This window comes from Sporosarcina sp. QA0331, assembly GCF_055808055.1.
Genome location: NZ_CM147850.1, coordinates 1,322,645 through 1,437,987, shown reverse-complemented (window position 1 = coordinate 1,437,987; position 115,343 = coordinate 1,322,645). Strand labels below are relative to the sequence as shown.

General features: G+C 43.0%; 104 protein-coding genes, 1 tRNA gene, 1 pseudogene and 1 other annotated feature (2 of these 107 running past the window's edge). Of the genes and pseudogenes, 20 read left to right on the top strand and 86 right to left on the bottom strand.

Annotated elements, in window-relative coordinates:
- The 7 genes from racE to AC0L13_RS06850 form a co-directional block, all read right to left on the bottom strand.
- On the bottom strand, window positions 1-689 hold the 5' portion of the coding sequence (gene racE / locus AC0L13_RS06880) for a glutamate racemase (protein WP_473645291.1). Its footprint begins 133 nt before the window's first position; the window shows 689 of its 822 coding nt (coding positions 1-689); the start codon lies at window positions 687-689; its stop codon lies beyond the left edge, outside the window.
- Entirely contained in the window at window positions 686-1,126 is a 441-nt protein-coding gene (locus tag AC0L13_RS06875; protein WP_473646885.1) for a MarR family winged helix-turn-helix transcriptional regulator, read from the bottom strand. The genes racE and AC0L13_RS06875 overlap by 4 nt, the downstream gene beginning before the upstream one ends.
- A gap of 194 nt (window positions 1,127-1,320) precedes the next feature.
- Window positions 1,321-1,533, bottom strand: a complete 213-nt coding sequence (locus AC0L13_RS06870) for a helix-turn-helix domain-containing protein (protein ID WP_060204861.1) — start codon at window positions 1,531-1,533, stop codon at window positions 1,321-1,323.
- Between the two features lie 87 nt (window positions 1,534-1,620).
- Window positions 1,621-2,067 carry an acyl-CoA thioesterase gene (locus AC0L13_RS06865; protein WP_473645289.1) on the bottom strand — a complete coding sequence of 149 codons (447 nt, stop codon included), beginning with the start codon at window positions 2,065-2,067 and terminating at the stop codon, window positions 1,621-1,623.
- 392 nt (window positions 2,068-2,459) lie between these two features.
- Entirely contained in the window at window positions 2,460-3,260 is an 801-nt protein-coding gene (gene sdhB, locus AC0L13_RS06860; protein WP_440501268.1) for a succinate dehydrogenase iron-sulfur subunit, read from the bottom strand.
- 5 nt (window positions 3,261-3,265) lie between these two features.
- On the bottom strand, window positions 3,266-5,020 hold the full coding sequence (gene sdhA, locus AC0L13_RS06855) for a succinate dehydrogenase flavoprotein subunit (protein WP_473645286.1): 1,755 nt from the start codon (window positions 5,018-5,020) through the stop codon (window positions 3,266-3,268).
- A 56-nt stretch (window positions 5,021-5,076) separates the two neighbouring features.
- The gene (locus AC0L13_RS06850; protein ID WP_473645284.1) at window positions 5,077-5,685 is read right to left on the bottom strand and encodes a succinate dehydrogenase cytochrome b558 subunit; all 609 of its coding nucleotides are present in this window, start codon (window positions 5,683-5,685) and stop codon (window positions 5,077-5,079) included.
- 218 nt (window positions 5,686-5,903) lie between these two features.
- On the opposite strand from AC0L13_RS06850, the gene AC0L13_RS06845 reads away from it, so the two are divergent.
- On the top strand, window positions 5,904-6,320 hold the full coding sequence (locus tag AC0L13_RS06845) for a DUF2507 domain-containing protein (RefSeq protein WP_473645282.1): 417 nt from the start codon (window positions 5,904-5,906) through the stop codon (window positions 6,318-6,320).
- A gap of 94 nt (window positions 6,321-6,414) precedes the next feature.
- Here AC0L13_RS06845 and uvrC read toward each other — a convergent pair whose 3' ends face one another.
- The 12 genes from uvrC to zapA all read right to left on the bottom strand — a co-directional run bounded on the left by uvrC (window position 6,415) and on the right by zapA (window position 19,595).
- A complete protein-coding gene (gene uvrC / locus AC0L13_RS06840; RefSeq protein ID WP_473645280.1) occupies window positions 6,415-8,196 on the bottom strand; it encodes an excinuclease ABC subunit UvrC in 1,782 nt (593 codons plus the stop codon).
- 58 nt (window positions 8,197-8,254) lie between these two features.
- Window positions 8,255-8,569 (bottom strand): thioredoxin, encoded by a 315-nt coding sequence (gene trxA, locus AC0L13_RS06835; protein ID WP_473645278.1) that lies wholly within the window; start codon window positions 8,567-8,569, stop codon window positions 8,255-8,257.
- A 123-nt stretch (window positions 8,570-8,692) separates the two neighbouring features.
- Window positions 8,693-9,667, bottom strand: coding sequence for an electron transfer flavoprotein subunit alpha/FixB family protein (locus tag AC0L13_RS06830; RefSeq protein ID WP_473645276.1), 975 nt, complete (start codon window positions 9,665-9,667; stop codon window positions 8,693-8,695).
- A gap of 208 nt (window positions 9,668-9,875) precedes the next feature.
- On the bottom strand, window positions 9,876-10,649 hold the full coding sequence (locus AC0L13_RS06825; protein ID WP_473645273.1) for an electron transfer flavoprotein subunit beta/FixA family protein: 774 nt from the start codon (window positions 10,647-10,649) through the stop codon (window positions 9,876-9,878).
- 22 nt (window positions 10,650-10,671) lie between these two features.
- Window positions 10,672-11,445, bottom strand: a complete 774-nt coding sequence (locus AC0L13_RS06820; RefSeq protein WP_473645271.1) for an enoyl-CoA hydratase — start codon at window positions 11,443-11,445, stop codon at window positions 10,672-10,674.
- Window positions 11,446-11,497: 52 nt separating this feature from the next.
- On the bottom strand, window positions 11,498-12,079 hold the full coding sequence (locus AC0L13_RS06815; RefSeq protein ID WP_473645269.1) for a TetR/AcrR family transcriptional regulator: 582 nt from the start codon (window positions 12,077-12,079) through the stop codon (window positions 11,498-11,500).
- Between the two features lie 90 nt (window positions 12,080-12,169).
- Window positions 12,170-13,867, bottom strand: coding sequence for a long-chain-fatty-acid--CoA ligase (locus AC0L13_RS06810; RefSeq protein WP_473645267.1), 1,698 nt, complete (start codon window positions 13,865-13,867; stop codon window positions 12,170-12,172).
- A 226-nt stretch (window positions 13,868-14,093) separates the two neighbouring features.
- On the bottom strand, window positions 14,094-14,507 hold the full coding sequence (locus AC0L13_RS06805; protein ID WP_473645265.1) for a DUF350 domain-containing protein: 414 nt from the start codon (window positions 14,505-14,507) through the stop codon (window positions 14,094-14,096).
- Window positions 14,508-14,585: 78 nt separating this feature from the next.
- A complete protein-coding gene (locus tag AC0L13_RS06800) occupies window positions 14,586-16,940 on the bottom strand; it encodes an endonuclease MutS2 (RefSeq protein WP_473645263.1) in 2,355 nt (784 codons plus the stop codon).
- 16 nt (window positions 16,941-16,956) lie between these two features.
- The gene (gene polX, locus AC0L13_RS06795) at window positions 16,957-18,663 is read right to left on the bottom strand and encodes a DNA polymerase/3'-5' exonuclease PolX (RefSeq protein ID WP_473645261.1); all 1,707 of its coding nucleotides are present in this window, start codon (window positions 18,661-18,663) and stop codon (window positions 16,957-16,959) included.
- Window positions 18,664-18,785: 122 nt separating this feature from the next.
- Window positions 18,786-19,325: a CvpA family protein gene (locus AC0L13_RS06790; RefSeq protein ID WP_473645259.1), complete on the bottom strand. Its 540-nt coding sequence runs from the start codon at window positions 19,323-19,325 to the stop codon at window positions 18,786-18,788.
- 9 nt (window positions 19,326-19,334) lie between these two features.
- A complete protein-coding gene (gene zapA, locus AC0L13_RS06785; protein ID WP_440501288.1) occupies window positions 19,335-19,595 on the bottom strand; it encodes a cell division protein ZapA in 261 nt (86 codons plus the stop codon).
- 323 nt (window positions 19,596-19,918) lie between these two features.
- Between zapA and rnhC the strand changes: the two genes are divergently transcribed.
- Window positions 19,919-20,860 (top strand): ribonuclease HIII, encoded by a 942-nt coding sequence (rnhC, locus tag AC0L13_RS06780; RefSeq protein ID WP_473645256.1) that lies wholly within the window; start codon window positions 19,919-19,921, stop codon window positions 20,858-20,860.
- A 71-nt stretch (window positions 20,861-20,931) separates the two neighbouring features.
- Here rnhC and pheT read toward each other — a convergent pair whose 3' ends face one another.
- The 3 genes from pheT to AC0L13_RS06765 all read right to left on the bottom strand — a co-directional run bounded on the left by pheT (window position 20,932) and on the right by AC0L13_RS06765 (window position 25,810).
- Window positions 20,932-23,343 (bottom strand): phenylalanine--tRNA ligase subunit beta, encoded by a 2,412-nt coding sequence (gene pheT, locus AC0L13_RS06775; RefSeq protein ID WP_473645254.1) that lies wholly within the window; start codon window positions 23,341-23,343, stop codon window positions 20,932-20,934.
- Window positions 23,344-23,355: 12 nt separating this feature from the next.
- A complete protein-coding gene (gene pheS, locus AC0L13_RS06770; protein WP_473645252.1) occupies window positions 23,356-24,393 on the bottom strand; it encodes a phenylalanine--tRNA ligase subunit alpha in 1,038 nt (345 codons plus the stop codon).
- Window positions 24,394-24,755: 362 nt separating this feature from the next.
- Window positions 24,756-24,990 (bottom strand) — a binding site (T-box leader).
- Window positions 24,991-25,045: 55 nt separating this feature from the next.
- Window positions 25,046-25,810, bottom strand: coding sequence for a TrmH family RNA methyltransferase (locus tag AC0L13_RS06765; RefSeq protein ID WP_473645250.1), 765 nt, complete (start codon window positions 25,808-25,810; stop codon window positions 25,046-25,048).
- 91 nt (window positions 25,811-25,901) lie between these two features.
- Between AC0L13_RS06765 and sspI the strand changes: the two genes are divergently transcribed.
- Complete coding sequence (gene sspI / locus AC0L13_RS06760) at window positions 25,902-26,114, top strand: small acid-soluble spore protein SspI (protein WP_473645248.1); 213 nt, start codon at window positions 25,902-25,904, stop codon at window positions 26,112-26,114.
- 48 nt (window positions 26,115-26,162) lie between these two features.
- On the opposite strand, the gene argF is transcribed toward sspI, so the two are convergent.
- The 3 genes from argF to AC0L13_RS06745 form a co-directional block, all read right to left on the bottom strand.
- A complete protein-coding gene (argF, locus tag AC0L13_RS06755) occupies window positions 26,163-27,128 on the bottom strand; it encodes an ornithine carbamoyltransferase (protein ID WP_473646881.1) in 966 nt (321 codons plus the stop codon).
- A gap of 233 nt (window positions 27,129-27,361) precedes the next feature.
- A complete protein-coding gene (locus AC0L13_RS06750; protein ID WP_473645246.1) occupies window positions 27,362-28,450 on the bottom strand; it encodes a M42 family metallopeptidase in 1,089 nt (362 codons plus the stop codon).
- A 191-nt stretch (window positions 28,451-28,641) separates the two neighbouring features.
- Window positions 28,642-29,625 carry a diaminopimelate dehydrogenase gene (locus AC0L13_RS06745; protein WP_473645244.1) on the bottom strand — a complete coding sequence of 328 codons (984 nt, stop codon included), beginning with the start codon at window positions 29,623-29,625 and terminating at the stop codon, window positions 28,642-28,644.
- Window positions 29,626-29,780: 155 nt separating this feature from the next.
- Here AC0L13_RS06745 and AC0L13_RS06740 point away from each other — a divergent pair, with 155 nt between their 5' ends.
- A complete protein-coding gene (locus AC0L13_RS06740; RefSeq protein ID WP_473645242.1) occupies window positions 29,781-30,932 on the top strand; it encodes an MFS transporter in 1,152 nt (383 codons plus the stop codon).
- 78 nt (window positions 30,933-31,010) lie between these two features.
- On the opposite strand, the gene recQ is transcribed toward AC0L13_RS06740, so the two are convergent.
- The 4 genes from recQ to pssA all read right to left on the bottom strand — a co-directional run bounded on the left by recQ (window position 31,011) and on the right by pssA (window position 34,073).
- Window positions 31,011-32,789: a DNA helicase RecQ gene (gene recQ, locus AC0L13_RS06735; protein WP_473645239.1), complete on the bottom strand. Its 1,779-nt coding sequence runs from the start codon at window positions 32,787-32,789 to the stop codon at window positions 31,011-31,013.
- A 57-nt stretch (window positions 32,790-32,846) separates the two neighbouring features.
- On the bottom strand, window positions 32,847-33,260 hold the full coding sequence (locus AC0L13_RS06730; RefSeq protein ID WP_473645237.1) for a hemerythrin domain-containing protein: 414 nt from the start codon (window positions 33,258-33,260) through the stop codon (window positions 32,847-32,849).
- 129 nt (window positions 33,261-33,389) lie between these two features.
- Window positions 33,390-33,477: transfer RNA gene (locus tag AC0L13_RS06725), tRNA-Ser, on the bottom strand.
- A gap of 62 nt (window positions 33,478-33,539) precedes the next feature.
- Window positions 33,540-34,073, bottom strand: coding sequence for a CDP-diacylglycerol--serine O-phosphatidyltransferase (gene pssA / locus AC0L13_RS06720; protein WP_473645235.1), 534 nt, complete (start codon window positions 34,071-34,073; stop codon window positions 33,540-33,542).
- A gap of 63 nt (window positions 34,074-34,136) precedes the next feature.
- Between pssA and AC0L13_RS06715 the strand changes: the two genes are divergently transcribed.
- The 3 genes from AC0L13_RS06715 (at window position 34,137) to AC0L13_RS06705 (ending at window position 37,114) form a co-directional block, all read left to right on the top strand.
- Complete coding sequence (locus AC0L13_RS06715) at window positions 34,137-34,922, top strand: phosphatidylserine decarboxylase (RefSeq protein WP_473645233.1); 786 nt, start codon at window positions 34,137-34,139, stop codon at window positions 34,920-34,922.
- 182 nt (window positions 34,923-35,104) lie between these two features.
- Window positions 35,105-36,601 (top strand): catalase, encoded by a 1,497-nt coding sequence (locus tag AC0L13_RS06710; RefSeq protein ID WP_473645231.1) that lies wholly within the window; start codon window positions 35,105-35,107, stop codon window positions 36,599-36,601.
- A 174-nt stretch (window positions 36,602-36,775) separates the two neighbouring features.
- A complete protein-coding gene (locus tag AC0L13_RS06705) occupies window positions 36,776-37,114 on the top strand; it encodes a DUF5658 family protein (RefSeq protein WP_473645229.1) in 339 nt (112 codons plus the stop codon).
- Here AC0L13_RS06705 and AC0L13_RS06700 read toward each other — a convergent pair.
- Window positions 37,107-37,925 (bottom strand): DUF368 domain-containing protein, encoded by an 819-nt coding sequence (locus tag AC0L13_RS06700; RefSeq protein WP_473645227.1) that lies wholly within the window; start codon window positions 37,923-37,925, stop codon window positions 37,107-37,109. The two genes, AC0L13_RS06705 and AC0L13_RS06700, sit on opposite strands and share 8 nt — an antisense overlap.
- Before the next feature lie 173 nt (window positions 37,926-38,098).
- A complete protein-coding gene (gene trhO / locus AC0L13_RS06695) occupies window positions 38,099-39,076 on the bottom strand; it encodes an oxygen-dependent tRNA uridine(34) hydroxylase TrhO (RefSeq protein ID WP_473645224.1) in 978 nt (325 codons plus the stop codon).
- Between the two features lie 374 nt (window positions 39,077-39,450).
- On the opposite strand from trhO, the gene AC0L13_RS06690 reads away from it, so the two are divergent.
- The 3 genes from AC0L13_RS06690 to AC0L13_RS06680 all read left to right on the top strand — a co-directional run bounded on the left by AC0L13_RS06690 (window position 39,451) and on the right by AC0L13_RS06680 (window position 42,553).
- Window positions 39,451-40,971, top strand: coding sequence for a polysaccharide deacetylase family protein (locus AC0L13_RS06690; protein ID WP_473645222.1), 1,521 nt, complete (start codon window positions 39,451-39,453; stop codon window positions 40,969-40,971).
- A gap of 89 nt (window positions 40,972-41,060) precedes the next feature.
- Window positions 41,061-41,444 carry a GntR family transcriptional regulator gene (locus AC0L13_RS06685; protein WP_473645220.1) on the top strand — a complete coding sequence of 128 codons (384 nt, stop codon included), beginning with the start codon at window positions 41,061-41,063 and terminating at the stop codon, window positions 41,442-41,444.
- A 2-nt stretch (window positions 41,445-41,446) separates the two neighbouring features.
- Complete coding sequence (locus AC0L13_RS06680) at window positions 41,447-42,553, top strand: DUF1648 domain-containing protein (RefSeq protein WP_473645218.1); 1,107 nt, start codon at window positions 41,447-41,449, stop codon at window positions 42,551-42,553.
- A gap of 321 nt (window positions 42,554-42,874) precedes the next feature.
- Here the strand turns inward: AC0L13_RS06680 and AC0L13_RS06675 are convergent.
- Window positions 42,875-43,870 (bottom strand): annotated as a pseudogene (locus AC0L13_RS06675) (IS1182 family transposase); the annotation flags it as partial.
- Between the two features lie 380 nt (window positions 43,871-44,250).
- Entirely contained in the window at window positions 44,251-45,234 is a 984-nt protein-coding gene (locus AC0L13_RS06670; RefSeq protein WP_473645216.1) for an NAD(P)/FAD-dependent oxidoreductase, read from the bottom strand.
- A gap of 265 nt (window positions 45,235-45,499) precedes the next feature.
- Between AC0L13_RS06670 and AC0L13_RS06665 the strand changes: the two genes are divergently transcribed.
- Window positions 45,500-47,188, top strand: a complete 1,689-nt coding sequence (locus AC0L13_RS06665) for a methyl-accepting chemotaxis protein (RefSeq protein WP_473645214.1) — start codon at window positions 45,500-45,502, stop codon at window positions 47,186-47,188.
- 119 nt (window positions 47,189-47,307) lie between these two features.
- On the opposite strand, the gene AC0L13_RS06660 is transcribed toward AC0L13_RS06665, so the two are convergent.
- Window positions 47,308-47,595 carry a DUF6509 family protein gene (locus tag AC0L13_RS06660; protein WP_473645212.1) on the bottom strand — a complete coding sequence of 96 codons (288 nt, stop codon included), beginning with the start codon at window positions 47,593-47,595 and terminating at the stop codon, window positions 47,308-47,310.
- Between the two features lie 185 nt (window positions 47,596-47,780).
- Here AC0L13_RS06660 and AC0L13_RS06655 point away from each other — a divergent pair, with 185 nt between their 5' ends.
- Window positions 47,781-49,478 carry a M3 family oligoendopeptidase gene (locus AC0L13_RS06655; RefSeq protein ID WP_473645210.1) on the top strand — a complete coding sequence of 566 codons (1,698 nt, stop codon included), beginning with the start codon at window positions 47,781-47,783 and terminating at the stop codon, window positions 49,476-49,478.
- Window positions 49,479-49,514: 36 nt separating this feature from the next.
- Here the strand turns inward: AC0L13_RS06655 and AC0L13_RS06650 are convergent, their stop codons facing one another.
- The 6 genes from AC0L13_RS06650 to AC0L13_RS06625 all read right to left on the bottom strand — a co-directional run bounded on the left by AC0L13_RS06650 (window position 49,515) and on the right by AC0L13_RS06625 (window position 55,950).
- Complete coding sequence (locus AC0L13_RS06650) at window positions 49,515-50,999, bottom strand: GGDEF domain-containing protein (RefSeq protein ID WP_473645208.1); 1,485 nt, start codon at window positions 50,997-50,999, stop codon at window positions 49,515-49,517.
- A 150-nt stretch (window positions 51,000-51,149) separates the two neighbouring features.
- The gene (locus AC0L13_RS06645) at window positions 51,150-52,829 is read right to left on the bottom strand and encodes a formate--tetrahydrofolate ligase (protein ID WP_473645206.1); all 1,680 of its coding nucleotides are present in this window, start codon (window positions 52,827-52,829) and stop codon (window positions 51,150-51,152) included.
- 71 nt (window positions 52,830-52,900) lie between these two features.
- Window positions 52,901-53,884, bottom strand: a complete 984-nt coding sequence (locus tag AC0L13_RS06640; RefSeq protein WP_473645204.1) for a zinc-binding dehydrogenase — start codon at window positions 53,882-53,884, stop codon at window positions 52,901-52,903.
- A 131-nt stretch (window positions 53,885-54,015) separates the two neighbouring features.
- Window positions 54,016-54,879: a metallophosphoesterase gene (locus AC0L13_RS06635; protein ID WP_473645202.1), complete on the bottom strand. Its 864-nt coding sequence runs from the start codon at window positions 54,877-54,879 to the stop codon at window positions 54,016-54,018.
- 5 nt (window positions 54,880-54,884) lie between these two features.
- Window positions 54,885-55,379 carry a helix-turn-helix domain-containing protein gene (locus tag AC0L13_RS06630; RefSeq protein ID WP_473645200.1) on the bottom strand — a complete coding sequence of 165 codons (495 nt, stop codon included), beginning with the start codon at window positions 55,377-55,379 and terminating at the stop codon, window positions 54,885-54,887.
- Between the two features lie 85 nt (window positions 55,380-55,464).
- Window positions 55,465-55,950 (bottom strand): dUTP diphosphatase, encoded by a 486-nt coding sequence (locus AC0L13_RS06625; protein ID WP_473645198.1) that lies wholly within the window; start codon window positions 55,948-55,950, stop codon window positions 55,465-55,467.
- A gap of 95 nt (window positions 55,951-56,045) precedes the next feature.
- Here AC0L13_RS06625 and AC0L13_RS06620 point away from each other — a divergent pair, with 95 nt between their 5' ends.
- The gene (locus AC0L13_RS06620; RefSeq protein ID WP_473645196.1) at window positions 56,046-56,426 is read left to right on the top strand and encodes a sigma-w pathway protein ysdB; all 381 of its coding nucleotides are present in this window, start codon (window positions 56,046-56,048) and stop codon (window positions 56,424-56,426) included.
- Between the two features lie 325 nt (window positions 56,427-56,751).
- Here the strand turns inward: AC0L13_RS06620 and AC0L13_RS06615 are convergent, their stop codons facing one another.
- The 5 genes from AC0L13_RS06615 to thrS all read right to left on the bottom strand — a co-directional run bounded on the left by AC0L13_RS06615 (window position 56,752) and on the right by thrS (window position 60,911).
- On the bottom strand, window positions 56,752-57,042 hold the full coding sequence (locus AC0L13_RS06615) for a DUF1294 domain-containing protein (RefSeq protein ID WP_473645194.1): 291 nt from the start codon (window positions 57,040-57,042) through the stop codon (window positions 56,752-56,754).
- Window positions 57,043-57,195: 153 nt separating this feature from the next.
- Complete coding sequence (gene rplT, locus AC0L13_RS06610) at window positions 57,196-57,555, bottom strand: 50S ribosomal protein L20 (RefSeq protein ID WP_440501339.1); 360 nt, start codon at window positions 57,553-57,555, stop codon at window positions 57,196-57,198.
- Between the two features lie 48 nt (window positions 57,556-57,603).
- Window positions 57,604-57,804, bottom strand: a complete 201-nt coding sequence (gene rpmI / locus AC0L13_RS06605) for a 50S ribosomal protein L35 (RefSeq protein WP_252502652.1) — start codon at window positions 57,802-57,804, stop codon at window positions 57,604-57,606.
- A 26-nt stretch (window positions 57,805-57,830) separates the two neighbouring features.
- Window positions 57,831-58,337 (bottom strand): translation initiation factor IF-3, encoded by a 507-nt coding sequence (gene infC, locus AC0L13_RS06600; protein WP_473645192.1) that lies wholly within the window; start codon window positions 58,335-58,337, stop codon window positions 57,831-57,833.
- Between the two features lie 636 nt (window positions 58,338-58,973).
- A complete protein-coding gene (gene thrS, locus AC0L13_RS06595; RefSeq protein ID WP_473645190.1) occupies window positions 58,974-60,911 on the bottom strand; it encodes a threonine--tRNA ligase in 1,938 nt (645 codons plus the stop codon).
- 299 nt (window positions 60,912-61,210) lie between these two features.
- Between thrS and AC0L13_RS06590 the strand changes: the two genes are divergently transcribed.
- Entirely contained in the window at window positions 61,211-61,378 is a 168-nt protein-coding gene (locus AC0L13_RS06590) for a hypothetical protein (RefSeq protein WP_473645187.1), read from the top strand.
- Window positions 61,379-61,491: 113 nt separating this feature from the next.
- Here the strand turns inward: AC0L13_RS06590 and dnaI are convergent, their stop codons facing one another.
- The 14 genes from dnaI to citZ all read right to left on the bottom strand — a co-directional run bounded on the left by dnaI (window position 61,492) and on the right by citZ (window position 78,051).
- Window positions 61,492-62,436 (bottom strand): primosomal protein DnaI, encoded by a 945-nt coding sequence (gene dnaI, locus AC0L13_RS06585; protein WP_473645185.1) that lies wholly within the window; start codon window positions 62,434-62,436, stop codon window positions 61,492-61,494.
- 1 nt (window position 62,437) lies between these two features.
- On the bottom strand, window positions 62,438-63,796 hold the full coding sequence (locus tag AC0L13_RS06580; protein WP_473645183.1) for a replication initiation and membrane attachment family protein: 1,359 nt from the start codon (window positions 63,794-63,796) through the stop codon (window positions 62,438-62,440).
- A 33-nt stretch (window positions 63,797-63,829) separates the two neighbouring features.
- Window positions 63,830-64,294, bottom strand: a complete 465-nt coding sequence (gene nrdR / locus AC0L13_RS06575; protein ID WP_473645181.1) for a transcriptional regulator NrdR — start codon at window positions 64,292-64,294, stop codon at window positions 63,830-63,832.
- An 829-nt stretch (window positions 64,295-65,123) separates the two neighbouring features.
- Entirely contained in the window at window positions 65,124-66,146 is a 1,023-nt protein-coding gene (locus AC0L13_RS06570; protein ID WP_473645179.1) for a glyceraldehyde-3-phosphate dehydrogenase, read from the bottom strand.
- A 127-nt stretch (window positions 66,147-66,273) separates the two neighbouring features.
- Window positions 66,274-66,870, bottom strand: a complete 597-nt coding sequence (coaE, locus tag AC0L13_RS06565; protein ID WP_473646878.1) for a dephospho-CoA kinase — start codon at window positions 66,868-66,870, stop codon at window positions 66,274-66,276.
- A gap of 16 nt (window positions 66,871-66,886) precedes the next feature.
- On the bottom strand, window positions 66,887-67,759 hold the full coding sequence (gene mutM, locus AC0L13_RS06560; protein ID WP_473645177.1) for a DNA-formamidopyrimidine glycosylase: 873 nt from the start codon (window positions 67,757-67,759) through the stop codon (window positions 66,887-66,889).
- Between the two features lie 9 nt (window positions 67,760-67,768).
- On the bottom strand, window positions 67,769-70,393 hold the full coding sequence (polA, locus tag AC0L13_RS06555) for a DNA polymerase I (protein ID WP_473645175.1): 2,625 nt from the start codon (window positions 70,391-70,393) through the stop codon (window positions 67,769-67,771).
- A 279-nt stretch (window positions 70,394-70,672) separates the two neighbouring features.
- Window positions 70,673-71,674, bottom strand: a complete 1,002-nt coding sequence (hflC, locus tag AC0L13_RS06550; protein WP_473645174.1) for a protease modulator HflC — start codon at window positions 71,672-71,674, stop codon at window positions 70,673-70,675.
- On the bottom strand, window positions 71,674-72,642 hold the full coding sequence (hflK, locus tag AC0L13_RS06545) for an FtsH protease activity modulator HflK (RefSeq protein WP_473645172.1): 969 nt from the start codon (window positions 72,640-72,642) through the stop codon (window positions 71,674-71,676). The genes hflC and hflK overlap by 1 nt, the downstream gene beginning before the upstream one ends.
- A 73-nt stretch (window positions 72,643-72,715) precedes the next feature.
- A complete protein-coding gene (pnpS, locus tag AC0L13_RS06540) occupies window positions 72,716-74,116 on the bottom strand; it encodes a two-component system histidine kinase PnpS (RefSeq protein ID WP_473645170.1) in 1,401 nt (466 codons plus the stop codon).
- Complete coding sequence (locus tag AC0L13_RS06535) at window positions 74,113-74,820, bottom strand: response regulator transcription factor (protein ID WP_473646875.1); 708 nt, start codon at window positions 74,818-74,820, stop codon at window positions 74,113-74,115. The genes pnpS and AC0L13_RS06535 overlap by 4 nt, the downstream gene beginning before the upstream one ends.
- Before the next feature lie 52 nt (window positions 74,821-74,872).
- Window positions 74,873-75,346: a MaoC/PaaZ C-terminal domain-containing protein gene (locus AC0L13_RS06530; RefSeq protein WP_473646873.1), complete on the bottom strand. Its 474-nt coding sequence runs from the start codon at window positions 75,344-75,346 to the stop codon at window positions 74,873-74,875.
- 234 nt (window positions 75,347-75,580) lie between these two features.
- Entirely contained in the window at window positions 75,581-76,840 is a 1,260-nt protein-coding gene (gene icd, locus AC0L13_RS06525; RefSeq protein WP_473645168.1) for an NADP-dependent isocitrate dehydrogenase, read from the bottom strand.
- 95 nt (window positions 76,841-76,935) lie between these two features.
- Window positions 76,936-78,051: a citrate synthase gene (gene citZ, locus AC0L13_RS06520; protein ID WP_440501360.1), complete on the bottom strand. Its 1,116-nt coding sequence runs from the start codon at window positions 78,049-78,051 to the stop codon at window positions 76,936-76,938.
- Between the two features lie 181 nt (window positions 78,052-78,232).
- Here citZ and AC0L13_RS06515 point away from each other — a divergent pair, with 181 nt between their 5' ends.
- Window positions 78,233-79,204 carry an AI-2E family transporter gene (locus AC0L13_RS06515; RefSeq protein ID WP_473645165.1) on the top strand — a complete coding sequence of 324 codons (972 nt, stop codon included), beginning with the start codon at window positions 78,233-78,235 and terminating at the stop codon, window positions 79,202-79,204.
- On the opposite strand, the gene AC0L13_RS06510 is transcribed toward AC0L13_RS06515, so the two are convergent.
- The 8 genes from AC0L13_RS06510 to AC0L13_RS06475 form a co-directional block, all read right to left on the bottom strand.
- Entirely contained in the window at window positions 79,194-79,577 is a 384-nt protein-coding gene (locus tag AC0L13_RS06510; protein ID WP_473645163.1) for an FxsA family protein, read from the bottom strand. The two genes, AC0L13_RS06515 and AC0L13_RS06510, sit on opposite strands and share 11 nt — an antisense overlap.
- A gap of 78 nt (window positions 79,578-79,655) precedes the next feature.
- Window positions 79,656-81,416, bottom strand: coding sequence for a pyruvate kinase (gene pyk, locus AC0L13_RS06505; RefSeq protein ID WP_473645159.1), 1,761 nt, complete (start codon window positions 81,414-81,416; stop codon window positions 79,656-79,658).
- Window positions 81,417-81,463: 47 nt separating this feature from the next.
- Window positions 81,464-82,426 (bottom strand): 6-phosphofructokinase, encoded by a 963-nt coding sequence (gene pfkA / locus AC0L13_RS06500; RefSeq protein WP_473645157.1) that lies wholly within the window; start codon window positions 82,424-82,426, stop codon window positions 81,464-81,466.
- Between the two features lie 101 nt (window positions 82,427-82,527).
- Window positions 82,528-83,481: an acetyl-CoA carboxylase carboxyltransferase subunit alpha gene (locus tag AC0L13_RS06495; protein WP_473645155.1), complete on the bottom strand. Its 954-nt coding sequence runs from the start codon at window positions 83,479-83,481 to the stop codon at window positions 82,528-82,530.
- Between the two features lies 1 nt (window position 83,482).
- Window positions 83,483-84,337 carry an acetyl-CoA carboxylase, carboxyltransferase subunit beta gene (accD, locus tag AC0L13_RS06490; RefSeq protein WP_473645153.1) on the bottom strand — a complete coding sequence of 285 codons (855 nt, stop codon included), beginning with the start codon at window positions 84,335-84,337 and terminating at the stop codon, window positions 83,483-83,485.
- Complete coding sequence (locus AC0L13_RS06485; protein WP_473645151.1) at window positions 84,334-84,984, bottom strand: FadR/GntR family transcriptional regulator; 651 nt, start codon at window positions 84,982-84,984, stop codon at window positions 84,334-84,336. Before AC0L13_RS06485 ends, accD begins: the two co-directional genes overlap by 4 nt.
- 321 nt (window positions 84,985-85,305) lie before the next feature.
- Entirely contained in the window at window positions 85,306-88,371 is a 3,066-nt protein-coding gene (locus tag AC0L13_RS06480) for a DNA polymerase III subunit alpha (protein ID WP_473645149.1), read from the bottom strand.
- A gap of 19 nt (window positions 88,372-88,390) precedes the next feature.
- Window positions 88,391-89,332: a DHH family phosphoesterase gene (locus AC0L13_RS06475; RefSeq protein WP_473645147.1), complete on the bottom strand. Its 942-nt coding sequence runs from the start codon at window positions 89,330-89,332 to the stop codon at window positions 88,391-88,393.
- 91 nt (window positions 89,333-89,423) lie between these two features.
- Between AC0L13_RS06475 and AC0L13_RS06470 the strand changes: the two genes are divergently transcribed.
- Window positions 89,424-89,744 carry a YtpI family protein gene (locus AC0L13_RS06470; RefSeq protein WP_473645145.1) on the top strand — a complete coding sequence of 107 codons (321 nt, stop codon included), beginning with the start codon at window positions 89,424-89,426 and terminating at the stop codon, window positions 89,742-89,744.
- 33 nt (window positions 89,745-89,777) lie between these two features.
- Here the strand turns inward: AC0L13_RS06470 and AC0L13_RS06465 are convergent, their stop codons facing one another.
- Entirely contained in the window at window positions 89,778-91,085 is a 1,308-nt protein-coding gene (locus AC0L13_RS06465) for a DRTGG domain-containing protein (RefSeq protein WP_473645143.1), read from the bottom strand.
- 144 nt (window positions 91,086-91,229) lie between these two features.
- Window positions 91,230-91,910 carry a metal-dependent hydrolase gene (locus AC0L13_RS06460; RefSeq protein WP_473645141.1) on the bottom strand — a complete coding sequence of 227 codons (681 nt, stop codon included), beginning with the start codon at window positions 91,908-91,910 and terminating at the stop codon, window positions 91,230-91,232.
- Between the two features lie 101 nt (window positions 91,911-92,011).
- On the opposite strand from AC0L13_RS06460, the gene AC0L13_RS06455 reads away from it, so the two are divergent.
- Complete coding sequence (locus tag AC0L13_RS06455; protein WP_473645139.1) at window positions 92,012-93,109, top strand: M24 family metallopeptidase; 1,098 nt, start codon at window positions 92,012-92,014, stop codon at window positions 93,107-93,109.
- A 44-nt stretch (window positions 93,110-93,153) separates the two neighbouring features.
- On the opposite strand, the gene ald is transcribed toward AC0L13_RS06455, so the two are convergent.
- Window positions 93,154-94,269, bottom strand: a complete 1,116-nt coding sequence (ald, locus tag AC0L13_RS06450; RefSeq protein ID WP_473645137.1) for an alanine dehydrogenase — start codon at window positions 94,267-94,269, stop codon at window positions 93,154-93,156.
- A 349-nt stretch (window positions 94,270-94,618) separates the two neighbouring features.
- Here ald and AC0L13_RS06445 point away from each other — a divergent pair, with 349 nt between their 5' ends.
- Window positions 94,619-95,068, top strand: a complete 450-nt coding sequence (locus AC0L13_RS06445; protein WP_473646871.1) for a universal stress protein — start codon at window positions 94,619-94,621, stop codon at window positions 95,066-95,068.
- Between the two features lie 257 nt (window positions 95,069-95,325).
- Here AC0L13_RS06445 and AC0L13_RS06440 read toward each other — a convergent pair whose 3' ends face one another.
- The 10 genes from AC0L13_RS06440 to ezrA form a co-directional block, all read right to left on the bottom strand.
- Entirely contained in the window at window positions 95,326-96,243 is a 918-nt protein-coding gene (locus AC0L13_RS06440; RefSeq protein WP_473645135.1) for a class I SAM-dependent methyltransferase, read from the bottom strand.
- Between the two features lie 88 nt (window positions 96,244-96,331).
- Window positions 96,332-96,838, bottom strand: coding sequence for a thiol peroxidase (gene tpx / locus AC0L13_RS06435; RefSeq protein WP_473645133.1), 507 nt, complete (start codon window positions 96,836-96,838; stop codon window positions 96,332-96,334).
- 33 nt (window positions 96,839-96,871) lie between these two features.
- Window positions 96,872-97,456 carry an RDD family protein gene (locus AC0L13_RS06430; protein ID WP_473645131.1) on the bottom strand — a complete coding sequence of 195 codons (585 nt, stop codon included), beginning with the start codon at window positions 97,454-97,456 and terminating at the stop codon, window positions 96,872-96,874.
- A gap of 14 nt (window positions 97,457-97,470) precedes the next feature.
- The gene (sppA, locus tag AC0L13_RS06425) at window positions 97,471-98,475 is read right to left on the bottom strand and encodes a signal peptide peptidase SppA (RefSeq protein ID WP_473645129.1); all 1,005 of its coding nucleotides are present in this window, start codon (window positions 98,473-98,475) and stop codon (window positions 97,471-97,473) included.
- A gap of 62 nt (window positions 98,476-98,537) precedes the next feature.
- Window positions 98,538-99,455 carry an EamA family transporter RarD gene (gene rarD / locus AC0L13_RS06420; protein ID WP_473645127.1) on the bottom strand — a complete coding sequence of 306 codons (918 nt, stop codon included), beginning with the start codon at window positions 99,453-99,455 and terminating at the stop codon, window positions 98,538-98,540.
- A gap of 109 nt (window positions 99,456-99,564) precedes the next feature.
- Entirely contained in the window at window positions 99,565-101,139 is a 1,575-nt protein-coding gene (gene mbcS / locus AC0L13_RS06415; RefSeq protein ID WP_473645125.1) for an acyl-CoA synthetase MbcS, read from the bottom strand.
- A gap of 174 nt (window positions 101,140-101,313) precedes the next feature.
- A complete protein-coding gene (locus AC0L13_RS06410) occupies window positions 101,314-101,523 on the bottom strand; it encodes an alpha/beta-type small acid-soluble spore protein (RefSeq protein WP_252502615.1) in 210 nt (69 codons plus the stop codon).
- Window positions 101,524-101,606: 83 nt separating this feature from the next.
- Window positions 101,607-102,812 carry a tRNA uracil 4-sulfurtransferase ThiI gene (thiI, locus tag AC0L13_RS06405; RefSeq protein ID WP_473645120.1) on the bottom strand — a complete coding sequence of 402 codons (1,206 nt, stop codon included), beginning with the start codon at window positions 102,810-102,812 and terminating at the stop codon, window positions 101,607-101,609.
- Window positions 102,813-102,815: 3 nt separating this feature from the next.
- Window positions 102,816-103,946 carry a cysteine desulfurase family protein gene (locus AC0L13_RS06400; protein WP_473645118.1) on the bottom strand — a complete coding sequence of 377 codons (1,131 nt, stop codon included), beginning with the start codon at window positions 103,944-103,946 and terminating at the stop codon, window positions 102,816-102,818.
- 82 nt (window positions 103,947-104,028) lie between these two features.
- Entirely contained in the window at window positions 104,029-105,723 is a 1,695-nt protein-coding gene (ezrA, locus tag AC0L13_RS06395) for a septation ring formation regulator EzrA (RefSeq protein ID WP_473645116.1), read from the bottom strand.
- Between the two features lie 211 nt (window positions 105,724-105,934).
- Between ezrA and AC0L13_RS06390 the strand changes: the two genes are divergently transcribed.
- Window positions 105,935-106,417, top strand: a complete 483-nt coding sequence (locus AC0L13_RS06390; protein WP_473645114.1) for a GAF domain-containing protein — start codon at window positions 105,935-105,937, stop codon at window positions 106,415-106,417.
- Window positions 106,418-106,463: 46 nt separating this feature from the next.
- Here AC0L13_RS06390 and megL read toward each other — a convergent pair whose 3' ends face one another.
- Both megL and AC0L13_RS06380 read right to left on the bottom strand, forming a co-directional pair.
- On the bottom strand, window positions 106,464-107,675 hold the full coding sequence (gene megL / locus AC0L13_RS06385; RefSeq protein ID WP_473645112.1) for a methionine gamma-lyase: 1,212 nt from the start codon (window positions 107,673-107,675) through the stop codon (window positions 106,464-106,466).
- Between the two features lie 84 nt (window positions 107,676-107,759).
- Complete coding sequence (locus AC0L13_RS06380; RefSeq protein ID WP_473645109.1) at window positions 107,760-109,628, bottom strand: sensor domain-containing diguanylate cyclase; 1,869 nt, start codon at window positions 109,626-109,628, stop codon at window positions 107,760-107,762.
- A gap of 346 nt (window positions 109,629-109,974) precedes the next feature.
- On the opposite strand from AC0L13_RS06380, the gene rpsD reads away from it, so the two are divergent.
- Window positions 109,975-110,577: a 30S ribosomal protein S4 gene (rpsD, locus tag AC0L13_RS06375; protein WP_473645107.1), complete on the top strand. Its 603-nt coding sequence runs from the start codon at window positions 109,975-109,977 to the stop codon at window positions 110,575-110,577.
- Window positions 110,578-110,694: 117 nt separating this feature from the next.
- On the opposite strand, the gene AC0L13_RS06370 is transcribed toward rpsD, so the two are convergent.
- From AC0L13_RS06370 to AC0L13_RS06355, 4 genes are all read right to left on the bottom strand, one after another.
- Window positions 110,695-111,363, bottom strand: a complete 669-nt coding sequence (locus AC0L13_RS06370) for a DNA alkylation repair protein (protein WP_473645105.1) — start codon at window positions 111,361-111,363, stop codon at window positions 110,695-110,697.
- Between the two features lie 69 nt (window positions 111,364-111,432).
- Window positions 111,433-111,855 carry a DUF1801 domain-containing protein gene (locus AC0L13_RS06365; protein WP_473645103.1) on the bottom strand — a complete coding sequence of 141 codons (423 nt, stop codon included), beginning with the start codon at window positions 111,853-111,855 and terminating at the stop codon, window positions 111,433-111,435.
- A gap of 152 nt (window positions 111,856-112,007) precedes the next feature.
- Window positions 112,008-113,600: a long-chain-fatty-acid--CoA ligase gene (locus tag AC0L13_RS06360; RefSeq protein WP_473645101.1), complete on the bottom strand. Its 1,593-nt coding sequence runs from the start codon at window positions 113,598-113,600 to the stop codon at window positions 112,008-112,010.
- Between the two features lie 117 nt (window positions 113,601-113,717).
- Window positions 113,718-115,343: the 3' portion of a DNA ligase D gene (locus tag AC0L13_RS06355; RefSeq protein ID WP_473645098.1), read on the bottom strand. Its footprint extends 216 nt past the window's final position; 1,626 of the gene's 1,842 nt are visible here — the last part of the coding sequence; the start codon falls outside the window, past its right edge — the gene reads right to left on this strand; it ends in the stop codon at window positions 113,718-113,720.

The following is a 115,343-nucleotide window of genomic DNA, read 5'->3' as shown; positions in this document are numbered from 1 at the left end:
ATGTTAGCCATGCTTAATCCAGTTAAGATATTCTCCACATCCCGCACCGTCTCATACGCCGATGATACAATTTTCACGCCAAACGGCAATTGTTCTTGAATTTGGTCATGCAAAAGTGGGTAATGCGTACAGCCTAAAATGGCCGTATCGAACTCCAAATGTGCAATCGGCTCTAATGTCCTTTTTATAATTGGTTGAATGTCCGTTTGCTTGTATGCCCCACTTTCAACAAGAGGAACAAACTCGGGACAGGCAAGCGGAATAACATCCGCATCTGCTGAAATTGCAGAAATGGCGTTCTCATATGCCTTACTTTTGACTGTGCCTACTGTACCTAATACAACGATTTTTCTGTTTGATGATACAAGCGCAGCTGCCCTAGCACCTGGTTCGATTACACCTAAGACGGGGAAAGGGAACCGTTCACGTAACATATCCAGAGCCACCGCTGTAGCCGTATTGCATGCGACAACCAGCATTTTGATACCCATTTTGGCAAGAGCAGAACCCATTTCCATCGTAAATTCCTTTACTTCTTCAACTGAACGTGGCCCGTATGGACAACGCGCATCATCGCCTATATAAATAATTGTTTCATTCGGTAAAAAATGTAGAATTTCTTTTACGACGGTCAATCCGCCGACACCGGAATCAATGACTCCGATTGGTGCATTATTCGGGATCTTCAATCCTTGATCATCTCTTTGTGCAGTTTAGTCAACAATCGGGAAAACTCGTTTATTTCTACCTCTGAAAAATCCTCGAGAACTGCATTCAAATATTTCCGACGTTTGTCGATTACTTCTTCGATAATACGTTCACCTTCACCTAGTAAGTGGATGCGTACGACGCGGCGATCCTGTTCATCACGCACCCTCTTCACAAGATTGTTGTTTTCCATGCGATCGACAAGATCTGTCGTCGTGCTGAACGCTAAATACATCTTATTCGACAAATCTCCAATCGTCATGTCCCCATGCTCGAACAACCATTGCAAAGCAATGAACTGTGGAGGTGTAATCGTATAATTGCTTAATATTTTTCGACCTTGTTGCTTAATGATCCCAGATATATATCGAAGTTCCTTTTCCATCCGAGCAATGTTCTCGGCACCGTCAAGACTCATTGCGTTATCTTCCGTCACATATACCAGCTCCCTGAAAACGAATACTGTCTACTTATTGTCACCTTTTTTATCATAGAACGCAACAGTTTTAAAAAGGATAATAAGTATATCATGTTTTTTCAGGGAACTGAGCATATACATGTATATGACGGTTCATAACGAGTCAGCTATTCAAGGAACGACAATAGATTTGCTTAATTCAGTTTCAGTTCCCCTAATCGCAACAATTCGACAATCGCTTGTGCCCTTCCGGATACTCCCAATTTCTGAATGGTATTCGAAATATGATTCCGGACGGTTTTTTCGCTAATGCCGAGCCGTCCTGCGATTTCTTTCGTCGTATGATCATCTACTAATAGATGAAAGATTTCTCGCTCCCTTGCTGTTAGCAAAGAACGGTTTTTCATTTCTCCTGTCAAGACGCGCCCCCTCCTATCCACGTTCACTTTACAATATGTGAAGATGGTTTAGGCTGTGCCGGCTCGTTCATCATTTTACAAGGAAAAACCGGATTTTTGATCGTCTTTCCAAGGAACAGATTTGCCTGTTACCCTATCGATTTGGACAATCGTTCCTCTTCCCGTAAATGCTATTTCCCCCTTTGCATTTTTCCCCATATAGTGGATGTCGACAGAGCTATTGCCGACAGATGCTGCTTTTACATAAATCGACAATTGCTCATCAAAGAATACTTGTTTCATATAGTCACATTGCAGATCTGCAACGACAGGTATGGTCGTTCCGTTCGGATCCAGCCAGTCTTGCATATGGCCAAGGTGCTTTAGGTATTCGATCCTCGCATATTCAAAGTATGCGAAGTTGACTGTGTTGTTTAAATGGCCGTACATGTCCGTTTCTGAGAAACGTACAGTGACGGGTACTGAAAAAATAAACTCCTCACTCCACTTTTCCATGTTTTCAATATAAGCAATCCTCAACATTCCCACTCCCTTTAATATAGTTTTTCGAAGCTTACCGCTCGCTTTCCGCGGGCGAGCGCCGAGCCAATCGAGCGGCGAAGGGTTCGATTTGCCGTATTTCTGTGTTTTTTGCAGAAATTAAGGCATTCTTATCTTGCTCGCAAACGCCTTTCTTCGTAAAGGCGTTCGCAGGAGTCGAGCGGACGCTTCTCCAAACCAAATAATCTGCATTCAAAACAAAAATGAATGAACATTCATTCTTTTATTATAGCAAATATGCTGCAAACATCCAATACAACATCAGATTTCCAAAATATACGTCTTGCTTTGAACGAGGGATTTCTTTATTACAAAAAGAACTGTCACAAAAAGTCATTTTCGACTTTCTGGACAGTTCTTTCAAGAGATTATTATTAGTCAACCATATGGTCGCTTCCGAAGAAGTTTTTGAACATTTGTACTGTCGTTGCGCGGTTCATTGCAGCGATGGAAGTTGTCAAAGGAATACCTTTCGGACATGCGACGACACAGTTTTGTGAGTTACCGCATTCGCCGATTCCTCCATCGGACATGATTGTTGCAAGACGTTCGTCTTTGTTCATTGCACCTGTTGGATGCGAGTTGAAAAGGCGGACTTGTGACAATAAAGCAGGTCCGATGAAGTTCGTTTTGTCGTTGACGTTCGGGCAAGCTTCTAGGCAGACACCGCACGTCATACATTTAGACAATTCGTAAGCCCATTGGCGTTTACGCTCAGGCATACGTGGACCTTCGCCCAAATCGTAAGTGCCATCGATCGGAATCCAAGCTTTTATTCTTTTGAGTGAATCGAACATGAATTCACGGTCAACGATCAAGTCACGTACAACCGGGAACGTTCTCATCGGCTCAAGGCGGATCGGCTGTGTCAATTGATCGACCAAAGCCGTACAAGATTGGCGAGGGCGTCCGTTGATCACCATTGAACATGCGCCGCACACTTCTTCAAGGCAGTTCATGTCCCAGTTGACTGGTGTCGTTTTCTTCCCGTCAGCATTCACCGGGTTACGACGGATCTCCATGAGAGCGGAAATGACGTTCATATTCGGTCTATAAGGGATTTCAAAGCTTTCCATATACGGTTTTGAATCAGGTGTGTCTTGTCGCTGGATTTCAAATTTGACCGTTTTACCTGCAGTTGGCTGTTCAAGGACAGCAGTTGTTTGCTCAGTCACTTATGTCAATCTCCTTTCTTCGCTGAATAGTCACGTTTACGCGGCGGAATCAAGGATACATCCACTTCTTCATAAGAAAGGATCGGCGCAGATTTTCCATCGAACTCTGCGATTGTCGTTTTCAAGAAGTTTTCGTCGTCACGATTCGGGAACTCCGGTTTGTAATGCGCACCGCGGCTCTCATTACGATTCAATGCTCCCAATGTGATAACACGTGCCAAGTATAGCATGTTTTTCAACTGGCGAGTGAATGTCGCACCTTGGTTAGACCATTGTTGTGTATCCACAATATTGATGTTTTCGTAACGTTCAAGAAGCTCTTGAAGCTTGTAGTCCGTTTCTTGTAACTTATCGTTGTAACGAACAACCGTTACGTTATCCGTCATGATCTCTCCAAGTTCTCGATGAAGCATGTATGCATTTTCATTGCCATCCATCTTCAACGTTGCGTCCCATTTTTGCTGTTCGTCTTTCACAGCTGCATCGAACAATGTTGAAGGAAGCTCATCCGCAGTGCGTTTTACGCCGCGCATATACTTGACCGCTTCCGGACCTGCAACCATTCCGCCATAGATGGCAGATAGCAAGGAATTCGCTCCTAGGCGGTTCGCACCGTGCTGGGAGTAATCACATTCACCAGCTGCAAACAGTCCTGGAATGCTTGTATGCTGTTCGTAATCGACCCAAAGTCCGCCCATTGAATAGTGGACTGCTGGGAAGATTTTCATCGGCAATTTGCGTGGATCGTCGCCAGTGAACTTCTCATAGATTTCAATGATGCCGCCAAGTTTAACGTCAAGCTCATGCGGATCTTTATGAGAAAGGTCAAGGTATACCATGTTTTCCCCGTTAATACCCAATTTCTGATTAACGCAGACATCAAAAATTTCACGTGTCGCAATGTCACGTGGTACTAAGTTACCGTAATCAGGATATTTTTCCTCAAGGAAGTACCATGGCTTACCGTCTTTATATGTCCAAATACGACCGCCTTCACCACGAGCAGATTCACTCATGAGACGAAGTTTGTCATCTCCAGGGATAGCAGTCGGGTGAATTTGAATGAATTCACCATTCGCATATTTAGCCCCTTGTTGATAAACTATCGAAGCTGCGGAACCTGTATTGATTACTGAGTTTGTTGATTTACCGAAAATGATTCCAGGACCGCCAGTCGCCATTATGACCGCGTCACCAGGGAATGCTTTAATTTCCATAGACTGCATATTTTGTGCTTTGATGCCTCGGCAAATTCCTTCATCATCCATAATGACTCCAAGGAATTCCCAATGCTCGTACTTCTGAACAAGACCCGCCACCTCATGACGACGAACTTGCTCGTCCAATGCATATAGAAGTTGTTGGCCAGTAGTTGCGCCAGCAAAAGCTGTACGGTGATGTAACGTACCGCCAAAACGACGGAAATCCAATAATCCTTCAGGTGTGCGGTTGAACATGACACCCATTCGGTCCATCAAGTGGATGATCCCTGGAGCTGCCTCAGCCATTGCTTTGACTGGAGGTTGGTTCGCAAGGAAGTCTCCTCCATATACAGTGTCATCAAAGTGGATTGCTGGAGAGTCTCCCTCACCTTTTGTATTCACTGCGCCGTTAATGCCACCTTGTGCACAAACGGAGTGGGAGCGTTTTACCGGAACGAGTGAGAACAGGTCAACCCCGACCCCTTCTTCCGCAGCTTTGATAGTTGCCATCAAGCCGGCAAGTCCGCCACCGACGACAATCAATCTGCCTTTTGCCATTATTGTTTCACTCCTCAAATTTTACATATACTTGTAATTCAGGAACTAAAATTGTATTAGGCGAATGCCAATAAGGCTTGCATACCTATTACGGAGAGTACTAAGAATGCTAGGATTGTAATATAGGAAACGATTTTTTGCGAACGTGGAGATTGTGCAATCCCCCATGTCACAGCGAACGACCATAGGCCATTTGCCAAGTGGAATGTCGCTGAAAGCACGCCTGCGATATAGAATGCAAGCATGAATGGATTATCCAAGATGTTTGCCATCATGTTGAAATCCACTTCTGCTCCAAGTGCTTTTTGAATTCTCGTTTCATAAATATGCCAAGCTATGAACACGACTAGGAAAACACCTGTTACACGTTGCAACATGAACATCCAGTTGCGGAATGTTCCGTAGCGCTGAACATTATTTTTTGCAGTGAAAGCTATGTACACACCATAAAACGCATGGAACATTAACGGAATGTAGATAATGAACCATTCCAAGAACAGGACGAACGGCAAGTTGCCCATAAAATTGGAAGCGTTATTGAATGCTTCTTCACCGCGCGTTGCAAAATGGTTGATGACCAAGTGTTGAGTGAGGAACAACCCAACCGGAATGACTCCGAGCAATGAATGAAGTCGGCGCAAGTAAAAATCTGATTCTCTCGACAAGTCTTTTACCCTCCCTTATTTAAGAGATATGTCCGAAATGCGTCGTCACTGTTTGTACAAATGAAGGACGTTCACGGCATGCCTCTTAATGGTACAATATGATAACATGTTCATTGTACTCCTCACTTTTGAGGAGGTCAAGGTGATGTGAGCTTTTTCAGACCGCTGTTAAAAAGTTCAATCCACAAACTGATTCTCCTGAAAGGACTGCATAATCGTTGGATAAACAAACATTCGAAACTCCGACACGATTAGGATATGAAATCATAAAAGACCATGTGCTCCCGAACATACTAGGTAAACATGAAGATGAAATCCTTTATTGGTCCGGGAAAGACGTGGCGAGGAAGTTCCCAATCTTCTCAATCGACGAGCTTCCCGATTTCTTTCAGGAAGCCGGCTGGGGTCCACTCATCGCCTACGATGGCAAAACTGCGAAGGACGAAGCATTGTTCATTCTCGAACAAAGCGACGCGACGTTGTTGGAAAACAGATCTTACCAGCTAGAAGCCGGTTTCATTGCTGAACAGTTCCAGAAACTGAATGGCTTTCTGACTGAATGCTATGGTGAAAAATTCCTGAAAGAGAAACAAGTCCGCTTTCTCGTGAAATGGGATTTGAAAACAAACGTATAATAGTACTTTGCTAAAATCACACTCTTTCAAAGGGAAAACAACCTAATGGATTGCTAGACAGGAAAAGGGCTCATCGACATTCGATTTGAGCCCTTTATTTATTGTCTTCCTTAAAATACTCCATTACAGTCTCCGCAACCTTTATCGGAAGACCTGCATCGTTCAATTCGGCTGCTGTTGCTTCCCGAATTTTTTTTATGGAACCGAAATGCTTTAACAGTTGCTGCTTCCGTTTCGGTCCGACTCCAGGCAATCCGTCCAAAATAGACGTCAATGAATTGGAATCCCTGCGTTGTCGGTGGAACGTAATGACGAAGCGGTGCACTTCATCTTGTATCCGTTGCAGCAAATAAAACGCCTCGCTCGTCCGTTTCAACGGGACGACCTCAACCGGATTTCCGTACAGCAATTGAGCCGTCTGATGCTTATCATCCTTCGCAAGGCCCGCGATCGGGATAGACAAACCAAGTTCATCCTCTATGACTTCACGTGCAACTTCCATCTGCCCTTTCCCACCATCAATAATGATCAAGTCAGGCAGCGGCAGCTGATCTCTTAACACGCGGATATACCGTCTGCGGATCACTTCGCGCATAGCCCCATAATCGTCATGGGCAGCCGCAGTCCTCGTTTTATACTTCCTATAATCTTTTCGGTTCGGTTTTCCGTCAACGAAAGAAACCATCGCCGATACCGGATCAACGCCGCCAGTGTGGGAGTTATCAAACGCTTCGATTCGCAGTGGAGTAGAAATCCTCATCACCTCTCCTAGATCTTCACAAGCCCCGATTGTCCTCTGCTCCTGACGTTCAATGAGCTGGAATTTTTCGCGCAATGAAATTTGAGCATTTTTATTCGATAATTTCACGAGATCTTTTTTCTTGCCTCTTTGAGGGATGAATACATTCACGTTCAATAGTTGTTGAACGATTTCTAGATCGATCCCTTCCGGCAGTAAGATTTCTTTAGGCAGAAGATGACCGCTCTTTCCGTAAAATTGGCCGATGAATGTTAGCAGCTCTTCCTCTGGATCTTGATATAAAGGGAATATGGAAACATCCCTTTCAATTAATTTGCCTTGGCGTACAAAAAATACTTGAACGCACATCCAACCCTTTTCTACTGCATACCCGAATACGTCACGGTCTGTGAAGTCATTCATCATCATTGTTTGCTTCTCCATGACCGCTTCAATATTAGCGATTTGATCCCGATATTCCTTTGCACGTTCGAATTCAAGATTTTCGGCAGCAGTTGCCATCTTTTCCGTCAGCTCTTTTTTTACGCTTTTATAACCGCCATTCAGGAAGCGGCTAATATCGTCCACCATTTCTTTATATGTTTCCTGTTTTACTTCATTCACACAAGGGGCTAAGCATTGGCCCAAATGGTAATAAAGACAGACGCGATCGGGCAGCTGATGGCATTTCCGGTATGGATACAAACGGTCTAGCAGCTTTTTCGTTTCATGCGCTGCTGTGGCATTCGGATAGGGTCCGAAATATTTCCCCTTATCTTTTTTGAGCTGCCTCGTCACAATTAGTTTAGGATGCCGTTCTGAAGTGATTTTTAAGTAGGGGTACGTCTTGTCATCTTTCAGCATGATATTGTACTTAGGGTCATGCTGTTTGATGAGGTTCAACTCCAATATGAGCGCTTCAATATCAGATGATGTAATAATATATTCGAAGTCCTCGATTTCCCCGACGAGGCGCTGTGTTTTGGCGTCATGGGATCCGGTAAAATAACTGCGGACCCTGTTTTTCAATATCTTCGCCTTACCGACGTAGATGATGGTGCCTTGGCGGTCTTTCATTAAGTAACAGCCAGGCAAGTCCGGCAGTAAGGATAGTTTATGCTCTATTTTTTCATTCATCTTCTTCACCTACCAAAAAACCGGGTTCCTCTAAAGGTTCCCGGTTTCAAGTAATCCATTACGCGTGTTTTTCGATCAGTTCTGCAAGTTGTTCTTTCGGCTGGAAACCGACAACTTTATCGACAATTTCTCCGTCTTTGAAGAGGACAAGTGTCGGGATTGACATGATGCCGAATTCTCCAGCAGTCGCTTGGTTCTCATCGACATCAACTTTAACGATTTTCGCTTTGCCGTTTAGGTCACCGTCGAGCTCTTCCAATACAGGAGCGATCATTTTACAAGGTCCGCACCATGTTGCCCAGAAGTCAACAAGCACGAGGCCGTCTTTTGTTTGGTCTTTAAAGTCTTGGTCAGTTGCATGTGTAATAGCCATTTATTCTTTTCCTCCTTTAGTAAATCCAACTATGATTGCATTATAGCATGTCAAATATAGACGGGCGAAACATCTGCTTCAATTAGGTGAAAGGCTCCCGCTTCTGCAGGAGCCTCTACTTAATCAATTCGTTTTGATTTTCTTGATTTCTTCAATCATCATTGGGATGACTTCGAACAAGTCGCCGACGATGCCGTAGTCTGCTACTTTGAAAATGTTTGCTTCTGGATCTTTGTTGATGGCGACGATTACTTTTGAGTTCGACATTCCAGCCATATGCTGGATCGCGCCTGAAATTCCCGCAGCAATGTATAGATCCGGTGTTACGACTTTACCTGTTTGACCGATTTGCAACGAGTAATCGCAGTAATCCGCGTCACATGCTCCGCGGGAAGCACCGACTGCACCACCGAGTAATTGAGCCAATTCTTCTAGAGGTGCAAAGCCTTCTGCACTTTTCACACCGCGGCCGCCAGCGACGACAACTTTCGCCTCTGATAGATCAACGCCTTCCGTCGACTTGCGGACGACTTCGCTAATGACTGAGCGTAAGTTCGTGATGTCAACCGAAACAGAAGAAACGTCACCGGAACGGCTTTCGTCTTTTTCAAGCGGCTCGATATTGTTCGGACGAACCGTGAAGAATAGAAGACCTTCTTTAATTTTCACTTTTTCAAATGCTTTACCGGAATAGATCGGACGGATGAATACCGCGTCATCGCCTTCTCCTTCGATTGCTGTTACATCGGATACTAAACCTGAAGCTAGTTTACTAGCAATCTTCGGAGATAGATCTTTCCCTAATGAAGTATGACCGAACACGATAGCGTCTGGTTTTTCTTGCTCATAAACAGCCATGAATGCTTGGCCGAATCCGTCTGATGTATAATGTTTCAAATGCGGGTGCTCCACAGTGATGACACGGTCCGCACCGTATTTGATCATTTCTTCCCCTAATGTTTGAACTGAGTCGCCGAATAGCAAACCGACGATTTCTCCGCCGTCTGCTACCGTTTTCGCAGCTGCAATTGCTTCGAATGAAACGTTACGCAATGCTCCTTCACGAGCTTCACCAAGTACTACTACTTTTTTAGACATTTAAAGTCCCTCCCCTAACAATATGAAAAATCAACAATCAATCATGCCTCGGCTTGATTGCGTACGGATTTTTTTGAGTTTGCTCGAAAAAACACCTTTAACAATCCGTGACATCCGCGGGCCTACAGGACGTAGGTCATGCAACCTTCGCCACAGGACGTGGCGTACTTAGGTTGCCATCCTTTCGATTTGATTCAGCCGAATCAAATCAAAGCACTTTGGATTCTTTATTTAGAAGATCAACCAGCTCTTTTACCTGATCGGACAAATCGCCTTCAAGGATGCGCCCTGCCGCTTTTTGAGGCGGAAGATAGATTTCAATCGTTTCTGTTTTCGCTTCCACATCATCTTCATCGAGGTCTAAATCATCCAATTCCAGTTCTTCAAGCGGCTTTTTCTTTGCCTTCATGATTCCTGGTAAAGATGGATAGCGAGGCTCATTTAATCCTTGTTGTGCAGTGACCAATAATGGCAAGGACGTTTCAATCGTTTCAGAATCCCCTTCAACGTCACGAACGATTTTTACGGAAGTGCCGTCGATTTCTAGGTTCGTAATCGTAGTCACATAATTGATCCCTAATAATTCCGCAACACGTGGCCCGACTTGTCCGGAGCCCCCATCGATTGCGACGTTCCCCGCGAGGATTAAATCCGCATTTTTGTCTTTTAAGTATTCCGCGATGATTTTCGCTGCAGTGAACTCGTCCATCTCATCCAAGTCGTCCTCGGTATTGATCAGGACAGCTTTGTCCGCCCCCATTGCCAATGCAGTACGAAGCTGTTTTTCAGCTTCTTCATCGCCGATTGTGATGACTGTTACTTCACCGCCATGTTCGTCTCGTACTTGGATCGCTTCTTCGATTGCGTATTCGTCATAAGGATTGATAATAAATTCAGCGCCGTCTTCAGCGATTTTACCGTTTGATACAGCGATTTTCTCCTCAGTGTCAAATGTACGTTTCACCAATGCATAAATGTTCATATTGCATACCTCCCTGGCTTATTTAATTCCCTTTGAATTGTGGTTCCCTTTTTTCAATGAAAGCTTGGATTCCTTCTTTTGCATCTTCCGAGACGAAAACCTCACCGAATGAACCGGCCTCTGCCTTCACCCCTTCGTAGAACGAATCTGTTTTCGTATATTGAAGCATACGAAGTGCAGCTTTCATGGCAATCGGACTTTTCTTCGCAATTTTCTTTGCCATTTCCATAGTTTTCGGAAGCAGTTCCTCATCCGGTAAAGCATGATTGGCTAGTCCCCATCGTACCGCTTCTTCCCCAGTGATCGGCTCGCTCGTCAATAACATTTCCGCCGCTTTCGCTACTCCGACATACCTTGGCAAGCGCTGGGTTCCGGCAAAGCCTGGAATCAACCCTAATTGCAATTCAGGCAAACCGAGTTTAGCTTTCTCTGTGACAACCCGAATATGACATCCCATTGCCAACTCCAATCCACCGCCAAGTGCAGCACCATGAATTGCTGCAATGATCGGCTTCTTGAAGCTTTCCATTCGTTCGAAAACGTCCTGCCCTGCTGCAGCAAGCTGAGAAAACTGTTCGCCGGACGTCACTGTAGTGAATTCCTTAATATCGGCCCCTGCCGAAAAGAATTTACCTTCACCGTGAAGCACGATAACGCGGACAGAATCATCATTTTCCACTTCGTCCAATACTTTATCAATCTCTTGAATAAGACTACTAGATAAAGCATTGGCCGGCGGTCTGTTGATTACGACAGTCGCCACTCCATCCTCAACATCGATTTTCAAAAACTCCATTCTACCCCACCCTTTCCGAAATGCTCTTTTCTACATCATGAAAAATCGAGATTTAAGCTTTCATTCCGTTTAAAATTAAGCGATGGACTTCTGGTGCTAATTTCATCAAATCATACTTTTGATCATTCATTACCCATGATGTGATTGTTTCGTCGATTGTTCCAAAAACCATTTGACGGGCCAACCGAATATCGATCCGCTCGTCAAACTCACCCTTTTCGATGCCCTCTTTTAAGATGGTATCGAGCAATGTCAAGTACTCCTTCAATACTTCATTAATTCTATATCGAAGTTCTTTGTTTGATTGCCGTAGTTCCAACTGGGTTACAATGGCTAGGTGGCGGTCACCATTGAGCAAACTGAAATGGTTTTCAATCATCTTGGCAAGCATTTCCGTAGCAGAGATTTCCTTCTTCAAAATCTCTTTCACATTCTCTACAAAGACGCCCATCTTCTCACGAAAAACGGAAATAAGGATATCCTCTTTATTTTTGAAATAAAGATAGATCGTTCCGTCTGCAACGCCTGCTTCCTTGGCGATCTTGGAGACTTGCGCCTGATGGTAACCATTTTCAGCAATGACGATGACGGCAGCATCAACTATTTGTTTATATTTAGGTTTATCACGTTTCATTTTTTTCACCACCAAAAAGAAGAAAATATGAATGATGGTTCATTCATATTTTCATATTAATCGTTTATTCGGTTATCGTCAAGTCTTTCGTCAGGAAGTTTGTAATTCCTGCTCCATCTTCTTTTTCTCTTCATCTACAAGTGCGCGCCTCAAAATTTTACCGACTGCGGTTTTCGGCAGTTCTTTCCTGAATTCATATTTACGCGGCACTTTGAATGAAGCCAAATGTTCACGGCAATACGTATTCAATTCTTCCTCTGTCACCGATTTCCCTTCTTTTAAAACAATATATGCCTTTACTGTCTCACCACGGTATGGATCTGGAACGCCGGCGACTACACATTCTTGGATTGCATCATGCTCATACAGCACCTCTTCGATTTCACGTGGATAAATATTGAAACCGCTCGCAATGATCATATCCTTTTTCCTATCGACAACATAAAAATGACCTTCATCATCCATATACCCTAAATCTCCGGTTAACAGCCATCCATCGCGGAACGTTTCGGCGGTTTCCTCCGGTCTGTTCCAATAGCCCTTCATCACTTGAGGTCCTTTTACCGCTATTTCCCCGACTTCCCCATTCGGCAGGGGCTCTGTTGATTCCGGACCTAAAATGCACGCATCCGTATCTGGCCATGGAACACCGATCGACCCTTTTACACGTCTTTCCTCCCAAATGAAATTCGCAATGGCGACTGGAGATGTTTCTGTCAAGCCATAACCTTCTACGAGCTTTCCGCCGGTTATCTTTTCAAATTTCTCCTGCAATTCGACTGGTAAAGCAGCAGATCCACTTATACAAGCTTTTATAGAAGAAAGATCGTACTTCGAAAGCTCCGGATGATTCAACAACCCGATATAGATTGTCGGTGCACCCGGGAAGAGCGTTGGTTTCTGTTTATCGATTGCTTTGAGCGCAGTATTGAAGTCAAACTTAGGGATAAGAACCATTTTATTGCCTGACATGACGGATAAGACAAGAACGGTCGTCATGCCATACACATGGAAGAACGGTAAAATCCCCATGACAATCTCTTCGCCATCTTCGCATTTATAGAGCCATGCATTACACATTTGCGCGTTGCTGATCAAATTGGCGTGTGTGAGCATGACACCTTTCGGCGGTCCCGTAGTCCCTCCCGTATATTGGAGCAGTGCAACATCTTCGTCAAAATCAAATTCATATGAAACCGGGTCAGGTTTTGCAATCTTCATAATTTCTGTGAAAAGATGGTTCATACCCCTATGTTCCACCTTCACGATAATCCCATGCTCCTTTTTTTGGATGAATGGATAAATGAGATTTTTAGGGAACGGCAAATAGTCTTTAATTCCCGTTATGATGACATGCTCCAACTCTGTTTCCTTAATGATCTTCGTAATGCGTCCAAATAGAATATCGAGCGAAATGATTACCTTTGCCCCGGAATCCACCATCTGATAGGATAATTCTCTTTCTGTATAAAGTGGATTCGTCTGCACGACAATTCCCCCAACATAAAGGATGCCGTAGTAGGCGATAGCGCTTTGAGGACAGTTCGGAAGCATAATTGCGACGCGGTCCCCCTTTTCAACACCTAGCGAACGCAAATAGTTGGCAAACTTCAATGCCGACTCATGGAATTCTTTATAACTTATATCCTTGCCCATGAAATGCATTGCCGTCTTTTCAGGAAACTTATTCCCCGATCTCGTTAAGAATTCTTGAAGCGGAATCCGATCATAATCGATCGTTTTCGGTATATCCGGCGGATACATATCCAGCCATGGCCTTCCTGTCATTGTAACGCCCCCTTTTCCATTACAATACTTAGAAAATTCCTTCTTTAAATATTATATCGATAAATGAATCCGCTTTCAAATAGAATATTATTTTCATAGAGAAAAAATGCCTTGACTAGAAAATTTAAGTCAAGGCGTATTCGTGAACATCCAATATATTCCTACAAGAACAAAAAGAACACAAACAACAATTAAAATCTTAGACAATTTTTCCATATCATATCTCCTATGAAATGCTGGCACCGATAACAAAGGACAATCCTACCGATATTGTCAGCGAAATGAAGCCGACGGAACGGTTATCCTCTTCGATTTCCTTGTCAATATTGAACTTCGGTGTAAGAAATTCAAAAAGGATGTACGCGATGACGAGCAGGACAAAACCGAATAAGCCCCATCCAATCATTTGCGGCAATGTATTATGCTGCTCAATTGAATAACGGAAAATATTCGAAACACCGAAGATCTTCCCGCCGGTAGCCATCGCAACAGCTAAATTCCCTTTTCGGATTTCTTCCCAATTCTTATACTTTGTTACAAGTTCAAAAAGCACCATCGAAACGACGAGGCAAAGGACTACTACACTGAAATAACCTGTCGTTTCTACAAGAGGATGGCTCCAAAATCCAGTTTCCGTCATTTATTTGACTCCTTTGAAATTCATTCATCCTAACCTCTACGAATGAAGACGAGGAAAGTTTCAATTTTGTATAACTTTTTATTTTAGTTCAACGACCGTAACCCCATGGCCGCCTTCGCCCGCTTCCCCGTATCTGTAACTTTTCACACGCGGATGATTTTTCAAATATGTTTGGACTCCTTGCCGTAAAGCTCCTGTTCCTTTTCCATGAATGATCGATACTTGATGATAATTGGATAGCAACGCATCATCCAAATATTTCTCAGTACGATGTAATGCATCTTCATACCGCTCCCCGCGAAGGTCGAGTTCCAGTTTGACGTATGAATCCCGTCCTTTTACAGAAGCGGATACAACAGTATCTTTCACTTTTTCAGGCTTAGTGTATTCCAGTACTGATTCATCAAGCTTCATTTTCAAGATGCCGATTTGGACGATCCATTCTTTTGCAGAAACCTTTTCAATGAGCGTGCCTTTTTGTCCGTATGTGATGACTTTTACTTCATCGCCGACTTCTAATGGCCTAGGAGCCGCTTTCGCTTTCAGTTTTTTCTTTTTATCTTCAGGAGCGGCTCCTTCCAGTCGTTTACGTGCTTCAATTAATTCATGCTCTTTAACATTTGCACCTGCGTTCAAGCGCAATGCACGCAAGTCGGAAATGACGGCTTCCGATTCGACACGTGCCTCGTCCACGATTTTTTTCGCTTTTTCTTTTGCATTCTCGATCAGTTTTTCTTTCATACCATCGAATTCGGAAAGCTTCTCTTCCAATTCGCGTTTCAGCCTTTCTGTTTCGATAAGCAACGCGTGTGTTTGTTCAGCATCCTTTTCTGATTGGACTCTGCTCGACTCCAATGAAGCAATCATCGAATCTACTTCTCCACGGTCTGTTCCCGTGAATTTTTTCGCCCGGTTAATAATATGTTCATGAAGACCGAGTCGCTTCGAGATTTCAAAAGCATTACTTCTGCCGGGTACTCCGATTAATAAACGATACGTCGGGCTCAATGTATCGATATCGAATTCCACACTCGCATTCGCCACGCCAGGGCGATTATAACCGTATGCTTTTAACTCAGGATAATGAGTTGTAGCCATTACCCGTGCTCCTGTGCCATGCACTTCATCCAATATGGAAATAGCAAGTGCGGCCCCTTCCTGCGGATCAGTGCCTGAGCCAAGCTCGTCAAAAATGAGCAATGAACGGGAGTCGAATTTTTTCAGGATATCGACAATGTTTACCATATGCGATGAGAACGTACTGAGACTTTGCTCAATGGACTGCTCATCGCCAATGTCTGCATAGACAGAATCAAAAACGGCAACTTCCGAACCATCCAATGCGGGAATCGGAAGTCCAGCCTGAGCCATCAATGTGCATAGGCCGACAGTCTTTAACGTGACGGTCTTCCCTCCTGTATTCGGTCCAGTAATAACGATTGTTGTAATATCCTTGCCAAATTCAATCGTATTGGCAACTGCCTGTTCGACCGGTAGCAAAGGATGTCGCGCTTTCGCTAGACGGATATATCCTTCATTATTCACTTCGGGCTTTGTACATTTATGCGCAATCCCATATTTCGATTTGGCAAGAATAATATCAATTTCCGATAAAATATCGACTAGCACAAAAAGATCATGAGCCACTTCTTGAACTTTTATAGATAGCTCCTGCAAAATCTTCTCAATTTCATCCTTCTCTTTCATCTTCAAGTTACGGATTTCATTATTCGCTTGGACGACAGCATCAGGCTCAATAAATAATGTTTGCCCCGATGATGACATATCGTGGATGACTCCCCCGAAGTGAGAGCGGTATTCCGATTTTACCGGAATGACGTATCTATCGTTCCTGATTGTCACGATGGAATCGGAAAGCATTTTTGAAGCATTTCGTCCTCTTGTATAGCCTTCTAGCTTTTCTCTTACACGCCCCTCCTGGATACGCAAACTTTGACGGATCGATCGGAGAGTTCCTGAAGCGCTATCGACGACATGTCCATTTTCGTCAATGGCAGCATTGATTTCATGCTCGAGTCCAGTGAGGATCGGCAACGCCTCTTTCTTCGCCAGGAAATGAGAAATTTCAATATCTTCATCCTCGTCAACCGATTCGATGAACTGTCGCAGAATCCTGCTTGCACGGATCGTATTCGCAGTTTCCATCAATTCATACGCACTAAGGACACCTCCGATTTGTGCACGTTTTGCATGCGGGCGGATGTCGCTAATGCCACCCATTGGTACGTTCCCTCTTACTCTCAATATAGAGAGCCCTTCGTCTGTTTCCTCAAGCAATCGGACAACTTCTTGAAAGTCGCTGACGGGAACTAATTTTTCCATATATGTTCGTCCTGCAGATGACGTGCAATATGTTGCGACGACATCCCGGATTTTATCAAACTCAAGTGTTTTCAAGACACGGTTTTCCAATGCCTGACACTTCCTTTCATTTCCGGATGATCTCCCGGATGAATTGTTCAAGCGGCCACGTATTGACCACCGTCTCTTTTTTCAGCCATGCCTTTTGCGCATACTTCACTCCAATTTCCATATGTTCCAATTGATCGATCGCATGCGCGTCTGTATTTACAGCAATTTTAACGCCCGCTTCCTGAGCCATTTCCAAATAGTCGACGGCTAAGTCAAAACGGTGCGGATTGCCATTCAATTCAAGTATTTTATTATATTTCTTTGCCCATTCAATCAACTGGGGCACGTCAGGATTATAACCGTCCCTCTGTCCGATTATCCTGCCAGTCGGATGAGCGATCATGGAAACATACGGATTTTTCATCGCCACATGTAGTCGATTCATAATCTGCTCTTGCGACTGATTGAAATTCGAATGGATCGAAGCGATGACAAAGTCCAACTCACGTAAAAGATCATCTTCAAAATCAAGAGACCCATCCGGAAGGATATCCATTTCTGTCCCACAGAAAATCTCGATATCATCATATTCCGCATTCAACTTCCGAATTTCCTCAATTTGGTTTCGCACTCGTTCAGGCGTCAATCCATTCGCTACTTTCAAGTATTGGGTATGATCTGTAATGACCATATGCGAGTAGCCCCGTGCTCTGCACGCTTCAACCATTTCCCGTATGGAATAGCCTCCATCCGACCAAGTCGTATGCATATGGAAATCGCCTCGGATATCCTCGAATGTAACGACATCTGCAATTTCATGCGCTCGGTCGATTTCCGTTCCATCTTTGCGCATGGAAGGCGGGATGAATGGCAGATCGAAAAAGGCGAAAAAATCGGCTTCCGATTCAAACGTTTTTACGGTTCCATCTTCCATTTCTACACCGTATTCACTAATTTTCATCCCTTTTGATTTAGCCAGTTGACGCATTTTTACATTATGGTCTTTCGAGCCTGTGAAATGGTGAACCGCTGTCGCAAATTGCTCTTCGGACACGAAGCGGAAATCCGCGTCGACCAAATCAGCCATGTCAAGAACGACGGATAACTTGGAATCTCCAGCCGCTACGGTTTCTTCAATCGGCAGCACTTCCATCAGCTTTTCCCTAACTGCCGCGGGTTCATCCGTAACAATTATGAAGTCGACGTCGCTGCTTTCTTCCTCTGCTCGACGGAAACTTCCGGCTACGGAAAAACGGGTAATTTCCTCAACCCCTCGCAATTCCTCTTCGATCGCTTTCACAATTGACTCCACTTGCCAAACGGGTAGTTTCCCTTTTCGGGTCCCGAGCTGTTGAAGTTCATGCAATATCTTTTCCTCAGTCTTTTTCCCAAATCCCGGAAGCACGCTCACTTTGTTTGCTTCGCACGCATGTCGCAAAGATTCAATCGAATCGATGCCGATCGCTTCCCGCAGTTTCGCAATCCTTTTGCCACCAAGCCCCGGAACTTTCAATAAGGGAATAAGCCCTTTAGGGACCTCCTCTTCAAGCTCCTTCAATAAATCGGACTCGCCTTTTTCCATCAAGTCGATAATGACTGCGCCTGTCCCTTTTCCGATTCCCTTCAATTTCAAAATATCATCCATCTCAGAGAGGCTCCGCGGGTCAAGCTCAAGCACGTTCGCGGCTTTTCGAAAAGCTCCCACTTTAAATGGATTTTCCCCTAACAATTCCATATATAACGCGATTTTTTCAAATGTGCGAATGATTGTTTTCTTGTTCATCAGTAACCACCCCTTCATTTTTTCCAAATCCTTCTTGAAAAAAGGCTTCCCTCCAACCAGGGGGGAAGCCGAACAGATCGTTCATATAGAACAGCCTGCGTTTTTGTACAAGCTGTGATACGTCACTTCGTATAAATATACCACCATTTTTTTACCGTTTCTGAGATGATCGGAGTATGTTCGAATATCGCATCAGCTAAAAGCGATCTGCCAATCATTTCTTGGATGAAATCAAGCGGCAGCATTGCCAATAGATAGAGTAGTAGAAATATAAGAATATAAAACTCTATAAATCCTAAAATCGCTCCACCGAAACGAGATAAAAATCCTAATACTGGAAGGAACTTTAGGAAATCGAACATGGACGCAATCAACTGCAATGCGAATTTGACAACGATAAAGATGAGAACAAATGCCAGCATCCTGTAAAACGTCTGATCCAAGTCAAGTTGTTCGACTGTCCAACTCAATTTGGATCCTGCGGTTACCCCCGGGTACGGAATCCATAGAACGAACTTCTCAGACAATGGTTTGTAATATATGTAAGCGACGATAAGAGCAATGATGAAGCCTGTCATATGTATAAGCTGTACAATAAGCCCCCGTCTAAATCCCGTGATCAATCCCCCTAAAAAGAGGAATAATATGATTAAATCAAGCATATACGACCGTCAACCCTTCAACTTATTCAATTCTTCTTCCAAAAGCTCAATGCGTTCTTTTAATTTCAAATAGTCATGTACACTATTTACAGCGGTTAGGACAGCAATTTTGGAACTGTCCAAGTAAGGATTACGAGAACTGATCTCCTTCATCCTCTCATCGACCATCGAAGCGACGAGCCGGACGTGATTGCTCGTTTCACTGCCGACAATCGTATATGTCTGTCCATATATGTCAACCGCTACGCGCGTCTTCTGCTCGTCTGCCAATGATGAAACCTCCCTAAATCAATTACGCCTCGGCGTAATTGAGTCCAGATTTTGAATTGCTCTTGAGGCCGACAAGATGTCGGTCATGCAGTCGTTGCGACAGGACGTCGCGAACTTAGACTGCCACCCATAACTCCCTTCAAAATCTGTGACATCCGCCGGAGGCTTCAACTTGCTTCAGCTAGATGCAGAAGCAAGTTGAAACCTTGCTTTCATCATACCACGAAATCGTTTTAGATGAAAAGAGAAGGCGATGGATTCGCTTACAGACACTCCGAATTATTGTACAATATGGAAAGAGAGTAAGGGAAAGGACGAAATATATGAGCCAAAGTGTTCTTCAATTGGATAAAGCAAAGTTGGAAAAATTAATGTCGCATTATACACCCTTTAAAGTTATACGAAATGCGCCAGGCGTCGTCTTTGCGGCTAAACTGCCGGATGTGGCTGTTACTGTTTATAAATCGGGAAAAGTGCTGTTTCAAGGCGGAGGGGCACTACGGGAAACTGCCCTTTGGGGAGGTTCTGGCGGACAGTCATCACCTATGAAAACAAGTGCGCCGAAAGTGAAAGGCGAAACATTGCCTGAGCGATTCTCGGAGCTTTCGGTCCTCGGCTCTGATGAAACGGGGACTGGTGACTTTTTCGGCCCTGTCACGGTTGCCGCCAGTTTCGTCAGCTCGGATCAAATCGAACTCGTTCGCGAACTGGGCGTCAAGGATTCCAAGCAATTGAATGATGATTTGATGCAGAAAATCGCCCCTGATCTGCAAGCAACTCTTATTCATAGCGTCCTCACGTTGACAAACGAGAAATATAACGAGGTCCAAGCAAAAGGGTGGTCGCAAGGCAAGATTAAAGCATTGCTCCATAATCAGGCTTTAAAACACGTTCTTCGGAAAATGAATGACAACAAGCCCGATTATATTTTGATCGACCAGTTTGCAGAACGTGGAATTTACTATAACCATATTAAAAACGAGCCGGAAATCGTTCGTGAAAACGTATTGTTTTCTACGAAAGCTGAGGGGCTGCACGTAGCAGTTGCTGCGGCTTCCATTATTGCAAGAGTTGCATTTTTGGAGGAGATGGACCGGTTGAGCGGGATTGCAGGTGTCACACTTCCTAAAGGTGCAGGAAAAATCGTGGATGAAGCAGCAGCGAAAATTTTATTAAAAAATGGAGAAGCCACATTAAAATCAATGACGAAATGGCATTTTGCCAATGCCGAGAAGGCGAAAAAAATCGCAGCGAAGAAACGCTGACAGGCCGCTTTGGACACGGAAATAAAAAAGACCGCTTATGGAGAAATGTACTCCATAAGCGGTCTTTCGTTTTATCCGCGAAGCTGTGCGTCTGCCTCTACAGTTAAAGCACTCAATACCTTTTCATGCGCTTTGACGACTTCCTCGTCTGTCAAAGTACGCTCAGGGTCGAAATAAGTCAATGAGAACGCAAGTGATTTCTTGCCTTCTTCTACATTGTCCCCTTCGTATAGATCGAATAGCTTCACATTTTTCAGAAGTTTGCCGCCCGCCTGTCTTATAGTTGCTTCCAGCATGCCTGCGGAAGTTTCTCTTGCAACAACGAGTGCAATATCCCGTGAAATGGATGGGAAGCGTGGAACAGGAACGTATAGAAGTTCATCCGTATTTACAGAGAGAACAGTTTTCAGATTCAATTCCATTACATACGTTTCCTTCAAGTCACGTTTCTTTTGTTCCGTCGGATGGATTTGGCCGATCAAGCCGATTCGCTCGCCTCGTAATAGAACATTTGCAGTCCGACCCGGATGCATGCCATCGATTACAGCTTTTTCAAATGACAAGTCATGAAGAAGTCCTAAGCGGTCCATCAACCCTTCGACGATGCCTTTGACAACATAGAAATCAACTTTTTTCGTTTCAGCTTGCCAAGCATGGTCGACCCATTTGCCTGTCAAGACTGCCGCCAAATGCTCCACTTCACGTGGAAGGCCATCCTCTTCTTCGCCAAGGAATACTGAGCCTGTTTCATATAGAGAGACTGAGTCGATACGGCGCGCGACGTTATACGTAGCCGCTTCTAATAGATGAGGAATTAGACTTTGACGTAGTACGCTGCGATCCTCACTCATCGGCATGAGCAATTCCGTTACCGGAGCCGTTTCCAAAGCAAACGATTGCGCATGTGCTTTCGATGTCAATGAATAAGTGATTGCCTGATACAGCCCAGCCCCTTCAAGGAACTGACGAACGATACGACGTTTCGCCTGGTATGGCGTCAATCCTCCCGGCGTTGACTCTGATATAGGAAGTGTTTTAGGAATTTCATCGTATCCATACATACGTGCAATTTCTTCGATGATATCTTCCCTAATTTTCAAATCTTGCCTACGTGTCGGAGCATCGATGACAAGCTGTCCATTGATTGCTTCTGTTGGAATTCGAAGGCGGTCCAAAATATTGAGCATTTCTTCCATCGAAATTTTCATGCCAAGGCGGCTGTTGATATAATCCGGTGAAACAGTAATGCGCTCAGCTGTTTTATCAAGTTCATCAAAGATGACAGACCCAGCAAGGACTTCCCCGCCAGCAAGTTCAGCCATCAGCTGAGCTGCGCGTTCAGCAGCCTCTTGTACACGGTTCGGATCGACACCTTTTTCGAAACGGGTACTTGCATCGCTTCGTAGACCAACTTCCTTGGAAGTGCGGCGAACTGACGAAGGTGCGAAATAAGCAGATTCAATAACAACAGTAGTCGTCCCATCATGGACTTCAGAATTTGCTCCACCCATGACACCAGCAAGTGCTACAGGCTCTACACCGTTCGTAATGACAAGGTTATGTCCTTGTAATTTCCGTTCAGCATCATCCAATGTCGTTATTATTTCACCCTCTTTGGCATGACGAACGACAATTTCTCCTGTCTCAAGTCTGTCGTAGTCGAATGCATGCAACGGTTGGCCGTACTCCATAAGAACATAGTTTGTAATGTCTACAACATTATTATGGGGGCGTACGCCTGCTGCCATCAAAGCATTTTGGAGCCATAATGGCGATTCGGCCACTTTAATATTTTTTACGACTTTTGCGACATACATCGGGTTATCTTCAGCAGCCTCTACTCGCAGCTTCAGCTTGTCTTCCGCCTTTTCCGCCGCTATAGGATAGTCAATTTTCGGCAGTGCAATCCCTTGGGATAAAATCGCACCGACTTCATATGCGACTCCTAACATGCTTAGCGCATCCGAGCGGTTCGGCGTCAAATCGAATTCAAGCACCGTATCGTCCAACCCAAGTAATGAAAGTGCATTTTCCCCAGGCACTGCGCCTTCTGGCAATACGTAAATACCTTCCGCATATGCTTTCGGAACGAGTTTCCCTTCAATCCCTAGCTCTTGCAAGGAACAAATCATCCCGTTCGATTCTTCACCACGCAGCTTCGCCTTTTTAATTTTCATGCCGCCAGGAAGAACAGCTCCAGGTCGTGCAACGATAACTTTTTGGCCTTCAGCGACATTCGGTGCTCCACAGATGATTTGCGTCGTCTCTTCTCCGACATCCACTTGGCATATGTTCAATTTATCCGCTTCTGGGTGCTTCACGCATTCTTTTACGAGGCCAACAACAACATATGTCATTCCTTGACCGCGATCGATGATTGAATCAACTTCTATTCCTGAACGAGTTATTTTTTCTGCAAGATCTGCAGGATCAATTCCATTAATATTTACATATTCATTCAACCATTTTGTAGATACTAACATGTCTTCTCCTCCTTAAGCTTCCGTCCGATGAAATTGTGATATGAATCGCACATCATTCGTATAGAAATGACGGATGTCTTCCACACCATATTTCAACATTGCAATCCGCTCAGGTCCCATGCCGAATGCGAAACCTGTAACGACGGATGGATCATAGCCCGCCATCTTCAATACGTTCGGATGCACCATACCTGCGCCTAAGATTTCGATCCACCCTGTCTTTTTACAAACATTACAGCCGTTGCCGCCACATTTGAAGCAAGAGATATCCATCTCTACTGACGGTTCAGTGAACGGGAAGAAACTAGGGCGCAAACGAATTTCACGGTCAGCGCCGAACATTTTTTTCGCAAACAGGTCGAGTGTCCCTTTCAAGTCACTCATGCGAATATCCTCGCCGACAACGAGTCCTTCGATTTGCGTGAATTGGTGGGAATGCGTCGCATCGTCATTATCCCGGCGATATACTTTGCCTGGGCAGATGATTTTGATAGCAGTTCCGCCTTTCGCCTCCATCGTTCTCGCTTGAACCGGAGATGTATGAGTACGAAGAAGAACCTCTTCGGAAATATAAAATGAATCCTGCATATCACGCGCCGGATGCCCTTTCGGCAAATTAAGCGCTTCAAAGTTATAATAATCTTTTTCTACTTCTGGGCCTTCGGCGATTCCATAGCCCATGCTGATGAAAAAGTCTTCGATTTCTTCAACAACACGAGTCAATGGATGATGGTTACCTGTTGGAACGGGACGGCCAGGTAATGTGACGTCGATCGCCTCTTTTTCCAGTTGCGCATTGATCGCTTCTTCTTCAAGCTTTGTCATTTTCGCTTCCAGTGATTCTGTTACCGCTTCACGGATGACATTGACGAGAGCTCCCATTTTAGGACGTTCTTCAGCAGGAAGTTTTCCCATTCCTTTCAATAGATCGGTAATAGGTCCTTTCTTGCCAAGGTAAGCGACACGGACGTCGTTTAATTCTTTGACGCTCGTCGCTTCCTGGATTTTCGTCAATGCTTCTTCTTTCAATTGTTGCAATTGCTGTTCCATTGTCATTCTCCTTTCAAAATTACGGCTTAGTTAATTAACACTGTCGATTTCCGGCAGGGCCGGTGCTCCCAACGCTATCGCTTTTGGTCGCAAAAGTCGTTCTACTTTACGGCTTTCGCTACAGGCGGACGTTTTCCGCGGGCGGTCCGTGAGCCAATCGAACAGCGAAGGGTTCGATTTGCCGTATTTCTGCGCACTTTGCAGAAATTAAGGCATCCTGCTCCCAACGCTACACTTTTGGTCGCAAAAGCCGTTCTCCGTGACGGCTTTCGCAGGAGTCGCCGCCTTTCGCTTCAATCAACAACCACCTGAAATCAACAATGTCGAATAACCAGAGCCAAAATAAAAAAACCCCGCCCCTAAAAAGGGACGAGGACGAGTTCGCGGTACCACCCTGATTATTATGCAAAATACAAAATGCATAATCACTTCATTTGGAATAACGGCCCTCTACCGGCACGCCTTTACAGTTTGCACTGGTCCAAGCGGCAGCTCACGGGGTGAACTTCAACAGTATTCTCCCATCCGCGCTCTCAGTCAAGGCGCCGATTTCCTGTCGGTTGCAATCTGTTTACTTTTCCCGGTCATAGCTTTTCGAAAGTTATATACAACTTTACTATACCCGATTTCGTTTAGGACATCAACATCGATATCATTGTTTCCCGTAAGTGTATAGCAAGATCCCGGCAGCAATAGCGACATTCAAAGATTCAGCTTTGCCATACAAAGGAATTTTCACAATATCGTCGGCTTTTGATAAGTATTCAGCAGCGACTCCGCTTCCTTCATTGCCGACGATAAGTGCAAATTCCTTCAATGGACCTACATTGTAATGATCGACTGCATTTTGCAATCCAGTACCGATGACTTTAATTCTATCCGCCTTCATTCTGTCGATCCAATCCCCAAGTTCCCCTTTCACTACAGGAATATGGAAATGAGAACCTTGAGCCGATCGGACCGTTTTAGGATTAAATGGATCCGCTGACCCTTTTCCGAGAATAACGGCGTCCATACCAGCAGCATCCGCTGTCCGAATCATCGTACCGATATTTCCTGGATCTTGTACGGCATCGATAAATAAAAGCTTTTTCCAGCCGGCAGCCTCGTCATCTGTATATTCCGGCTGACGGCAATGTGCAAATATCCCTTGGGACTGCTCCGTTTCAACCAGCTCCTTAGCGACAGCCTTTGTCACTTGGATCAGCTGGAGATGATCGGTTTTCCATTCTACGGGCAGCTCCAAGTCTTCCCTGACAATCAAATGAAGGATTGTTCCATCTGTGTTAAGCGCCTCTTCCACAAGATGGAATCCTTCCACGATGAATTCTTCCGATTTATCGCGGTCTTTCTTTGAGGTTACAAGCTTTTTCCAATGTTTCACGAGTGCATTTTGTGTCGATTCGATTCTTTTCATGTATTGAGCTACATCCTTTTTCTTCTAGTGTAACAAATGTCCGTATAGTTGGCGATCATTGTGTACAAAATGATATCAGGAGGATGATATGATGAATTTCCAAATTCGTGACGCCATCACCGCTAATATGACGAATAACTCCGCGACCGATATTCGGAGCGTCGTGGAAGATGCATTACAGCGAGGCGAAGAACATTTATTGCCAGGTCTAGGTGTATTTTTTGAAAAGCTATGGGTTAATGCCGATGAACAGGAAAAGACGAAAATCAGCGGCGAACTCGCGCAGGCTTTCTCTGCAGGTTAATAATGAAACGTTAAAAGCCACCCATTTGGAGTGGCTTTTAACATTTACTTACAGCAACGATGCCAATACAGCTTTCTGCGCATGCAGACGATTTTCCGCCTGCTGGAATACGTACGAATTCGGTCCGTCAATGACGGAAGTGGCAACCTCTTCTTCGCGATGAGCCGGCAAGCAATGTAGGAACATATAATCTTTCTTCGCATTGGCGACAAGGGTATCGTTTATTTGGAACCCTTTGAACGCTTCAAGTCGCGCAGCGGCCTCTTCCTCCTGCCCCATACTTGCCCATACGTCCGTATAGACGACATCCGCACCTTTTACCGCCTCAACTGGATCATACGTCTGCATGATAGAACCGCCTGTTTCTTCAGCAATTTTTTGTACTTTGACATACAGGTCTTCGTTAAACTCGAACCCTCTTGGAGTCGCAACAGCGATATGCATTCCCATACGAACTGCCCCAATGACTAATGAATGGGCAACATTATTCCCGTCACCGACATATGCAAGTCTTTTGCCTGCAATAGACCCTTTCACTTCAGTGATCGTCAGTAAATCTGCAAGCGCCTGGCATGGATGGTACATATCCGTCAGTCCATTAATGATCGGGATGGATGAATGCTTTGCAAGCTCTTCCACCATTTCATGTGAATTTGCACGAATCATGACTGCATCCAAGTAACCAGACAATACATTCCCGGTATCATATACGGATTCCCCGCGCCCAATTTGCAAATCATTAGCGTTCATGTACATCGCATGGCCACCAAGCTGGACCATTCCGACTTCGAAGGAAATTCTTGTACGCGTGGAATGCTTTTCAAAAATCATGCCAAGTGTCTTCCCTTGCAGTATGGGGGGACATTTTCCAACGATTGTATCTTTCTTCATCACTAAAGCTTTTTGCAATAAATAATCGATTTCCTCACTCGAATAATCTAGCAGCGTTAAAAGATCACGGCCTTTAAGTTGACTTTCAATTTTTTTCGCCGTTTTCAATGTGGATATATGCATTTTGACCAAATTGATCATCTCCATCCTAAATATGGTTGTTAGCTTTATTATATGTACGCATATTTATAAAGTCAAATGAATTATTATGAGTACATTAAAAATACTTAGTTAGTCAGGAGTATGCTTAATATAAGGTTTTTTATTCACTATTGCAGTATTCACCAATATACATTTATACAACAAATAATGTATAAAAAAGACCGCGCCTATTATAGGCACGGTCTTTCCCTTCATTATTCAAAAATGATTTTATCAACTGTTTCGCGATCCAATTTCTTGATCACTTCGACAATCAATTTCACTGCATTTTCGTAATCATCACGGTGTAGCATCGCAGCATGTGAATGGATATAGCGCGTTGCAATACAAATCGCTAAAGACGGTACACCGTTCCCGCTAACATGAATTGACCCCGCATCTGTTCCTCCGCCAGGAATCGCTTCGAACTGGTAAGGAATGCCGTGTTCTTCTGCTGTATCGACGACAAGGTCACGCAATCCTTTGTGAGAGACCATGGATGCGTCATATAGCAAGATTTGTGGCCCATCGCCCATTTTGCTTGTCGATTCCTTTGAAGTTACGCCAGGCGTATCACCAGCAACACCTACGTCAACAGCAAAGCCGATATCAGGCTTCACTTTTGCAGCAGCCGTTTTTGCACCGCGCAACCCGATTTCCTCTTGTACGGCACCGACACTGAATACGATGTTCGGATGGTTTTCGTTCTTCAGTGCTTTCATGACGTCAATTGCGATCGCACATCCGATACGGTTATCCCATGCTTTCGCAAGCAAGTATTTGTCATTGTTCATGACAGTGAATTCGAAATGAGGAACGATCATATCGCCAGGAAGAACTCCCCACTCCATCGCTTCCTCCTTCGAAGTTGCACCGATATCAACGAACATGTCTTTAATATCAACCGGTTTTTTACGTGCTTCAGGAGAAAGGATGTGCGGTGGCTTTGAACCGATGATGCCCGTCACTGTATCCCCTTTGCGCGTAACGATTGTTACACGTTGGGCAAGCATGACTTGAGACCACCATCCGCCAACCGGTTGGAAAGAAATGAATCCTTTATCATCAATTTTCGTTACCATGAAGCCGACTTCATCCAAATGACCCGTTACCATCACTTTCGGTCCATTAGCATCACCGCTTTTTTTAGCAATTAATGAGCCAAGTCCGTCATATTCGATTTCATCAGCAAATGGCTCGATATATTTCTTCATGACTTCACGCGGTTCACGCTCATTGCCGGGTATCCCTTTCGCGTCCGTCAAATCTTTTAACATGACTAATGTGTCATCCATTTTCGACATTTATTTCGCCCTCCTAAGTAAAGTGAAACTTCAATCAGTGGTGTTTTTTCCACTGATTGTTAGTTGAACCAATCGGGCATTTACTGACTGTTGGTTCCCAACTTGTTGGGAATCCTACAGTCAGTTAATGCGGGGTAAAATTACAAATTCAGTATAGATGAAAAATGGTAACAATGGAAGTGCTTTCACACTTATAGCATTTCTTTTCGAAGCTGCGCTGCAGTTTTCGGAGAAAGCAATCCTGGAGCGACGTCGAATACGGTTTTCGCACCAGTCTCTCCATTTTTATTTAGTCTGTAAGCAGCGCGCGCATAAGCGACGAGGACGCTCGATGTGAATTCCGGATTACTGTCCAATTTCAATGAGAATTCGATGACTTGATTGTTTGCTTCTCCGGTTTTTCCGCTACGGATGACAAAACCTCCATGAGGCATTGCGCTGTGCTCCTCTTTTAATTGCTGTTCAGTTATGAAGTTGACTGTCGTATCATAATCTGAGAAGTAATTAGGCATCGTTACGATGGCACGCTCAACTTCCGCTGCGTCAGCGCCTTCCTCCAACACGACAAAGCATTCACGCGTATGCTTTTCACGTGTTGTTAGTTCAGGTTGTGATCCGTTGCGTACTTTTTCGACCGCTGACTCAACAGGGATCGTATATTGAACGGCTCCTTTCACTCCGTCAATTCTTCTGACAGCATCAGAATGCCCTTGGCTCAACCCTTTCCCCCAAAATGTATACGTTGCACCTTCCGGAAGAATCGATTCTCCGTATAGACGATTGATGGAAAATAAGCCTGGGTCCCATCCGACGGAAATGATTGCCGTTCTGCCATTCGGCTTCGCCGATTCGTCAACCGCTTCAAAGTATTCAGGAATTTTCGCATGTGTATCGAAGCTGTCGACAGTATTGAATAGCTTCGAAAGCATAGGTCCTTGCTCAGGAAGATCGTCTTTCGAGCCACCGCATAAAATCATTACGTCGATATCATCCACATATTTTTCAATTTCATTCAGCCGTAAAACAGGCGCATCACTATTCACTTTCAAATCTTCTGGCTCTCTCCGGGTGAATACTCCGGTAAGCTCAAGATCATCGTTTTGAGCGATTGCCGACTCGACTCCTCTACCTAAGTTGCCGTATCCAACGATTCCAATTCTGATTTTATTATCCATAATGTCCAGCCCTCTCTCTAAAAGTATTCTCTCATTTTATCGTTTCGTCGTTCATTTTGCTAATGATTCTTTTGTTCACAAGCTGTCCTTTTGCCTATTTCGTCATACATGGTAAAGTAGAATATGATTCAACTTAATTGAAATGAGGATACCACATGCGCGCTTTTGTTTATATCATTGTCTTTTTTTCCTTTTTTGATTTATTTTCGCAACTGCCTATTATGAGTCCTTTTGCCCTGTCGTTAGGTGCATCTTCCTTTATGACAGGCTTGGCTGTCGGGATGTATTCATTTTCCAATACAATCGGAAATGTCATTTCGGGTTTCATGACAGACCGTAAAGGACCATTTATCATCTTGCTAATCGGCCTATTTGCTTCAGGCATCTCCCTACTCTTCTATTCTTTCGCAACGGGACCTGTTTCCTTGCTAGGAATCCGGTTCGTCCATGGTTTCATGGAAGGTCTGATAGTCCCTGCTGCTTTTACATTTCTTGCAAATCGTGCCGAAGAGTCTAAAAGAGGTCGTAGCGTAGCAATTTCAGGTGCATTTGTTGGGATGGCAGCAATTATCGGGCCTGCTTATAGCGGGATCGTCGCTTCAAAAACAGGTACTCCTTTCATCATGACAGTGAATGGTGTCATTATGTTCATTCTTGCAATTGCTGCATTTTTCCTGCTGCGTTCTGTTTCATTTAGTAAGAAGCAGAGAACGAAGGATGCGAAACATTTCAGGGTGCGCTATTTGTTCAAGCATCCCGGCATGGTGCGCGCATTTGCAGGCGCGTTTTTCCTTATGTTTTCACAAGGTGTATTAGCTTTAGTTTTACCTTTAAAGGTTGAAGCGCTAGGATTTGATACAAAATCAACAGGTATGCTGCTCAGCACATTTGGCATCGTAGCCATCCTGATTTTCCTACTACCAATTAACCGCATTTTCGACAAAGTACGGCCGATGATAACGTTGGCGTTCGGTATTTCGATGATGGGATTAAGTATGTTATTTCTCAGTCAAGTTACTGAGTTGCAGTTCCTTTACGTGGCAATGGCATTGTATGGCATAGGTTTTGCATTTTTATTCCCTTCCATCAATTCCTTGCTCATCGATTCTTCATCCCCGGAATTCCGCGGAAAGGCTTATGGATATTTTTATGCATTCTTTTCGATTGGAGTTGTAGCCGGCTCCAGTCTTATCGGCTATTTGGATCTGACTTTCAAAGGCGGTTTCATGCTTACAGGCATCATCTTATTAATCGTAGCTATCTATACGGTTTTAGGTATGAAAAAGAGTTTAGCCTTAACAGAATGACTATGACAGTTTAAAGTTATTGCCAAAAAAGCCGGTTCATGATTATAACGATCATTGAACCGGCTTTTCATATTAAGCTCAGCTATTTTGAACAGAAAACGATTTAATTTCCTCTATGAATGCTTCACCGTACCGCTCCAACTTCGCCGCACCGACTCCATTCACTTCCAAAAACGCCTCTTCTGTGATCGGCATTTTCGTCGCCATGTCCCGCAACGTCTTATCTGAAAAGACAACGAATGGCGGCACGCCCGCTTCTTGAGCAAGTTCCATACGAAGAGCACGCAGTTGATTGAATAATGGATCGTCTTTTGCAATCTGTTTCGTTTCGACAGTCCCTTTTCGATACACTTTCACTTTTCCCGTTAAGACATCTTTGCCTTGTTCGGTAACGTAAATGATCGGGAATTGTCCATTTTCTACGCCTAGATAGTTTTCAGATATAATAAATTCGATGAAGTCCGAAACATCTTTCGCATTCCGTTCTTTCATGAGTCCATACGTAGTCAATTTATTGAAGCCGAACTCAAGCACTTTTTTATTTCGCGAGCCAGTGAGCACTTGTGCAATCATCGTTTTGCCAAAACGTTGGCCCATCCGTATAACGCATGACAACACTTTCTGCACATCAACCGTTACTTCAAAACTTTCCCGGGTATCAGTACAGTTTGCGCAACGTCCACAATCCTGCACGTCCGTCTCTCCGAAATACGAAATGATAAACTTTTGAAGACAGGATTCCGTATGGCAGTAGTCAATCATCGATTGCAGCTTTTCAAGTTCGGCTGGAATTCGATTTTGATCTTGCGATTGGTCAATAAGGAACCGCTGCGTAATTACGTCTTGCGAGGAAAATAAAAGAGTGCAATCACTGTCAAGTCCATCCCTGCCAGCACGGCCTGCTTCTTGATAATAGCTTTCCATGTTTTTCGGCATTTGATAATGGATGACGTATCTTATATTACTTTTATCGATGCCCATACCGAATGCATTCGTCGCTACCATAACAGTTGCCTCATCCATGAGGAATCTTTCCTGCTCAGATTGCCTGACGACATCAGATAATCCTGCATGGTATTTTGCAACAGCGACTCCGCTCCTCACGAGCGTTGCATGGATCTGGTCTACCGCTTTACGGGTGGCGGCATAAATGATGCCCGCTTCCCCATCATTCTTTTTAATATAGTCTTTGACGAACTTGTCCCGATCCTGTCCTTTAATAACAGAAAAAGTTAGATTGCTTCTTTCAAAGCCTGTCATAACTGTATTTTCATGTTCGATTTGCAATTGGTCGCAAATATCATCGCGTACAGCTGGTGTCGCGGTTGCCGTCAATGCCAAAACGACCGGCTTTTGATCGAATGAGGATATGACTTTACTCATCATCCGGTAACTCGGCCTGAAATCATGCCCCCATTGCGAAATACAGTGCGCCTCGTCAATCGCAATCATGGGGATTTCCATTTTGTTAATTTGCTGAATGAAAGACGGAGATTCAAAACGTTCCGGAGCAACGTAAAGTAGACGATACATTCCCTCTACTGCATTTTCAACTGTCCCGAAATATTCCTCTGTCGACAAAGTACTATTGATGTATGCCGCGGGAATACCGATTTGATGAAGGGCATCCACTTGATCTTTCATCAATGAAATCAACGGAGATACAACGAGGACAGTGCCTTCCATGACCAATGCTGGAACTTGGTAGCAGATGGATTTTCCTCCGCCGGTCGGCATGACACAAAGTGTATCTTGTCCGTTTAATACATTTCGAATGGCTTTTTCTTGGCCTGTACGGAAGGAAGAAAAGCCAAAGTAGGAAGATAAGACGGAAGTTATTTGTTCGATTAGTATCACCTCTTATAGAAAATCAAAGAAAAAAGCACCCATCCTCCGGCGCTTTTTCCATATCCTTTACTCCAGCAGCATCCGTTCCTCGTCTCGGCTATGTATTTCATTGACAACCAAAAGAGCATAAAACTTTTGTAAAACGGTCGGACTGAGCTTTTCTGTTTTGCGTAGCGTTTCAATGTCTTCTACGATGATCCTAAGGAGATCATGGTCTCTCGTCAACTGGATAATTGCTTCTTCCAATTCCGGATTTTCATTTTTAATTTCTCGGTATAGCCCATCCTCTTCTGCATCGGCATGGCTGATCACTCTTGATTTCCAATAATCGATCAATTCATCGGCCGCACGATCTGCTAAATCCATATCGCCTTTTTGAAGAAAATCAATGAGCAATTCTGTCTTACTTACAGCTCCTGATAGTCCGCCTTCATGGATAGCGCGGTGAGCTTGTAGTTGTTTCAGTGCAGGACCTGACATATGACTCATCCTTTCAATAAAATGCTTTCTTATAGAATAACAGACATTTGGACAAGTCACCAATTGAAAGTATGTAAAAAAGCCCTCAATACGGAAAAACCGTATACGAGAGCTTCATTACAATTAAAACGGAGACGAGAGGATTTGAACCCCCGCGACGCGTGAACGCCCTAGCTGATTTCGAGTCAGCCCCCTTCAGCCTCTTGGGTACGTCTCCAATTAGGACAAATTAAATTATACGCCTGAAAAACGGAGATGTAAAGTTCCTAATTTGACTGTTTACACCTTCGCGATACGGATATTGCTTATCATAGCCAAGCCGAGAATGACCATTAGAATAACGAAAAACGGAGGACCTATATAAGGGCTCAGGAAGTAAGACAACGTCAGCAAGACGCCCGCTGCTGTAATTGGCACACCGTAAAATGCTCCGTCAAACTCCTTGACGTTGTATCGCGCAAGTCGTATTGCCCCAGCAGCGATGTAAAAAACCGTTGCAGCAATGCCAACCCACAGCATAGAGGACAAACTAGTCATATAGATAAGAAGCGCAGGAGCGACTCCAAAAGAAACAATATCGCTTAACGAATCCAGTTCCTTGCCAAATAAAGACTCGGATTGAAAGTGCCGTGCGACCATACCATCGAACCGATCAAAAAGTGCAGCTAGGAAAATGAAAACAAGACTCATATGAGCAAGGTCCCTAGCAACTAGAATAATTGCTATAATTCCGAAACTTAAATTTGTAATTGTTATAGCATTCGCCAATTGGCCCTTTATTTTCGTATAATCTAAGTATCTGGATGAAAACATAATAATACCTCCAGTTTAATTATCTTTCTAACAAATAATTTTAAGACATTGGAGACGGACGTAATGAAAAAAATGATTTTTAACCGATTTGTCGAACTGAGCGGACACCCCGTGTCTGCAACCCTATTAAAAACGATTGCAAGATCGCCTATAAGCCGAAAGCTTATCAAACCATTTGCAAGAACATATCGTATTAACGAGGAAGAAGCCGAATTTCCAATCGATCATTATGAAAGCCTTCAAGCTTATTTTACGCGTAAGTTGAAAAAGGGTTCACGGCCGATTGATACGCGCACCCAAACTTTGATTTCTCCGGTTGACGGCATCGTCACAGAAATGGGGACAATCGATATGGATCAGACGTTTACGATCAAGAACCATCTCTATAGTATAAAACAGATTTTAGGTGATGAAAAGAGAGCAATTCCATATAAAGGTGGATTCTTTTTCGTTTTTTATCTATCACCAAGCCATTATCACCATTTTCACTACCCATTTGACGGGCAGTTGCTATCCCGGTATGCACTAGGGACAACCTCTTTTCCAGTGAACGATCTCGGCTTGCGCCTTGGCAATCAGCCGTTTGCGACGAACTACCGTATCATTTCCGAACTTTCGACAGCAAATGGCAGAATGGCACTAATTAAAGTCGGAGCTTTGAATGTCAATAGTATTCATATATTAGACTCCTCAACTGATTGTAAAAAAGGCGAGGAATTTGGCTATTTCTCATTTGGATCTACTGTCATTTTATTAATAGAGAATAACGGTTCCTTCAACCCTACAGTTACTAAAAACGCCGAAGTGGAAATGGGGCAATCGGTTGGATGTTGGACACTCCCCTCCTAAACCTGTATAAATATCCTTCTTGGAAATTTCAGACCCTTCCATTTTTTCGGTTAAGTATAATGGTATTTATACGATATCAATTATTTATCGATAATCATTATAATTAACTGTAGATTTCCCAGAACACGTGTGTTATATTAAAGAGGAAGTTAGTAGACTATGAATCCAAGGAGGCATTATCAATGACAATCAATGATAATCATTCTCAAAAGAATCTTACAACTGCTGCTGGTGCTCCGGTAGTGGACAACCAAAATTCGATGACAGCAGGCCCTAGAGGACCAGTCCTCTTACAAGATGTATGGCTAATTGAAAAACTAGCACATTTCGATCGTGAAGTTATTCCTGAACGCCGTATGCACGCGAAAGGATCTGCCGCTTATGGAACTTTCACAGTGACAAATGATATTACACAATATACAAGAGCTAAAATCTTCTCTGAAGTTGGCAAAAAGACAGACATGTTTGCCCGTTTTTCAACAGTTGCCGGAGAACGTGGTGCAGCTGATGCTGAACGCGATATTCGCGGTTTTGCCCTTAAATTTTACACAGAAGAAGGTAACTGGGATTTAGTTGGTAATAATACTCCAGTCTTCTTCTTCAGGGATCCGCTTCAATTCCCTGACTTGAACCATGCAGTTAAGAGGGATCCACGCACGAACATGAGAAGCGCAACGAACAACTGGGATTTTTGGACTTCCCTTCCTGAAGCGTTGCACCAAATTACAATCGTTATGAGTGATCGAGGAATTCCGAAGTCTTATCGTCATATGCACGGCTTTGGAAGCCATACGTACAGCATGATCAATGCAGATAATGAACGCGTTTGGGTTAAGTTCCATTTCCGTTCCCAGCAAGGGATTGAGAACTTGACGGACGAGCAAGCTACTGAATTGATCGGTACAGACCGTGAATCACACCAACGCGACCTGTTGGATAACATCGACAATGGCAACTTCCCAAAATGGAAGATGTATATCCAAGTCATGACAGAGGAACAAGCGTTGAATATGCCTTACAATCCATTTGATTTGACAAAAGTATGGTATAAAGGCGACTTCCCTCTTATCGAAGTTGGAGAATTCGAATTGAACCGTAATCCGGAAAACTATTTCGCGGAAGTTGAGCAAGCGGCTTTCACTCCGGCAGCAATCGTTCCAGGAATCGGCTTCTCGCCTGATAAAATGTTGCAAGCGAGATTGTTCTCTTACGGCGATGCTCAACGCTACCGCCTTGGTGTCAACCACCATCAAATTCCGGTCAATGCACCAAAATGTCCGGTCCATAGCTTCCACCGAGATGGCGCAATGCGCGTGGATGGCAACCACGGAAGCAGAACTTCATATGAACCGAACAGCTTCGGCGAATGGAAGCAACAGCCTAATTTCATGGAGCCGCCGCTCAAAATCTATGGCGATGCAGCGCACTGGGATTTCCGTGAAGACGATGACGATTATTTCACACAACCAGGCAAATTATTTAATCTGATGAGTGACGAACAAAAAGAATTGCTATTCGGCAATACTGCCCGCAATCTTGGAGACGCTCCAAATGAAATTAAATACCGCCACGTCCGCCACTGCTACCAAGCAGACCCTGCTTATGGCGAAGGCGTAGCCGCTGCACTAGGCTTCTCGATGGATGACGTTTTAGTGAAAGAGGAAGTTACTAGTAAATAATAAATAAAAAATGCCAACGAAAGAAATTTCTCTTTCGTTGGCATTTTTATTGTCGTAAATCGATATTTATAGATGATCGGAAAATCTTTCTATTGCCCTTTTGAATAAATCTCGCATCCTCTCCATATCCTAACTGATACATTCTAAATGCCAATTATGTCAGGAGTGATACAAATGGAGACGGCTAAGGCGCTTCCGGCTTCGAAAAACCGGTTATTGAATACATGTTTTCTTCTATTTTGCTTATGCATGATTGATGCGATATTTACTGATTTTGGAATCCGATACGGACATATTCAAGAAGCTAACCCTTTCGTTCGTTCTATTTATGACATGAACATCATTGCATTCTATTTGATGAAGGCGAGTCTTCCAATACTGCTATTCATTCTTATGCAATATACAAAACCATCAGCTTTTGTTAGAAATTTACTCATCATCGCACTTATCATCTATACACTCGTCATTCTCATCCATATTTCTTGGATTATCATCGTCCTTGCATTCATTTAGTAGATGGGCTGGCTGTGTTGAACATGTTTGCGACAATCAACCCGGTAATGAGAGCAATGACGCTCATAACAAATGGCGTCCCACTCTCCGGTATTCCCGGGTAAATAACGAAAACAGAACCGATGATCAAGCCAATTATAATAGCGAACATGGCATGGGTGAATCTCTCCAATAAGAAATGAATAGCCCTGCTGCTTACGATAAAACCGACGATGACCCCAGCACCGATGACGATAATAATCGGAATGTTCAACGTTGACAGCGCATTGATGGCTGTCGCGTATACGCCTAATAAAAGTAAAACAAACGATCCGCTTACACCCGGCAAGAGCATCGCCATACTGCCTGCCCAACCAGCCAAAAATAAACCGATTGTATTTTGCATTGTTAATGATGTAATTACGCTCGCATCCGCCGGTTTAATGAAAGCAGTTGAAGCTAACGCTGCGCCGACTACAAGCAATAAGAGAAAATGACCAACCTTAAAATTCTTTCTTACATTCGCCTGTTTTGAAATAAAAGGGATAACGCCGATAATCAATCCTAAAAAGAAAAATTGGGTCGGCTGTGGGTAGTCTTTCAATAGGAAGTCAATGACTCGGCTGAATAGCAATAACGTCAGTCCAATTCCTAAACCTAACGGCAATAAAAAGCCGATATGCTTTTTCCAATCACGGCTGAAAAAGCCGCTAATTGCTACTAATAATCGATCATATATGCCAAGAATGAACGCAATCGTTCCCCCACTCACTCCCGGAATCAAGTCGCTGATTCCCATAAGGAATCCACGATAAATGTTCTTCCATTCCATACTGCAGTTCCTCCAATATCTTTTCAATGATAGTAGTATACCATTTACCTTTTGCCATGAGCCAAATTAAGTCCATTCCAATGGTTTTTTATTCTCCGAAAACTACCTCATATAAATTTCAAATATAAAACACGCTCGGGTGTTGTATTACCACCCGAGCGTGAATTGATTTCTTACATTGCAGCAGTTGCTTCGCTACGCTTATTCTCAATGGCTTCAATCCGTTTGTTGAATTCCTCAACTGTCAAGTTTTGTTCTACAAAATAACGGTTGCGCGGATGTGTCCGACATTCATCCGAACAGCTACGCATATAGAAATGCTCGTTTTCTTCAGAGCATAGAATTTTTTTATTGCATTCAGGGTTTGCACAGTTTACGTAACGTTCACATGGCGTCCCGTCAAAATGATCACGACCGACGATAACATGCTCCACCTGATTCACAGGAACAGCAATCCTTTCATCGAATACATAACATTGACCGTCCCATAGTTGGCCTTTCGCTACCGGGTCTTTTCCATACGTTACGATTCCACCTTCCAAGTGTGCAACGTCTTCAAAACCTTCACGCTTCATCCAGCCTGTGAACTTCTCACATCTAATTCCGCCAGTGCAATACGCAAGAACTTTTTTACCTTCAAATAGTTCTTTATTTTCACGGACCCATTCAGGAAGATCACGGAAATTCTCAATATCCGGACGAATCGCCCCTCTGAAATGTCCAAGGTCATATTCATAATCATTTCTTGTATCAAACACTACAGTGTTTTCATCTTGCATCGCTTTTAAGAATTCTTCAGGCTTCAAATACTGGCCTGTCAATTCCAATGGATTGATGTCATCCTCAAGGCTAAGGTTGACAATTTCTTTACGATGGCGAACGTGCATTTTCTTAAACGCGTGTCCATCTACTTCATCGATCTTGAACCAAAGATCTTTGAAACGCTCATCGCTATGCATCTTCTCCATATAAGCATCCGTCTGTTCTACAGTTCCAGAACAAGTACCGTTGATGCCTTCCTCACCGATTAGAATACGGCCTTTCAATCCAAGTTCCTTACAAAAAGCCAAATGTTCGGCAGCAAATGTTTCTGGGTCTTCAATGTGTACGTATTTATAGTACAACAATACCCGATATGCTCCTGTTTCCATTTCTTCGACCACCTTCTGTTTGTTTTCTTTGCAGTAGAAATAACAGCTTGATCGGTTTAACAATATTCGATTGTAAACACTCAACTGCTCGCCCGTATTTGCAAGATCCGGACCACTTGACAGTATACCATAAATTCATGTTTTGAAAAAGTGGTATGAATTCATTCTTTTTATTCAGTTGTTATTTCATTCGTCCTTTTTTACCCATCCCAAACCTAGGCAAAAGTGTTGTATACTAATAGTATAAAAGAATCGACATTTTTCCTGATTTTCCGAAACTATTTAAAGAGTCGCCCCGTCTAACTTTACAGGTAGATCGAGCAGGAAGTTTGCTAGATTTCTGAATCACTAAAATAGCAAGGGAGCCGCGCAACATGAAAAGAAAGCGTCATAAAGCACGTTCGGTATGGATTGACATCACTTTTTCCGTAGCCATTGTCCTATTGACACTAAGTGCCATTTTTCTTGTTTTCATGACAGAAAATGGCCATACCGCCTCACAGTCCGAGAAGGAAGCAAAGTCCTCCTCCCCACTCGAAACAGAACAAATAGATTCAAATTATCCTGGTATCAAAATCGTAACAAAAACATCAAATGATAAAAATGCTCCTTTTGCTATTCAATATCCGCAAAGTATACATAACAATTTCAATTCGGAAGTCAAAAACTATATTGACGAAGTTCAAGTTAGTTATTTGGAAACGCTGACCGAGAAAAAACAACAGGATAATAAAACGACAGGAGAATTGAACATCTCTTATGAAACGCTGCCACATGCTTCTGGGAACTATTCCTTTGTCCTTGTTACAAGCAGTAGATATAGTGATGCTGACACTGGAAAGACCGAAATCCGCTCATTCCATTTAAATCCGGAAACGGGCGAAAGCTTTACAATTAGGGATCTGTTCGAAGGCGACTCCGATCGTTTACAAAGCCTTTCTTCGTTAGTCCGGGGTGAGATTTTAAAGGATGAATCGTTAAAGGGATATCTTATCCAAAAAGATCTAGAAAGATTTACTGAGCCGCGATGGATGAATTATAGGAACTTTTCCATTACGGACGATGCAATTATCTTCTACTTTGACGAAAACACAATTGCTAATAGCATTGTTGGACCTCCTATCATTGCTGTTTCTATTGATGCAATTAAAGAACTGTTAGCCTCAACGTTTAAGCCCGAAGATAAAGAAGAGGCAGTCGATATCGTTGATAAAGATAAGGAAGAAGTCGATACAGAAGAAAACATTGAAGAAAACTCAAAAGATTCATCTTCCGAAACGGACGCATCTACAGAAAAGGATGAATCCGAAACTTCACAGCCTGAGACAACTGTCCAAAAAAAAGTCGCGTTGACATTTGACGACGGTCCTGATCCAAAAGTGACGAGACAAATTTTGAATACGTTGCAAAAGCATGATGCAAAGGCAACCTTCTTCATGCTCGGAAGCCGTGTCGAATATTATCCTGATATCGTCAATGAAATGATGGAAGCTGGTCATGAATTAGGCAACCATACTTGGACTCATGCCGACTTGACAAAACTAGGTCCTGACCGCATCGCTAAAGAAATCGAAAAGACTTCCGCGATTATAGAAGAAGTGACCGGACAAAAAGTTGAAGCTTTCAGACCTCCCTATGGAGCTGTCAATGATGCCGTCCATAATATGACGGGATTGCCGATCATTTTATGGGATGTCGATACACTCGATTGGAAGTATCGTGACTCCGCAAGGATTCTTCAAGTAGTAAAAGAGAATGTGAAAGATGGAAGCATCATTTTAATGCATGATATTCATCAATCGACTGCTGATGGTCTAGATGCAGTTCTGACATATTTAAGTAATGAGGGCTATGATTTTGTTACCGTTAAAGAGTTAGAGGAAACTTCCTCCTGAACTATTTGTTCAGGGGGTTTTTCCTTTTCAAGGTATATTTTAAGCGCAACTTCTGTTATAATGATATTAGAACAGAATGGAGGGATGAAATGTTCATCCAAATTGAACCAACATCAGAAATACCGATATATACTCAACTTGCAAATCAGTTGATTGAATTGATTGCAACCGGAACATTGAAAGCATCCGAGGTATTGCCTTCCGTCCGGTCTCTCGCAGCAGATCTTGGCGTCAATATGCATACAGTAAACAAAGCCTATCATGAGCTCGAGAAGAAAAACATAATTGAAATCATTCCAAAGTCAGGCGCAGTCATTAATTCAATATCTACAAGCGGACCGAGCGACATGCAATTGGAACTCATTAAACTGCATTTGAAACCGCTCGTTGCAGAATCGATCGTGTATGGCATGAATAAAGAACAGATTTTATCAATTACCTCATCAATCATTTCAGAACTAACGGAGGGATGACAATGGTACTCTCAATATTTTTGGCTATCATTCTATTTTTGACTGTTATGCAGGCGGCGATTCCTTTCCTCCTGAAAAAAACGATCGTCTTCGGAGTGACGATACCTGAAGGTCATACTGATGATACGAGGCTCGCAACCTATAAGAAGACCTATTCGGCAATTATCTTTCTAATAGGCGCAGTCGGTCTTCTTATTCTTCTTTTTTGGGGGCTTGGGAATCAATTAGAAGAGGAACGCGTCGTCTTCATCGGGTTGATCCTCCAGTTCGGAATTCTTCTTATCAGCATGGCTTTGTACTTGTATTTTCACATTAAAACGACGAAAAGAAAGCGTGAGCATAAATGGGGGGAAAACTTGAAAAAGGTGCGAGTAGCTGACTTGACGAGCCGCTCCAATAATGAAATGCTACCCTCTCTCATGTTTGCATTGCCAATACCGATTACACTCGGTTTGATCGGCTATACTGTGACTCAATACGGCGCGATACCGGATCTTATTCCGACCCATTGGGGACCAAATGGGCAACCGGACGCATTCACTGATAAAAACCCTTTTTCCGTCATTGCCCTTCTCATCATTCTTCTTGTCATGCAAGGGATGATGCTAATGATCAATGCATCTACGAAGAAGTCTGGAGTGAAGCTAAACGCGTCGAAGCGGAGTTCTTCGCGTATTCAACAGCTATCGTTTAGGAAGTACACAAGCTGGTTGCTCTTTTTAACGTCAATATCTATGACAATTCTTTTCGGCTTCCTTCAACTGACGACAATTCACGGGAATATAGGCGGCCCATTTCTCATGATGGTAATGCCATTAGGATTCCTTCTCATCATATTGTGCGCAACCGCAGTGTACGCGTTCAAAGTAGGTCAAGGGGGATCCCGTGTTCAACTGGAAATTGACGAGGAACCAGTTCCTGGGGTAACGGACGCTGATGATGACGCCCATTGGAAAGCAGGCGTATTTTATGTAAATAAAAATGACCCTTCCATCTTTGTAGAAAAGAGGTTCGGGGTCGGTTGGACGATGAACTTCGGAAATCCGATCGGATATTTAATTATCATCGCTCCATTGCTCGTCATAATTGCAATTGCATTTTTGTTATAAAGAAAAAACCGGCATATGCCGGTTTCAGACTGGAGACAAAAGGGATGAAAATCAATTCGATCTTCATCCCTTTTGTATTATTAGCGCATTGACACAAAAACGTTAGACTGACGCGACGTTGATTTCCGTTCCGAGCGGACGCTTTCCGGGGGGCTTGCCCTCAGCCTCCTCGTCGCTTTGCTCCTGTGGGGTCTTCACGCTGCGCTGATCCCCCAGGAGTCGCCGCTCTTCACTCCAATTAACTGGATGCCCCCCTTAAGACATCGGCATCGTTCAAGTTATGCTTACAGCCGACGCCCTCCATGTCCAACTGGCCAGCTTCTACAGATTTATGGTAGCAAAAGTAAGAATCGTCTGCATGGACATTTTTTTAATTCCCCTAAGGGTTGTCCATCGCATGCCATGCTTTTCTTTTGCATTAGCAAAGACACGTTCAATCGTCTCTTTGCGTTTTCCGTATATTTCTTTGATTTCATGATTGTGTCGAAAATCCTCAGCAACGTCCAAATAGCCTTGCCAAATATGACGTTGAATCATCGTTTGGTGATTCTTACTCTCTGTACATTGGCTGATCACAGGACATGAGGCGCAAATGGAAGGTGTCGAAGCATACTGATGGTATCCTTCCTTCGTGGTTGTTCGGTATGTAAGAACCTGTTCTTCCGGACAGAGATAGCAATCGAAATGCTCGTCATAGACATACTCATGTTTTCTGTAGAACCCTTCTTTTGTCATTGGTCGTTTGTACGGAAGAGCAGTAAGCATCTGATTTTCTAAAAGGAAACTGGCAATGGCTGGTGTTTTGTAAGTTGCATCAGCGGCAACGACGACTGGACGTCCTACTTGGTCGATGATCTTCTGGACTATTGGTTCAAGCAAATTGCTGTCGTGGACATTCCCTGGCGTGACGATGTTTAAGAGTACAAATCCCTTTTCGTCCGTGGCAGCGTTAAAAGAATAAGCGAACTGCTCTGTCCGTTCATCTTTAACGTAATAACCACTTTCCGGGTCTGTTGTCGACTCCTTAATCTCCTTGTACTCTTCCTTTTTAAACTTTTCCGGCGGGAATGTCTTCTTCCCATTCTTTTCCCGGTCTATGTTGAGCTTCTCTTGGAGCCTCTTCTCATAAGCCCGCGTCTTTTTACGAACAACCTTCTTCTCAAACTTTCTCTTATTCGCACTCGCTTTCGTTTGGGTAGAATCAATAAAGACATGTTCTGGACTGAGAAGTCCACGGTTTGCCACCTCGTTTAGAACTTTATAGAAGATCTGCTCGAACAGATCAGTATCTGCAAATCGACGGACATAGTTCTTCCCAACGTGGAGACGTGCTCATTAATTTGATTCTTCTTCATCATATCCATCACCTCATTCATTTAATGGAAAACACTGTTGATTGGAGCGGAGAGCGGCGACTCCAGCGAACGCCGTTACGAAGAACGGCGTTTGCGAGTAAAAGCGTAGCGTTACGAGCAGGAAGTGAAGGCTGCCTTAATTTCTGCAAAAAACCGCAGATATTAAGGCAAATCGAACTCTGCGTTGTTCGATTGGCTGAAGCCGCGCCCGCGGAACGCGTCCGCTCGCAGTGGAAATCAACATTTCAAACTTTATCTCTATTTAAAAAGAAAAAAGACTGTAGGCAACACCAAAATTCAAGGTGTTTGTCTACAGTCAGAAACCGGCATATGCCGGTTTTTTTAGTTGAAGACGCTCGTACTGTGCAGTGGTTGCAGTCTTGCTTTCGGATCGATGAATGCTTTCGCATGGTTCACGGCTGTCGGAGCTTCCCCTAAGCCGACTGCAATAAGCTTCACTTTTCCGTCATAAGATGTAACATCCCCTGCTGCGTAGATGCCTTCGATATTCGTTTCCATTCGAGAGTTGACGATGATCGAGTTGCGATCCATCTCAAGCCCCCACTCTTTAATTGCACCTAGAGAAGAAATATTGCCATAGTTGACAATGACGTGGTCGACGTGCAATGCCTCTTCCGATCCATCCTTTTGTGCAATGACTACTTCATTGACGATGCCATCTTCCCCAGCAATCGACTTAACAGCACGGGAAGTGAGCACATTTACTTTCGACGACATCAATTGGTTTACACTTGTTTCATGCGCTGTGAAACGCTCACGACGGTGTACAAGTGAAACATTCGAAGCGATATCTTCAAGCATCAACGCCCAATCTACCGCTGAGTCTCCGCCGCCGCATACAAGAACATCTTTATCTTTAAAGAGTGTAAGGTCTTTAATTCCGTAATGCAATGTCTTGCCTTCAAATTCAACCTCTTCAGCCAAACCGATTTTACGCGGTTGGAATGCGCCGATACCAGCAGTTAAAAGAATCGTGCGAGTCAAATGTACGCCTTTGTCCGTTTGGAGGATGAAGTGATCTCCATCGCGTGTCGCTGAAAGAGCAGTTTCCCCTAGGTGAATTTCAGGCTTTGAATAATGTGCTTGTGTAACAAGATTTGCTACTAAATCCTTCGCAAGAATTTTCGGAAAACCACCAACGTCATAAATATATTTATCAGGATACAGCTCAATTAACTGACCGCCAAGTTGCGGCAAACTATCAATAATTTTAACGGACATTTCACGCATGCCCGCATAGAAAGAAGCAAAAAGTCCTGTTGGTCCCCCACCAATAATTGTAATGTCGACAATTTCGTTGCTCATCTATAAACACTCCAATGTATTTTAAATTTGGCTGATGTACGAAAAATCCGTTTTATCATTATCCCCTACATATCTACTCTACACATTATCTACTATTTTTCAATAAAAAACACATAATTTGACTTGGTACCAATAAATTAATTAATCAATAAATTCACTCATTGTTTACGCTTAATATTTTTAATTTTTGTATAGTATTATTTTCTCAAATAAGTATAATAGTATGTATGTACTGTATATAGAGATTTTTGGGGGGACTAATTTCATGAATTTATCAGTATCAAAAAAGATTTGGGCGGGATTTTCCATACTTCTTGCCATTATGCTCATCATGGGGGGTGCATCTTTCTTCGCAACGAAAAAGATGAATGATGAGTTTGCAAAACTAATCGACGACCGGGCCCATAAAGTGAATTTATCCGACGAACTGATCAGCGCACAAAAAGAAAGATATATTGCGATCAGCAGTTATGTTTTATTTAAAACATCGGAATTTGTCAGCCAACGTGATGAATCGACTGCCCATGCGACCGAATTGCTCAACGAGATGGGTGAAGCTTTTAGTTATACGAATGATACAGTGGTCGTCGAAGAAATTAAACAATTACATATGCAATTCAGCCAAATGGTTGATGACATCAGCTATAGTCTAATGAGGGCAAATGAAACGCAGAATAGGAACCTTTTACGAGAAGCAAATAATGTAAACTTGCAAATAATGGAGAAGGCAACAGCGCTGAAAGAGAATCAAAAGGTAGAAATGCAAAATTCGGGTGATGAATTATCGCAAATGACGAACTTTATCCATTTGCTAACTTTTATTTTCATCGGACTAGCCGTTTTGATTTCATTGATTGTCGGATATATGATTAGCCGCAGTATAGCGAATCCTGTTAAAAGGATGACGACTGCAATCGAAAAGATTGCAACAGGTGATTTATCAGTAGAACATGTCAACATCCGTAGTAAAGATGAAATCGGAATAATGGCAAACGCATTCAATAAAATGACTGATGATTTAAAAAATCTGATGGAACAAATCCGTTTTTCTTCTCATCAGTTGGCTGCGCAAGCGGAGCAATTATCGGCAAGTTCCGAAGAGAGCCTTGCTTCATCTGAAATGGTCGCTTCCGCTTCGGAGAAAAATATGCGGGATAGTGAAAACCAGTCTGATTTGGTGAATGAAACCGTCGATTCAGTCACTCAGTTGACAGAAGACGTCAATCAAATCGCAGACAGCAACTTGACGATGCTCGAAGCGATGAAAACGGTCATTTCCCATGTGGAAGCCGGCTCTTCGACGATTGAAAGGTTATCCGGTCAAATGTCGGATACCGACACGATCATTCAAGAAGCATCCGCGATTATCCAGTCGATGGCAAAACAGTCCGCGGAGATTCAACAAGTTACTTCATTAATTACCGCTATTTCGGAACAGACAAATCTATTAGCATTGAACGCAGCAATCGAAGCGGCTCGTGCAGGAGAACATGGAAAAGGTTTTGCGGTCGTCGCCGAGGAAGTGCGCAATCTTGCAGAGCAGTCTAAATCATCTGCCGCAGATATCGGCGTCATGATCCATTCCATCCAAGATGCGACCAAAAAGGCAGTGAATGCAATTAATTCGGGAAGCAACAGTGTAAAAGACGGCTTAACGGCCACTCATCATTCATTGAATACATTTACTGAAATCGAGCAATCCGTTAGTGTGGTGAATGAAAACGTATCGACCGTTACAGAAGCGATTAAGCAAATCCGCTCCATGACCGGCACGATTGCCCACTCATCGATGGAAGTGAAGAAACTGGCAGAGTCAACCGCGTTTACAGCACAGGAAACAAGTGCCGCGACAGAAGAGCAATTGGCAGTCAACGAAGAGATTTCAACAAGCTCACAAACTCTTGCTGGTCTTGCGGAGAATCTTCAAAAAGAAGTGAATCGCTTTACGTTTTAAAATAAAAATCGTTGAAACTGGTATGTCCTTTGAAAGGAAGCCGTTTCAACGATTTTTCTGGTCTATAGGACCGTTTTTATTACCATTTTCCGATTGAATTATCGCAATTGCATCTCCGCTTACTCTTCTTCTAATTGTTCCTTACAAAACGCGGCCAGCTCAGCGACTTCCTCATCCTCCAAGTCAAAATCGAGAACTTCGTCTGTCGCACGGTCGAAAAGATGATAGGAAGCCACTTTCCCTTCTCCTTCATTAACCGCATAAATCACTCGGATGCCCGTCCCCTTTTCATTATAGAGCTCATCTTCCTCGTCGAATTTTACATAAATGCGAAATTCATATCGGTTCCCCGACAGAATGCCTGTCGGATCAATGAGTTCAATCATACTATATTCAATAATTTCCAAGTAAGCTCATCCTCACATAATGTTTTCATTCCCATCTTACAGCAAACCACACTAACTGGTCACGTATTCCCTATCGGCGAAATATCTGCTCAAACTTGCAATCTTTCTTTTGCATTTTCACAATGGTTAGTTAACAATGAAGATAGTGAATTGTATTCACACTAATAGATTACGGGGGAATGAAAATGCTGACATTTGAAGAATTCAAGTACAAAAGACCTGATATGGAAAGCATTAAACAAGAATTCGATAGCTTGCTAGAACAATTCCGTTCTGCAGGGTCCTTTGATGAACAAAATGAAGTCATTGAAAAACTGAATGCCATCGGTAGCAACTATTCTACACAGTCCAACTTGATGTATATCCGTTCTTCCATCGACACGAATGATGAGTTCTATCAGAAAGAACGGGAGTATTTCGATGAAATCGGTCCTGAATTCCAGGAACTTGGAACCGCCTTCTACAAAGAGCTTGTAAAGACACCTTACCGTAAGGAGCTTGAAGAGAAATGGGGCACACAGCTGTTCGCTCTAGCCGACAACGCAATCAAATCCTTTTCGCCGGAAGTGCTTCCTCTCCTTCAACAAGAGAATAAGCTCACTTCTGAGTATGCTAAGCTTGTCGCTTCTGCTCAAATCGAGTTCGACGGAAAAACCTTAACCCTTGCTCAGCTCGGACCTTATGCCGAATCTACTGACAGAAGTGTAAGGAAGTCCGCTATGGAAGCTGCCTACTCGTTCTATGCAGAAAACGGCGATGCGTTTGACCGTATTTATGATGACCTCGTTAAAGTAAGACATGAAATCGCAACGAAATTAGGTTTCAAAAACTTTGTAGAACTCGGTTATGCGCGTATGAACCGAATTGGCTATGACGCGGATATGGTGAAAAACTTCCGTGACCAAGTACGAGACTATATTGTACCGCTTGCAACGAAATTATACGAACGTCAAGCTGAGCGAATCGGCGTCGATGAATTGAAATTCTACGACCAGTCTCTAAACTTCTTGAGTGGGAATGCAACTCCGAAAGGTTCCCCTGAATGGATCATTGAAAACGGGAAAAAGATGTATGAAGAACTTTCACCTGAAACGGACGAGTTTTTCAAGTACATGACAGACAAGCACCTTCTCGACTTGGAAGCAAAGAAAGGGAAAGAGACGGGGGGCTATTGTACGTTCATTGATGATTATGATTCGCCTTTCATCTTCTCGAACTTTAATGGCACATCGGGTGATATCGACGTTCTGACACACGAGGCAGGCCATGCTTTCCAAGTGTACTCCAGCCGTAATATAGGGATTCCTGAATATGTATGGCCGACTCACGAAGGGGCTGAAATCCATTCAATGAGTATGGAGTTCTTCACGTGGCCTTGGATGGAGCTATTCTTTGAGGACGATACGGAAAAATACAAATTCGCACACTTGAGCAGCGGCCTGCTATTTTTACCGTACGGTGTGGCAGTAGATGAATTCCAGCATGCGATTTATGAAAATCCAGAAATGACGCCTGCTGAACGTAAAGCGGAGTGGAAACGCATTGAGAAGACATATTTGCCGATGCGTGATTACGACGGCAATCCTTATCTGGAAGCGGGAGCGATTTGGCAACGCCAGTCGCATATTTATGAAGCTCCTTTTTACTATATCGATTACACATTGGCACAAATTTGCGCGTTCCAATTTTGGAAGCGTTCATTTGAAGATCGCGAAGCTGCATGGAAAGATTATTTACACCTCTGCAAACTTGGCGGGTCTAAGCCATTTACGGAGCTTGTAAAAGAGGCGAATTTGATTTCACCGTTTGAAGATGGATGTGTCGAGTCTGTTATCGGCACAATCGAAGCATGGTTGAGTTCTGTTGACGACAAAGCTCTATAATAAGAAGGGGTTGCCAATAACCGGCAGCCCCTTTTTTTATGTCGTTAATTCAAAGACGTTATATTGATTTTTACCGTTTTCTTTAGATTGATAAAGTGCCTGATCCGCTTTTTCGTAGAGTGATTCAAAATCATCATTTTCTGTTGCGATAGCAACTCCAATACTAATTGAAGTTTGGATATTTTTTTCATTCAAGTGAAAATCCATTTTTTCATTAATCCGTTGAAGCAAATCATCCGCGAGCGATTTTATATTAGGCGTTTCATCTAAATCAAGTAAAAGTAAAAACTCGTCGCCACCGACTCTTGCTGCAAAATTACCGGCTTCAACTGTTTCTTGGATAGTTGCTGCCGCGATTTTCAATATCCTGTCACCTTCGCCATGCCCTAAATAATCATTGACGGATTTGAAATTATCCAAATCGATCATCATTAAAGCTAGCTTCCGATTTTTTCGTTCAAGTCTTTTTGTAATTTCGTCTTCAAAAGCCGCCCTGTTTTTCAAACCTGTCAAACTATCATGAAAGGCAAGATGTATCGGCATCGCAACCAGTCTAGCAATAAGGAAGGATAGGATGATCGATCCAATAAGGATGACAAACAATTGAAGAAGAAATTGATTCTTATACCCTGCAAGCAAACCTGTCATCACTTGATTATTGTAAGCTATCTCGACAACTCGATCAGTGGAAAAGCCCTTCCGCTCGTCTGCTGAATAAGGAATATATCTGTATGTTACCCGTTTTCCGTCTTCAACTAAAACCAATTCATCAGGCTCTCCACTTCCCCGCACTTTTTCAAAAACTTTTTTGTGCGGCTGTTGGATATATTGCTGTTTGAAGTCTTCAGTTTTTACACCTAGCGCATTACCTCCAGAATTGTATACCTTAATAGAATTAATATCATCATATTCTTGGACGAGTTCATCAATCGTTTGCAGGAAATTGAATTGCCTAAAGATCTCATGGTCTTCTAGTAGAACCCCTAACTCGATTAAATACTTATGATCCGGTGTAGGTGTATAACTAAACTTTTTAACTTCCCCTGTTTTCGACTGAATATCCATGCCATCAGTGATAAACGAATCACCTACTCGCCTTTCATCCAACAGACTAGAAAATCCCGGACAACATTTTTGGAAATCCAATCCGATATCTTCGGTGAAGCTGCTATGTATGACTGTATTTTTATCATTGAGAATAAATATGTCCATTTTATATTGCTCTTTTAACGATGTAAAATCCCACTTTTGGAAATCGGGATCTTCCTTATATTTTTCAAGAAGCTCCATTGAATATGATTCCATCTTTTCCGCAGTCTGTTCATCAAATAGGTCGTACACTTTATCGATCGTTGCAAGGTTGTTAACTACTTTGTCCTCTATCATGGAAATCTTCGTGTCTTGAGCCTCTAAGACAGTTTTCCGTAACTTGTTATAGTCAAATAATGCTATAAACAATGATAGAATAAGCGAAAACACAATCAGGACGATCGTCAATTTCCATCTGAAATTATTGAACACACTTATCGTACCCTTTCTACTTTCAAGTCCTTTGAATCATTATAGCCCATACTCTTCCAAATAACTAGACTATTTTACCTATTAATCCGAATAAAAGAGCTATCACTTGTAAAAAGTGACAGCTCTTTGACTTTACCGCTATAGAAGCGATTACATGAGTCCAATCGCATTTCCTTTTTCGTCGATGTCCATTTGAAGGGCTGCCGGCTTTTTCGGCAGTCCAGGCATCGTCATAATATCCCCCGTCAGACAAACAAGGAAACCTGCACCGAGCTTCGGAATGATTTCACGGATTGTAATCATGAAATCTGTAGGTCTTCCGAGCTTCTTAGGGTCATCTGAGAAGGAGTATTGCGTTTTCGCCATACAGACAGGCAGGATATCCCAACCGTTTTGTTCGATTTGCAATAAATCCTTTCTAGCTTTATCAGTAAGGATAACTCCTTTTCCACCATATGCCTTTTGAACAATTGCCGTAATTTTATCAATAACCGGCTGCTCAACATCATAAAGAGGCGCAAAATTATTCGGCTCTTCTAACAGCTCGAGAACTTGTTTCGCTAAGTCCTGGCCGCCAGCTCCACCCTGCCCCCAAACGTCCGTTACAGCTGCCCGGACGCCATTGGAAGCGCACCATTTCATGATGAAGTCAAGTTCTGCAGCGGAGTCTGTGATGAAGCGGTTTAATGCAACGACAGGCTGCACACCGAAGGAACGGACAGTTTCCACATGCTTTTCAAGATTCACAATGCCGTCCGTGACAGCTTGAACATTTTCTTTTCCAAGATCCGTCTTCGCAACCCCTCCGTGCATTTTCAAAGCACGAATCGTTGTCACAAGTACGACAGCATCCGGGGCAAATCCGCCTTTTCGCGCTTTGATATCCATGAATTTCTCAGCGCCTAGATCGGATCCGAATCCTGCCTCCGTCACAACGATATCAGCTAATTTTCTAGCTGTATTCGTAGCCATTAACGAGTTGCATCCATGTGCTATGTTTGCAAATGGTCCGCCATGAATCAAAGCAGGCGTCCCTTCAATCGTCTGAACTAGATTTGGCTTGAATGCTTCTTTCAATAGTAGTGTCAAAGCACCTTCTACGCCTAAATCCCTTACTGTAACAGCTTCCTTTTCATACGTATACCCGATTACCATTTGAGATAGACGCTCTTTCAAGTCGGATAAACTTGTTGCCAAACAGAATACTGCCATAATTTCAGAAGCTACTGTAATATCGAAGCCGTCTTCCCGCGGTACACCTTGTCCAGGACCCCCGAGACCAATTGTAATGTGGCGCAATGCACGGTCATTCATATCCATTGCACGCTTCCATGTAATCCTGCGCGGGTCGATCTGCAATGCATTTCCTTGATGAATATGATTATCGATCATCGCACTTAGCGCATTATTCGCAGTTGTGATAGCATGGATATCGCCATTAAAATGCAAATTAATTTCTTCCATAGGTAATACTTGAGCATATCCGCCGCCAGCAGCGCCGCCCTTCACACCCATCACGGGTCCGAGGGAAGGCTCGCGGAGAGCGATCATCGACTTTTCTCCTAATCTTGCCAACGCATCTGCAAGGCCAACAGTCACTGTTGATTTCCCTTCACCTGCAGGTGTCGGGCTTGTCGCTGTTACAAGCACGACTTTACCGAATGATTTCGTAGCCGGCAATTTCGATACATCGATTTTTGCTTTGTATCGTCCATAGGGTTCAACCGCCTCTTCGGGAATCCCCGCTTTTCTTGCGATATCCGCTATTGGCTGCATCACAGCAGAAGCTGCGATCGCTAAGTCCGTTAATGGTTTTGCTTTTTCAGTCAATATGGCCACACCCTTCTTTTATCAATACATGTCAATATAAAATGATTTTATAATAAAAATTTCAAAACTGCTCATTCTTTAATGCGCAATACAAGCTTTCCAAACTGCTCGCTGTTTTCCAGCGCCTTGAATGCTTCCAAGCCATCTTCGAGACGATATACATTGTCAATGACAGGTTGAATGCCGTATTCATCAACATGCTTCAACATTGCCCGCAACTCATCCCTACTTCCCATCGTCGAGCCAAATAGCTGGTATTGTCCGTAGAAAAACTTCCGTAAATCCAGCTCGACGACATCCTCAGTCGTTGCGCCAAATACAACGATTCTCCCGCCTTGTTTCAATACTTCCAACGAACGGTTGAATGTTGCTCTTCCAACACTTTCGATAACGAGATCGATTGTTTCATTCACTAGTTCCTCTTTCCAATCGCCGTTCGTATCAACTGCCAAATCAGCACCAAGCTCTAGCGCTTTCTGTCGTTTCTCCTCAACGCGTGAACTGACGATGACACGCGCCCCAACATTTTTGGCAAACTGAATCATATATGTCGCGACACCGCTACCCGCTCCCGGAATAAAGACCGTATCGCCCTTTTTCAACTCACCTTGCGTAAATAATGCCCGGTATCCTGTCAATGCTGCTAACGCTAAAACAGACGCTTCATCCATCGAGAGATTGGCAGGTTTTTTCTCAATCTGTTCAGCAGAAATAACAATTTTTTCGGCAAATGTTCCATTGTCCGGCATCCCTAAAATTTCAAATCCTGCAGGAGGTGCATCACTTTGTGTAAACCAACGTAAAGATGGATTAATGATCACTTCATCACCGATCTCCCAATTGTCTACCCCTTCCCCGATAGACTCGATGACACCAGCGCCATCAGAACCAAGAATTAACAGCTCCTTTGCATCCCCGCGGCGATCAGGTATTTTAATGTCCCTTCGATTCATCCCCGCGGCATGAAGTGCTACGACGACTTCACCATTTCTTGCAATCGGTTCTTCCATCTCATCTATTTTCAATTGACCATTTACATGAATGACCGCCTTCACACAACAACCCCCCCGTTTAAAATATTCTATGAATTATATACTATTCTATCATACAATATCCGCCAATAATTATCACATTCATAGTAATAAAAAAAACGCAAAGAATAGATCTCCTTTGCGTCTACAGCTAGCTATTCATTTGATGATTTCAATGTTACGACAACTACTTCTGGACGATTGAACACCCGTATGGGAACGATACTATTTCCGAGGCCGCGGCTTACGATCATAGTCGTTCCATCCATTTCATGGATACCTGATGTGAATTTAGGGAACCATCCTTGACCTGGAGCTACTAAGCCTCCAATGCCCGGAATTCGAATTTGCCCACCATGAGCATGCCCACTGAAAACGAGGTCTATTTGTCGGTCAACGTATACGTTGAACTGTTCAGGTCGATGCGATAAAAGGATTTTGAACAGATCATCCTGGACCTCTTTAAATGCATAATCTATGACTTGTTCAACATACTTCTCTTCATCGAGATTGCTGGACAATGGATCTTCAATGCCGGCTATAACAATCTGTTCCCCTTCGCCGCTTGCAATTATCTTTGATTCATTTGTTAACACTTGCACGCCTAATCCAGATAGTTCCCCTTTAATATGCTTTTCATCATTTGTAGAAATTTCATGATTGCCGGTTACGAAATAGAATGGTGCTACATCATGCAGCTGCTTGACGATTTCCAAACTTTGCTCAAGATCATAACGATTCCGATCAATGAAATCTCCAGTGATGAAAATGGCATCTGGCGATAATAATTTCACCTTACTCACTAAATCTGAGTGGTTATCCCCAAACATCGAGTCATGGATATCTGACAGTTGAACAATCCGATAATTATTGAAGCTTTCGGGAAGACCGGAAGCTTCGAGCTCCACGAAGGTCACCCCTATGGTCGTATTCTCTTTATATAAATAAAGTCCAAAAAGCAATATAAGAATGAAGAATAATAGGATGCCATTGCGCTTCCTTCGTTTTCGTACAGGCATTCAGCTTACTGCCAACGTTTCTTTATTTTTGCGAGCTCCAATAATTCGAGTACGTCCTTTTTCGGTAATTCCGTTAGAATGGAAAGAAGCTCTCGCTCAGCAAGCCTTCTTCCTCTGCCGCTCCGATATCGCTCTTTATTCTCCGCATCAAGAGTGCTGTATAGCTGATCTAGTTTTTCGTCTTGCTCATCCACTTCTTTAGCGATGATCAAATTTTCGCGCAGCCGTTCATAAAGCATATCAACGTTTGACGAACTACTCGCAGTGAATGCGCGTGAAGTTTTAGGGTCTCCTAAAATCAACTCATCTGTTGAAACGTTGAATCTCTCGGATATCTTTGCAATCCATGCTGCGGAAGGGGCATTTTTACCTTTCTCCCAATCTTTGATTCTGCTGGCGGATGTGCCGATTGCCGCCCCAAACGCCATCATTGATAGGCCTCTTTGCTCTCTCAGGGCCTTTAATCTAATACCAAAGTCTTCTTTACTCCAATCGTTCACGGTGATGCCTCCTCCTATTTACTTATCTCTATATTATTTTTCTTAGTTCCTTCTGTCAATCTTAATTTATTTTTCTATCAAATTATTAATAGCCAGTTTGCTGGCGTTTGTAATTTTCCTCGTTTTTTTCCAAATAGGCTTCCATTATTTCACTATAAGAAAACCCAATCCTGTTCGCTATTGCTCCATAATGAATCCAAACATTTTCATAGCTCTCCATATCAGTTTTCAATAAAAACTTTTGGATAGAGCCGATTGTCTGCAAAAAGACATTCGTCAAATCGCCTTCAACTTCGCCTTCTGGCCATACTTCCAATCCATCCAAATCTTTTTCGATGCCGAGAGACAAGAGAAAATGAATGGAGTCCACATATTCTTCTAAAATAACTTCTCGTTCTGAAGGTCCCTTTGTACTCCAAAATTTAAAACATCTTGTTTCATTAGCTAATTCTGCAAGTTCGACGAGAAGGGCCAACCCTTTTTCTTTAAAAACATCCTCGTTTACAACTTGATTCGTTTGGATGTATGCATCCAGTTCACGTTGCATCGTAAATAATGTCGTCAATTCCATAAAAAAACCTCCAAAATCTTAAATATCTTGAAACCAAACCGATTCCCGCCCGTATAAGTAGAAGACTATATCTATTTTTGTGAGGGGATGCTGTTATGGGATTACTGATCCGCATTGTTATCATTGCATTCATCGTCTATTTATTTTATCGCGGTATCCGCTATTTATTGGATCCGAAGCGAAAGTTGGACGAGGCGTATGAAAAAGAGCAATATTACTTCTATGATGATGTAAAAAATGTAAGGAAAAATTTCTTTATCACATATAAAGGTGCCCTCTTTGAAGGTGAAAAATATTTAGGAACTACGGAAGACTCCTTTGATGTCGTTTCTATTTTCGTTTGGGTCAAAGATGAAACGAAGCTTCAAGGCTTTACGAAAGATGATTTTTATTTCTTATCATCCGAGATCACTTCCAATTATCCCAAAGCTGAAATCAGCTGGAAAAATCCGATTGAAGACTTGATGAAAGCCTGATTGAAAACGCTTGCCTAGGAAGGCATCCTAAGTGCGCCACGTCTTGTGGCGAGGTTGCATGACTCGCATCCTGAGAGTCCGAGCGAAGACGCGAATAGAACTAAAATTCATGAGCGGACGAGCAACTGAGGAAGGCATCCTAAGTGCGCCGCGTCCTAAAGGTGCCTTAATTTCTGCAAAGACCGCAGAAATACGGCAAATCGAACCCTTCGCCGTTCGATTGGCAACGGATGCATGACCTACTTCCTGTAGGCCCCAACAACGGATGCGAGCGTTTGTCAACAGGCTGAAAGCCCGTTGACAGAGCGAGCTTTTCTTATTTCCTTTATGCACGATTCACGCCGAATGGATCGATGCCTAGAAGATAGATGATGACGCCTATGTAGATTAACGCGAGCAGTAGAAAACCGATTCGGAATTCTGTGTGTCTTGTTTTATGACTGAATACCATCATGCCCAAATACGAACCGATTCCGCCGCCGACGATGGCAAATAGCCATAATGTCTTTTCTGGCACTCTGCGTGCTCGCTTCTTTGATTGCTTCTTATCGTAGCCCATCATCATGAAGGACCAGATTGATATAAATATGATCCAAGTGATAATCATACTATTCATATATTCAACTCCCTACTTCCTATTCTACACTTTATTGATTGGACTTAGGAAGAAGAACTATAGTAAGTTTAGAAGTTTTCTTTTTAATTTTTTCTCCAACAGTAAAAGCCTCGCTACCGATTAACGGTGCAAGGCTTTTTGTTGATCAATCACTTATTTTGCAACTGATTTTTTCGCTGTTTCTGCAAGTTGTGCAAATGCTTGTGCATCTGTTACTGCAAGATCAGCAAGCATTTTGCGGTTTACTTCGATGCCAGCCAATTTAAGACCGTGCATCAATGTGCTGTATGAAAGACCATTCATACGTGCTGCCGCGTTGATACGTGTGATCCATAGTTTACGGAAGTCACGTTTTTTCTGACGGCGGTCACGGTATGCATAGTTGAATGATTTCATGACCTGTTGGTTTGCTACTTTATAAAGTCTATGTTTTGAACCAAAGTAACCTTTGGCTAATTTCAATACTCGATTACGGCGCTTGCGCGTCACTGTTCCACCTTTTACGCGTGGCATAGTTCATTACCTCCTGCTATTCCTAAAGAATGTGTTATGGTTCAAAGATTATTTCATGTAAGTGATCATTTCACGGATACGTTTGTAGTCGCCTGAAGAAACAAGTGCAGCTTTACGCAAGTGGCGTTTCGCTTTAGTAGACTTGTTGGCAAAAAGGTGACTTGTGTATGCACGGCCGCGTTTCACTTTACCAGTTGCAGTTTTCTTGAAACGTTTTGCGGATCCGCGGTGAGTTTTCATTTTTGGCATGATCTGTTCCTCCTAAATCGTTCGCGTTACTTTTTTTCGGCAGTCGGGGCAAGTATTAGGAACATGCTCCGTCCTTCCATTTTCGGTTTAACTTCAACCGTTGAGAATTCTTTGCATTCTTCTGCAAAGCGGTCCAAAACACGTTGTCCAATTTCCTTGTGCGTAATTGCACGTCCGCGGAAACGGATAGACGCTTTCACTTTGTCGCCTGCTTGCAAAAATTTGATGCCATTGCGAAGTTTTGTTTGAAAATCGTGTTCATCAATTGTCGGGCTTAAGCGCACTTCTTTGATGTTGATGACTTTCTGGTTTCTTCTTACTTCGCGTTCTTTCTTTTGTTGCTCGAACTTGAATTTACCGTAGTCCATAACGCGGGCTACTGGTGGCTTTGCTGTTGGAGCGACAAGGACAAGATCCAAATTCGCGCGTGCTGCAATTTCAAGTGCCTCATTGCGTGATTTGATTCCAAGCTGGTCGCCGTTGTGGTCAATGAGGCGAAGCTCGCGGGCACGGATGCCCTCATTTACGTACATGTCTTTGCTAATAGTAATCCACCTCCGAATGTTGTCTCGCGAATACACGGTTTGGGTACACCGTCCAGCATTCCGACGGTCCCATAGTTCATTCGTTTAATAAGAGCCGGACAATAAAAAAAGTAGACAAAAGTAACTTTTGTCTACCCGCTTATGTGTACGTGCAATTACATGCACGGCACGTTCACTCATGTGCTGACCTGTCAACAACGGTGTGCGTCGATCAGGTGAGAAGCGGGCAGCTCCTTCTTATACCACAAACTGTATTCATTAACCTTACTAAGTCTATCATCTTGATTTTACGTTGTCAACATAAAACTTTAAAACAAAGATTGCAGTACAGTTGATTTCCGCTTCAGGCGGACTTTCCGCGGGCGTCGCTTCAGCCAATCGAACAGCGAAGGGTTCGATTTGCCGTATTTCTTCGTTCTTTGCAGAAATTAAGGCATCCCCTAGTTGTGCTCGCAACGCCACGCTTTTGCTCGCAAAAGCCGTTCTCCGTTACAGCTTTCGTTGCGGGGTCTTCTGTTGACGCTTTTCCCGAAGGAGTCGCCGCCTTTCGCTTCAATCAACGGTATTTCTTAATAACAATGAAAATGCTTTTTTTAGACGCTTAAACGCAACATCTACTAATTATTAATTATCATGTGATACATCGGCTTTCAACATTTTCAAGAAGTCTTCGAATGGCATGCTTTCTGATTTTTGTTCGCCGTATTTTCTTACGTTTACTTCGCCGGATTCTACTTCTTTGTCTCCTAGGACGAGCATGTAAGGGATTTTTTGGACTTGTGCTTCGCGGATCTTGTAGCCGATTTTTTCGTCGCGGCTGTCTAGGTCGATTCGGAATCCTTCTGCGACGAGTTTTTCACGAATTTCATTTGAATAGTCGAAATGTGCTTCCGGTGAAACTGGGATTACTTCGACTTGAACCGGTGCAAGCCATGTTGGGAATGCGCCTTTGTATTCTTCGATCAGGAATGCGACGAATCTTTCCATTGTAGAAACGACGCCTCGGTGGATAACGACTGGACGATGGTGCTTGCCGTCTTCCCCAACGTACGTGAGATCGAAACGTTCAGGAAGAAGGAAGTCAAGTTGGACAGTTGAAAGTGTCTCTTCCATGCCGATTGCCGTCTTCACTTGCACATCAAGTTTCGGACCGTAGAAGGCAGCTTCGCCGTCTGCTTCGACATAAGGAAGACCGAGTTCGTCCATCGTCTCTTTCAACATGCTTTGTGCACGTTCCCACATTTCATCATCGTCAAAGTATTTTTCTGTATCTTCCGGATCGCGATACGATAGACGGAACGAGTAATCATTAATATTGAAGTCTTTGTACACATCGATGACGAGCTGAACGACACGTTTGAATTCTTCTTTGATTTGATCAGGGCGAACGAAAATATGCGCATCATTCAAAGTCATACCACGTACACGTTGCAGTCCCGATAACGCACCAGACATTTCATAGCGGTGCATCGTACCAAGCTCAGCAATACGGATCGGCAAGTTACGATAAGAGTGGATGCCGTTTTTATAAATCATCATATGGTGCGGGCAGTTCATCGGACGTAGAACAAGGTCCTCATTATCCATGCTCATAACAGGGAACATGCCGTCCTGATAGTGTCCCCAGTGACCGGATGTCTTGTATAGCTCAACGCTTCCGAGAACCGGCGTATAGACGTGGTCATAGCCGAGCTTTACTTCTTTATCGACGATATAACGTTCGATGATGCGGCGAATTGTAGCGCCTTTTGGCAACCATAACGGAAGACCTTGACCGACTTTTTGGGAGTTCGTGAATAAATTCAATTCCTTGCCGATTTTACGATGATCGCGTTCTTTCGCTTCTTCGAGCATACGTAAATGTTCTTGGAGCTCGTCCTTTTTGAAGAAGGCTGTTCCGTAAATCCGTTGAAGCATTTTATTTTTCGAGTCGCCGCGCCAGTAAGCGCCCGCGATGCTCAATAGTTTGAATTCTTTCAGCTTGCCTGTCGAAGGTACGTGGATACCACGGCAAAGGTCAAAAAATTCGCCTTGCTCATAAATGGAAACTTGTTCGCCCTCAGGAATTGCTTCCAATAGTTCAAGCTTGTACGGATCGTCAATTTCCTTGAATCGTTTTTCAGCTTCTTCGCGGGATACGTCAGTTCGTGTGATCGGAAGATTTTCGCCGATGATCCGTTTCATTTCTTTTTCCAGTTCAGGAAGGTCTTCAGATGTAATTGGCGTAGGTGAATCGATGTCATAGTAGAATCCGTTGTCGATGACCGGTCCGATTCCTAGTTTAGCGTCTGGGAATTTTCTTTTTACTGCTTGAGCTAATAGATGGGCAGTACTGTGACGCAGGATTTCTAGCGCTTCCGGTGATTGTGGTGTGATGATTGCAATATTACCGTCTTTTTCAATCGGTGTTTTCAAGTCGATGAGCTGGTCGCCAATTTTACCTGCGAGCGCGCTTTTTCGTAGCCCTGGGCTGATGGAGCCTGCCACTTCTTCTGTTGTTGTGCCGTTCGGAAACTCTTTTATCGCTCCATCTGGAAATTTCAATTGAATATTCTCTGCCATTACAAACACTCCTTGCTTATTTTATTTACTTACGAGCACCGGATTATGCGAACTGAAAATGGATTTCCACTACGGACGGACACTTTCCGCGGGCGATCCGTGAGCCAATCGAACAGCGGAGGGTTCGATTTGCCGTATTTCTGCGCTTTTTGCAGAAATTAAGGCATCCTGATTCCCTGCTCGCAACGCTGCGCGTTTGCTAATCCCCCAGGAGTCGCCGCCTTTCGCTTCAATCTACGCAGCTCCCTAATCAATAAAAAACAACAAAAAAGCCCCATCCCGGTAAAGGGACGAGGCTGTTGCTCGTGGTTCCACCCTTCTTCCTTCCATCCGGTTATACAACCGGAAAGATGAAGCTTGAAACGGCTAACGGGCCGGGGTCCGTCATCGGCTATGTAAATGGTTCACCGATGCTGCTCCAAGGTGGTAAATCGATCCTCTGCACTTCAGGGCTTCCAGCCAAATGACCCTGATCTCTGTAAGTAGAAAAACCGATTCATGTCCTCTTCAACACATTTTCAAATATGATATCCATTAGTATAAGGAAAGTCACAGACAATTGCAAGTGGTGGATGTCAGCTTACATGTTTCTTCGATTTTTCCCTTTCAATTGAACGGGTTTAGAGATTGTCTTAATTCGTTCCATAATACGTGCTGCTTTAACCGCTTCTTTTTCTCCGCGTTGCGTGTACGTCAAATGGTGCTCCAACTCTTCAAAATTGAAATTGGATGTGAAGAAGGTCGGAAGCTTTTCTGCCATTCGATATTGCAATATCGTTCCAATCACTTCATCACGTGCCCAAGCAGACATGGACTCAGCTCCAAAATCATCGAGCATAAGCACTTTCGCTTTTTTCACAAAGTCAATTTTTTCATTCAACGTCTGGTCTTGGATTGATTGTTTAATTTCACGAAGGAATTCCGGTATATACACGACGACTGTCCGGATACGAAGATTGGCAAGCTCATTAGCAAGCGCACCAAGTATAAAGGATTTCCCCGTTCCGAATGGCCCGTATATGTAAAGTCCACGTTCCGGAAGTTCTCCTGTTTCACTTATTTCACTCAAAAATTGAGCAGCCGCTTCAACGACAATAATCCGGCTATTGTCGTGCTCCAAATCTACGTTATGCAATCGCGCTTCCATGACATCCTTCGGCATATACATGCTGTCAATCATATTGGATACATTACGACGTTCGTCTTCGACTAATTTATTCGGGCATTTGACATAATCAAGATCAATGAATCCTTGACTTAGGATAAGCTTCGGCTCAAATCCTTTCATTACGTTAATGCAGCCTTCAACGTTTGGGCATTTCTCACAGTGGTGAGAAGCTGTTGTATATTCGTATAATTTCCCTAAACTTTTATCGACAACCGTTTTATCGATTTCACTCGAATTCTCGGAAATGAATTGTTGGACGCCTTCGGACTCCATCACTTCATTCCGTAATTGCTCGTATCTTGCTGTCAGTTCTGAAGCGTTCAATACACGCTTCAATGTATTTCCGATTCGTTCCAACTTATTTCACCTCACTTCTCATTGCATCCAGTTTCGCTAGCAGCTGGCGTCTTTTTTCATCTATATCTGGATCTGCCTCGTTTTTCGGCTCCTTCTGTTCCGTTTCTTCTTTCTTGTAAAACCATTCAGGCACCTTCTCTTCCCTTGTAGGCTTCCGACTGGCTGGTTTCTTCTTCCCTTCATTCAACCACTTCATATATTGATCGTGCTCGGTACGGGATAACTCCATTGCCTTTTTGGCAGTCTCCACTTTTTTATTCGACCAATGCGAGGCGATCCGTTCCGCAAAATTATTCGTGATCTTTCCGTCGTTTCGTAAAATCATATATTGCAATAAAACGTTTACGACGCCGACGGACAATCCATGAGTGTTAATAAGCCTTTCCGCCAATTGGAGATCAACCGGAAAAGGTTCTTTTCCGTTTAAATGCCGTAGCATTTCACGAGGTGATGTATTTTCCAAATAAAATAAGAGTTCATCTTCTCGAGATTTTGGCTCAGCCTCTTTCGCAGGTTCGACATTCTTGAATATCTTTTCAACTGTCGGTACGTTTCGCGAAATATTGATCTTGTAATAATCAACCGCAGCCTTTCGAAGTCGATCTTCCGGAATCTGCATACTGTTTGCATCGAGCGCCATCATAACGACTTTCTGCATATCAAGCGGTGTCAATGAATAAAGGAATGCCAATTTCTCGATCAATTCCTTCGACACTGTGGCGAGGGAGGATTTCGGTACCATTTGTTCGGAAAGTCCTGAACGGAACAAATTGAAATCAAAGTCGGAATAAGCGAAAGGAATTCCCGGTGATTCATTGCGACCCATCATTTGACCGCCCTCTTCCATCCCTTCGGATGCACTGTATCGAATAGGTTTGAAAACATCCAAGAAAGTACGAGATACTTCCTTGTACTGTTCATCGATCGGATCTACGACCGTAAAGCGGGCTCTTAAACTTCGGTATGCCTGCTCGCCAATCTTGCTGAAAAGGAAAGTAGACAAAAGCGGGTCTTCGAAAAACGACTTTGCATCCATCGGTGGCAGCAATTCGTAGCAGAACGCACGATCCTGATCCTCCTGTTTGCAATATGTACGCAGCAAGCCGATCGCCTCGAGGGAGATTCTCGCTTCAAATACTTTCACTAACGGCATTGTTAATAAATTCATTAAATAATAATGATTAAACTCATTTTCCTTATTTCGTTCCGCATCAGCCCAAAGAGACATGAAAAGACTCATAGCGTCAGGGCCGATTAATGGTTGATAAAACAATGTGAGGAGTTGCCGGTCATAATCCGAAAATGGATGTGACAATTTGATCGTGAACGTATCGACTGGTTGTAGTTCTTGGTAAAGCATATTGTCGGAACTCCTTTTTTCCTTTATTCAAAATCAATTCTCATCTTTTTTCTTCTGCAAGTTCTGCAGTTCTTCGATAAAAACGTTTATATCTTTGTACTGGCGGTAGACTGATGCAAACCGTACATATGCAACTTCATCGACATCTGCCAATTTTTCCATGACCATTTCGCCGACATCCTTAGAATCAATCTCAACAGTACCTGAACTTCTCAATTCTTTTTCTATTAAATATACAATGTTTTTTACTGCCTCGAGGTCAACTGGACGTTTTTCACATGCCCGGATGAGCCCTCTCAACAACTTTTCACTGCTGAATTCTTCCCTTGTGCCATCCTTTTTCACTACGATGAGCGGCATTTCTTCCACTTTTTCGAATGTCGTGAATCGGAATGCGCATCTTTCACATTCACGGCGTCTTCGGATGGATCGATTCTCTTCGGCAGGTCGAGAATCGATGACCCGGGTGCCATTATAATGACAAGCTGGACATATCATTTTCTGCTTCCTCCGCATTTCCGTATAGTATATTGATTATAACAGAAGTTCATCGAAAAAATCGAAAGGGATCCATTAATATTGAGCCAATTTGTAGTGGGCATTTAAAAAGTAAAGTCTTAGAAGTGTTGATTTCCGCTCCAGGCGCGCGCTCACGTGGGGCGGGCGGTGGCCTCCTCGGTCGCTTTGCTCCACTGAGGGGTCTCGCCTGTCCCGCTAATCCCACAGGAGTCGGCGCCTTCCACTCCAATCAACGAGAAACTCTCTAAAGTACAATGACGAAGCAATAGAGATTTTTTTCTGACCAACTAATAGACCCCAGTTTAAGCGAAGAAGCTAGGGTCGATCTCAATGATCAAATTGAGCGTATGGTTGTAAAATCTCACAAAAAAATACCGGATTGAAAAATGGGATGGTCGCCTTGATCTGGGTAGGGGAAGTTAGAACAGCCTTAGTTTTAGCAGGAAAAAATCCTGAAATGAGAAAGGCAGTGTTAAAATTACAACCAAAAGGTATGCCAATCTAACAGCTTAGAATAAAGGTTTACACCATTTGATTGGAGTGGAGGTCGGCGACTCCGGCGGGAACAGCACGAGCTGAAGACCCTGGACTGAGCGAAAGCCGTAACGAAGAACGGCATTTGCGAGCACTTGCGCGAAGGAAGCCGCTGAAGCCGTGCCCGCGGTAAGCGTCCGACCGAAATGGATATCAATAGTATTATTAACAAGCTAGAATTACCAATCAAATCCCAAACATTTTATTCATACATCCATAAAAGAACAAAAACATCCAAGCCGAGTTATCGACTTGGACGTTTTTCATTTTCCAATTATGAATTCACTATGGATTTCAATTCATTTCCTACTTTAATAGCTAATTCAACAACACGTGCAGAATAGCCCCATTCATTGTCATACCAAGCAAGTACTTTCACTTTGCGATCGCCCATGACAATTGTTGATAGACCATCAATCGTCGCAGACTCTGTTGTTGTGTTGAAGTCAATCGATACGAGTGGTTCAGTCGTGAAACGAAGGATTCCTGAAAGTGGGCCTTCAGCTGCTTTAATAAATGCTTCATTCACTTCTTCCACTGTCACATCTTTTTTCACATCAACGACGAGGTCGACCAGTGACACGTTCGGAGTTGGAACACGAAGTGCCATGCCGTGGATTTTCCCTTCAAGCTCAGGCAATACGAGCGAAAGTGCTTTTGCAGCACCTGTTGAAGTCGGGATGATCGACTGCGCACAAGAGCGCGCACGGCGAAGGTCCTTATGCGGGTTATCTAAGTTTTTCTGATCATTAGTATAAGCATGAACAGTTGTCATCAACCCGTTTTCAATGCCGAATGAATCATTCAACACTTTCGCAACTGGTGCAAGGCAGTTTGTCGTGCAGCTTGCATTCGAAATAACATCATGTTTTTCAATATCAAGCTTGTCATCATTCACACCTAGAACAATCGTTACATCTTCATTTTTCCCTGGAGCAGTCAAGATGACTTTCTTAGCTCCGGCTTCCAAATGAAGGGCAGCTTTACTGCGTTCATTGAATACTCCCGTCGCTTCAATGACGATATCGACACCAAGCTCTTTCCAAGGCAACTTGGATGGGTCACGCTCCGCTATTAATTGGACACGCTTCCCATTGACAACAAGAGCATTTTCCTCCACAACGACTTCACCATCAAAAACTCCGTGATTTGTGTCATACTTAATCAAATGAGCTAGAGTTTCTGCCGGATATGATGCATTTACCGCTACTACATCAACGTCATCCTTCGTGATAATTTGACGGAAAACCATGCGGCCGATCCGCCCGAAACCGTTTATCGCTATCGAAGTAGTCATGAAAAAATCCTCCCGCGTAATGTTATATACTTTTTATCCTTTATCCGATAATTAGTATAGCACAATTTAACCGGGTGCAAAGAGTTTGTGAACGAAATAACAATGTTCTACTTTTCAGAGAATAGGATTATTTGAATGCATTCCATTTAATCAATAATTCATCCAGCTGATTTTCAGTCTCTTCCAATGATCCATTATTATCAATGACTGCATCCGCGCCTTTTTCCTTTTCCGCTATCGAAAGCTGAGAATTGATACGGGCATCCGCTTCATCTTGAGAATAGCCATTCCTGGCAATTAGACGTTCCCTTTGAACGGCAGGTGCTGCTGAAACGACGATAATTTTATCCACATATGATTGGAGTTTGCTTTCAAATAGGAGTGGAATATCCATAATGATCGTGTTAGATCCTTTCTCCAACCATTCTTCCTTTTGTCGCAGCATTTCTTTTCGGACAGCGGGGTGGATAATCCCGTTCAACTTTTTTCGCTTTTCCTCATCATCGAAAATAAGACTACCGAGCTTTTCTCTGTTCAGCGACCCGTCCGGTAGAAGGATATCAGATCCAAACGTTTCCGCGATACACGTAAGAACAGGGCTTTCAGGTTCTACGACTGCCCTTGAAATTTCATCTGCGTCAACGATCGGGTAGCCTTTTTGTTTCAACATTCGCGACACGGTACTTTTACCAGTTGCAATGCTTCCTGTCAAACCGATGATCATTGAAATCAACCTTTCCTCACCTTTGGCATTGTGGACAATAGACAGATGTCCTTCCTGCAATTTTCATGCTTTTCGTTTCTCTGCCGCATGTTCCACACACTTTCTTTCCATACATCTTCAAACGGGTTTGCATCGTTCCCGCTTCCCCGTTAATATTCCGATAATCCGAAATGGAGCTTCCTCCCGCATCAATGCTCTCTTGCAGGACATTAACGATTTCCTGGAACAATTCTCGTTTCCTTTTTTCACTGATCCGCTCCGTCGCTCGTCCGGGATGGATTTTCATTCGAAAAAGCGCTTCTGTCGCATATATGTTGCCGCAACCTGAAATGACATGGCCATCCATTATCACTTCTTTGATCGGCTTCCGTGCATATTTCGGTAATGATGCCATGGATAAGAAATGGACGACGGCAAATTCGTCAAACGGTTCAGGAGCCATATTCAGCAATGGCAAATAATCCTCTTCCTTCTGCAGTAGCCGCAGTTCTCCGAACCGGCGGATGTCGGAATAGACGAGCAATCCTCCGTCCGTCATATTAAGGACGACATGGATATGATTCTTGAATTTCTTCTCCGTGACATCTTCCAAGGAATCTACAACGAACCAAGCACCCGACATTCCGAGATGGCTGACAAGCAAGAAAGGAATCCCTTCCTTTTCTAAATGAAAATAAATATATTTACTTCTTCTAGTGACGTCCACGATCGTCATTTCTGCAAGCCCTTCAATAAAATCTTCAAGAGTTTTCCCTTTGACGATTGCTTCCTTGCCCAACTCCTTGGATTTCCTTATTACATCGGAAACATGCACTTCAGAAATTGTGCGGCCAATGGAGGTAGGCGACAATTCGCGAACGACACCTTCAACTTCAGGCAGTTCTGGCATTTCTATTCCTCACTTCGTTTCGTACCAGGAGAGACCGAACGCCCACTCCGCCTTCAAAGGGACATCGAGCGCCAATGCTGATTCCATTACTTCCGGTACTATTTTCTTCAGTTTTTCAAGTTCTTCTTCAGGCGCTTCAAAAATCAATTCATCATGCACTTGAAGCAGCATTCGTGTTTGCATATTCTCTTCTTTCAATCTTGCGTCCATATCGATCATCGCCTTCTTGATGATATCGGCAGCTGTCCCTTGTATCGGCGTATTCATAGCCGTTCTTTCCGCAAAGCTACGCAAATTGAAGTTCGAGCTCGTAATGTCTGGCAAGTATCTTCGTCTATTCATCATCGTGACGACATAGCCTTTCATCTTCGCCTCAGAGACGATGTCTTCCATGTACCGCTTTACGCCAGGGAATGTCTCGAGATACGTTTCAATGAACTTACCGGCTTCTTTACGTGTTATATTCAAGCTTTGGGACAATCCGTAGTCACTGATCCCGTAAACGATACCAAAGTTGACAGCTTTTGCAGTCCGCCTCATATCAGACGAGACGCCATCTTTATCAACACCGAATACATCCATCGCTGTTTTCGTATGAATGTCTTCCCCTTCCCGGAAAGCGGAAATCATTTTTTCGTCTTGGGACATATGGGCAAGGACTCGCAGTTCGATCTGTGAATAGTCGGCAGCGAACATGAGCCAGCCCGGCTCTGATGGAACGAATGCTGCACGGATTTTCCGGCCTTCCTCAAGTCGAATCGGGATGTTCTGCAAGTTCGGATTGATCGAGCTCAATCGACCCGTCTGCGTCAATGCTTGCTGGAATCGCGTATGGATTTTTCCATCTTCATGAATTTCTTTTGATAATCCTTCAATATAAGTGGAATTCAGTTTTCCAAGCTGACGATACGTCAATATGAAACTGATGATTTCATGCTCGCTTTCAAGCTTTTCCAACACATCTGCCGCAGTCGAATAGCCCGTTTTCGTTTTTTTGATAGGCGTCAATCCAATCTTTTCGAACAAGATCTCACCTAACTGCTTTGGAGAATTGATATTGAAAGGTTGTCCTGCCATTTCATAGATAATCGATTCGAGTTCAGATAATCTTGTGGAAAGCTGAACGCCGATTTGTTGAAGTATTCCCAAGTCCGTCTTAACACCAGTAGATTCCATTTTTCCAAGAATTTTTGCGAGTGGCATTTCGAGCTCATGATACAATTCAAACTGTTCATTTTCACGCAACTTCTCTTCAAGAATAGGTTTTAGTTTCCAAACGGCTTGAGCCTTCCTGCCAGCATGTTCCGCAAGCACCTTCTCTTCCGGTAATGATTTTTTTGCGCCTTTCCCGTACACAGCTTCATCAGGCTGCACATCAGAATAATTAAATTCCTTAGCAACAGATGCAACATCTGTATAAGAAGAAGAAGGATTCGCAATATACGTCGCCAATAATAAATCGAATTCAAAACCATTCACTTCTATGTCATATCGCAGTAAAGAAGCGTATGCTGCTTTTGAATCGGTCGTAAATTTCCTTTTATTTTCATCGCGCAGCCATTCTTGTAAACGTTCTGATTGTTGCAGGACTGTAATTGGAATGAAAAGCGCTTGTTTGCCATCCGTTAAGCTGACGCCTGTCACTTCCGTAGACAAATAATTTTCATCCATCATTTCAACATGAATCGCCATTTCATCCGCAAGCACAATCGTTTCAGCATCCGCGACGATTTGAACGTCGATTTCTGCTATAGGACCACTTTCAACCGGAGATTCCATTTTTTCAAGCAATGTCTTGAACTTTAATTCCTCGTAAATCTTTTTGACGTTTTCTTCGTCAGGGCCTGAATATGTCAAATCAGCAATTGAGATTTCGATAGGCGCATCCACTTCGATCGTTGCGAGTTTTTTGCTCATATATGCCTGCTCTTCATTCTCCGTCAAGTTCTCCTTCAGTTTTTTTCCTGAAACAGAATCTAATGATTCATATACTTTTTCGACAGTACCGTATTCCTTCAGCAATTTAAGGGCGGTCTTCTCACCTACTCCCGGTACGCCTGGAATATTGTCAGAAGCATCTCCCATAAGACCTTTCATATCAATGATTTGTGGCGGCGTGATTCCGTATTTTTCCATGACATGCTCAGGTGTATACTTTTCAAGATCTGTAATCCCTTTTCGCGTAATGCACACCGTTGTATGATCGCTTGCAAGCTGTGTTAAGTCCTTGTCGCCAGAAATGATGACGACTTCCACGCCTTCTTCGTCTCCCGACTTGCTTAACGTGCCGATAATATCATCCGCTTCATATTGATCGAGTTCATATTGAGGGATTTGATAGGCATTCAGCAGTTTCCGCAAATAAGGGAATTGCTCCGACAGCTCAGGTGGAGTTTTTTGTCGGCCACCTTTATATTCACTGAATGTCGAATGCCTGAACGTCGTTTTACCCGCATCCCAGGCAACGAGTATATGCGTCGGCTTCTCTTCTTCCAATATGTTTTGCAGCATCATCGTGAAGCCGTACACGGCATTTGTATGGATACCTGTATCATTCGTCAACAATGGCAATGCGAAAAACGCACGATACGCCAAGCTATTTCCATCTAACAGTACTATTTTCTTTTTTGTCACCTAATTCCACTCCCTTGTTCGTTCATCTAATCAATTACGCCTCGGCGTAATTGCGTCCGGATTTTTATCGAGCTTGCTCGATAAACTCCCTTAAAAATCCGTGACATCCGCCGGAGGCTTTAACTTAATACAGCAATCATTGAGCTTCATTGAATCGTTGGTATTTCTGCATTCATCCAACCACTTATAACAGTATGGACCTTTTGCTGGATTAAGTTAAAACGTCATCTCCATTTATCTTACCACGTGGGCTAGAGTAAATGAAAATGACGTCATTTATTATTCCAAGTATCCTGTCAGTATTTTCGCATATGGCGAGTCAGCTGGCATGATGATGACAGTGTCATCGCCTACTGTACGTGCATAGGATTGCAACGTACGATATAGATTGTAGAACTCAGGATCCTTAGAAAATGCATTGTTATAGATTTTGGCAGCTTCTGCTTCTCCTTCAGCATGGATGATGGCTGCATCTTTTTTCGCAGTCGCGAGCATCTCTTGGACTAATCTATCTGTTTCCGCTTCTACTCTTTTCTTCTCTGCATCCCCTTGAGAAAGATAATCCTGTGCTGTCGACTCGCGCTCTGAAATCATCCGCGTGTAAATCGACTGTTCATTTTCTTGCGGAAGGTCAATCCGTTTAATCCGCACATCAATCACTTCGATGCCAAAATTACCTTCATCAAGAAATTCGTTCACTTTCTTCGTGACAAGGTCGTTCAAATTTCCTCGCTTGGAATTTTCTTCATTAACGACATCTACGTAATCCAATCGACCCATTTCATTCCGTATGACGGAATAGATGAATTCTTCCATACGCGCTTCCGCATTGATAATGTTTCGCGCATTGGAAATCATTTTTCCTGGATCTGTTATTTTCCATACAGCATAATTATCAATGATAATGCGCTTTTTATCTTTTGTACTGATTTCTGCTTCGGAAACATTATATGTCATTTGATTTTTCGGCAAGCTTGTCACTGATTGGATGAATGGGATTTTCATGTTCAATCCTGGTTCTTTGATGATTCTTGTGATTTCACCGAATTGACGCACTACCCGATATTCGCCTTCTTTCACAACGAACACATTGGCAAGAAGGATGACTGCAATCGCAAAGATTACTGTGAGTGTGATTGCTCTTCTTACAAACTTCCTCGTATTGAACGGTTTTTTCGGAGTAATGACTTTATCTGCACCTGGCGTCTTTTTCTGTTTTCCACTTTGCATTTCTTTAAATTTCTCTTCAATGCTCTTGAATGGATTATTGTCGTTCGTCATTAGTTGCCGCCCCCTTCCGTTTTCTGCTCAGCAGGTGGTGGTGTTTGGCTTTCCATTTGTTGCAACGGCAAGTATTTCAATGTTTCGCCGTCATCGTTCATAATATAGATTTTTGCTTTCGGCAACACTTGCTCCATCGTCTCGATTATTAACCTTTGGCGGGTGATCGTTTTACTTTTTTCATATTCTGCATGCAAGTCGTTGAAAAGGGCGACGTCCCCTCGCGCTTGCTCAATACGGGCAGTCTTCTGACCGATAGCACGGGATATTATGGCGTCTTTTTCCCCCTTCGCTTCGTTCTCCCGTTGATTTTTATACCGCTGGGCTTCATTGATTTTTGTGCTTCTCGTTTCGCGGGCGTCCGTTACTGCAGTGAATGCGGCGCGAACGTCAGCATTCGGCAATTCAACATCTTGCAATTTGACGCCTTGAATCGAAATGCCGATGTCATAATTCGTCATAAGCGATGTTAATAAATCACGTGTTTTTGCTTCGATTTCCGCTTTCCCATCTGTCAAAGCCGCATCGATTGTCGAACTACCGATAATCGACCTGATAGATGCGGAAGTCGCATCATGTAGTATTTCCTGTGGATTTTGCGAGTTGAATAAGTACTTTTCAGGATCTGTAATTTTCCATTGCACTACTAGATCTGCAAGAACGATATATTCGTCTCCTGTAATCATTTTCGTTTCCTTGTCATATGCGACAAGTGTTCCATCCGGATCTTGCTTATATCCGAACTGAAGACTAAACGTCTCTTTTGATAGCTTCTCAACTTTTTGGATCGGCCAAGGCAGTTTAAAATGCATACCCGATTCCGTTACAGGCGTGTCTGCTTTTCCGAAAGTGATGACGATGGCCTGTTCAGATTCGTCCACCGTATACCATGTTGTAAAAGCAACGATGAGCAATAATACTCCAGCGATGACAAGACCGGCCGCTACCGATGCTCGGCGTGTGCTCATTTCATTTTCCCCCTTTTCTATGTATATCTGTACATACGGTCGGAGGAGAATTAGGTTTCAAAAAAAATCCGCATTAAGCGGATTTTTTTGGTAAATATATTGTAAATGCGGTTCCAACTCCTACTTTACTTTCAACAGTCACTTTCCCTTTATGCGCCTCGATCAAATGTTTAACGATTGCGAGCCCAAGACCCGTACCGCCAGAATCTCGACTTCGTGCACGGTCCACTCTATAAAAACGTTCGAACAGCCTCGGAAGCTCTGTTCGATCAATTCCCATTCCTTCATCCTTCACTTCGATAATCACTTCATTAGCAGTTTCAAACGCGTTGACTGTAATGGTCGTATTCTCTTTTGAATAATTGATGGCGTTTGTCAATAAGTTGACCATTACTTGTATAAGCCTGCCGGAATCCGCTTCAACAACAATATTTGATGGGATATTTATAATGGTGTTCATATTCTTTCTTTCGATCAATCCGAAAACAATTTTCAACGCACTTTCAACGATATCTGAGATAAACACGTTCCGATATTGTAATTGAAAGCCTTCCCGTTCAATTCCTGATAACTCTAATAGATCGTCAATCAATAAATGCAATCGATCGCTTTCCTTTTTGATGATCCCAAGGAATTCTGTAGATGCAGCTGAATCATTCATTGCACCGTCCATTAAAGTCTCTGTAAAACCTTTAATAGAAGTGATTGGTGTGCGCAGCTCATGTGAAACATTCGCGACGAAATCTTTACGGATTTCCTCCAATCTCACTAGCTTTGTAATATCATGCGTCACTACAATGATGCCGAGCCAATTGCCATGACGTCCTATAACTGGCGCACCGTATACATTAAAATGGTATTCGCCGCACCGGATTTGCTTTTCATGTACTTGTTCCGTCAAGAATACATCTTCAATTAAATTTTCTATACCTTGGGGCAATCCGATCTCCATGAATGTTTTTCCAATCAGCTCATCCCGCTTATATCCGAAAGTTTTTTCAAATACCCCATTTGATAAATTTACGGAGCCTTCCCTTCCAAACATAAGGAGGCCATTCCCCATACTTTCAATCAATGTTTTCAGACGTTCCTTCTCCATCGCTCGCAATATTGAAGTTTCTTGTAAATTCCTCGCAATCTGATTCACCGCTATGCCAAGCTCATTATGATTCCCGAGCTTATCAATCGGCGTTCTCGCCAAATAATCCCCCCGAGCTATTTTCTCGGCAGTTTTTGTAACTAAATCGGTCGGTTTTGCATATTGCCTGAGGATGCGGGCACATAAGACAAGAGACAGAAAATAAGTTATTAACAAGATGACAATTAAGAAAATCCAATATTTCTGCTGAACTTGCAGAGTGATCGCATGATCAATAAGATAAAAAAACTGGCCAAGGACAATCCCAAGACCAGTCAATAGAATCAAAAATATGACGGCAAAAGCGATAAAAAGTCGGGAATAAAGACCTTTCATTTCAATTTTTGCTCCTCGAATTTATATCCAATTCCTCTAACCGTCTTAATAAAAATAGGTTTTTTTGTATTTTCTTCGATCTTTTCACGTAAATGGCTCACATGAACATCAACGATCCGAGTATCACCTGCAAAGTCATAATTCCAAACTGCGCTCAATAATTGATCGCGAGTGAGCACTCGGTTTTTATTTTGTATAAAATAGACGAGGAGTTCAAATTCCTTCGGGGTGAATTCCAATGGTTTCTCGTCTAGAAAAGCCTCGTACTGCTCAGGATGCACAGTAATAGGGCCCGTACGCAATACTTGCCCATCATCCTCATGAATGCCTGTACGCTCGCCGCTTCGTCGTAGGACAGCCTTTACTCTTGCAACAACTTCACGTGGACTGAACGGTTTCGTCATATAATCGTCTGCCCCGATTTCCAATCCTAAAACTTTGTCGGTTTCCTCACCTTTTGCTGTCAGCATTATGATAGGAGTATTTATATTCTTCTGTCTCAGAAGCTTACACACTTCTACTCCATCCATTATGGGCAGCATAAGATCAAGCAAAATTAAATCCGGATTTTCATTTTCCACTTTCAATACAGCTTGTTCACCATCTGCGGCCATAATTGTTTCGAAGTTAGACTGTTTCAGATTGTAGTCCAATAATGTACGAATCGGCTGCTCATCGTCTACGATTAATATTTTCTGCACGATATCCCAAGTCCCCCTTAGATGCTAACTTTCATTTATATATATGCACAGAAAATCAGAAATTTTCCATTGCATCAGATGTCAGGTTTTCCCGGATGGATGGCGGAATGACTGTTACTGTACCAGAAATGACTGTTTTTCCATCTTCATTCGTCGCCTCTATTAGAATCACGATGGACCGTTTCTCTTTTTCCACTCGGATCACTTCAAATAGAAAATTTATTGTTTCATAGTGATACACATGATTCGGGAAAGTTAAATGCTGTTCCGTAATATGCGATCCCGGTCCTGGCAAGTATTTTGAAATGGCGGAAGTGATGATTCCATTTAACATGATCGTCGGTACAATCGGTTTGTCGAATTCGGTTTGGGATGCATAATCATGCTGAATATACAGCGGATTTGAATCATTTGTCAAACCTAGGTAGAGAAGTAAATCCTTATCTTCGATCTTCTCGGTAAGCTTAAGCTTTTCACCTTCATCGATTTTATCGATATCCCTTCCAATCCGCCTTTTTTTACCTAATATCAACTTGCTTCCCCCTTCTTTACCTACATGGAATTAGTGTTATAGAAAGTGTATCAATTTTCACTTGGAAAGAGCAAGTAAACGCCGTTCAGAAGAACGGCGTTTACTTGCGAGCAAAGTTTTCTGCGACCCTAAGGGAGCAAAAGCAAAACGTTTCTAGCACAAATTTAGCGTTGCAAACAAACAGCACACAAAAAAACCGGGAAACTCCAAGGCTTCCCGGTTGTATGGCTATTATAGGTTTTTAATCAATTCATCAGCAAACTCGGAAGTTTTCACTTCTGTAGCTCCATCCATCAAACGAGCGAAGTCATAAGTTACAACTTTAGAAGCGATCGTTTTCTCGATTGAAGCAGTAATCATGTTTGCAGCTTCGTTCCAACCCATATGCTCAAGCATCATAACGCCTGAAAGTAGAACAGAAGAAGGGTTCACTTTGTCAAGGCCAGCATATTTCGGAGCTGTACCATGAGTAGCTTCAAAAATCGCATGTCCAGATACGTAGTTGATGTTCGCGCCTGGAGCGATACCGATTCCGCCGACTTGAGCCGCAAGCGCATCGGAAATATAGTCACCGTTCAAGTTCATCGTTGCAACAACGTCAAACTCTTTCGGACGAGTCAAGATTTGTTGTAGGAAGATATCAGCAATCGCATCTTTAATGATGATTTTGCCAGCAGCTTCTGCATCAGCTTGTGCTTTGTTTGCAGCGTCTGTTCCTTCCGCATCTTTAATCTTGTCATATTCGTTCCATGTGAATACTTTATCGCCGAACTCTTGCTCAGCCACTTCGTAACCCCAGTTTTTGAAAGCACCTTCTGTGAATTTCATGATGTTTCCTTTATGAACAAGCGTTACCGATTTACGGCCTTCTTTAAGCGCGTAATTGATCGCACCGCGAACAAGTCGTTTTGTACCTTCTTCAGATACTGGCTTGATACCAATGCCAGAAGTTTCTGGGAAGCGAATTTTGTTTACGCCCATTTCGTTTTGAAGGAATGAAATCAATTTTTTCACTTCATCGGAGCCTTCTTGGTATTCAATACCAGCATAAATATCTTCAGTGTTTTCACGGAAGATGACCATATCGCAGTCTTCCGGACGTTTAACAGGAGATGGAACTCCTTCGAAATAACGAACAGGACGCAAGCAAGTATAAAGATCCAACTCTTGACGAAGCGCAACGTTCAAAGAACGGAACCCGCCACCGATTGGAGTTGTCAAAGGACCTTTAATAGCGATAAGGTACTCATCAATCGTGTCAAGAGTTTCTTGTGGAAGCCATTCTCCAGTTTCGTTGAATGCTTTTTCTCCAGCAAGTACTTCTTTCCATTCGATTTTCTTTTGGCCATCGTATGCTTTTTCGACTGCCGCTTCCATTACGCGTGAAGCTGCATTCCAAATATCAGGGCCAGTACCGTCACCAATGATGAATGGGATTGTTGCATGATCCGGAACGTTAAGTACGCCATCAGTTACTGTGATTTTTGCCATTTTATTATTCCTCCATTTCGAAATGAGGGGGCAGATCGTAATGCTGCAGCCCCGATGTATTACTTGTGAAACTGGGCAATCGCACCAGGTACAAGTTATCTTTCGTTGATTGGTACGTATTTTTGCATGTCTGGTCCGATATATTCTGCACGTGGACGAATCAGTCTATTGTTGGAGTATTGCTCCAAAATATGCGCCGTCCAGCCTGAGAATCGGGAAACTGCAAAAATAGGTGTGAATAAATCGTGATCGATACCAAGTGAATGATATACCGAAGCTGAATAGAAATCAACGTTCGGTGGCAAATTCTTCTCGCCAGTTACGATTGATTCAATTTGAAGTGACATATTGTACCATTTTTCTTCTCCACGGAGTGCTGTCAACTTACGGGACATTTCACGTAGATGCTTCGCACGCGGGTCGCCTTTACGATACACACGGTGGCCGAAGCCCATAATCTTTTCTTTATTATCAAGTTTTTCTCTAATATAAGATTCTACTTTTTCTTCTTCACCGATTTCCATGAGCATCTTCATGACTTGCTCGTTCGCACCACCGTGAAGTGGTCCTTTAAGCGCTCCGATTGCAGCCGTAATGCCGGAATACATATCGGATAGTGTTGCCACACAAACACGTGCTGTGAAAGTGGAAGCGTTCAATTCATGGTCGGCGTGAAGAACTAATGCTTTATTGAATGCTTCAATTGCAATGTCTTCAGGCTCTTCACCTGTTAACATATACAAGAAGTTTGCTGCATAGCCAAGTTCCTTTTTTGGAGCAACTGGCTCTTGACCTTTACGGATGCGAGAGAAAGCAGTAACGATCGTTGCCACTTTCGCTTGAAGCTGAATCGCTTTTTGATAATTGGCTTCTTCAGACATATCTTCCGCGTGTTCATCGTATAATCCGAGGAGGGAGATTGCTGTACGCAACGCTGCCATCGGGTGAACTTCGCCAATTGGATATGTCTTAAAATGATCGAGAACAGGTTGTGGAACCGACATATTGTCCGCAAGTTGCTGTTTCAATTCCGCAAGCTCGTCCGCTTTCGGCAGACGCTGATGCCATAATAGATAAACAACTTCCTCAAAGCTTGCATTTACTGCAAGATCATCGATATCGTAACCGACGTATGTAAGGGTGTCATCAATAATTGAACTGATGGCGGACTGTGTCGCTACGATTCCTTCCAATCCTTTTGATGCTGTCATTTAAATCGCTCCTTCAGTCTTTTTTGCCGGATTGTCTACAAAATCTAGCAAATTCCGGCAAAACTACATTTTATTTAGTACTGTCTGAAACGCTTACATTGACCATTATAAGCAAATATTACAGTTTTGTGAATGGAAACGCTTGTTTTATTTGTAGAATAACAGAAAAAAGGATGAAATCTTGATAAAAAACATAAGACAGCAAACTTTCAAATCGCTTGCCACGCAATGGTTACCCGCAATTGTCGCAGGGATTTTCATCTTCATAGTTCCTCCGGTAGGAATTGCAATAATAGCAGCCTATTTTACTGCACCTATTTTACTAGCAGTCCGGGCGATGACAAAACTACCTTTAACAATAGCCACCTTTTTCGTCATGATTTCCATGTTATTTATCTTCAGCACTTTTTCGTTCATCGCACTGCATGGATTGATGGATACAGTACCTCTTCTAGAAAAACATTTATCAACATACACAGGAAATACGAATTTGACTGGAAGAGTCATCAAATTTCTGGAAGATAAAATTATTGAATATGGACATGCGTTGCTCGAATATGCCATTGCGTTTACAGCTACTTTTTTCCAACGAATTTTCAGCATGTTCATTTTCATCGTTGCCTATTTTTTTGCACTGCGTGAATCAGGCAAAAACAAATTTTGGTTTCTCGTTTATTTTCCCGTAAGTATGCGCGCGCCAGCCAAACGCATCTTTACAAAATCCGGAGAATTGTTCGGGACATTCGCATTCGTGGAAGCAAGATTGTTTCTTTTGACTTTCATTATCCTTAGCATAGGATTTTCGGTCCTCAGATTTGAATCGCCAATCGGCAGCGCATTCCTTGTCTCCATCGCCGACAGTCTGCCTTTGTTAGGCATCGGACTATTCCTAATTCCGATGTCGGCTTTTTTCCTCTATTCCAATCAAATATTCATCGGTGTTTCGCTCGCTCTGCTCTATATATTCGTCGTCACAACGAGGCAATTGGCTGAATCCTATATGTGGGCATCCGCCTTTCGTGTGAAGCCGATCCATGCTTTTTTCATTACAGTGTGCTCGCTCTATCTATTCGGATTAGCGGGTATACTTTTGACGCCGTTCTTATTATTTGCTGCTCTGAAATTGAAAAAGCATCCATCATTCATCGAATGACAATCCTGCCTTGTTTCATCTTTTTATATATCCAAGCAACGATAAATGGTCGAATCATATTTCTTGGCCATTTGAATAAAAGCAAAAGTCCAGCTATGTCACTAATAAAACCCGGCATGATTAATAAAATGCCGCCAAAGAAAATACAGACGCCGTCGATGACAGCGTTTCCGGGGGCCTCCATTGTTCCCATCCTATTCCTCAAATCAGTCAAAGCTTTAAGACCTTGTTTTTTTGCCAAGTAAGCCCCGCCTAATCCGCTAATGAGGATGAGAAGAAGGGTCGGTATGACTCCAATTGTCTTCCCCGAATAAAGCAGGACGAAGATTTCCGCAGCTGGCACGAGAATAAATAACGGTAATAGCCATTTCATTCAACGACAACCCCAATCCTAAAAAGGCCGCTTCCGAATTGATTCGGAAGACAGCCTTTTTTCATTATTTGTTATTTGTTAAAGAACCCTTGCATGTCCATTATAAATGACTCCGGATTCTGCATCCATCGTTATGTCTTTTCCATCAATGATAAGTTCAGTCGCTTTTTCGACTCCAACGATGACAGGGATACCTAAACTGAGGCCAACGACAGCCGCATGACTCGTCAAGCCGCCCTCTTCTGTTATTAATCCAGCACATTTTTCAATTGCAGGCATCATATCACGATCCGAAGAATATGTGACAAGAATCTTCCCATTCAGATCGTGAGCTAACGCTTCTTGTGCATTGTGAGCGACAACCGCTTGACCGAAAGCCACCGACTTTCCAATTCCTTGACCTTTCGCAAGCATATCGCCGATAACATGGATCTTCATCAAGTTCGTCGTTCCTGCTTCACCGACTGGTACGCCTGCCGTAATAATGACAACGTCGCCGTGGGTAACGTATTGATGCTTTACGCTTTCCTCAACGGACTCCTGTAAAATCTCATCAATTGAATGTACCCTTTCCCCAATAATCGGGTAGATTCCCCAGACGAGCGTCAATTTTCTGGAGCATTCATCTGAAGCTGTAATAGCGACGATTGGACAACCTGGGCGATATTTAGCAATCATTTTAGCTGTATGACCGCTTTCCGTAGGGGCAAGCACAGCTTTCACTTTTAAATTAATGGCCGTATAAGCTACTGCTTGACCGATTGATTCTGTCATATTGCCGTGCTTTTCTCGTCGGCGGGTAGATACGACTGCGCGGTAATCGACAGCATCTTCAGCTGTTTTCGCAATACGATCCATCGTGCGGACGGATTCAACCGGATACAAGCCGGCCGCTGTTTCACCTGAGAGCATAATTGCATCCGATCCGTCCAAAATTGCGTTAGCAACGTCACTTGCTTCTGCTCGTGTTGGACGTGGATTGCGTTGCATTGAATCAAGCATTTGTGTAGCTGTAATGACTGGTTTGCCAGCTTGATTGCATTTTTCGATCATTTTCTTTTGTACGAGAGGGACTTCTTCCGCCGGAATTTCCACGCCGAGATCGCCCCTTGCAACCATCAGACCATCCGATACCGTCAATATATCATCCAAATTGTCGACACCTTCACCGTTCTCGATCTTAGGAATAATGTGGATTTGCGCTCCACCGTTTTTCTCTAATAATTCCCTTATCTCCATAACGTCAGAAGCTCTGCGCACAAAAGAAGCAGCAATAAAGTCCACACCTTCTTGGATTCCAAATAAGATGTCTTCTCGGTCTTTCTCGGTAATTCCAGGGAGCTGTACCGAAACACCTGGTACATTCACTCCTTTTTTATTTTTCAATGTGCCCGAGTTGACGACAATCGTTTGGATCAGCCCTTTTTCAAGATCCTTTCCGACAACTTCCAGTTGGATCAAACCGTCATCCAATAAAATGACAGAACCTTTGTCCACATCTTCGATCAGCTTTTCATATGTAACAGAAAATACATCTTCAGTACCTTCCACCTCAGTCATCGAAATATCGATATGCTGACCGGTAATTAATTCAATTTGTCCGTTTCTCATAGAATGCGTCCGGATTTCAGGACCTTTCGTATCAAGAAGAATTCCGACGACCTTGCCTGTCTTCTTTGACGCTTCCCTGATGGATTTTATGCGGGCCTTGTGCTCTTCGTGTGTACCATGTGAAAAGTTAAGCCGTGCAACATTCATGCCTGCCTCTATCAACTGTTCTAGTAACTCCGGTGATTCGCTAGCTGGTCCGATTGTGCACACAATTTTTGTCTTTCTCATCACAAAAACGCCCTTTCGTATTGTACTCATCAAATGTTTTAGTTTACTTAAATTGACAATACTTTGGATAACTCAAAAAGTTCCATATCCAACGTATGATCTGTTGGTGCAAATACCACTTCTAAATCATAGTCTACCACCTTATGGTTTTGCATACCAATTGCTACACCACCACGGCCTTCACCTAACACTTCGACCGCCCTTGCCCCATATTGGCTCGCAATGACCCGATCTCTAGCAGAAGGAGAACCTCCACGTTGGATATGTCCCAATACAGATACACGCGTCTCGATTCCCGCTTTCTCCTTCAACAGGTCAGCCAACGATGAACCAGACATGACACCTTCCGCTACGATAATGATACTATGTTTCTTCCCACGGCCCGTACCGCTTTGTAACCGGTTTATGATTTCATCGATATCATAGCCTTCTTCAGGTATGAGAATTGTTTCAGCACCGCCAGCAAGTCCAGACCAAAGAGCCAAATCCCCAGCATCGCGGCCCATTACTTCGATTATGAACGTTCGTTCATGCGAAGTCGCGGTATCCCTAATCTTATCGATCGCGTCAATAACTGTATTTAGGGCCGAATCGAAACCAATCGTGAATTCTGTCCCATTAATGTCATTGTCGATTGTCGCGGGAACACAAACACATGGAATCCCCATTTTCACCAATTCGAACGCACCTCTAAATGATCCGTCTCCACCGATGACGACAAGGCCATCGATATGATGCGCCTTCAACTGGCGGACCGCTTCTTCACGCCCTTCCTCGGTCATGAATTCCGGAGAGCGTGCGGACCTGAGCATCGTTCCTCCTCGTTGAATAATGTCACCGACCGACCCGAGCTGCAACAATTCGATTTTTCCTTGGATGAGTCCCTGATAGCCATTAAAAACACCAGCTACTTCAAACCCTTCATAAATAGCTTTCCGCACAACCGCACGGACAGCAGCATTCATGCCAGGCGCGTCTCCCCCACTAGTCAATACTCCGATCTTTTTCAAACAGACCACCCCTTCATATCGATTACTTTATGTATAACAAACAAAAGCGCAGGGCGCCTGCCTAAACGCAACGAAAAGATGCGGGTTATGCCCGCACCTTGTCATTCTGAAAACACACCGATATTACGAAACTTATTATACCGATCCTCTATAATTGCATCTGCATCCATTTTACAAAGTGATTCTAATGAAGACCGTAACACTTTCCTCATTTCCACTGCCTGTGCTTTCGGATCCCGATGCGCACCACCAAGTACTTCTGGAATAATTTCATCGATAATTCCCATTTCCTTTAAATGAGGGGCTGTAATTTTCATTGCTTCCGCTGCCTGTTTTGAAAGGCTCGCATCTTTCCAAAGAATCGAAGCCGCCCCTTCAGGAGAAATGACGGAGTAGGTCGAATGCTCCAACATATGAATGTGATTTGCGACACCTAAAGCGAGCGCACCCCCACTGCCGCCTTCTCCGATGACAATGGAAACGACCGGTACTTTCAATCCAGCCATTTCAATAAGATTGCGGGCAATCGCTTCACTTTGTCCACGCTCTTCAGCTGCTTTTCCTGGATAAGCACCTTTCGTATCAATAAAACAGATGATTGGACGGCCAAACTTTTCAGCCTGCTTCATTAAACGCAAAGCTTTCCGGTACCCTTCCGGATGAGGCATACCAAAGTTGCGTTTCACGTTTTCCTTCGTATCTTTACCCCGCTGATGCCCGATAACCGTTACAGGCATTGATTCGAAGGATCCTATTCCACCTATGATTGCTGCATCGTCTCCAAATGAGCGATCCCCGTGCAATTCCATAAAGTCTTCAAATAGTTCAGCTACATAATCCCTCGTCGTTGGGCGCTCCGGGTGTCTCGCTACTTGCACACGGTCCCACGGTTCCATATTACTATAAATTTCCGTCTCCAAATTACTTAATCTAGTTTTCAACTTACCGATTTCGTCAGTTAGATCGACTTCATTTGTTGAAGTGAATTCTTCGAGCTCATTGATCTTTTCCCGAAGTTTCACAATTGGTTCTTCGAATGCCAACGTCTTGCTCATATTAGTTTACCTCCCTTACATGCAGCCCAATCAGTTTTGCAAGGGCTTCCGTCAATTCACGGCGATCGATAACCGCATCGACTTGTCCATGCTCTAACAAGAACTCGGCAGTTTGGAAATTGTCCGGCAGCTTTTCTCGTACAGTTTGCTCGATTACACGTCTACCTGCAAAGCCAATCAACGCTCTTGGTTCAGCAATATTAATATCGCCTACAGAAGCGAAACTTGCCGAAACACCGCCAGTTGTTGGATAGGTCATGACGGAAATATATAGCAATCCTTTTTCAGCATGTCGTTGTAATGCGACACTCGTTTTCGCCATTTGCATTAGTGATAATACACCTTCCTGCATACGTGCTCCACCACTTGCTGAAAAAATTATGACAGGAATACCCTTTTCCGTAGCAGTTTCAACTGCACGGGTGATTTTTTCTCCGACGACCGAACCCATGGAACCCATCCGGAAATGAGAATCCATAATGGCAATTGCAACTTCATTTCCTCCAATTTTTCCGATTCCGGTAAGAACTGCTTCGTTCAATCCTGTCTTCTCAGAATCGGATGCGATTTTCTCTGTATACGATGGGAATTTCAGCGGATTTTCGGATTTCAAATGGTCGTCCATTGACTTGAATGTATCTTCGTCAAATAGGCATTCAACACGCTCCCAAGCCGTCATTTTAAAGTGATGACCGCATTTCGGGCAAACCTTCGCGGTTTTCATTAAATCTTTTGTTACGATGATTTGTTTACATTCCGGACATTTCGTCATTATTCCTTCCGGCACGTCGTTTTTCGCATCGGCCGAAGGTATCGTTATTGCTTGCTTCTTCTTCGTAAAAAATTCACGGATCATTCTTTGTTTTCCCCCTCGATATATTCAATCCATCGGTCATAGGCTTGTAATGCTTCCATGACGCTTCCGTCCATTAAATGTTTGAGCATAGCTCTTACAATGTCATTTTCTTTTTCTGCTGTCATATGCTCAAACGGCACCTTGCTATATTGTTTCAGTATAAACCAAATTTTCAATGATAATCGGTTATCTGTTGCGACAATCATTTCTCGCATGATATCTTCCCGAAAAACCTCGCCATCCTCGTCAATTTTCATGAGGATCCCTTCCCAAACTGGAAGATTGCGTTTCTGTTCGTCCTCACAAATCGTTTGAATTGCCGCTTTTTCATGTATGATGCGCGTATCTGTCACATCCATTGCCGATTTAGGTTGTTGCATGACGAATGTTGAGAGTACTTCAACAAGCTGGTGCTTTTTAAAATCGGCAAGGTATGTCCCTTCGCCTCGACGGGTTTCGATCAGTCCTAGCAGCTCGAGGCTTCTCAATGCTTCGCGGACTGTCGATCTTCCGACTTGTAGACGTTCCGCCAAAACACGTTCAGAAGGCAGTTTGTCTCCTGCTTTTATGCCTTCCGCCTTGATCATTAGCCTGAGTTCTCCAACGATATCGAGAAACATCTTTGATGATGGTTTTGTATTTTGCATACGGCCGCCCCTCTTGGAAATTCGTAATCCGAGTGGTCTGACCACTTCTTGTTATAGCATACAGAAAAGTGATGGCATCGTAAAGAGATTTCTAGGAATTAATGATGAAAAGACAAAAAGAGACATGATGTTACATGTCTCATGATAATTGGTTTGTGCAACTTTTCCGAAGCTTACCGTTCGTTTTCCGCGGACGAGCACCGAGCCGCATCGTCGCTTATCTCCTGCTGGGTCTCGGCTGTCTCGCTTTCCAGCAGGAGTCGAGCGGACGCTTCTCCAAACAGATCTTCCATAATCATTAATTAATAGAGGGACCAATAACTAAACCCTCTTAACCTGTTGCACAATCAGTTGTGTTTGGCCGTTGCGCTTTTCCATTGTTCCGGTGATATGCACCATTGCAAGCTCCTGTAATAGGGGATTGCTTTCGGCGTATTGTCTTGGGAAGATTGTGCATGATAGTTCACCGGTTTCGTCTTGGAGAGTAAGGAAAGCCATCGCCTCGCCTTTCTTTGTTCGAATCCGTTTGATTTCCCTTATCATTCCAGCGACCTGTAGCATCGATCGTTCTTTGGCATCGGGTACGACAACGAGATCTACGATTGGTTCCATCAATGTCTTTTTCATTTCTAGTGCCGGATGCTCGGATAAGTAGAAGCCTAGCATTTCACGTTCATATTCAAGCATTTCAAATCTCGGCATCGACCCGCCTGGTGAATACTTTGGCTTTGCGACTGAATAAATAATATCGTGAAGCAAGTCATCGCCATCGGGACTGACGAATAAGGCATGGTTTCGGGCGGCTTCAATTGAAGCAAGCAAAACGGACCGATCTTCCCCAAATTCATCGAGTGCTCCCGCTTTAATGAAAGGGATGATTGTCTTTTCGGTAAAATGTGTTCCGCCGATCGCAGCTGAAAAATCGAATAGCGTTTTCCAGCCTCCTGTAGCCCGTGCGTCTTTCACGATATTATAAAATGACGGGGTCACTCCTTTGATCGATCCTAATCCGATTCGGATGGAACCTTTTTCAACGACGTGGGAGTATTTGCTTTTTTGGATGGACGGAGGGAGTATTTCAATACCTTTCCTCTTAATTTCATGGATGTATTCCATCGTTTTTTCTTGATTGCCAGTCGACATTGACAACAACGCAGCGTAAAAATAAGCCGGCGCATTCGCCTTGACGTAGGCCAATTGGTAGGAAATCAAAGAATAGGCCACCGCATGGCTCTTCGGAAATCCATAATCGGCAAACTTAACGATCAAATCATATATTTCACTTGCGGAGCGTTCAGGGAAATTGTGCTGGACTGCACTTTTGACAAAATGCTCCCTTTCCTGGCGAAGCACTTCACGCTTCTTCTTACTGACTGCTCTTCTTAACAGATCCGCTTCCGCCATTGTATAGCCCGCAATTTGAACAGCGATTTGCATGATTTGCTCTTGGTAGACGATAATTCCTGCAGTCTCCTTAAGGATTGGCTCCAACTGCGGATGTAAATATTCGATTTTTTCCTTATTGTTTTTTCTTTGGCTATATAAAGGGATATTTTCCATCGGACCAGGACGGTATAATGCATTGATTGCATACAGATCACTGAATTCATCAGGCTTAATAAGCCTTAATGCATCTCTCATCCCATCTGACTCAAATTGGAAAATCCCTGTCATGTCACCTTTCTTGAAAAGATCAAAAGTTTTAGAGTCATTCAAGGGAATGTCTTCGAAATGAAGTATCTTCCCCGTATCATGTTGAATCATCGAGCGTATCCGATCCATTAACGTCAAATTGCGCAATCCGAGGAAATCCATTTTCAACAAGCCGATTTCCTCCACATCCCCCATCGCCCATTGCGTCAAGTAAATATCGTCCCCGCTATTTTGAAGAGGAACTGTTTCGACTAACGGCATCGGTGACAAAATGACTCCTGCCGCATGTGTGGAGGCATTCCTCGGCAAGCCTTCCAACGTTTTCGCTGCCTGTAGCCATTTAGCACGGACAGGATCCATTGCAACCCAGTCTTGAAGCGCTTTCGACTTGTTAACAGACTCTTCAAGCCTTTTGCTATGACCCTCTTGAATCTGCTTAGATAAGAAAGACATTTCTTCATTGGAAAAGTCAAATACGCGTGCGACGTTCCGTGCTACAGATTTGGGCGACAGTGTACCGAATGTAATGATCTGGGCAACATGAGCTTTTCCGTATTTTTTTGCTACATATTCAATAACTTCAGAGCGGCGATTATCCGCAAAATCGATATCAATATCCGGCATTGTAATTCTGCCCGGATTGAGGAACCGCTCAAAGATTAGTCCATATCTGATTGGATCTACATCTGTTATGCCTAGAGAGAAGGCGACGAGTGATCCTGCTGAAGAGCCCCTTCCTGGACCAGTCAATATCCCATTCTCTTTCGAGAAACGCATGAAATCCTCTACGATGAGAAAGTAATCGGAAAAACCCATGTTTTCAATGACCTGAAGCTCTTTTTCGAGTCGGTCATAATAAACCGGACTTACCTTCTCTAGCCGACGGATCAATCCTTCCTCACAATTCTTTTTCAGCAAGGAAGCTGCGGTATGTCCTTCCGGTACGGGAAAAGCAGGCATTAACGTACGGCTTGGGGGTAATTTCGCATCACATGACAACATGATTTCAGCCATAGTTTCAATCCATTCTGGACGATCAGAAAACCAATGTAGAATTTCTTGCTCTTCAGGCACATAGGCATCATAGATATCCATTTTCGGACGAGCTGGATCATTGAGCTTATAGCCGGACCGGATCGCTGTCGCAACTTCAAATGCGAAAGCATCCTCTTCGGCAATATATCTTGATTCGTGGTAAGCGGTAATGATTGTCCCTGTTTCTTCCGCAATCTTTTTAATTTCACTCTCGGCAATATGCTTTACGCTGCCTGGCCGTGAAATGCCGATATAGACCGTTCGGCAAGCTTTTCGGATTGTCTCGATCGTGTCCGTTCCTCGCTTATCATCCCACGAACGATCGGTCAATGGGCATATGATGATACAACCCTCGCTATACGCTTGCAGCCATTTCAACGGGAGCGTTTCCTGTTCCCTTGTCGCAATCGCACTGCTTATTTTAAGAAGATTGCTATAGCCTTTATCATCTTTAGCATACGCATATAGCAAAATGTCAGATCCGTCTTCCAGCTCCAACTGGATGGACAATCCAATGACAGGTTGGATGCCGTACTTTTCCATCACCTTGCAAAATGAACGAACGCCATACATTTTTGAATTGACGATTCCAACAGATCTAGCCCCTCTCCTTTGCAGAAGCGGGGCCAGATGATCTAATTTTATAATGCCGCGCAGCAGATCAGCGCCGGTCACAATTTGTGGATAGACAAGTACCAATGAAAATCCCTCCGAACCGTTACTTCTCCGCACATAATTTTTTCAATTTACCAATGACCTCATCCGCTTTATCCCATGAATAAATTGAAGCTCCGGAAGCGAGCGGATGTCCGCCTCCATCATATTCGGCAGCAAGTTGATTGATAATAGGTCCTTTCGAGCGGAATCGAACACGAATTTGATCGTCCTCCTCGACAAAAATCACCCATGCGCAAATCCCTTTCACATCGCCGAGAGAGCCGACAAGTTGAGACGTTTCACTAGCAGTGACATCAAACTTTTTTAGAATCGATTTGTCGATTTTAATGAAGGCAGCTCCATTTTCGTCAATTGTGAATTGTTGATACATAAAGCCTTTTAAATGGAGCAATCTGCGGTCTTCTTCATACATTTCTGCATATAACTTCGTACGATCAAAGTCATATTTGATTAAACTGCTCGCGATTTCGAACGTCCTAACAGTCGCACTCGGGAAAAGGAATCTTCCTGTATCTCCCACAATGCCAGCAAATAACAAACGGGCACATGCATCAGACATTTTCCAACCGTAATGCTTTTCCCCTTCCTGGAAAAGAAGATAAATCATTTCTGATGTGGAACTAGCTTCGGTATCTACCCATCTCATATCTCCGTACGGATCGACATTTGGATGATGATCGATTTTTAAAAGAAAGTCGCCCTTCTCATGATATTCCGCATCAATCCGCTCTGTATTACCGGTATCGGTAACGATGACAAGCGCGTTTTTGTATTCTTCAAGCCCTATTTCATCCTGCTCCGCTAAATACGTAAGCAAGTTATCATGCATGCCTGCAGCATACACTTTCTTTTCAGGATAATTTGTTTTTATTAACTCCTTCAAGCCGACTTGCGATCCGTATGCATCCGGGTCGGGTCGGACATGACGGTGAATGATGATTGTTTCATATTGTTCAATTGTGTCGATGATTTGTCGTCTCAATTTGCGATTCCTCCGGTTTTCAATGATTTCTGTTCGCATTCCGTGAAAAAAGCCGCTACAATGAAAGAAGTTATTCGATGGAGGCTCTTTTATGAAAACGTTTAATTTTATACTAGTCTTTCTTATTATTGCTTCAGGCGTCTACTATTTTTATTTTAAAACACGCCAATTCAGAACAAGTCAAATGTTCCCGATCCGTAAAAAGTATTTTGCAAGCAGGGCCGGAGCGTTTCTTGGCGGTCTACTTTTCTTTTTCGGCATAAACCAGCTTCTTCTTTTCGAAGGTGTTGCAACGTATGTCGTTTCTGGTCTTTTTATCGTCTTTGGCGCCTATATCATTTTCTTTAATAGTAAAGCTGCAAAGCACTATAAACAATTTATCGACGAAGAGACAAAGTTGAATGAAAACTGATGCGACTGCCGCATCAGTTTTTTATTTCCACTGTCATCTTTCGAATAGCTGATACATGACCATCGCTTTTGCGATCAACTCGGAATCCGAAAAAAGATCAAAGTCCACTTTAACAAATCTTCGACTCATATGGAGGATTCTCGGCTCTACCGTGACAGTATTTCCGAGCTGTACATGCTTAATGAAGTAAATTGTCATATTTTCCGGAACACTTTCTCCACGTTTATGCATTTTAATTGCACGATTTCCAACGTCGGTCAACAATGTCGTCAATGCACCGTATGACAATGACCCTAGTTGGTTTGTCATTTGGGGAACGACAGTAAATTCTACATTTTGGGGCTGATCAGACATGGCTTTCATTTGGTTCTTAACAATATCATCGATTTTTTCCCCTTGTTGCGGCTGCCTTTGTGTCATTTGAAATGCCTTTAGGACATCTTGGCGGCTAATGATTCCTTCGAGAATTCCACTATCGCTCACAACAGGCATTAAATCAATGCCCTCCCAAATCATGCTATGCCCTGCGGAGGCTACGCTTGTTTTACCATTTACGGTAATCGGATGTTGTGTCATCACTTTCTCAATGAGATCCGTCCCTTGCTTTCCAACTGCATCGCGGGAAGTAACGATTCCGATCAATTTCCCGTTCCGATCGATGACAGGATATCCAGAATGTGCTGTTTTCCGATTCACTTCATTGAAATGCGCCACAGTATCCTTCGGCGAAAAAGTGATCGTTTCAGAAAGCGGCGTCAAAATATCTTCCACAAGAAGAATTTCCTTTTCAATCAACTGATCGTAAATCGCCCTGTTCAACATCGTCGCAACTGTGAATGTGTCATAACTGGATGATATGATGGGCAAATTCAATTCATTTGCAAGCTTTTTCGCCTCATCGGCAACATCGAATCCTCCTGTCACAAGAACAGCTGCGCCTGCGCTTAAAGCAAGCTCGTGAGCCTTGTGCCTGTTTCCGACAATTAATAAACTGCCTGCGTCTATGTACCGTCTCATATCATCAAGCTGCATCGCCCCGATGACGAATTTGGTCAATGTTTTATGGAGACCATCACGTCCTCCAAGTACCACTCCATCAACGATATTGACGACTTCGGCGAATGTCAGCCTTTCGATATTCTCTTTCTTCTTTTTTTCAATACGGATTGTGCCAACACGTTCGATCGTATTGACTAGCTTTTGGTTTTCAGCTTCTTTTATCGCCCGATATGCCGTTCCCTCACTGACAGATAGTGCCTTGGCAACTTGGCGGACTGAAATTTTTTCGCCGACGGCCAACCCTTCAATATAGCGTAATATCAGCTCATGTTTTGTCGACATCTTTTCACCTTTTTCTCTTTTTACCTGCCCCTATTTTATCATACATCGGAAAGAATAGTGATTGCAGGAAGACCGAGACAGTTAATTCATTCAGCGGTATGAAAAACCGACCCGGCGTTCTAGCTGTCCGGATCGGTTGCTGTTTTAAAATTCGATTGACTCCCCAGCCTTCATTATCTTTACTTCATGGGAAGTGACGAGATCTTTAAATGTTTGTGGATTTTGTCTGATCGGCGGAAACGTATCGTAATGTATTGGTACGACAAGCTTCGGATTCAGTAATTCAACTGCCTCTGCCGCATCTTCTGGACCCATCGTGAAATTATCGCCGATTGGCAAAAACGCGACATCGATGGAATGACGTCTTCCGATTAAGGCCATGTCCCCGAAAAGCGATGTATCCCCTGCATGGTAGATCGTCTTTCCTTCTGCGGTGAATAAAATTCCAGCAGGCATCCCAGTATAAATGAATTCATTTTGATCAGTCGTATAGGAAGAGCTGTGGAAAGCCTTCGTATATTTCACTGTTCCGAAGTCGAATGCGTATGAACCTCCAATGTTCATTCCATGGGTATTCAAATCTTGCCAACCTAAATAGACTGCAAGTTCATTCGGTGCAACGATGAGCGGGTTACATCGTTTCGCAATTTCCATCGTATCTCCGACATGATCATTATGACCGTGTGTCAGCAATATCACATCTGGTGTCTGATCGGAAGCATCCAAATCCGTCAGTTCATTTCCAGTGATAAACGGATCAATTAAAATCGTTTTCCCTTCAGTTTCAATTTTCACGACAGAATGTCCATGATAAGAAATCTTCATTTGCATATCCCTCCAAATCTGTTCATACATACTGTTTCGATATTTAACCGGTAAACCCTCTTTTTTGATATGATAAGTGTGTTGAAATAGGAGGGATAAGTTTGGATAAAATTAACGAAATTAAAGAGTACTTGCAGAAAAACGATGTAGATGCGGCATTCGTTACAACTCCGGACAATGTTTTTTATGTTTCCGGATTCCGAAGTGAACCGCATGAAAGACTATTAGGTGTCATGATTTTTAAAGAAGCGGATCCATTTGTCATTTGTCCGCTCATGGAAGTTCCTGATTTGAAGGCATCTGGATGGACGTCTGAAGCTGTCGGACATCAAGATACAGAAGACGCGTGGGAAGTTCTTGCTTCTGCAGCACAAAAAAGAGGAGTATCTCTGAAAAACATCGCCATTGAAAAATCGCATTTGACGGTGGAACGGTTGGAACGGATGGAACAGCTTTTCGAAGGTGCTTCTTTCCAACGTCTTGATGAACAATTGAATAAAATGAGAAACATTAAAAGCGAGGCAGAGCTTGAAAAACTACGCAAGGCAGCTGCATTGGCGGATTATGCAATCGAAGTCGGCTGCAAGGAAATTGCTGAAGGTAAAACCGAGCTCGAAATCCTTATGGCAATCGAATTTGAAATGAAGAAAAAAGGTGCGGAAAAAATGTCCTTCGACACGATGGTGTTGTCAGGACCTAAAACTGCTTCACCACACGGAACGCCTGGTGACCGAAAAATCCAGAAAGGTGATTTCATCCTGTTCGATCTCGGTGTCGTTTACGAAGGATATTGCTCAGATATTACAAGAACTGTCGCATTCGGCGAACCATCCGAAAAACAGCGTGAGATTTATGAAACCGTCAAAAAAGCGGAACAGACGGCAATCGATTTAATCCGACCAGGCGTAAAGGCGCGCGATTTGGATAAAGCCGCTCGCGATGTCATTACTGAGGCAGGTTTCGGTGAATATTTCACACATCGCCTTGGGCATGGGCTCGGCATTTCCGTCCATGAATTCCCATCAGTTACAGGAACGAATGAGATGGAACTCGAAGAAGGTATGGTCTTTACTGTCGAACCAGGTATTTATCATCCAGAAATAACTGGCGTCCGCATTGAAGATGATGTTGCCGTCACAGCTGACGGTGTTGAAGTGCTAACGAAATTCCCGAAAGAACTGCAGATCATCCAACCTTGAACATAATAAAACGCTGTCCGAGATAAAATCGGACAGCGTTTTTATTATTTGCTTAAAAGTGTTTCAGCCGGTACATACTCCAAGCCTTGCGCTTCCGCAACAGCTTTATATGTAACATGGCCGTCCAAAGTGTTAACTCCTTTTTGCAATGCAGCGTTATCCAAGCAAGCTTGCTTGTAACCTTTATTCGCAATTTGCAAAGCATATGGAACAGTAACGTTCGTCAATGCCATCGTCGATGTGCGTGGAACAGCTCCTGGCATGTTCGCAACTGCATAGTGTACAACACCATGTTTTTCATACGTAGGGTTATCGTGAGTTGTCACGCGGTCAGACGTTTCAAAGATACCGCCTTGGTCGATTGCGATATCGACAAGTACTGAGCCTGGCTTCATTGATTTTACCATTTCTTCTGAAACCAATTTCGGCGCTTTAGCACCTGGGATCAATACACAGCCGATAACTAGATCGGAATCTTTTACCGATTCAGCGATATTAAACGGGTTGGACACAAGCGTCTGAATGCTGTCGCCAAACATTTCATCCAACTGGCGAAGACGGTCTACAGACAAATCAAGCACAGTCACTTTCGCACCCATGCCGACTGCGATTTTCGCCGCGTTTGTTCCTGCCTGACCACCACCAATTACTGTGACATGTCCGCGAGAAACGCCTGGGACTCCAGAAAGAAGAATTCCTTTTCCTCCGTTGATCTTTTCAAGATATTGCGCACCGATTTGCGTAGCCATTCGTCCTGCTACTTCACTCATCGGAGCTAGCAACGGCAAAGAATTGTTCACTTGCACAGTTTCATAGGCAATACCAACAACTTTGCTATCTAGCATAGCTTTTGTCAATTCCAATTCAGGAGCTAGATGTAGATAAGTGAAGAGGATAAGACCTTCACGGAAATAACCGAACTCGGAAGCAAGCGGTTCTTTTACTTTCATGACCATTTCAGCTTCCCATGCTTCTTTCGCAGTCGCTACAATTGTCGCACCTGCTTCGATATAGTCCTCGTCCGTAAAGCTAGAACCAAGACCTGCACCAGTTTCAATCAACACTTCATGGCCTGCAGACTTTAAGTTGAACGCCCCTGCAGGTGTCATCGCCACCCGATTTTCGTTATTCTTGATTTCTTTTGGAATCCCAATACGCATTTCTGATCCTCCTAAATATATGAAAATTAGTTGGCCACAAATCGACATTTCGACAATAGCCAATGTACAGTCAATTCTATCAGAAGTTATACAAATTTGCTCTCTATATTGATTATAAACAAATTTTCAGATTCATTATGTATTTGCTCCTTCCTTTTAATTATGAATAGACAGATCCTTTTTTCATGTTTTTAATAAGATGGAGAGGGAATATATATAAATGAGACTGTCACATTTCGGTCAAATTCTTTACGCTCAATTTCGGTTTTATTTGAAATGGAAAGGGTTTTCCGGAATTTTATCGAAGTTAGTAATTGTAAATATAAATCTACAGGATGGAGTGAGTGGAATGGTATTAAAATACGATCAAATTATCGTAGCTGTGGATGGATCGAAGGAATCCAGATGGGCGTTCAAAAAAGCAATGGGCATCGCGGAGCGGAATGATGCGACATTGAACTTGGTGAACATCATCGATACTCGATCTTACGCAGCAGTCGAAGCTTACGATCGATCCATCGCAGAACGGGCTCAAAAGTTTGCTGAGGAATTGTTGACTGAATACAAACAAGAGGCAGAAGCAGCTGGTTTGCAGAACGTAAACATCGTCGTTGAATACGGTTCGCCGAAAACGATGATTTCACGCGACCTATCCAAGAAGCTTGGAGCAGATCTCATCATTTGCGGAGCGACCGGCTTGAACAAAGTGGAACGCTTCCTAATTGGCAGCGTGTCCGAAAACATTGTCCGCTCATCAGCTTGTGACGTACTTGTCGTCCGTACTCCTGAAGAAGATTAATATGCAATAGAAGAACCTGCCTGAAAGTTGGGCAGGTTCTTATTCGCTGTCTCGATTTGTTTCAGTAGTTTATCTTTTTAAGCTTATCGATCATTTCCTATGAGTTATCGATCATTTCGACGGAGTTATCGTTCATTTCCCGTAAGTTATCGATCATTTCCCAAGAGTTATTGTCATTTCAGGACCTTAGACCCATTAAACCCATCCAAAAAAAAACGTTCCACTCCATGAATGGATTGGAACGGGTTATTCTTCTTTTATGACTCATTGACCCAATCATTGATTTGCTCTAGAAAACGTGACATTGCTAACTTATCCGACATATTCGGTACTTTGGACAGCAAAACATCCGGAGCGGCTTTCATTTCAGCATACGGTTTCTGAAGTATGAAAATGCTTTTTTCGTGTGCAGCGCTTCTGAATAAGGAAGCCGGCAATTGAAGGACTGCCCGGATGACCGCATTCTTTTTCAAATAGCGGTGAAGCTCTGCTGATTGATCGGATTCGAAAAGGGATGCAGGCGTCAGGAAAACCGCATATCCGCCTTCCTTCAAATGGTTCATTGATTGTTCTATGAAAAGATGATGGGAAAAAGCGTGCCCTTCCGCTGGCATCATTTCAAAGTTAAGTGCATTGTCATCATCCGGATAATAACCGACCGGAAGATCACATACGACCAAGTCGACCGGATCGACAAGCAATGGACGCAATGCATCTTGGATGAAAAAGCGGACAGGCTGTTCCAAAAGATCTGCAGTGACAGCGGACAATCTGACTAACAGCTCATCTATTTCCACAGATGTCGCAGTGACGTTATCTCCGATTGTATTCATAACTGTGAAAAGCAAATTGCCTGTCCCCGCAGCTGGGTCAAGCAACGTCACTTGTTCTTTATGTTGCATCAGCTTGTTTGCGAAATGGCCGACCAGCATACCAATAGCATCCGGTGTCATTTGATGATTCGGCTGAGCATTCTGCTTCATCCCTTTCAGGACAGCTAGCTGGATTCCTCTGCGAATTTCCTCTTTTGATACAGTCGGGGTCAAACGTGGCATTGTTTCGCCTGAGAGCCATTCATTACAAGCATTAATGACAGCTTCTAAGTAAAGATCCTCTTTTTTTGATTCTGCATATTCATTTAAAAATGTAAAGATAATTTCTGTATTTGTTGCCATTTCTAATCCCTCTAATCCCAAGTATGACCTCATTGAATAAGGTGTGTAACGGTAAGGTGGCCCACCCGTTTCCGAGTGGGCCAGCCAATTATTTAGTCAATTCATTTATAGCTGCTATTGCCTTTTCATAGTCTGGGTGATCCGTTCCTTCACTTACGTATTCAACATAAGCGATTGTATCATCCTTATCGACAACGAAAACGGAACGCGCCAATAGCCGTAGCTCTTTCATAACGACACCGTATGCTTCTCCGAATGAAAGGTCGCGATGGTCGGACAATGTTTGAACATTGTTGACGCCTTCCGCTCCACACCATCTTGCTTGTGCAAAAGGTAGATCGACAGAAATTGTTAGCACGACAACATCATCTCCGAAAGAAGTTGCTTCTTCGTTGAATTTTCGTGTCTGTTGAGAACAAACACCGGTATCGAGTGATGGTACAACGCTGATCAAACGGATTTTCCCTTTCGAATCATTCAGCGTGACCGGTTGTAAATCATTGGATAGTACTGTGAAATCTGGAGCTTTGTCGCCTACTGTTACTTCTTTTCCGAGCAATGTGACCGGGTTTTGTTTAAAAGTTACGTTTACCATGAAGACGCCTCCTTCTCATTTCAATTCATTCTACTAAACAATTGTTCCCGTATGCAACTCTTCGCCCTTACGTTCCTGCCTAGCCTCAATGACTTCTTTTTCAAATGCTTGTTCATGAACAACGTACGTGTCTGCAAACAGGTCATGTAACGCTTCCTTTTTCGGCATAAAAATTACAAGCAAATAAGGGATTGTAAGAAGCTTTGAAATGAACCTGCCGATCACTTCCCTGAACAGGATTGTTCCCCAAGTGAGCTTTTCACCATCTTGCCCGACGACTTTTATTCCTAAAATCATTTTGCCGACAGTTTGACCAGCAATTTTCGTCATGAGAGCGAAGTAGGCAAGAAAAAGGATGAGGAGCGTCACTTTGTACGGGCTGAATAACAGGAATGATGGATTGGATATTTTAATATCCAACACTCTGAATATCGGTTTTATGAATATTCCGCTAATCGATGAAACGATCAGCAAGTCGATGATATATGCCCAGAATCGTGTCCAGAAACCTGCAAATTTCGGTCTGAATCGCTCCGTCCGGATGATTTCGTATTCAGGGAGGCGATTCGGCTCGGGATTGTCATTCATCGGCTGGTTCTGTTCAATATGATCCGTCATGCCTAATCCCCTCCTTATTTTTCACCATATAAGTACATCATCCGTGGTGCATCATAATCCGATAACAATTTACCGATCAGCTCAGATTCCATATTGCGACCGAAAAGATTCCCGACTTCGACTCCGTAAAGTGAAAATACGCTATCCATCGGCGTGTATTCGAAGACCGTTGCATTTTCCAGCTCGTAATCTGCTTTCATCGCATCGATAACGTCGCCCATTTTGCCGTAACCATCAGCAAGACCGGATTCGATTGCCTGCTTCCCATTCATAATGCGGCCATCCGCAACCTTTTTCACTTGCTCCGTCGTCATATTTCGACCTTCTGCAACGATCGCGACAAATCGCTCGTATGAATCATTGATCATTTCCTGAAGCATATCATGCTCTTCTTGTGTCATTTCGCGGGAACCGCTCATGATGTCCTTGTAAGGACCAGTTTTGATCGTATTAAAATCAATTCCATACTTTTCAGCTAGCTTGGCATAATTGACGCTTTCCATGATGACACCGATGGAACCAGTGATCGTTTCTGGGTGAACGAAAATCTTTTCTGCCGGTGCTGATACATAATAGCCTCCAGATGCGGCTAATCCGCCCATTGCTACATATATAGGAATTTCCCTATCGTTTTGGATTGCTTTGATGGCATCGTAAATATCCGAAGATTCAACTACGCCACCACCAGGTGTGTTCACTGACAAGACAACGCCTTTAACTGTTTGATCATTCAGGATATCATGAAGCTGGGACATGAATAATTGGTGGTTATACCCACCTGATGCGAACAAGGAGCTGCCAACGTCCTGAATAACTCCGTCCAATGTTAGGACTGCAATCCGATCCCTTCCTTTTCCTTGTTCAATGACGACTTCGCTATAGCCCGCATTGCCTGCTGCCATTTCTTCCATAAAGCCGCTGAAATCTCTCGTGAATAAATACGAAAGTGAGTTAATGCCTATTGATATGAATATAAGCACTGCAGCTACGATGATTGCAATCCATCGTTTCATTGCCATTATGTAATTCCCCCTTCTTTCTTCCACCATTATATACGTTCATGTCTTAAAAACGTTTCATTTTACTTTGAAGATTCATGAGCGCTCCTTTTTGTAGAAACCGTTTCAAATATCTTCGAAACCGTGAAGAGGATTAGCGCCGCCCAAATTAATGAAAATGATAACATTTCGATACCGCCAAACGACTCTTTGTATATGACTACTCCTATGAACAGCATCAAAGTAGGTGCGATATATTGTATGAACCCCGCTACATATAAAGGAACCATTCGTACACCTTGCGCGTACATGACAAGCGGAAGCGCAGTTGCAATTCCTGTAAGGATGAGCAGAATATCCGTTTTTATATCCACTTGTAAAAATACGGCTTGCCCTTTCATGAAAAGAAAGATGTAATAGCCGATTGCGAATGGTGTTATGAATAATGTCTCGATTGCCAATCCGCGAAGAGCATCCAATTTAACGTTTTTCTTAATAAATCCATAAATCGCGAATGTCATAGCAAGACTTAAAGCGATCCATGGAAACTTGCCGTATGAAACAGTCAAGATGATGACGCCCGTAAAGGCTAGTAAGAATGCAATTTTCTGTGAAGACGAAAGCTTCTCCTTCAAAAAGAAAATGCCAAGCAAGACGGATACGAGAGGATTGATATAATAACCAAGGCTCGTTTGCACGATGTAATCGTGATTGACAGCCCATATGTAAATGAACCAATTAGAGGTGACAAGCACGGATGCGATAAATAGGCTCCAAAATTGCGACTGGCTTTTCCATAGCTCCCGGACATCATTTATAAGCTGCCTGCCCTTTCTCATGATCAGAACAGCAAGAATCGTGGAAATAAATGCCCACATAATCCGCCCTGTAAGAATTTCATCACTTTGTACATGTTCAAGATGTTTCCAATATATCGGCATGAATCCCCAAATGAGAAAGGATCCGACAACCCACAGGATACCACTTTTTTCAGACTGCATTCAGGCACCCTCCTTTCGAATAGGACAATTATAGTCCTTCCAAAACTATTCGTAAACCCGCAAAGGAAAAACCGCCCTTGCCATTACGGCGTTGGACGGTCTACTAAAATCATTTATTTTGTTCCAATTTCCTCAATTCGACCCGCATGATTTTTCCTGAGGCAGTCTTCGGCAATTCCGAGACAAATTCAATTTTACGCGGGTATTTATATGGAGCTGTCAACGTTTTCACGTGCTCTTGCAATTCTTTCACAAGACTTTCACTTTGCTCCATCTCAGGATCACGCAAAACGATGAACGCTTTTACGACGCTGCCCCGCACTTCATCAGGGCTGCCGACGACGGCACACTCGCGAACCGCCGAATGTTTCGTCAACGCATCTTCGACTTCGAACGGCCCAATCGTATAACCGGAACTGATAATAATATCATCGCCCCGTCCTTCAAACCAAAAATATCCGTCTTCATCGAGTTTCGCCCGATCCCCTGTCACGTAATATTCGCCTCTAAATTGCATTTTCGTCCGTTCAGGGTCATTCAAGTACTCTTTGAAGAGAGCTGGCGTGGATACGTGAACGACAATATCCCCCACCTCTCCAGCACTTACTGGGTTCCCTTCTTCATCGATAATGTCAACTCGGTTTCCTGGCGTCGGTTTCCCCATCGAGCCCGGTCTTGCTTCCATTCCGATCATCGTTCCGACTAGAAGTGTATTTTCCGTTTGCCCATACCCATCTCTAACTGCAAGATTGAATGTTCTCTCAAAAATATCGATCACTTCCCTGTTCAACGGCTCGCCCGCTGACACTGCACTGCGAAGGGAAGATAGGTCATAATCCTGTAAATTTTCAGCTTTGGCCATAAACCGATATTCGGTCGGTGTACAGCATAGCACATTCACTTCATATTTCTTAATTAAATCCAAATACGTTTTCACGTCAAACTTTCCGTTATATACAAGGCCAGTCGCCCCACTTCCTAGAACGGACAGGAAAGGAGACCAAATCCATTTCTGCCATCCCGGCGCTGCGGTCGCCCAAACGACATCTCCTTCCTTTATGCCAAGCCAGTTTGGACCAGCTGTTCGCAGATGCGCGTATGCCCAAGCATGCGTGTGGACGACTCCTTTCGGTTTTCCTGTAGTCCCTGATGTATATGATAGAAACGCCATATCTGAAGACTTAGTATGGGAGGCTTCAAAATTGGAAGAAGCCGAATCCATCAAATGCGTCAATGATTTTTGGCCTTCTCGTGCTTCACCAATTACAAACAATTGAACGCCTTGTAAATTTTTCACCGCTTCAAACTGGTCCATGAATGATTCATAAGCGACAATCGCTTTTGCCTGACTATGTTCCAACCGATATTCAATATCAGAGGAACGGAGCATTTCAGAACTTGGAATGACGACGATTCCCGCCTTCAATGCGCCGATATATGTTACATACGCATCGATGGTCCGAGGAACCATTACGAGGATGACATCCCCCTTGTTCAATCCGCTTTCTACAAATACATTTGCCGCTCTATTCGCTGAGGCCATTAATTCATCATATGTAATTTCCTGTTCCTGACCGTTTGAATTTACGTAAATCAAAGCACTTTTTTCGGTGCCTGTTGCATACTTTTCAAATTCAGAAACGAGATTATAATCCTCCGGTGCTAGTAATTCTTCACGATTCATCTGATCTCCCCCTTTTACGTGTTACTCAATTATACAAACGTCTCGGGGAAAGTTCAAAACATATTCACATTTCTTTCAGTTATTTGAATAATCCATTCCTTCTCCGTCAAGACTGTTGTGTAATGAAACAAAGAAAAACTGCCCCGGAATTCCGGGACAGCTTTCATAAACTCGTTATTGTTGGAAACCCTTCATTTGTTGTTGGGCTTGACGCACTAATCGCTTAGTAATTTCTCCGCCGACGGATCCGTTGGCACGCGATGTGGAGTCTGGTCCAAGGTTTACACCAAATTCTGCTGCGATTTCGTTTTTCATTTGGTCAAGTGCTTGTTGTACCCCTGGAACTAGGAGTTGGTTTGAGTTGCCGCTGTTGTTGTTCGCCATGTCGTTGTCACCTCCTTGTGCATATAGAATGGACCGTTTCCGGAAATTCATGCAGGAGGTGTTTTGGTAATAATTTCTTTATTTTAAAGAAGACCCTCGAATTCATCCTTCTCTTGCTGTTGCCACACTTCGATGATCTCCCTGTTTTGCACCGCTTCCTCAATCAATGGTTGGAAATCAAAAAAGCTTTCAAAATGCTGAACTTTCTCGAGCTTCGGTTTTGTTTTTGGATTGCTTGGGGTAAAGATTGTACAGCAATCCTCATATGGCCTGATTGAAGTTTCGTACGTTCCGATCTGTTGGGAAATCTCAATTATGTCGAGCTTATCCATTGCGATCAAAGGACGCAAGATAGGTGTTGCGGTCACTTCGTTTATTGCAGTTAAGCTTTCAAGCGTCTGACTCGCAACTTGTCCGAGGCTTTCTCCCGTAACAATTGCCAAGGCACCGATCTCTTCTCTAACTTTATCTGCGATTTGCAGCATCATCCTTCTTGTCGTCGTCATCGATAAATTATCAGGCACCTGCTGGACGATTGCTTGCTGCAATTCCGTAAAAGGAATGACATGGAGACGGACCGGCGCTCCGAACGAGCACAGCTTTTCGGTCAAATCCATTACTTTTCGTTTTGCTAATTCGCTCGTATATGGAGGGCTCGCAAAATGGATTGCATCGATTGAGACGCCGCGTTTCATAAGTAAATAACCCGCAACCGGGCTGTCGATACCTCCGGAAAGCATAAGCAATGAATGCCCATTCGAACCAACAGGCATGCCACCTGCCCCTTTATAAACTTTTGACGTCAGAAAAGCTCCTTCTTTTCGAATATCGACGAGCAACATAATATCAGGCTTTTTCATTTGAACTGTAAGCTCCGGGAAATGATGTAGTACATGTCCTCCGATTGCCTGCTGCAATTCTCCAGTAACATATGGGAATGTTTTATCTGCCCGCTTTATTTCTACTTTAAATGTTTTGCCCTCAGTATCTTCGGTGCCGATCACTTCGAGTGCCTTCTTTTTAATTGCATCTAGATCCGCTTCACACATAGCAACCGGACTAAATGACTGGATGCCAAAAATATGCGGCAAGCGTTCAATCGCTTCCTTCATATCCGTTTCATCATCTGCAAGTAAAAACATTCGATCTCGTTCAGCACGCAGCTGAACAGATTTCAAATCAGTCAAAGCATCTTTTATATTATTTTTTAATCTGCGAACGAATTGGTTTCGATTTCGTCCTTTTAAAGATAATTCACCGTATCGAATTAAGATCTCTTTCCATTCCATCAGTTACATTCCCCTCTCAATCAAATCCATGAAGCTTTTTAGCACGTTTATAAATTCATCTATTTGGTCTTTTGTATTAGTGTTGCCGAAACTTATACGAATGACCCCGTTTTTAAACTTATTTTCTAAACCGATTGCCTCTATAACATGTCCTGCATTTTTACTTTTTGATGAGCAGGCGCTTGAAGTTGAAATGATAATGCCTTGCTCTTGGAAGTAGTTCACAGCAACTTCTCCATTGATCGATTTGAATGCAATGGATAAAATATGCGGCGCCCCATAATCCGGTGATAGGACCCGAATATTTTCATCTGGCCGGCAAGCTTCTATCAGCAAATTTCGCCACTCTCGGAAATCAGCTCTCTCCTCTTGAACAGCGCTGATCCTCATCGCCTTAGCCATTGCTACCGCATTTGGAACTGAAACGGTTCCGCTTCTCAATCCATTTTCCTGACCACCGCCAAAGTTGATGGCAACCGGTGTAACGCCTTTTTTCAAAATTAATGCACCAGAGTTCTTTAACCCATTTACTTTATGTGCGGACAAGGTGATGGCATCCAATTGAAGTGAATCCATATTGACCGGCAGCTTTCCAAAGCTTTGGACGCAATCAGCGTGAAAAATTGCACGGCTTTTGTTTTTAATGATTTCAGCGCATTGTCGGATTGGTTGAATCGTTCCAATTTCATTATTGACGTGCATGATACTGACGAGGATGGTTTCTTTTTTCACCGTATTCTCTAATTCCTGAAGCGAGATGCGACCTTGGGCATCTACCGTCAAGTAATCAACTTCGAATCCACTTCTCTCCAACTTTTGGCATGCGTTCAAAATGGAAGGATGCTCAATTTGCGTCGTGATTATATGATTTCCTCTTCCTCGATATGCTTCAGCGAGACCGATTATTGCCAAATTATTTGCTTCTGTACCGCCCGATGTTAGTATGACTTCGCCGCTTTCATTACCAACGAGGCTGAGCATTTGTTCTTTTGAGCGTTTTAATAAGACTTCGGTTTCCCTTCCAAATATATGAAGCGAAGCTGGGTTCGCGTAATATTTCATATTGGCCGCTATGAAAGATTCAAGCACACTTTCATCAGGCTGTGTCGTTGAACTGTTATCAAAATAAATCATATAGATTTTCCTTTCTTCTGCTTTTCGCGCAACAAAGCCACCTGCACTCATTATGCTGGTGGCTTGTCATTGTCATTCAACATTAGACTTGTTCTTTCAACATTTCTTCAATTTGCTTCATTGCGCCCGGTTCAACGGCTTCTACGGCCGTTGCAGCTTCTTCCAGTGCTTTCGCATAACGGAATTGCCTGAAGGATTCTTCTGCATCAAGCAAACGTTCATGCATCTCCAAATTGGAGGCGCGATAACGATTTCCGTATTGGATGATCCGTTCAACAAGCATTACGTTTTCCAGAAGCTCATCAACTTTTTCATTCACTTCTTTTACAGCGGTTTCCGCATTTCCTAAATAACTTTCAGCAACCGATATATTCAACGGGACTTCCTGCAAGCTTTGACTTACAAGGAAGAGCTGCTCCTCCGCTTCTTCAAGCCGGGCATCCATTTCATCAGGGATTCCAGGAATATTTCCTCTGTGAAGCTTCCGATCGGCATTTTGCAAATCCCGTGCGAGGTCATTTAATTTGTTTCGAACATTGTTTTCGTCTATCCGAAGATTTTTCATCCGATTTGCAAGACTTTCTTGTTCCTCGGCAATTTCTTCAAGCTCATCGGCAATCCCTTTTAGTTCAGTTTCCATGAATGAATAAGCGGATTCCTCTTCGGCCATCATGACCTTCAACATATCATGACGTTTTTGGATTGTCTCCAACTTTTTCAAGCTTGATTGCGGTAATTTCGCTTCTTTTTCATCAAGACGATAACTTTGTTGGACATAGACCGCCTCGTCGGATGTCTCCTTCGTCAATCGTATAATGGCTTCCAAAGATTCTTCGATGTCAGCAAAATGATAATCCACATAATGCTTTGCATTCACTTCATTTTCCAATGAATCGTAGAAAGCATCAATGCGATCATTCATTTCCATAACATTTTGCCTTACCGTATCAATGTCAAGTTCGGCCATCCTCGTTAATTGTTCCCCCATTGCGTCCTCGATTTCATGTAATTGCTTCGGCAAATCAAGATGTGCCAAGTTATAAGATTGCTCTTCCATTTCTCGAATGCCATTCCGCAATTCCCTTATGGAGGCTGGAATCTTGTTTTGAAGCTCCGTCAGCAAGGAAGGTATTTCATGAATTAGCGTTGATAACCTTTCCCCTTTTGAAGACAAGGTAATGACGATTTCACGGGCAAGGAGATAGTTCCCATTTGCTGTTAATTCATCATACTCCTCAAATTTAGGGGTGAATGATTCGAGCTCCTTCTCCAATGGAGTGACAGTCATTCCGTACGAGTGCTGGTGGGCTAAAATTGTTTTCCGGGCTAACCGATATTGCTCGCGTAAGTTTTCTATTTCAATCCTGTTCTTTTCCTCACTGCCGATCAATTCGTTCAGCTCATCCAAAATGTCATTTTTCCTTTTATCACATTGGCGGATTTTATCTTGGATTTCTTTTTCGATCGCTGTCGCTTTTTTGAAACGAAACCGATCGATCAAGTCTTCCGCGTCAAATAACATGGAATCGATTTTCGGCATATGTACGTCGACGACTTCTGTCCATTCATTGCGCCACCGTTCGAACTTCTCTTCTGTCTCGCCTGTCATATTCAATTGTTTAACCTTCATCATCTCTTCAAATATCGGCTTGTTTTGAATTTGCATCTTTTCATGTTCTAGTTTATTTATTTCGCTAATATGTTTACGCCTGAATAAAAAGGCGATGGTAATAAGCACAAGTAGAACAATAATTGGAATGATGAAATATTTCACCATTGTGATCCCCCTATTCCGAAGTCACTGAAATGAACTTTTAACCACTATTTACAATAATATTATCTTATATAGTAACATGTTTAAAGCATTTTCGTACGATTTTGGACGAATTATAGGGAAAAAGGATTTTTCGAGGCCGATTCCCGCGAAATTTGTAGAAAATCCACGAGGGACGTATACTGAAGAGTAATATATTTAGGGGGTGCTTTTTTTGTTTACGACAACTACTTATTCGGACGTTCCAAAGGAAAAGTATGAGCAACTGGCAAAACAGCTTGATGCATTGCTTTCTGGCGAGAGCAACCGTTATGCAAATTTGAGCAATGCTTCTGCTTTGCTAAATCAATTTTTCGACCGCATCAATTGGGCTGGCTTTTATATGATGGACAGCGAGGACGAGCTTGTACTCGGTCCATTCCAAGGTTTGCCTGCGTGCATCCGGATTCCTCTCGGTAGAGGCGTTTGCGGGACTGCCGCTCAAAACAAAGAGACCATTGTAGTTCCGGACGTTAACCAATTCCCAGGACATATCGCTTGTGATGCCGCATCCCGTTCCGAAATTGTCGTTCCGTTGATTAAAGACGGCGAAGTGATCGGCGTACTCGATATCGATAGTCCGGAATATGAGCGTTTTAATGAAGACGATCAAAAAGGACTTGAGCAATTTGTGAGTGTACTTGTTAAGCATATATAATTGAATAACAAAATGCCCGACGTATGATAAGTACGCCGGGCATTTTTTATGCATGTGTCGAATGTTTTTGTCCTAATGTGATGAAAGCGGAGTCCAGGTCGGCGATGAGATCGTCCGCATGCTCTAGACCGACAGATAGACGAAGCAATGAATCTGTAATGCCCATTTGCAAGCGATCCGCTGCCGGCACACCTGAATGCGTCATCGTCGCAGGGTGTTGGATGAGTGTCTCCGCATCTCCTAGGCTGACGGCAATTTTGATCAAAGAAAGGCTATCGATGAACGATTGTGCGCTTTCCTTGCCGCCTTTCACCGTGAATGAAATGAGACCGCCGCCAGCTTTCATTTGACGCTTGGCAATATCAAACTGCGGGTTACCAGCATCAAACGGATAATAGATGTCTTCGACGAGTGGCTGGCCTTTTAGATAGCCGAGGATTTTCTCAGCATTTGCTGTATGCCTCTCCATCCGGACGGGCAGTGTCTTTAATCCACGGATGAGCAGCCATGCGTCAAATGGAGACATGATGGCCCCATAATCTTTTTGAACACTCATCTTAAGTTTCTGCATTTCATCAGCATCTTTTCCGACGAGCAATCCAGCGATGACGTCGCCGTGTCCATTAATATATTTCGTTGCGCTATGCAAGACAAAATCCGCTCCATAGTCAATTGGATTTTGCAAATATGGTGATGTGAATGTATTATCGACGACGACAACCAATCCATGCTTCCGTGCTACATTGCACACCATTTGCAAGTCAACCAATTCCATTGTCGGATTGATCGGTGTTTCCACATAGATGCACACGGTTTCAGGTGTGATTGCCTTTTCTATCTCTTCCTCTGTCGTCATACTGATCAAATTATGCGTAATATTATATTTCTCTTGCAAGATTCCAAGAAAGCCAAATGTACACCCATAGATACCCCTAGAGCAGATGATATGATCTCCCGCCTTCGTCAAGTGAACGAGGATGGAGCTGACTGCCGCCATTCCCGAGCCGAAAGCAAGTGCAGCAGCTCCGTTTTCAAGTGCTGCTATTCTTTCTTCAAGAACGCTGACAGTCGGATTGCCGAGTCTCGAGTAAATATTCCCCGCTTCTTCGCCCGCGAAGCGCTTTTCCCCTTGTATTGCATTTTCAAATGAATAAGTCGAAGTCTGATAGAGTGGCACCGCCAAACTGCCATGATGCTTTGAATCATCATAGCCTTCATGGATGACAAGAGTATCTTTATGAAGTGTCTGTTTATTCATTTCCATTCCGCCCTTCGTTTTTGTAAGCACTTACATTCCCTATTTTCATTTTACCTTCTTTACCGAAAAAGAAAAAGAGCAACTTCAGCGACAATTTATCGCCGAAGCTGCTCCGTGCAGAACAAAACGGTTCTTTCCATAATTTTTTGCGTGATATAGCGCTCGATCCGTTGATTGGAAAAGCTCCTTATAAGACTTCCCGTCCTGTGGAGACCAACCTGCCAATCCAATTGATACGGTTACTTGAGGGTCTGTTGCCGCAGGTATTCCTTCTACAAGTTGTCGAGCCAAAACGACGCCTTCCTCAATGGTCGTGGATGGGACGAAAATTGCGATTTCCTCTCCGCCCCATCTGCTTGCAATCCCTCTCTCTCCCACTTTCGTTAAGATAAAGGAAGCAATTTGCTGCAATACCAAATCTCCTGTCGTGTGCCCGTAAGAGTCGTTTACTAATTTGAAATTGTCCACGTCCATTAACAGGAATACGCCTGACTCTTCTTTATCCATCGAAGAAGTTACAATTTCATCTAAATAGGAACGGGTAAATAATTTAGTTAGATGATCTTTATTCACAAGCTCCTGCAACTGATCGCGCAGCATAATATTTGAAATGGCTAATGAAGAATGACCAATGAGCGAACGCATTAATTTAAAGCTATCGAAGGAGAAAAAGTACTCTTCCCGGTGTAAAAGAATTACGAACCCTATCATTTCTCCGCCATTGCTGATCGAAAGGGCAGCAAGCGATTTATATAAATCGCCGTCTTGCGTACAAAACTTTGCATTTGCGTCAAATACAGCTTCTTCCCCTTTACAAAAACGGGCCGATATCGCTTCGATATAGTTTTTCCCTGTATCATTCGTGAAAAAGGGAGTGCTCGACGGAGAAATTAAATAGTCGCATTTCTCGTCATAAAATACAAATGCTATCTCATTCGGGCGGAATGCATGAAGAAATTGATCTTTGAGAAAGGCAATCATTTCGTCAAGCTCCAAATTGCTGTTCAACTTCCTTGATGCTTCATTCACTAAACGCAAATCGTCCACAAGCCGATGGGATTGGTCGTAAAGGCTGGCATTTTCCAGTGCACTTCCGGCAGCATTTGCTATCGATCTAATAAAGCTTTTATGCGTCACTGTGAATTCTGTATCTCCTGGGGCTGTAATCTGTAATACGCCGTAGATTCCTTGCCTTCCGCGAATTGGAGCATTCATTAGAACACTTGATATATCCGATGCATTTTCAATTGTTAAATCGCCTGACAGGAATGCATCGATCGCAGATGCCCTTTCATTCGCATAGTCAAACAAACGGTATTCATTCGTTTTTCCTTTTTGTTCATTCGACAAGAGCAGATTTACATTGTAAGCCGGATATGATTCGGTCACGGCTTCCATAAGCCCTTCCAGGATGACATCACTTTCCATCGTTGAGTTGAAAAGCTCTGCCACTTCGAATAAATGGCGGTAAGTCTTCTCCTTCACTGAGAGTTGGTGCATTTTGACAGCTTGGCTAATGAACGTGCCAAACACTTTCTTTAAATCCTTCAAATGGTCCGTCAAGGCGAATGCATGCCATTTCTCACTTGCCTTAAATAGCAGCGCGCCAAGAGGAGCAAGATGGATATCCCTTATGATGAGTGAGTCGTCAGCAAATTCATACTCCCCGCCAGAAGCATGCGACATGAATGAGACGTTGAAAATTGGATGGTCTTTTGTATATGCTTCCTGACCCGTCGTACCATTTTTCTGCGTGGCGTCACCATTAATCAGCGGCACGAACCGATTATTATCGTACAGAAGTATTTCAGCATCCATGATTTCAAACTGATCCATGAACAGCTCCTTGAATTTCGCAAGCTTATCTTCGAGAGGTTGTTCATCGTTCAGATTTGATAACAAATCAAAAACAGCGCTTTTCACTTCATATAATGTCATTTCATGATCGTTCATTTGCCATCACCCTCATTTTACGTACCTCGTAATTAATACCTATATACACATTCTAATACATACAACCTACTTTTTATAGTTTTTCAATCGTTTCTTTCTCTTAAATTTGACTCGTCATGTAAAGAGCTTGACTCACATGCGAATAATTGTTATGATGTTCCTTGTGTAAAATAGTTGCAGCAGTTGTATGATCCCTGTTGTCCAGTCTATTCCTTTTAGTAAGGTGCATCGCGTAACCTTGAGGCTGCTGAGGCGAGGATGCAAGATTATAGAATGGCACACGGATTGAATACATCTGGTTCTTATTTTACAACAAAATAAAACCAAAACAGAGGAGGAGTCTCTCATGGCTCGTTATACAGGTCCATCTTGGAAACTTTCCCGTCGTCTTGGCATTTCGCTAAGCGGTACTGGAAAAGAAATCGAAAAACGCCCTTACGCACCAGGACAACACGGTCCTACTCAACGTAAAAAACTTTCCGAATACGGAATGCAATTACAAGAAAAACAAAAACTTCGTTTCATGTTCGGCGTGAACGAACGTCAATTTAAAACTGTTTTCAACAAAGCTGGTAAAATGCCTGGTAAACACGGTGAAAACTTCATGATCCTTCTTGAAACTCGCCTTGACAACCTAGTATACCGCATGGGTCTTGCACGCACTCGTCGTGCAGCACGCCAACTCGTCAACCACGGTCACATCCTAGTTGACGGCAAACGCGTTGACATCCCATCTTACAGCGTAAAACCTGGTCAAGAGATCTCTCTTCGTGAAAAATCTCAAAACCTTGATGTTGTAAACGAAGCTCTTGAAGTGAACAACTATGTTCCTGAGTACGTTACATTCAATGCTGACACTAAAGTTGGTACATTCGTACGTCTTCCAGAACGTAGCGAGCTTGCTGCTGAAATTAACGAAGCTCTTATCGTTGAGTTCTACTCTCGTTAATATTAGCATTAAGCATTTTAATGCTAATAAAACCCTTGAAATGTTGTTAAATCAACGTTTCAGGGGTTTTTTCGTTTTTATTTATTTTGCAAAATAATCACAAAAGAGATAGTGGATTTATCTATTATGTCGTTTGTTAACTTCAATTGTAATGAATTCCGGCAAATAGCTGGGAGTACATCCTTTTGCTACTTTTTCATCTTTGTAAAGACCCGTTTTCTCACCAAGTTTAATACAACGTGCACGATTCTTTTCATCATAAACGCCTATCCAGCCTGCGGTGAAATTCATAGCCCATTGAACTTCCGGTTCTTCCTGCGTAATATTTGCTTCTAATGCAGATAGCAAGTATGCGGTGTTATCAGGCGGTGTTTGTCCAGTCCATCTCAATCGCCCTTGATAATACCAGAAAGCTCTCCTTTGAAGAGCAGAAGGACTATTTTCCCATGACTCCATCAATGCAATTTTCTTCTTGTCTTTGGTGAGCTGATTAGCCATTAACCAATCCATTAAGTTATTTCGCTCATCAAAAGTGTGAGTCTGCATATCCTTATCAAGCTTTTTTAGTACATCTTGTGAAAGAAGTTTTTTATCCATAATTAAGATTGCTAACAGTCTGGGCAAAAACTCTTCGGTTGACCAAAGTTCCATAGCTAGTTCGTGATCTTTTTTAATGTCCTTCGCGATTTTTCGTAAGTCGCCCAGCTTAGTTTTACTATTGATCTGTGATAGAATGTTTTCTGCTTTTGAAAAGCGTTTTACTTCTGTACCTATATTTTCATTCATTTTATACAACTCCTTTATTAAAGCATTGTTTCATATATTAATGAATAGCGCCTTCTTGAAGTATTACCTTTATTCATTCGGATAAAGTTTCTGGTATTTTTCTACTGTGTGCTTAATTAAATCTTTTAAAACAGCAATATTGATATCAGCAATTTTATTTACATAAATACATGCCTTGCTTTTCGTGTGTTTGCCAAAGCTTTCTAGCAATTTTTCTCTTTCCTCACTTTCATAATCTAAATAAAGACTAATTTTTGCCTTTCTTGGTGAAAAACCCACTAAAGGGGCATCGCCTTCACGGCCAGATGCATACTTGTAATGATAGCTGCCAAATCCTATAATACTTGGCCCCCACATTCTTGCCTTATAACCAGTTACTTCTTCAAAAATTTCTACTAATTGATATGCGTCTGCCTTCTTCTTCTCACTCTCCACACTCTCAATAAATTCAATTACACTATTATCATTTTCTTTCATCTTTGGTTCATTCATATATGTGCTCTCCCATACGGTTAGAAAATATTTTTCACATTATTATCCTCATTATTATTCGACTGATCACAGTGGATTACATAAAACCCTTGAAAATTGTTCAACATTTCAAGGGTTTAAATCCTCTTACATTTCAATTATATTGTTTTACTCTAATTTACATATCTATCTACTTTTCCATACGCTTCCCAATACTCATTACGCAACTGAACTTTTAATATTTTGCCGGAAGCTGTTTTAGGCAGTTCGTCTACAAAGGTGACTCCCGTTATTGCTTTAAAATGAGCTAGCTTGTCTCTTGAGAATTGAATTAGCTGCTCTTCTGTGGCGTTTTGCCCTGAACGTAAAACAACATACGCATGAGGTGTTTCTCCCCATTTTTCATGAGGTACTGCAATGACTGCTGCTTCCAGGATTGCTGGATGGTCATATAAAACACCTTCGACTTCTATGGAAGAAATATTTTCTCCCCCAGAGATGATGACATCTTTTTTCCTGTCAACGATTCCAACAGTGCCATACTCGTCTACAGTAGCCATGTCGCCGGTATGGAGCCAGCCATCACGAATGGCTTCCATTGTCGCTTCTTCATTTTTCCAATAACCTTTCATGACGCCATTTCCACGGACAATGAGTTCACCAATTTCATTTCCGTTCCAAGCTACTTCTTCTCCTAATTCATTAACCACTTGTACATCTGTACCAATCATTTGGTAGCCTGCTTTTGCTTTTAAATGAGCCTGTTCGTCTGTTAAAAACTCCCCGAAGTGAGAACGTATTCTGGAGATGGTACTTAACGGGCTCGATTCCGTCATGCCATATACTTGAATGAATTCCCAACCAAGATCTTCTTCCACTCTAGTAACAAATGCTGTTGGCGGTGCCGACCCCGCGATAAATACGCGCGTATTATGTTTATGTTCTAGAGGGTGCTCATCGTGATATTGCAATAATGAATTCAATACGGTCGGAGCCATATGCATGACCGTAACACCATGTTTCTTAATCGCACCAAAAATACTTTCTGGAGAAGCTTTTCGTAAACAAACTTGAGTCGCTCCGTTTGCTGTATAGTAGAACGGTGAGCCCCAACCGTTGACATGAAACATCGGCAACACATGCGCTAGAACATCTTCATCGGTTACACGCAAATGATGCATACACGTTAACGCATGGATATAATTATTGCGATGCGTCAACATCACACCTTTTGGATTTCCAGTTGTCCCACTCGTGTAAAGTAAACTGCAGACATCGGTTTCTTCCAATGCTTCACGTTGGAAAATATCTTTAGAATTCATTTGCAAAAAATCATCATAATTTATTTCATCACAATTGCCATCATGATAATGAACAATAATCTTCTCTACAGTTTCTAACTTTTCTTTAATGGGAAGGATTAAATTGTACAAGTCCTGATCTACAAACAAAACCTTGGATTCACTATGATTTAAAATATAGAGATAATCCGTTGGTTTTAGACGGATATTTAACGGGACCATGATAGCCCCAAGCTGAAACACACCATAAAAGCCTTCCAGCATTTCTACAGTGTTTGGTGCAAGGTAAGCCACTCGGTCGCCTTTTTTCACTCCTAATTCCCGAAGACCACTTGACAATTGGTTGACACGTTCATTCATTTCTCGATAAGTAAATACCCTATCATCACAAATAATCGCTTTTTTATCCCCATAGAGCTTAACAGCATGATCTAAAAACTGAGTCAAAATTAAAGGTACTTCCATGATACTCCCCCTTTTCCGCTACTCCAATATGCACCTACCAAACTATATGGTTGGTAGTATATAGAGTAAACCTTATCACAAAATTCTGCTTTTTGTAAACAATTTACGGCAAGGGTGCTATTTTTCCTTTAACAACTGTTTCAACTGTTCAAGAACAACGGCAAACGGCTGCGCATCCCCCACTTTTCTAAATTCCCTAAAAGGATCACCAATTGTTTTCATACGTCCCATTACGCTATTGATTGTAAATAACGCCGGTCTCAACGATGTCCCTACTTCATCCCAATTTAACGGGGTAGCGACTGTTGCAAGTTCGTTTCCTCTAGGCGAATAAGGGGCAACGATTGTTTTACCTTCATGGTGTTGCACATAGTCCAAGTAAAGTTTGTTTCCCCTGTTCTTTTTCAGGCGTTCTGTCGTGAACCATTGCGGCTCTTGGTCGCAGAGGAAATCAGCGATGAATTTGGTGAAGACGCGGGTATCTTCATAGGTGAATTTGTTGAATGGAAGCGGAATATATACTTGCAGCCCCTTTCCACCTGATGTTTTAACGAATGATTTTAGCTGGAACTGTTCGAATATTGCTTTCATCCGTACTGCAGCTTCTACGGATAGTGAAAATTCATCTACTGATGGTGGATCCAAATCGAAAACGATCTCCGTCGGCATATTCGTATGAATCGTTTGGAAAGGAATGTGGTATTCGAGTGCAAGCTGGTTCCCTAGCCATAGCAATGTCGTAATGTCATTACAGACGATATAGTCAATATCCTCATCTCTTGATGTTTTTACAAATTCGGGGGCATAATCTGGAACGCTTTTCTGATAAAACTTCTCACCTGGGACACCATGCGGAAAACGGATTAAGGTTAAATGTCGTTCTTCTAGAAATTTGAGCATATAAGGCGCAGCCATTTGCAAATAAAGCAAGTAGTCATCCTTCTCCAAGCCCACTTTCGGCCAAACCGGTTTGTCAGGATGCGTAATTTGGACTTTTTCAGGAATCGGATTCAGCTGTCGCAGCATATGGCGCCATTGGCATTCTTCAGCATTCATATGAAATTGAAAGGAATGGAAACGTGGTTCGCGTAAATGCTTTCCATCAAAGCTGATACAATTAATGTTTGCACAAATAGAAGGCGTGATTTCAAAAATAGAATCTCCAATGTTTTGACCGTTTGCGAGAAACAATTCGCTTAGCGTCTTCATTTCTTCTTCTGACAATCCGTGCTTGAACGTCACAATTTCAATTAACTGTTTATCCTTATAGACAGCGCCTGTAAAGAACCCATTGACTTGCTCGAACTTCGTTATAATGACTGTAACTAGTCTCCAATTTTTCACCTTTAGCCATTGATTCGTCCGTTTTTCATTGCTCCAAATACTTTTCTTCCGCTTGGCGATTATCCCTTCTCCGTTGTTCAGCGAAATCTGCTTCCACAATTCTTTTTCATCTGTAAACGTTTCTACCAACCGAATTAAACTTTCGTCATGATAATGAACTTTAACGGGCAACTCCAGTTGTTCAAAACATTTCTTCAACTGTGCCTTTCTCTTTTCAAGCGCAGCTTCGGTCAAATTCTTTCCTTTGAGGATCAACAGATCGAATACGATATATTGGCAAGGGAATATTGTTGAGTGCTGTTCAATCACATCTTTCTTTCGCATACGCCCTCTCGTTTGCACGATGGAAAATTCACTTCTGAAATCGTTTTGCAAGCAGACCAATTCACCGTCAAATGT

Bases quoted from the DNA above. Each gene is read 5' to 3' on its own strand.
- AC0L13_RS06875 (WP_473646885.1), bottom strand. From the start codon at position 1,126: ATGAGTCTTGACGGTGCCGAGAACATTGCTCGGATGGAAAAGGAACTT.
- AC0L13_RS06870 (WP_060204861.1), bottom strand. From the start codon at position 1,533: ATGAAAAACCGTTCTTTGCTAACAGCAAGGGAGCGAGAAATCTTTCAT.
- AC0L13_RS06865 (WP_473645289.1), bottom strand. From the start codon at position 2,067: ATGTTGAGGATTGCTTATATTGAAAACATGGAAAAGTGGAGTGAGGAG.
- sdhA (WP_473645286.1), bottom strand. From the start codon at position 5,020: ATGGCAAAAGGCAGATTGATTGTCGTCGGTGGCGGACTTGCCGGCTTG.
- uvrC (WP_473645280.1), bottom strand. From the start codon at position 8,196: ATGAATGAAAAAATAGAGCATAAACTATCCTTACTGCCGGACTTGCCT.
- trxA (WP_473645278.1), bottom strand. From the start codon at position 8,569: ATGGCTATTACACATGCAACTGACCAAGACTTTAAAGACCAAACAAAA.
- AC0L13_RS06830 (WP_473645276.1), bottom strand. From the start codon at position 9,667: ATGTCTAAAAAAGTAGTAGTACTTGGTGAAGCTCGTGAAGGAGCATTG.
- AC0L13_RS06825 (WP_473645273.1), bottom strand. From the start codon at position 10,649: ATGAACATTTATGCATTGGTGAAACGTACATTTGACACTGAGGAGAAA.
- AC0L13_RS06820 (WP_473645271.1), bottom strand. From the start codon at position 11,445: ATGGAGTTTTTGAAAATCGATGTTGAGGATGGAGTGGCGACTGTCGTA.
- AC0L13_RS06815 (WP_473645269.1), bottom strand. From the start codon at position 12,079: ATGAAACGTGATAAACCTAAATATAAACAAATAGTTGATGCTGCCGTC.
- AC0L13_RS06810 (WP_473645267.1), bottom strand. From the start codon at position 13,867: ATGACAGGAAGGCCATGGCTGGATATGTATCCGCCGGATATACCGAAA.
- AC0L13_RS06805 (WP_473645265.1), bottom strand. From the start codon at position 14,507: ATGACGGAAACTGGATTTTGGAGCCATCCTCTTGTAGAAACGACAGGT.
- polX (WP_473645261.1), bottom strand. From the start codon at position 18,663: ATGAACAAGAAAACAATCATTCGCACATTTGAAAAAATCGCGTTATAT.
- AC0L13_RS06790 (WP_473645259.1), bottom strand. From the start codon at position 19,325: ATGCTTGATTTAATCATATTATTCCTCTTTTTAGGGGGATTGATCACG.
- rnhC (WP_473645256.1), top strand. From the start codon at position 19,919: ATGAGCCAAAGTGTTCTTCAATTGGATAAAGCAAAGTTGGAAAAATTA.
- pheT (WP_473645254.1), bottom strand. From the start codon at position 23,343: ATGTTAGTATCTACAAAATGGTTGAATGAATATGTAAATATTAATGGA.
- pheS (WP_473645252.1), bottom strand. From the start codon at position 24,393: ATGGAACAGCAATTGCAACAATTGAAAGAAGAAGCATTGACGAAAATC.
- AC0L13_RS06765 (WP_473645250.1), bottom strand. From the start codon at position 25,810: ATGAAAAGAATCGAATCGACACAAAATGCACTCGTGAAACATTGGAAA.
- sspI (WP_473645248.1), top strand. From the start codon at position 25,902: ATGAATTTCCAAATTCGTGACGCCATCACCGCTAATATGACGAATAAC.
- argF (WP_473646881.1), bottom strand. From the start codon at position 27,128: ATGCATATATCCACATTGAAAACGGCGAAAAAAATTGAAAGTCAACTT.
- AC0L13_RS06750 (WP_473645246.1), bottom strand. From the start codon at position 28,450: ATGTCGAAAATGGATGACACATTAGTCATGTTAAAAGATTTGACGGAC.
- AC0L13_RS06745 (WP_473645244.1), bottom strand. From the start codon at position 29,625: ATGGATAATAAAATCAGAATTGGAATCGTTGGATACGGCAACTTAGGT.
- AC0L13_RS06740 (WP_473645242.1), top strand. From the start codon at position 29,781: ATGCGCGCTTTTGTTTATATCATTGTCTTTTTTTCCTTTTTTGATTTA.
- AC0L13_RS06730 (WP_473645237.1), bottom strand. From the start codon at position 33,260: ATGTCAGGTCCTGCACTGAAACAACTACAAGCTCACCGCGCTATCCAT.
- pssA (WP_473645235.1), bottom strand. From the start codon at position 34,073: ATGTTTTCATCCAGATACTTAGATTATACGAAAATAAAGGGCCAATTG.
- AC0L13_RS06715 (WP_473645233.1), top strand. From the start codon at position 34,137: ATGAAAAAAATGATTTTTAACCGATTTGTCGAACTGAGCGGACACCCC.
- AC0L13_RS06710 (WP_473645231.1), top strand. From the start codon at position 35,105: ATGACAATCAATGATAATCATTCTCAAAAGAATCTTACAACTGCTGCT.
- AC0L13_RS06705 (WP_473645229.1), top strand. From the start codon at position 36,776: ATGGAGACGGCTAAGGCGCTTCCGGCTTCGAAAAACCGGTTATTGAAT.
- AC0L13_RS06700 (WP_473645227.1), bottom strand. From the start codon at position 37,925: ATGGAATGGAAGAACATTTATCGTGGATTCCTTATGGGAATCAGCGAC.
- trhO (WP_473645224.1), bottom strand. From the start codon at position 39,076: ATGGAAACAGGAGCATATCGGGTATTGTTGTACTATAAATACGTACAC.
- AC0L13_RS06690 (WP_473645222.1), top strand. From the start codon at position 39,451: ATGAAAAGAAAGCGTCATAAAGCACGTTCGGTATGGATTGACATCACT.
- AC0L13_RS06685 (WP_473645220.1), top strand. From the start codon at position 41,061: ATGTTCATCCAAATTGAACCAACATCAGAAATACCGATATATACTCAA.
- AC0L13_RS06680 (WP_473645218.1), top strand. From the start codon at position 41,447: ATGGTACTCTCAATATTTTTGGCTATCATTCTATTTTTGACTGTTATG.
- AC0L13_RS06670 (WP_473645216.1), bottom strand. From the start codon at position 45,234: ATGAGCAACGAAATTGTCGACATTACAATTATTGGTGGGGGACCAACA.
- AC0L13_RS06665 (WP_473645214.1), top strand. From the start codon at position 45,500: ATGAATTTATCAGTATCAAAAAAGATTTGGGCGGGATTTTCCATACTT.
- AC0L13_RS06655 (WP_473645210.1), top strand. From the start codon at position 47,781: ATGCTGACATTTGAAGAATTCAAGTACAAAAGACCTGATATGGAAAGC.
- AC0L13_RS06635 (WP_473645202.1), bottom strand. From the start codon at position 54,879: ATGCCTGTACGAAAACGAAGGAAGCGCAATGGCATCCTATTATTCTTC.
- AC0L13_RS06625 (WP_473645198.1), bottom strand. From the start codon at position 55,950: ATGGAATTGACGACATTATTTACGATGCAACGTGAACTGGATGCATAC.
- AC0L13_RS06620 (WP_473645196.1), top strand. From the start codon at position 56,046: ATGGGATTACTGATCCGCATTGTTATCATTGCATTCATCGTCTATTTA.
- AC0L13_RS06615 (WP_473645194.1), bottom strand. From the start codon at position 57,042: ATGAATAGTATGATTATCACTTGGATCATATTTATATCAATCTGGTCC.
- rplT (WP_440501339.1), bottom strand. From the start codon at position 57,555: ATGCCACGCGTAAAAGGTGGAACAGTGACGCGCAAGCGCCGTAATCGA.
- rpmI (WP_252502652.1), bottom strand. From the start codon at position 57,804: ATGCCAAAAATGAAAACTCACCGCGGATCCGCAAAACGTTTCAAGAAA.
- infC (WP_473645192.1), bottom strand. From the start codon at position 58,337: ATGTACGTAAATGAGGGCATCCGTGCCCGCGAGCTTCGCCTCATTGAC.
- thrS (WP_473645190.1), bottom strand. From the start codon at position 60,911: ATGGCAGAGAATATTCAATTGAAATTTCCAGATGGAGCGATAAAAGAG.
- AC0L13_RS06580 (WP_473645183.1), bottom strand. From the start codon at position 63,796: ATGCTTTACCAAGAACTACAACCAGTCGATACGTTCACGATCAAATTG.
- nrdR (WP_473645181.1), bottom strand. From the start codon at position 64,294: ATGATATGTCCAGCTTGTCATTATAATGGCACCCGGGTCATCGATTCT.
- AC0L13_RS06570 (WP_473645179.1), bottom strand. From the start codon at position 66,146: ATGACTACTTCGATAGCGATAAACGGTTTCGGGCGGATCGGCCGCATG.
- coaE (WP_473646878.1), bottom strand. From the start codon at position 66,870: ATGATCATCGGTTTGACAGGAAGCATTGCAACTGGTAAAAGTACCGTG.
- mutM (WP_473645177.1), bottom strand. From the start codon at position 67,759: ATGCCAGAACTGCCTGAAGTTGAAGGTGTCGTTCGCGAATTGTCGCCT.
- hflC (WP_473645174.1), bottom strand. From the start codon at position 71,674: ATGACGAACGACAATAATCCATTCAAGAGCATTGAAGAGAAATTTAAA.
- hflK (WP_473645172.1), bottom strand. From the start codon at position 72,642: ATGAGCACACGCCGAGCATCGGTAGCGGCCGGTCTTGTCATCGCTGGA.
- pnpS (WP_473645170.1), bottom strand. From the start codon at position 74,116: ATGAAAGGTCTTTATTCCCGACTTTTTATCGCTTTTGCCGTCATATTT.
- icd (WP_473645168.1), bottom strand. From the start codon at position 76,840: ATGGCAAAAATCACAGTAACTGATGGCGTACTTAACGTTCCGGATCAT.
- citZ (WP_440501360.1), bottom strand. From the start codon at position 78,051: ATGACAGCATCAAAAGGATTGGAAGGAATCGTAGCGACACAGTCCGCC.
- AC0L13_RS06510 (WP_473645163.1), bottom strand. From the start codon at position 79,577: ATGAAATGGCTATTACCGTTATTTATTCTCGTGCCAGCTGCGGAAATC.
- pyk (WP_473645159.1), bottom strand. From the start codon at position 81,416: ATGAGAAAGACAAAAATTGTGTGCACAATCGGACCAGCTAGCGAATCA.
- AC0L13_RS06495 (WP_473645155.1), bottom strand. From the start codon at position 83,481: ATGAGCAAGACGTTGGCATTCGAAGAACCAATTGTGAAACTTCGGGAA.
- accD (WP_473645153.1), bottom strand. From the start codon at position 84,337: ATGATCCGTGAATTTTTTACGAAGAAGAAGCAAGCAATAACGATACCT.
- AC0L13_RS06485 (WP_473645151.1), bottom strand. From the start codon at position 84,984: ATGCAAAATACAAAACCATCATCAAAGATGTTTCTCGATATCGTTGGA.
- AC0L13_RS06470 (WP_473645145.1), top strand. From the start codon at position 89,424: ATGAAAACGTTTAATTTTATACTAGTCTTTCTTATTATTGCTTCAGGC.
- AC0L13_RS06465 (WP_473645143.1), bottom strand. From the start codon at position 91,085: ATGTCGACAAAACATGAGCTGATATTACGCTATATTGAAGGGTTGGCC.
- AC0L13_RS06460 (WP_473645141.1), bottom strand. From the start codon at position 91,910: ATGAAGATTTCTTATCATGGACATTCTGTCGTGAAAATTGAAACTGAA.
- ald (WP_473645137.1), bottom strand. From the start codon at position 94,269: ATGCGTATTGGGATTCCAAAAGAAATCAAGAATAACGAAAATCGGGTG.
- AC0L13_RS06445 (WP_473646871.1), top strand. From the start codon at position 94,619: ATGGTATTAAAATACGATCAAATTATCGTAGCTGTGGATGGATCGAAG.
- AC0L13_RS06440 (WP_473645135.1), bottom strand. From the start codon at position 96,243: ATGGCAACAAATACAGAAATTATCTTTACATTTTTAAATGAATATGCA.
- tpx (WP_473645133.1), bottom strand. From the start codon at position 96,838: ATGGTAAACGTAACTTTTAAACAAAACCCGGTCACATTGCTCGGAAAA.
- AC0L13_RS06430 (WP_473645131.1), bottom strand. From the start codon at position 97,456: ATGACGGATCATATTGAACAGAACCAGCCGATGAATGACAATCCCGAG.
- sppA (WP_473645129.1), bottom strand. From the start codon at position 98,475: ATGGCAATGAAACGATGGATTGCAATCATCGTAGCTGCAGTGCTTATA.
- rarD (WP_473645127.1), bottom strand. From the start codon at position 99,455: ATGCAGTCTGAAAAAAGTGGTATCCTGTGGGTTGTCGGATCCTTTCTC.
- mbcS (WP_473645125.1), bottom strand. From the start codon at position 101,139: ATGAATCGTGAAGAATTACTAGCACCGGAGGATTATAATCTCGTTTCT.
- AC0L13_RS06410 (WP_252502615.1), bottom strand. From the start codon at position 101,523: ATGGCGAACAACAACAGCGGCAACTCAAACCAACTCCTAGTTCCAGGG.
- thiI (WP_473645120.1), bottom strand. From the start codon at position 102,812: ATGGAATGGAAAGAGATCTTAATTCGATACGGTGAATTATCTTTAAAA.
- AC0L13_RS06400 (WP_473645118.1), bottom strand. From the start codon at position 103,946: ATGATTTATTTTGATAACAGTTCAACGACACAGCCTGATGAAAGTGTG.
- ezrA (WP_473645116.1), bottom strand. From the start codon at position 105,723: ATGGTGAAATATTTCATCATTCCAATTATTGTTCTACTTGTGCTTATT.
- megL (WP_473645112.1), bottom strand. From the start codon at position 107,675: ATGAATAAACAGACACTTCATAAAGATACTCTTGTCATCCATGAAGGC.
- AC0L13_RS06380 (WP_473645109.1), bottom strand. From the start codon at position 109,628: ATGAACGATCATGAAATGACATTATATGAAGTGAAAAGCGCTGTTTTT.
- rpsD (WP_473645107.1), top strand. From the start codon at position 109,975: ATGGCTCGTTATACAGGTCCATCTTGGAAACTTTCCCGTCGTCTTGGC.
- AC0L13_RS06370 (WP_473645105.1), bottom strand. From the start codon at position 111,363: ATGAATGAAAATATAGGTACAGAAGTAAAACGCTTTTCAAAAGCAGAA.
- AC0L13_RS06365 (WP_473645103.1), bottom strand. From the start codon at position 111,855: ATGAATGAACCAAAGATGAAAGAAAATGATAATAGTGTAATTGAATTT.
- AC0L13_RS06360 (WP_473645101.1), bottom strand. From the start codon at position 113,600: ATGGAAGTACCTTTAATTTTGACTCAGTTTTTAGATCATGCTGTTAAG.